This window comes from Corynebacterium sp. PCR 32 (assembly GCF_037464985.1).
Taxonomy (GTDB): Bacteria; Actinomycetota; Actinomycetes; order Mycobacteriales; family Mycobacteriaceae; genus Corynebacterium; species Corynebacterium kroppenstedtii_D.
In genome coordinates this window covers 1-115,343 of the sequence record NZ_JBAHVL010000001.1, presented here as the reverse complement: position 1 = coordinate 115,343, position 115,343 = coordinate 1, and the positions used below count along the sequence as shown (strand labels likewise).

The 115,343-nt window shown below is 59.2% G+C and carries 86 protein-coding genes and 3 riboswitches (1 of these 89 running past the window's edge); of the genes, 23 read left to right on the top strand and 63 right to left on the bottom strand.

Annotated elements, in window-relative coordinates; genetic code table 11:
* Both V5S80_RS00430 and pta read right to left on the bottom strand, forming a co-directional pair.
* Nucleotides 1-731 carry the 5' portion of an acetate kinase gene (locus V5S80_RS00430; protein ID WP_395168799.1) on the bottom strand. It extends 565 nt beyond the left edge of the window, so only the first 731 of its 1,296 coding nucleotides appear in the window; it begins with the start codon at nt 729-731; its stop codon lies off the left edge, out of view.
* Between the two features lie 24 nt (nt 732-755).
* On the bottom strand, nt 756-2,267 hold the full coding sequence (gene pta / locus V5S80_RS00425; protein ID WP_395168798.1) for a phosphate acetyltransferase: 1,512 nt from the start codon (nt 2,265-2,267) through the stop codon (nt 756-758).
* A 420-nt stretch (nt 2,268-2,687) separates the two neighbouring features.
* On the opposite strand from pta, the gene V5S80_RS00420 reads away from it, so the two are divergent.
* Nucleotides 2,688-4,058: an FAD-dependent oxidoreductase gene (locus V5S80_RS00420; protein ID WP_395168797.1), complete on the top strand. Its 1,371-nt coding sequence runs from the start codon at nt 2,688-2,690 to the stop codon at nt 4,056-4,058.
* Nucleotides 4,059-4,217: 159 nt separating this feature from the next.
* On the opposite strand, the gene V5S80_RS00415 is transcribed toward V5S80_RS00420, so the two are convergent.
* The 6 genes from V5S80_RS00415 to V5S80_RS00390 form a co-directional block, all read right to left on the bottom strand.
* Nucleotides 4,218-5,030, bottom strand: a complete 813-nt coding sequence (locus tag V5S80_RS00415; protein WP_395168796.1) for a sirohydrochlorin chelatase — start codon at nt 5,028-5,030, stop codon at nt 4,218-4,220.
* Complete coding sequence (locus V5S80_RS00410) at nt 5,027-6,361, bottom strand: sulfate adenylyltransferase subunit 1 (RefSeq protein ID WP_395168795.1); 1,335 nt, start codon at nt 6,359-6,361, stop codon at nt 5,027-5,029. The genes V5S80_RS00415 and V5S80_RS00410 overlap by 4 nt, the downstream gene beginning before the upstream one ends.
* A complete protein-coding gene (gene cysD / locus V5S80_RS00405) occupies nt 6,361-7,287 on the bottom strand; it encodes a sulfate adenylyltransferase subunit CysD (RefSeq protein ID WP_395168794.1) in 927 nt (308 codons plus the stop codon). Before cysD ends, V5S80_RS00410 begins: the two co-directional genes overlap by 1 nt.
* Nucleotides 7,288-7,432: 145 nt before the next feature.
* Nucleotides 7,433-8,206 carry a phosphoadenylyl-sulfate reductase gene (locus V5S80_RS00400; RefSeq protein WP_395168793.1) on the bottom strand — a complete coding sequence of 258 codons (774 nt, stop codon included), beginning with the start codon at nt 8,204-8,206 and terminating at the stop codon, nt 7,433-7,435.
* A 276-nt stretch (nt 8,207-8,482) separates the two neighbouring features.
* Nucleotides 8,483-10,207, bottom strand: a complete 1,725-nt coding sequence (locus tag V5S80_RS00395; protein ID WP_395168792.1) for a nitrite/sulfite reductase — start codon at nt 10,205-10,207, stop codon at nt 8,483-8,485.
* Nucleotides 10,208-10,324: 117 nt separating this feature from the next.
* On the bottom strand, nt 10,325-11,227 hold the full coding sequence (locus tag V5S80_RS00390) for a sulfite exporter TauE/SafE family protein (RefSeq protein ID WP_395168791.1): 903 nt from the start codon (nt 11,225-11,227) through the stop codon (nt 10,325-10,327).
* Nucleotides 11,228-11,484: 257 nt separating this feature from the next.
* Here V5S80_RS00390 and V5S80_RS00385 point away from each other — a divergent pair, with 257 nt between their 5' ends.
* Together V5S80_RS00385 and V5S80_RS00380 are read left to right on the top strand one after the other, a co-directional pair.
* The gene (locus tag V5S80_RS00385; protein ID WP_395168790.1) at nt 11,485-12,459 is read left to right on the top strand and encodes an L-lactate dehydrogenase; all 975 of its coding nucleotides are present in this window, start codon (nt 11,485-11,487) and stop codon (nt 12,457-12,459) included.
* Entirely contained in the window at nt 12,456-12,932 is a 477-nt protein-coding gene (locus V5S80_RS00380) for a GNAT family N-acetyltransferase (protein WP_395168789.1), read from the top strand. The genes V5S80_RS00385 and V5S80_RS00380 overlap by 4 nt, the downstream gene beginning before the upstream one ends.
* An 89-nt stretch (nt 12,933-13,021) precedes the next feature.
* On the opposite strand, the gene V5S80_RS00375 is transcribed toward V5S80_RS00380, so the two are convergent.
* Complete coding sequence (locus tag V5S80_RS00375) at nt 13,022-14,173, bottom strand: hydroxymethylpyrimidine/phosphomethylpyrimidine kinase (protein WP_395168788.1); 1,152 nt, start codon at nt 14,171-14,173, stop codon at nt 13,022-13,024.
* Nucleotides 14,174-14,263: 90 nt separating this feature from the next.
* Here V5S80_RS00375 and V5S80_RS00370 point away from each other — a divergent pair, with 90 nt between their 5' ends.
* From V5S80_RS00370 to V5S80_RS00345, 6 genes are all read left to right on the top strand, one after another.
* Nucleotides 14,264-15,160, top strand: coding sequence for an ABC transporter ATP-binding protein (locus V5S80_RS00370; RefSeq protein WP_395168787.1), 897 nt, complete (start codon nt 14,264-14,266; stop codon nt 15,158-15,160).
* 59 nt (nt 15,161-15,219) lie between these two features.
* A complete protein-coding gene (locus tag V5S80_RS00365; RefSeq protein ID WP_395168786.1) occupies nt 15,220-16,029 on the top strand; it encodes a hypothetical protein in 810 nt (269 codons plus the stop codon).
* 82 nt (nt 16,030-16,111) lie between these two features.
* Nucleotides 16,112-17,251, top strand: coding sequence for a sensor histidine kinase (locus tag V5S80_RS00360; RefSeq protein WP_395168785.1), 1,140 nt, complete (start codon nt 16,112-16,114; stop codon nt 17,249-17,251).
* Nucleotides 17,248-17,904, top strand: coding sequence for a DNA-binding response regulator (locus tag V5S80_RS00355; RefSeq protein WP_395168784.1), 657 nt, complete (start codon nt 17,248-17,250; stop codon nt 17,902-17,904). The genes V5S80_RS00360 and V5S80_RS00355 overlap by 4 nt, the downstream gene beginning before the upstream one ends.
* 73 nt (nt 17,905-17,977) lie before the next feature.
* Nucleotides 17,978-18,087, top strand: a riboswitch (TPP riboswitch).
* Complete coding sequence (gene thiC / locus V5S80_RS00350; protein ID WP_395168783.1) at nt 18,085-20,025, top strand: phosphomethylpyrimidine synthase ThiC; 1,941 nt, start codon at nt 18,085-18,087, stop codon at nt 20,023-20,025. Its footprint overlaps the riboswitch before it by 3 nt.
* Before the next feature lie 45 nt (nt 20,026-20,070).
* Nucleotides 20,071-20,733: a thiamine phosphate synthase gene (locus V5S80_RS00345; protein ID WP_395168782.1), complete on the top strand. Its 663-nt coding sequence runs from the start codon at nt 20,071-20,073 to the stop codon at nt 20,731-20,733.
* Between the two features lie 46 nt (nt 20,734-20,779).
* Here V5S80_RS00345 and V5S80_RS00340 read toward each other — a convergent pair whose 3' ends face one another.
* From V5S80_RS00340 to V5S80_RS00290, 11 genes are all read right to left on the bottom strand, one after another.
* A complete protein-coding gene (locus tag V5S80_RS00340; protein ID WP_395168781.1) occupies nt 20,780-22,237 on the bottom strand; it encodes an ABC transporter ATP-binding protein in 1,458 nt (485 codons plus the stop codon).
* Nucleotides 22,234-22,950, bottom strand: coding sequence for an energy-coupling factor transporter transmembrane component T family protein (locus V5S80_RS00335; protein WP_395168780.1), 717 nt, complete (start codon nt 22,948-22,950; stop codon nt 22,234-22,236). Before V5S80_RS00335 ends, V5S80_RS00340 begins: the two co-directional genes overlap by 4 nt.
* Entirely contained in the window at nt 22,947-23,561 is a 615-nt protein-coding gene (locus tag V5S80_RS00330; RefSeq protein ID WP_395168779.1) for an MptD family putative ECF transporter S component, read from the bottom strand. Before V5S80_RS00330 ends, V5S80_RS00335 begins: the two co-directional genes overlap by 4 nt.
* 238 nt (nt 23,562-23,799) lie before the next feature.
* A complete protein-coding gene (locus V5S80_RS00325) occupies nt 23,800-25,146 on the bottom strand; it encodes a ThiF family adenylyltransferase (RefSeq protein ID WP_395168778.1) in 1,347 nt (448 codons plus the stop codon).
* Entirely contained in the window at nt 25,133-25,957 is an 825-nt protein-coding gene (locus V5S80_RS00320) for a thiazole synthase (protein ID WP_395168777.1), read from the bottom strand. The genes V5S80_RS00325 and V5S80_RS00320 overlap by 14 nt, the downstream gene beginning before the upstream one ends.
* A gap of 3 nt (nt 25,958-25,960) precedes the next feature.
* Nucleotides 25,961-26,317 (bottom strand): sulfur carrier protein ThiS, encoded by a 357-nt coding sequence (thiS, locus tag V5S80_RS00315; RefSeq protein WP_395168776.1) that lies wholly within the window; start codon nt 26,315-26,317, stop codon nt 25,961-25,963.
* 49 nt (nt 26,318-26,366) lie between these two features.
* The gene (thiO, locus tag V5S80_RS00310; RefSeq protein WP_395168775.1) at nt 26,367-27,572 is read right to left on the bottom strand and encodes a glycine oxidase ThiO; all 1,206 of its coding nucleotides are present in this window, start codon (nt 27,570-27,572) and stop codon (nt 26,367-26,369) included.
* A riboswitch (TPP riboswitch) is annotated at nt 27,563-27,673 on the bottom strand. (Overlaps the previous gene by 10 nt.)
* 74 nt (nt 27,674-27,747) lie before the next feature.
* On the bottom strand, nt 27,748-29,001 hold the full coding sequence (gene purT / locus V5S80_RS00305) for a formate-dependent phosphoribosylglycinamide formyltransferase (protein WP_395168774.1): 1,254 nt from the start codon (nt 28,999-29,001) through the stop codon (nt 27,748-27,750).
* Between the two features lie 5 nt (nt 29,002-29,006).
* Nucleotides 29,007-30,203, bottom strand: a complete 1,197-nt coding sequence (locus V5S80_RS00300; RefSeq protein WP_395168773.1) for an ATP-binding cassette domain-containing protein — start codon at nt 30,201-30,203, stop codon at nt 29,007-29,009.
* A 4-nt stretch (nt 30,204-30,207) separates the two neighbouring features.
* On the bottom strand, nt 30,208-30,804 hold the full coding sequence (locus V5S80_RS00295; RefSeq protein ID WP_395169388.1) for an energy-coupling factor transporter transmembrane protein EcfT: 597 nt from the start codon (nt 30,802-30,804) through the stop codon (nt 30,208-30,210).
* A 92-nt stretch (nt 30,805-30,896) separates the two neighbouring features.
* The gene (locus tag V5S80_RS00290) at nt 30,897-31,628 is read right to left on the bottom strand and encodes an ECF transporter S component (RefSeq protein ID WP_395169387.1); all 732 of its coding nucleotides are present in this window, start codon (nt 31,626-31,628) and stop codon (nt 30,897-30,899) included.
* 511 nt (nt 31,629-32,139) lie between these two features.
* Nucleotides 32,140-32,288, top strand: a riboswitch (cobalamin riboswitch).
* Between the two features lie 160 nt (nt 32,289-32,448).
* Between V5S80_RS00290 and metE the strand changes: the two genes are divergently transcribed.
* On the top strand, nt 32,449-34,806 hold the full coding sequence (gene metE / locus V5S80_RS00285; protein WP_395168772.1) for a 5-methyltetrahydropteroyltriglutamate--homocysteine S-methyltransferase: 2,358 nt from the start codon (nt 32,449-32,451) through the stop codon (nt 34,804-34,806).
* Nucleotides 34,807-34,819: 13 nt separating this feature from the next.
* Here metE and V5S80_RS00280 read toward each other — a convergent pair whose 3' ends face one another.
* Complete coding sequence (locus V5S80_RS00280) at nt 34,820-35,821, bottom strand: nucleoside hydrolase (RefSeq protein WP_395168771.1); 1,002 nt, start codon at nt 35,819-35,821, stop codon at nt 34,820-34,822.
* A 57-nt stretch (nt 35,822-35,878) separates the two neighbouring features.
* Nucleotides 35,879-37,180, bottom strand: a complete 1,302-nt coding sequence (locus V5S80_RS00275) for an adenylosuccinate synthase (RefSeq protein WP_395168770.1) — start codon at nt 37,178-37,180, stop codon at nt 35,879-35,881.
* Between the two features lie 305 nt (nt 37,181-37,485).
* Here V5S80_RS00275 and V5S80_RS00270 point away from each other — a divergent pair, with 305 nt between their 5' ends.
* Nucleotides 37,486-38,376, top strand: a complete 891-nt coding sequence (locus V5S80_RS00270; RefSeq protein ID WP_395168769.1) for a hypothetical protein — start codon at nt 37,486-37,488, stop codon at nt 38,374-38,376.
* 60 nt (nt 38,377-38,436) lie between these two features.
* Here the strand turns inward: V5S80_RS00270 and groL are convergent, their stop codons facing one another.
* From groL to V5S80_RS00225, 9 genes are all read right to left on the bottom strand, one after another.
* The gene (gene groL, locus V5S80_RS00265; RefSeq protein WP_395168768.1) at nt 38,437-40,047 is read right to left on the bottom strand and encodes a chaperonin GroEL; all 1,611 of its coding nucleotides are present in this window, start codon (nt 40,045-40,047) and stop codon (nt 38,437-38,439) included.
* A gap of 27 nt (nt 40,048-40,074) precedes the next feature.
* Nucleotides 40,075-40,374, bottom strand: a complete 300-nt coding sequence (gene groES / locus V5S80_RS00260; RefSeq protein WP_395168767.1) for a co-chaperone GroES — start codon at nt 40,372-40,374, stop codon at nt 40,075-40,077.
* A 712-nt stretch (nt 40,375-41,086) separates the two neighbouring features.
* Complete coding sequence (tsaD, locus tag V5S80_RS00255; RefSeq protein WP_395168766.1) at nt 41,087-42,169, bottom strand: tRNA (adenosine(37)-N6)-threonylcarbamoyltransferase complex transferase subunit TsaD; 1,083 nt, start codon at nt 42,167-42,169, stop codon at nt 41,087-41,089.
* Nucleotides 42,170-42,218: 49 nt separating this feature from the next.
* Nucleotides 42,219-42,749 carry a GNAT family N-acetyltransferase gene (locus V5S80_RS00250; protein WP_395169386.1) on the bottom strand — a complete coding sequence of 177 codons (531 nt, stop codon included), beginning with the start codon at nt 42,747-42,749 and terminating at the stop codon, nt 42,219-42,221.
* Nucleotides 42,750-42,781: 32 nt separating this feature from the next.
* The gene (tsaB, locus tag V5S80_RS00245; RefSeq protein ID WP_395168765.1) at nt 42,782-43,717 is read right to left on the bottom strand and encodes a tRNA (adenosine(37)-N6)-threonylcarbamoyltransferase complex dimerization subunit type 1 TsaB; all 936 of its coding nucleotides are present in this window, start codon (nt 43,715-43,717) and stop codon (nt 42,782-42,784) included.
* A 10-nt stretch (nt 43,718-43,727) separates the two neighbouring features.
* Complete coding sequence (gene alr, locus V5S80_RS00240) at nt 43,728-45,548, bottom strand: alanine racemase (protein ID WP_395168764.1); 1,821 nt, start codon at nt 45,546-45,548, stop codon at nt 43,728-43,730.
* An 80-nt stretch (nt 45,549-45,628) separates the two neighbouring features.
* Nucleotides 45,629-47,491: a bifunctional ADP-dependent NAD(P)H-hydrate dehydratase/NAD(P)H-hydrate epimerase gene (locus tag V5S80_RS00235; RefSeq protein WP_395168763.1), complete on the bottom strand. Its 1,863-nt coding sequence runs from the start codon at nt 47,489-47,491 to the stop codon at nt 45,629-45,631.
* Nucleotides 47,492-47,566: 75 nt separating this feature from the next.
* Nucleotides 47,567-49,432, bottom strand: a complete 1,866-nt coding sequence (glmS, locus tag V5S80_RS00230; protein ID WP_395168762.1) for a glutamine--fructose-6-phosphate transaminase (isomerizing) — start codon at nt 49,430-49,432, stop codon at nt 47,567-47,569.
* Nucleotides 49,433-49,718: 286 nt separating this feature from the next.
* Complete coding sequence (locus V5S80_RS00225; RefSeq protein WP_395168761.1) at nt 49,719-50,549, bottom strand: MFS transporter; 831 nt, start codon at nt 50,547-50,549, stop codon at nt 49,719-49,721.
* Between the two features lie 278 nt (nt 50,550-50,827).
* Between V5S80_RS00225 and V5S80_RS00220 the strand changes: the two genes are divergently transcribed.
* A complete protein-coding gene (locus tag V5S80_RS00220) occupies nt 50,828-51,691 on the top strand; it encodes an alpha/beta hydrolase (protein ID WP_395168760.1) in 864 nt (287 codons plus the stop codon).
* A 55-nt stretch (nt 51,692-51,746) separates the two neighbouring features.
* Here the strand turns inward: V5S80_RS00220 and V5S80_RS00215 are convergent, their stop codons facing one another.
* The 4 genes from V5S80_RS00215 to glmM all read right to left on the bottom strand — a co-directional run bounded on the left by V5S80_RS00215 (nt 51,747) and on the right by glmM (nt 55,078).
* Complete coding sequence (locus tag V5S80_RS00215; RefSeq protein WP_395168759.1) at nt 51,747-52,073, bottom strand: hypothetical protein; 327 nt, start codon at nt 52,071-52,073, stop codon at nt 51,747-51,749.
* Nucleotides 52,067-53,275, bottom strand: coding sequence for a hypothetical protein (locus V5S80_RS00210; protein WP_395168758.1), 1,209 nt, complete (start codon nt 53,273-53,275; stop codon nt 52,067-52,069). The genes V5S80_RS00215 and V5S80_RS00210 overlap by 7 nt, the downstream gene beginning before the upstream one ends.
* Nucleotides 53,272-53,595 (bottom strand): hypothetical protein, encoded by a 324-nt coding sequence (locus tag V5S80_RS00205; RefSeq protein WP_395168757.1) that lies wholly within the window; start codon nt 53,593-53,595, stop codon nt 53,272-53,274. Before V5S80_RS00205 ends, V5S80_RS00210 begins: the two co-directional genes overlap by 4 nt.
* A 139-nt stretch (nt 53,596-53,734) precedes the next feature.
* Nucleotides 53,735-55,078 carry a phosphoglucosamine mutase gene (gene glmM / locus V5S80_RS00200; RefSeq protein WP_395168756.1) on the bottom strand — a complete coding sequence of 448 codons (1,344 nt, stop codon included), beginning with the start codon at nt 55,076-55,078 and terminating at the stop codon, nt 53,735-53,737.
* Nucleotides 55,079-55,428: 350 nt separating this feature from the next.
* On the opposite strand from glmM, the gene V5S80_RS00195 reads away from it, so the two are divergent.
* Complete coding sequence (locus V5S80_RS00195) at nt 55,429-57,504, top strand: acyltransferase family protein (protein WP_395168755.1); 2,076 nt, start codon at nt 55,429-55,431, stop codon at nt 57,502-57,504.
* Nucleotides 57,505-57,673: 169 nt separating this feature from the next.
* Here the strand turns inward: V5S80_RS00195 and rpsI are convergent, their stop codons facing one another.
* The 8 genes from rpsI to eccCa all read right to left on the bottom strand — a co-directional run bounded on the left by rpsI (nt 57,674) and on the right by eccCa (nt 66,568).
* Nucleotides 57,674-58,213 carry a 30S ribosomal protein S9 gene (rpsI, locus tag V5S80_RS00190; protein WP_395168754.1) on the bottom strand — a complete coding sequence of 180 codons (540 nt, stop codon included), beginning with the start codon at nt 58,211-58,213 and terminating at the stop codon, nt 57,674-57,676.
* A complete protein-coding gene (rplM, locus tag V5S80_RS00185; protein ID WP_395169385.1) occupies nt 58,213-58,656 on the bottom strand; it encodes a 50S ribosomal protein L13 in 444 nt (147 codons plus the stop codon). Before rplM ends, rpsI begins: the two co-directional genes overlap by 1 nt.
* Nucleotides 58,657-58,791: 135 nt before the next feature.
* Nucleotides 58,792-58,923, bottom strand: a complete 132-nt coding sequence (locus V5S80_RS00180; protein WP_395168753.1) for a hypothetical protein — start codon at nt 58,921-58,923, stop codon at nt 58,792-58,794.
* Nucleotides 58,916-59,932, bottom strand: a complete 1,017-nt coding sequence (locus tag V5S80_RS00175; RefSeq protein ID WP_395168752.1) for an ABC transporter substrate-binding protein — start codon at nt 59,930-59,932, stop codon at nt 58,916-58,918. Before V5S80_RS00175 ends, V5S80_RS00180 begins: the two co-directional genes overlap by 8 nt.
* A 131-nt stretch (nt 59,933-60,063) precedes the next feature.
* Complete coding sequence (locus tag V5S80_RS00170) at nt 60,064-60,357, bottom strand: WXG100 family type VII secretion target (protein ID WP_395168751.1); 294 nt, start codon at nt 60,355-60,357, stop codon at nt 60,064-60,066.
* A 60-nt stretch (nt 60,358-60,417) separates the two neighbouring features.
* Nucleotides 60,418-60,729 carry a WXG100 family type VII secretion target gene (locus tag V5S80_RS00165; RefSeq protein ID WP_395168750.1) on the bottom strand — a complete coding sequence of 104 codons (312 nt, stop codon included), beginning with the start codon at nt 60,727-60,729 and terminating at the stop codon, nt 60,418-60,420.
* 213 nt (nt 60,730-60,942) lie between these two features.
* Nucleotides 60,943-62,502, bottom strand: coding sequence for a type VII secretion-associated protein (locus V5S80_RS00160; RefSeq protein WP_395168749.1), 1,560 nt, complete (start codon nt 62,500-62,502; stop codon nt 60,943-60,945).
* Nucleotides 62,489-66,568, bottom strand: coding sequence for a type VII secretion protein EccCa (eccCa, locus tag V5S80_RS00155; RefSeq protein WP_395168748.1), 4,080 nt, complete (start codon nt 66,566-66,568; stop codon nt 62,489-62,491). Before eccCa ends, V5S80_RS00160 begins: the two co-directional genes overlap by 14 nt.
* Before the next feature lie 165 nt (nt 66,569-66,733).
* Here eccCa and V5S80_RS00150 point away from each other — a divergent pair, with 165 nt between their 5' ends.
* Both V5S80_RS00150 and V5S80_RS00145 read left to right on the top strand, forming a co-directional pair.
* Complete coding sequence (locus tag V5S80_RS00150; protein WP_395168747.1) at nt 66,734-68,686, top strand: hypothetical protein; 1,953 nt, start codon at nt 66,734-66,736, stop codon at nt 68,684-68,686.
* Complete coding sequence (locus V5S80_RS00145; RefSeq protein ID WP_395168746.1) at nt 68,683-69,969, top strand: S8 family serine peptidase; 1,287 nt, start codon at nt 68,683-68,685, stop codon at nt 69,967-69,969. Before V5S80_RS00150 ends, V5S80_RS00145 begins: the two co-directional genes overlap by 4 nt.
* Here V5S80_RS00145 and eccB read toward each other — a convergent pair.
* A complete protein-coding gene (gene eccB, locus V5S80_RS00140; RefSeq protein WP_395168745.1) occupies nt 69,944-71,704 on the bottom strand; it encodes a type VII secretion protein EccB in 1,761 nt (586 codons plus the stop codon). The genes V5S80_RS00145 and eccB overlap by 26 nt on opposite strands.
* Nucleotides 71,705-71,920: 216 nt before the next feature.
* On the opposite strand from eccB, the gene V5S80_RS00135 reads away from it, so the two are divergent.
* From V5S80_RS00135 to V5S80_RS00125, 3 genes are all read left to right on the top strand, one after another.
* Nucleotides 71,921-72,700 (top strand): ABC transporter ATP-binding protein, encoded by a 780-nt coding sequence (locus V5S80_RS00135; RefSeq protein WP_395169384.1) that lies wholly within the window; start codon nt 71,921-71,923, stop codon nt 72,698-72,700.
* Nucleotides 72,685-74,403, top strand: coding sequence for a hypothetical protein (locus tag V5S80_RS00130; RefSeq protein WP_395168744.1), 1,719 nt, complete (start codon nt 72,685-72,687; stop codon nt 74,401-74,403). Before V5S80_RS00135 ends, V5S80_RS00130 begins: the two co-directional genes overlap by 16 nt.
* Nucleotides 74,404-74,488: 85 nt before the next feature.
* Nucleotides 74,489-75,451 carry a hypothetical protein gene (locus V5S80_RS00125; protein ID WP_395168743.1) on the top strand — a complete coding sequence of 321 codons (963 nt, stop codon included), beginning with the start codon at nt 74,489-74,491 and terminating at the stop codon, nt 75,449-75,451.
* Here V5S80_RS00125 and truA read toward each other — a convergent pair.
* Nucleotides 75,404-76,300, bottom strand: a complete 897-nt coding sequence (truA, locus tag V5S80_RS00120) for a tRNA pseudouridine(38-40) synthase TruA (RefSeq protein WP_395169383.1) — start codon at nt 76,298-76,300, stop codon at nt 75,404-75,406. The genes V5S80_RS00125 and truA overlap by 48 nt on opposite strands.
* A gap of 228 nt (nt 76,301-76,528) precedes the next feature.
* Here truA and V5S80_RS00115 point away from each other — a divergent pair, with 228 nt between their 5' ends.
* On the top strand, nt 76,529-77,209 hold the full coding sequence (locus V5S80_RS00115; RefSeq protein ID WP_395168742.1) for a hypothetical protein: 681 nt from the start codon (nt 76,529-76,531) through the stop codon (nt 77,207-77,209).
* A gap of 255 nt (nt 77,210-77,464) precedes the next feature.
* Here V5S80_RS00115 and rplQ read toward each other — a convergent pair whose 3' ends face one another.
* The 9 genes from rplQ to V5S80_RS00070 all read right to left on the bottom strand — a co-directional run bounded on the left by rplQ (nt 77,465) and on the right by V5S80_RS00070 (nt 86,904).
* A complete protein-coding gene (gene rplQ / locus V5S80_RS00110; RefSeq protein ID WP_395168741.1) occupies nt 77,465-77,902 on the bottom strand; it encodes a 50S ribosomal protein L17 in 438 nt (145 codons plus the stop codon).
* A 140-nt stretch (nt 77,903-78,042) separates the two neighbouring features.
* Entirely contained in the window at nt 78,043-79,056 is a 1,014-nt protein-coding gene (locus V5S80_RS00105) for a DNA-directed RNA polymerase subunit alpha (protein ID WP_395168740.1), read from the bottom strand.
* Nucleotides 79,057-79,182: 126 nt separating this feature from the next.
* Nucleotides 79,183-79,788 (bottom strand): 30S ribosomal protein S4, encoded by a 606-nt coding sequence (gene rpsD / locus V5S80_RS00100; RefSeq protein ID WP_395168739.1) that lies wholly within the window; start codon nt 79,786-79,788, stop codon nt 79,183-79,185.
* A gap of 20 nt (nt 79,789-79,808) precedes the next feature.
* Nucleotides 79,809-80,213, bottom strand: a complete 405-nt coding sequence (gene rpsK, locus V5S80_RS00095) for a 30S ribosomal protein S11 (protein ID WP_395168738.1) — start codon at nt 80,211-80,213, stop codon at nt 79,809-79,811.
* Nucleotides 80,214-80,216: 3 nt separating this feature from the next.
* A complete protein-coding gene (gene rpsM / locus V5S80_RS00090) occupies nt 80,217-80,585 on the bottom strand; it encodes a 30S ribosomal protein S13 (RefSeq protein ID WP_395168737.1) in 369 nt (122 codons plus the stop codon).
* A 261-nt stretch (nt 80,586-80,846) separates the two neighbouring features.
* Nucleotides 80,847-81,068 (bottom strand): translation initiation factor IF-1, encoded by a 222-nt coding sequence (infA, locus tag V5S80_RS00085; protein ID WP_395169382.1) that lies wholly within the window; start codon nt 81,066-81,068, stop codon nt 80,847-80,849.
* A 258-nt stretch (nt 81,069-81,326) separates the two neighbouring features.
* The gene (locus V5S80_RS00080) at nt 81,327-83,036 is read right to left on the bottom strand and encodes an ATP-binding cassette domain-containing protein (RefSeq protein WP_395168736.1); all 1,710 of its coding nucleotides are present in this window, start codon (nt 83,034-83,036) and stop codon (nt 81,327-81,329) included.
* Nucleotides 83,036-85,744, bottom strand: coding sequence for an ABC transporter ATP-binding protein/permease (locus V5S80_RS00075; RefSeq protein WP_395168735.1), 2,709 nt, complete (start codon nt 85,742-85,744; stop codon nt 83,036-83,038). Before V5S80_RS00075 ends, V5S80_RS00080 begins: the two co-directional genes overlap by 1 nt.
* Nucleotides 85,745-85,995: 251 nt before the next feature.
* Nucleotides 85,996-86,904 carry an esterase/lipase family protein gene (locus tag V5S80_RS00070; RefSeq protein ID WP_395168734.1) on the bottom strand — a complete coding sequence of 303 codons (909 nt, stop codon included), beginning with the start codon at nt 86,902-86,904 and terminating at the stop codon, nt 85,996-85,998.
* 180 nt (nt 86,905-87,084) lie between these two features.
* On the opposite strand from V5S80_RS00070, the gene V5S80_RS00065 reads away from it, so the two are divergent.
* Complete coding sequence (locus V5S80_RS00065) at nt 87,085-87,795, top strand: hemolysin III family protein (RefSeq protein WP_395168733.1); 711 nt, start codon at nt 87,085-87,087, stop codon at nt 87,793-87,795.
* 19 nt (nt 87,796-87,814) lie between these two features.
* Here the strand turns inward: V5S80_RS00065 and V5S80_RS00060 are convergent, their stop codons facing one another.
* From V5S80_RS00060 to V5S80_RS00025, 8 genes are all read right to left on the bottom strand, one after another.
* Entirely contained in the window at nt 87,815-89,449 is a 1,635-nt protein-coding gene (locus V5S80_RS00060) for a (2,3-dihydroxybenzoyl)adenylate synthase (RefSeq protein ID WP_395168732.1), read from the bottom strand.
* Nucleotides 89,446-92,526: an SDR family NAD(P)-dependent oxidoreductase gene (locus tag V5S80_RS00055; protein WP_395169381.1), complete on the bottom strand. Its 3,081-nt coding sequence runs from the start codon at nt 92,524-92,526 to the stop codon at nt 89,446-89,448. Before V5S80_RS00055 ends, V5S80_RS00060 begins: the two co-directional genes overlap by 4 nt.
* An 8-nt stretch (nt 92,527-92,534) precedes the next feature.
* Complete coding sequence (locus V5S80_RS00050) at nt 92,535-93,953, bottom strand: polyketide synthase (RefSeq protein WP_395168731.1); 1,419 nt, start codon at nt 93,951-93,953, stop codon at nt 92,535-92,537.
* Complete coding sequence (locus tag V5S80_RS00045; RefSeq protein WP_395168730.1) at nt 93,950-94,774, bottom strand: thioesterase II family protein; 825 nt, start codon at nt 94,772-94,774, stop codon at nt 93,950-93,952. The genes V5S80_RS00050 and V5S80_RS00045 overlap by 4 nt, the downstream gene beginning before the upstream one ends.
* Nucleotides 94,775-94,835: 61 nt before the next feature.
* The gene (locus tag V5S80_RS00040; RefSeq protein ID WP_395168729.1) at nt 94,836-100,946 is read right to left on the bottom strand and encodes an amino acid adenylation domain-containing protein; all 6,111 of its coding nucleotides are present in this window, start codon (nt 100,944-100,946) and stop codon (nt 94,836-94,838) included.
* Nucleotides 100,943-104,485 (bottom strand): amino acid adenylation domain-containing protein, encoded by a 3,543-nt coding sequence (locus tag V5S80_RS00035; RefSeq protein WP_395168728.1) that lies wholly within the window; start codon nt 104,483-104,485, stop codon nt 100,943-100,945. Before V5S80_RS00035 ends, V5S80_RS00040 begins: the two co-directional genes overlap by 4 nt.
* Nucleotides 104,485-108,939: an amino acid adenylation domain-containing protein gene (locus tag V5S80_RS00030; RefSeq protein WP_395168727.1), complete on the bottom strand. Its 4,455-nt coding sequence runs from the start codon at nt 108,937-108,939 to the stop codon at nt 104,485-104,487. Before V5S80_RS00030 ends, V5S80_RS00035 begins: the two co-directional genes overlap by 1 nt.
* Nucleotides 108,936-110,261, bottom strand: coding sequence for a phosphopantetheine-binding protein (locus V5S80_RS00025; RefSeq protein ID WP_395168726.1), 1,326 nt, complete (start codon nt 110,259-110,261; stop codon nt 108,936-108,938). The genes V5S80_RS00030 and V5S80_RS00025 overlap by 4 nt, the downstream gene beginning before the upstream one ends.
* A 413-nt stretch (nt 110,262-110,674) precedes the next feature.
* Here V5S80_RS00025 and V5S80_RS00020 point away from each other — a divergent pair, with 413 nt between their 5' ends.
* Nucleotides 110,675-111,727 carry an ABC transporter substrate-binding protein gene (locus tag V5S80_RS00020; RefSeq protein WP_395168725.1) on the top strand — a complete coding sequence of 351 codons (1,053 nt, stop codon included), beginning with the start codon at nt 110,675-110,677 and terminating at the stop codon, nt 111,725-111,727.
* A gap of 161 nt (nt 111,728-111,888) precedes the next feature.
* Nucleotides 111,889-112,998, top strand: a complete 1,110-nt coding sequence (locus tag V5S80_RS00015) for an esterase-like activity of phytase family protein (protein WP_395168724.1) — start codon at nt 111,889-111,891, stop codon at nt 112,996-112,998.
* 105 nt (nt 112,999-113,103) lie between these two features.
* Here the strand turns inward: V5S80_RS00015 and V5S80_RS00010 are convergent, their stop codons facing one another.
* On the bottom strand, nt 113,104-113,421 hold the full coding sequence (locus tag V5S80_RS00010; RefSeq protein ID WP_395168723.1) for a YdeI/OmpD-associated family protein: 318 nt from the start codon (nt 113,419-113,421) through the stop codon (nt 113,104-113,106).
* 331 nt (nt 113,422-113,752) lie between these two features.
* Here V5S80_RS00010 and V5S80_RS00005 point away from each other — a divergent pair, with 331 nt between their 5' ends.
* Nucleotides 113,753-115,162 carry a hypothetical protein gene (locus V5S80_RS00005; RefSeq protein ID WP_395168722.1) on the top strand — a complete coding sequence of 470 codons (1,410 nt, stop codon included), beginning with the start codon at nt 113,753-113,755 and terminating at the stop codon, nt 115,160-115,162.
* Nucleotides 115,163-115,343: the final 181 nt, after the last annotated feature.

Sequence of the window (115,343 nt, the reverse complement as noted above, 5' to 3'; positions counted from 1 at the left end):
CCTAAGTGAAGGGTGATTTGGTTGACGTTGGTTGCTGGTGTGCCCAACAATTCCGGTACTTTGTGGGAGACATACTCGTGGCTCGTACCATGAAATCCGTAGCGGCGAATCGCGTGCGTCATGGCGGTCTCGGCGTCGATGGGGTACAACGCAGCTGCGGGTGGGAGTGAGTGGAAGAACGCTGTATCGAAGACGGCCACGTGGGGAATGTCTGGGAGGAGCGTGCGGGCGACAACCATGCCATCCACGTGCGCCTGGTTGTGCAGTGGCGCCAGGGGGATGAGGTCCCTAATTAAATCCACAACCTCGTCGTCGATGAGTGCTGGCCCGTTGAATAAGCGTCCGCCGTGGACGACGCGATGTCCGCAGGCGACGACATTCAAGGTGGTAACGGAGACGCCGAGGGTGTCCAAGAATTTCAGGGCCTCGTCGAGGCCTGCTGTGTGGTTCGGGATGGGCAGTTCGCGGCTGTGTTCTTCTCCGTTGTGTTTGATGGTGATCTGTCCATTATCCTCACCAATTTGTTCCACTAAGCCTGAGACGAAAGGCTCGTCGGTTGCGCCTTGTGCTGGGCTGACCAGTTGAAACTTAATTGACGATGACCCGGAATTGAGCACCAGGACAAGTTCATCCGTGGAATGGTTGGTGGTGTCGTGGATGGGTGGCGCATCGGTGTCGGACGAGTGCCCTTCCGGGGTGTCTATCGGGGTGGATACATCACGGGCGTTCATCGTGTTACTTCTCTCTGTGTCTGGTCAGGACTGTGCTGGGGCGTGGGGACGGTGGCATGCAGCCACTTGTACTGCTGTCACGGCTACCGTGTTAATGATGTCTGGTACGGTCGCGCCTCGGGAGAGATCATTGACCGGTTTGTTGAGCCCTTGGAGCACCGGGCCGACAGCTAACGCGCCCGCGGTTCGCTGGACGGCTTTGTACGCAATGTTTCCCGCGTCGAGGGTGGGGAAAATAAATACAGTGGCCTGGCCAGCCACGTCGGACTGGGGCATCTTCTTTGAGCCGACGCCCGGGTCGACGGCGGCATCGAATTGGATGGGTCCGTCAATGGCGATGGGCTCGGTGCCGCGGTTCTTCTGGGCTAGTGTAACTGCGCGGATGACCTTGTCGACGTCGTCGCCTGCCCCGGAGGCACCGGTTGAGTAGGACAAGAGCGCAACACGCGGCGTGATTCCAAATCCGGCGGCGGTGGCCGCGGACGTGATGGCGATGTCTGCGAGCTGCTCCGCGGTGGGGTTGGGGTTGACGGCACAGTCGCCGAATGCCCAGAGTGCACCCGGCATGACCATGAGGAAGATTGAGGAGACGACGGATGACCCCGGCGCAGTTTTGATGATTTGTAGTGCGGGGCGGATCGTGTGTGCGGTGGTGTGTGCGGCACCGGATACCATGCCGTCAGCGTGCCCCTCGTGGATCATCATGGTGGCGTAGTAGGAGATGTCTTTCATGGTCTCCCGCGCCTCGTCGAGTGTGATGCCTTTCTTTTTTCGCAGTTCAGCGAAGGTGGTGGCGAACTTTTCGGCTTGTGTGACGGAGGTGTCGTCGACGCCGTGGGGGTTGACGATGGTGGCATCGGCGAGGTTGAGGCCGAGGTCGTCGCACCGTGAGTAGATGGTGTCAGGGTTGCCGAGGATCGTGAGCTTGCATACCTGGTGGCGGAGGAGCCAGTCGGCCGCCTGGAGGATGCGGTCGTCGTCACCTTCGGGTAGGACGATGTGTGCGTCGGCGGCTCGTGCTTGTTCGATGAGGTTGTGTTGAAAGACCTCGGGTCCCATGGTGGGGTCGAGGTTGCCATCATGACCGGCTGCGGATACGGCAGATTCGAGTGCTGTGACAAGGGCGTTGTCGGAGACGGCGATGGTGGGGATACTGTCGTCGATGCCGTCGATAGGCTGGCCGTCATGTGTGACGATGGCGGCGATGTGCGCGCCCTGGGATGTTGCTGTGGTGAGGGCGAGGGAGACCCGGAGTGGGTCAGGTGCGGTGTCGGTGGGGCATAGGAGAACAATGGGGACCCCGATGCTGGCTGCGATGCGTGAGTCTACGGTGATGTCGCCTGTTGCCACGAGGTTGTCTCCCAGTGTGGTGGTGGGTGACAGAGCTGTGTCGACTGCCTCGGTAACGAGGTCAGAGGGGTTGGGGCGTGAGTCGGTGATGATTCGGCTCAGGTTGTCTCGGAGGCGGCGGGGAAGCTGGCTTCCTGCCGAGGCTACCGATGCTGCTCCGAGGTCAATGTATAAGGCAGACGGCATGTCGTTGAACCTCCACGATCACTAGTTGTCAGGGGTTGGCGGCGCAGGGGTGTTCGCTGCACTCACTCCTCCCCATCATATATGTTGTACGTCACAATAGGGTGCCTCTGTGGGCCTGAGCACTATGTGGTTATGTCTTTCATTATCCCTATTGCCTATTTCTTGTGCGACCATTCGTCACTTTTTACAACGACTGGGGACCCCCTCCCCCACGCAAGGATGCCAATCCCCGGGATCACCCTGGGCCACCGTGCCACCATGTGCATACTGCCGAACATCCATCATGATAGTCGGCAACGCGACCGTAGAGTAGGCTACCCACAACTCAAAAATAAAAATAGACAGAGTAGTATAGTTTCGGGTTTATCAAGCTTACAGCGATCCAGAAACCACAACGAACATAAAAGGAGACACCCAACCATGAACCGACCACTCCGTGTCGCCGTCATCGGCTCCGGGCCAGCAGGCATATACGCCTCAGACGCCCTCATGAAAAAACACGACGGCGACCTCGCAATCGACCTCTTTGAGAAAATGCCCGCCCCCTTCGGACTCATCCGCTACGGCGTGGCCCCCGACCACCCGCGCATTAAAGGGATTATCAAGTCACTACACAAAGTGATGAACAAGCCAGAACTGCGACTCATCGGCAATGTCGAATACGGTAAAGACATCACACTCGCCGAACTACAATCCCACTACGACGCCGTCATCATCGCCACCGGCGCCACCGGCGACCGCGCACTCAACGTACCCGGGGAAGGCGCCAACGGATCCTGGGGAGCCGGCGAATTCGTCGGATTTTACGACGGCAACCCCCTCTTCGAACGCGACTGGGACCTCCACGCCCAGAACGTTGGGGTTATCGGAGTCGGCAACGTTGCCGTTGACGTCGCCCGCATACTCGCAAAAACAGCCGATGAATTACACGTTACTGAAATCCCAGACAACGTCTACACCTCACTGAAGAACAACAAAGCAACCGAGGTCCACATGTTCGGCCGACGTGGCCCCGCCCAGGCAAAGTTCACCCCCATGGAACTCAAAGAACTAGACGCATCCCCCACGATCCAAGTCATTGTTGACCCAGAGGACATTCACTACGACGAAGCTTCTGAAGCCGCCCGCCGCAACTCCAAAATTCAAGACATGGTGTGCAGCATCCTCGAACAGTACGCCATCCGCGAGATCGAGGACCGACCCCACAAACTCTTCATCCATTTCTTCGAATCCCCCGTCGAAATCCTGACCGAAAACGGGACAGTGACCGGCTTACGCACTGAACGCACCGAACTCGACGGCCACGGCGGAATCCGCGGCACCGGCGAATACCACGATTGGGACCTCGGCGCCGTGTACCACGCCGTCGGTTACCAATCCGACCCTGCCGCCGACATCCCCTTCGACAACAACAACCACGTCATCCCCAACATCGCCGGCCGCATCGTCCGCGAACCCGGATCAGACGACACCCTCGATGGCCTCTATACCACTGGGTGGGTTAAACGCGGCCCCGTCGGCTTAATCGGTAACACCAAAGGCGACGCGAACGAGACCGTCGACTGCCTCCTCGAAGATCTCGCCAACGGCGTGCTCACCGCACCGAAAACCACCGACGCCGACGCCATCCTCACACTCCTCAAAGACAAAGGCGTCGAAGTGACCACGTGGGAGGGCTACCACGCACTCGAAGCCTACGAGCAGCACCTCGGCCACAAAGAAGACCGCGAACGCAAGAAAGTTGTGGAATGGGACGACATGGTGATCCACTCCCGAGTGAGCCCCGAGTAGGCAGCACATGCTCCCCGTGTAGATCCCGACGACGCGATAACGCCTCAGCGCTGGGGGCACACAACCGCCACCAGCACGCGGGGCACAATGTAGCCACCGTGCACACTATTATGGTGACGGCTGCGACGCACTGATTACCCGAGCATTGCACTGATACTGTTAGGCAGCCGCCGGTCGACTGCGCGAGACGCGCCCCGACCACACAGCGCACGCCCGATCCACAATAATGGTGGCAAGATCCACACCCAACGGGGTACCGCACCTCACCTCCACCGACTGTGTACTCCCAGGATCATGCGTTGACCTTGCCCGAGAGAGTTCCTGTACCGCCCAGGACCACAAGATCCCTGGAGCAACAAAAAGCGGCTGCACCAGCACCACCACACGGCTAGAAACACCACTGGCAACTTCATTGGCAACAATCTTCTCCACCTCGGCACCACCATGCGGACGACACCCCGTCGCCACCACTGAGAGTGCGCCGACACTCGCCGCCAACCGATCCACCGCGTCACTGGCCACCGCATCAGAACTTCCCACTGAATAAAGGACACGCACCTCCCGCACACCCGCGACATCTTCCACCGGCAACACACTCCGCGCGAGCTCACCACACCGCTGCTCCACCAAGGCCGCAATATCACCACCCGTACCCAAACCCGGCGCGATGCTCACCACCAACCCCGACGCCTCGTAGGCAGCGCGGACCTGAGCGGGAACATCAACGCGGGCGTGGAACGCATCAGTGAACAAGAGAGGAACACCAACGGCATGTGTACACCCCTGCGCTGCCAGACGGGAACAGACCTGCGTAAGGGTGGGGGCCACATGATCCAAAAATGCCACGTCAACAGCGTAGCGTCCGGCAACCCGGGGGTCGTGGGCAACTGTCGTCGCAATAGCGCGAAGAGCATCCACCACATGATGATGCCGGCTGCCATGAGCCACGAGAATCAACGCCTCACGAGTCACGATGTCACCACCCCCTCCACGGTGGCAGCCTCGCATGGCCGTACCAGGCCAGCGGCAACGGTATCGCCCGTCTGATCATCAATCAGGAGGAAAGACCCAACCTTCCCACCAGGCTGATACGGCTCGAACGGGATCGGCTCCCGTGTCGTCACCGTGACACGTCCAACCTCGTTGGATTCCACAGTGGTCACCGGCTCATCATTAACATCGGTGGGGCGGGTGTCAAGAAGCTCGCCCGAATCAACATCGACAATCCCCTCGATCCTGGTGATAAACGCCTGCGTCGTATGCGCACCATACCGCAGCACCAGGCGACGACGAACCACCAGTGGCCGGTCGCCAACGTGAACGAGTGTGGCGTGAACCGTGGTCGTCTCCTCCGGACGATCCGGCCCAGCAATGAGCGCGCCACGGGAGAGATCAACGCTCGTATCCAATTCCACACTGACCGACGCGCCCACCCGTGCACGAGCCGACACCGGTGCAGGATCACCCGCAATACTCAGCGACGTCACCCGAGCCGCATGCCCGCCCGTCGTCGTCACCTCATCCCCCACGGCAACAGTGCCCGCAGCGATCCGCCCCGCAAACCCACGATATTCTGAATCATGATCGCGAATGACATAGTCCACCGGCAAACGGAGGTCATGGTCAGCGGCATGATCCACTCCGTCGATGACCTCAATGTTCTCCAGCACCTCCACAATGCTCGGCCCGGAATACCACGGAGTATTCGCCGACCGTTCGACCACATTGTCGCCCTTCAACGACGAAATCGGAATCACACGGACATCACCAAGATGCGCGCGACGAGCCAACCCGGCAACGTGATCCTCAATGCGCCGGAACGGTGCTTCCTCATAATCCACCACATCAATCTTGTTCACCGCGACCACAACATGCGGCACACCCAACAGACCGGCAACCGTCGCATGCCGGTTCGTCTGACGCACCACACCATTGCGCACATCGATCAGCACGATCACCACATCCGCCGTTGACATTCCAGTCACCGTATTCCGCGTGTACTGCTCATGGCCGGGGCAATCAGCCAGAATGAACTTCCGACGGTCGGTCGCAAAATAACGGTAAGCAACATCAATCGTGATGCCCTGTTCACGCTCTGCACGAAGCCCATCAACCAGCAAAGATAAGTCCACCTCCGCAAGTCCCCGCGCCTCCGACGACCGCTGAACCGCCTCATACTGGTCACTGACAATCGACTTCGTGTCGTGAAGCAACCGGCCCACAAACGTCGACTTCCCATCATCAACGGACCCCGCCGTGCACAACCGAACCGTGGGGCGCTCATTATTCACCGTGTTGGACATCAGAAGTACCCATCTTTCTTCCGGTCCTCCATCGAGGATTCCGACAGTTTGTCATCAGCACGTGTCGCGCCGCGTTCCGTCGTCGTCGACAGGCGGATCTCGTCGATAATCTCCGCATTCGTGCGCGCCACCGACTCCACCGCCCCCGTACATGACATATCCCCTACCGTGCGATACCGCACCGTCTTCGTCACGACCTCCTCACCTTCGCGAGGACCACCCCACTGCCCCGGCGAGAGCCACATCCCATTGCGCATAAACACCTCCCGCTCATGGGCGTAATAGATCGGAGCGAGCTCAAGGTTGCGAGCCTCGATATAATCCCACACATCCGCCTCAGTCCAGTTCGAAATCGGGAACACCCGCACATTCTCACCAGGCTGAACCTTCGCGTTATAGATCCCCCACAGTTCCGGGCGCTGCCGACGCGGATCCCACCCCCCAAACGAATCCCTCACAGAAAACACACGTTCCTTCGCCCGCGCCTTCTCCTCGTCGCGCCGCGCCCCACCGAGCAGCACGTTGTACCCCTGGGCCTCAATTGTCTCGACAAGCGGTACTGTCTGCAACGGGTTACGCGTCCCATCGGGGCGCTCCTGGAGATCACCACGATCAATCCATTCCTGCACTGTGGCCACACGAAGCGTCACACCCGGACGCGCCGCCACGGTATCCCGAAAGGCGAGCACCTCCGGAAAATTGTGGCCAGTATCAATATGAAGGAGCTCAAACGGAATCGCCGCCGGTGCGCACGCACGCCGCGCCAATTCAAGAACAACAACGGAATCCTTACCGCCCGAAAACAAAATCGCGCCACGATCAGCCTGGCCGGCGGCCTGACGAATAATATCGATTCCCTCAGCCTCAAGGGATGCTAAATGAGCAGGGAGAGTGTGCGTGGTGCGTTCTGGTACAGCAGTGGTCATATGTGGGTATCCTCTCTATGGATGAGCACGGGCGCGTGTGATGAACACTGGTCCTCGTGGTAAGTAACGGGGCGACCGGGAACGCAGGACACGCAGCTCACGCCCCTGGAGGTTCGACCACTGATGGGTGGCGCTGCGCCCCGCGCTACATATGCAGACCGCATTCGGTTTTCCCCTTTCCTTTCCACCGTCCCGACCGTGGATCCTCCCCAGCTTTTACCCTGGCAGTGCAGGTCTCACACCCGATGGACGGGTAGCCTCGCGTTGTTAACGGGTGCCGGACCAAATGATGCTCGGTGATATAGGTATCGACGTCACCATCGGTCCACGCAATGATCGGATTAATCTTCAACCGGCCGGCCTTATCGATCTCCAGCACCGGTGTATGCGCGCGAGTGGGAGCGTCGACACGCTTAAGTCCCGTCACCCACGCGGGATAATTCGCCAGCGTTTCGTGGAGGGGCACCACTTTCCGCATATGGCAACATAGCGTGGGATCCGTCTTATACAAGTCCGTGCCGTAGCGCTCATCTTGCTCCTCCCGTGTAAGCCGCGGAACGACACGAATAAGACGGTTCGAATAGCGCTTATCTACCTCATCTGCGACGTCGAGTGTTTCACTGAAATGGTATCCGGTATCCACAAACACGAGGTCAGCGCTGGGAGCGTGCGTGTGAGCAAGATCTGCCAGCACCGTATCTTGCATGGAGAGCGTGACTGCGAGAGACGGAATATGGTTACTCGCCCACTCCATGATGTCTTCCGCGCTCGCATGTTCAAGCTCCGCCGAATAGTCGAGCGCCAGGTTCATCATCTCTGCGCGAACATCGTCGTCACAGTTATTGTCTGCGCTTGTGGTGGGGTGGTTGTGGTGTGGTTTGTCAATGCCGCGTGTCTGTCGTATCACCGGGCGTGCCATGGAGAGTCACTCCTGCTGCTTGTATTTAGTGTTTAACGTTCCTGGGGAGGTAACCGTGAAATTTCACGCTGAACACGTGACAACATTCGCGGCATTCCCAGGCGTATTCGGTGTGCCCATCAGGGAACAGTAATTCCGAACCGCAATAGGGGCAGTGATGGACGACGGCTCGGTTTGGGTTGGAGTGTCCCCGTTGTCCGGGCACGGCTGTGTGCAGGGTGGGAGCTTGGTCCTCTGCTGGAATATCTGTCATTGCTGAATTCATGGTTGTGGTCCTCATTGAAGGTCCTCATCAGGGGCGCGGAGTACCCATTCTCGGAATTGCTCACCGCTATGGCGGTTCGCTTTATATCGTGTGACCAGGCGTTCGATGTAGTCTGTCAGGCCTGCGCTGGTCACTTTGTGGCCACGCAGTTTTCGGCCGAAGTCAGGGTCGAATCCCAGAGCGCCTCCGAGGTGCACTTGAAATCCTTCGACGCGATTGCCGTCGTCATCGGTGACGATCTGCCCTTTGAGGCCAATGTCGGCCAGTTGGGTTCGGGCGCACGAGTTGGGACATCCGTTGAGACTGATTTTCAATGGGACGTCGAGGTCACCTAACCGTTCCTCGAGCTCGTCTGCTAACTGAATCGCGCGCTTTTTCGTCACGACGAGTGCCAGTTTGCAAAACTCCAAACCAGTGCAGGAAATAATGTCCCGGCGGAAACTCGACGGCGACGCCGACATCCCTTCCTCGTCGAGGGCGTGAAGCAAGTGCACAACGTTGTCCGCTGTGACATCGAGGAAAAGAAGCTCTTTGTTGGGCGTTGTGCGGATGCGTCCGGATCCAAACCTATCCGCCAGCGCCGCGAGACGGATAAGCTGAGTGCCCTCTGCGTGCCCCACAGTGGGTTTGACACCGACGTACTTCAATCCGTCATTCTGATCATGCACACCGATATGGTCGCGATACCCCGGTGCCACTGGTGGCTCCACGCCATCTTGCAGTTGGCGGTGCAAGTAGTCGTTTTCCAGAACAGACCGGAACTTTTCCACGCCCCAATCAGCTACGAGGAACTTCAGCCGGGCACGGTTGCGCAGACGCCGATAGCCATAGTCGCGGAAAATGGAGACGATTCCCTCCCACACGTCAGGGACATCGTCGAGCGAAACGAAAACACCCAGGCGTTTGGCCAGCATGGGATTCGTCGATAAGCCACCACCGACCCAAACGTCGAATCCTGGGCCATGCTCGGGGTGCTCCACACCAATGAAGGACAAATCCTGGATTTCGTGGGTCACATCTTGGCGGGAATTCCCTGAAATCGCGGTTTTAAACTTCCTGGGAAGGTTGGAATAATCCGGTTTGGTCAAGCGGTGGTGTGTAATTTCTTCAATCGCTGGAGTGGCATCGATAATTTCATCTGCCGCGACGCCTGCCACGGGGGATCCGAGGATCACACGAGGCACATCACCGCACCCAAAAAATGTGGATAGACCAACGGCGGTGAGGCGATCCCAAATCTCTGGCACATCTTCGATGCGAATCCAGTGCAATTGCACGTTTTGTCGATCCGTGAAGTCTGCTGTTCCCCGGGCATAATCGCGGGAGATCTCGCCAATGGCGGTGAGCTGTTCGGAGTTAACAACGCCACCGTCCAGACGAACGCGCAGCATAAAGTAGTGGTCTTGGAGCTCGGCGTTGCTTTTCAGGCTTGTCTGCTCGCCATCCATATCTTGTCGGCGCTGAGTGTAGAGCCCAATCCATTTAAACCGTGGGGCGAGATCATCGGCGGGGATAGAGTCGAAGCCCTCAATGGCGTAAATATCCCGGACACGTTGTGCGACGGCGAGCCCGGCGTCGTCCGCTTTGATTTTTTCGTCATCGTTAAGGTCGAGGTGCCCATCAATAGCCCATTGTCCTTGAGGTTTCTGTTTTCGTTGGGGTCGTGGGCGTGTGCCTGTAGGGGGCGTGCCACCTCGGGGGGTGCCGGATGTGTTGTCGCGGGTCGGTGTGGTCATTGCTCGTCAACCTTTGTCAGATCGTGCGTGGGCACAATGGTCATGGATGTCACGTGTTGTCTAGACAGGAACGGTTATATTGTGGCACATGTTCTAGACTGAACGGTCTAGTTTGTCTCATTGCGTTCCCACACACGAGGCTTGCCCCTCGCCACCAGGGATTGCTTCCCGAGAACCAACGTACCGACGGGCCCAACTCCCAACGATCACGCACAAACCTGTCACCATGACAAGCGTCACCCAGCTCCCCGCATGCCTCAGCCCCAAGGCAGTAACCACAACGTGGACATTCAAACCAACAACCAGAACGCCCACCGCCCCACCAAGCATGGAAGCCTTCATTTTCCCAGCCAACCATGCGGCACACGGGGCAGTAATAACCCCTCCAATGAACAGGCCTAATGCCGGGGCCGCATGATGATGCACCTCCCGGCCAAGTACCGGAACGAAACCAATCGTCGCCGCCGTCGCAACAAAAAATTGTGCAGCCAGGACCGTACCGACAACACGACGAGGCTCACGTTTACCCGCCGCCATCAGCGTTGATGTCGTCATCGTACCCCAGCCGCCACCGCCGGTAGCATCCGCACCACCCACGATAAGACCGAGCATTCCCAGGCGTCGCGGCCCCCACTCAGTGGACACCTGGGTGACAATAAGCCCGACACAGCGCAGAACAATGAGCGTCCCCAACACAATGAGAACCACCGCAGTCACCGGGCGTGCCGCCGAAGAACTGGCATGCCCCAAAACGCTCGCACCCAGGTAGGCACCAATAGCCCCCGGAGCACCGAGGGAGAGTGCATGCTTCCAGTCGACATTACCCATTTTCCAATGGCTAAGGCCCAGCGCAAGGGTGGTTCCCACCTCAACAAGGTGAACAATTGCCGATGCAGTGGCGGAGTGAACACCGGTGCACACCAAGAGAGTCGTCGAGGTCACCCCATAGGCCATCCCCATGCTCCCTTTCACCAGCTGCGCACCAATACCGATCAGGAGAAAAATAATTGTCGCTTCCACGGGTTCACCTTTGCACTAGGTAGTCTAACCACGCCCAGAATTTTATAGACCGATTGGTCTATGTATTGGGAGCGAACTTACCCCTCACGAGATACCCCGTCAACAGCGCCACACGACCACAACCCCCACCAACCCCCACACCTCACCACCTGTCACATCCACACCCCACCACCACACACACCTGCCCAACACCCAGCCACCACCATAAAAACCCTCTTTCCGTGACCCCCACCACGCAACGTTCTACTGTGATAACCATGCACTCAACGAAACTAGTAGTAGTAGGCCTCGGCCACGTGGGAAGATCAGTCGTCACCGTCGCCATGACATCAGGCCTCTACTCTGAGATCGCCGTCATCGATGCACGCGACGGACGAGCTCGCGGCGAAAGCCTCGATCACGCTCAATCCACAGGCGTCCCCGGAACAACACATACCCACATCCACGAGGGCACCTACGACGACGTCCTCGACGCAGACATCATCATCTGCGCAGCAGGAACATCAATCACCCCCAACCCCGACCGCCCCGACTACGTACCACCCCGTTCCCTCCTCGCCCAAGAGGGCGCCCGCGCTGCCCGTGACCTCATGGCAAACATAACTGAGCGGACACACGAACCAGTCATCATCTTCATCACCAACCCACTCGATGCCGTCGTCCACGTCGCATCAACCGAGTTTGACTACCCTGCCTCGAAAATACTCGGAACCGGCACCATGCTCGATTCCGCACGACTACGGTGGATCATCGCCCAAGAACTAGACATCGACCCCACATCCATCACCGGCTACATGATGGGCGAACATGGCAGCACCGCCGTCCCGATTCTCTCCACCCTCAACGTCCAAGGCATGCGGTGGGCCGACCTGGAACGCTGGAGTGGAAAACCCCTCCCCTCCCGCGACGACATCGCACAACGCGTCGTCGATTCCGCCTACGACGTATTCTTCGCCAAAGGCTGGACCGACGCCGGCGTCGCCAGATCCGCACACCTCCTCGCTAAAACCATTCTTCTCAACGAACGCTCCGTACACCCCGTATGCTCACGCCTTGACAACGAATATGGCCTCGGCGATATTTCGATGTCAATACCCGCCGTCCTCGGAGCCGAAGGCATAATCCGACGCCTTCCCCCCGTTATCGACGCATGGGAACAGGAAAAGATGGAAGAATCCGCAGCCTCCATCCGCTCCGTCTACGCAGCAACCATCACCACGGAGGAATCATGAGCGTCTACATCACCGGCAAGCGACTCATGGACATGACTGCCGCACACGTTCACGAACTATACAAAATGCGCGTCACCATCTTCGTCCATGAACAACAAAGCCCCTACCAGGAAATCGACGACACCGACATTCACCCGGGCACACAACACATCCTGGCCTATGAGACCGACGGAGGCGCCCGCCTCATCGGCACCGCCCGCGTCTTCGGCAACCCCACTCAGGCACAGCACATCGGACGTGTATGCGTCGCCGCACACGCCCGAGGACAGGGGATCGCAAGCCAAATCCTCGACAAAGCGCTAGAGGTATGCAAAGAGCGCGCCGCTGGTGTCGACCCCACCACAGGCGCACGGATCGAACTCGCCGCACAGTCATACCTCGTCAGTTGGTACGAACAATTCGGATTCGTCGTCGACGGAGACGAATTCGACGACACCGGAATCCCCCACACACCCATGGTCATGCGGATCTAACCCCTCGATGAGACCACCCCACCCCGGTGCCAGGCACCCCGCGCGCCTAGGGCATAGACCCCCGACGAGATAACCACCATCTCACCACATCACGGGCACCGGGCAGCCCAAAAATGATCCACAGGGGCGTTCCCCGCCCCATGCACCGGATCCACCACACCACCACCCTGCCGACGACGAAGCCCAAGAGCACAGTCAAGCGCATCCGCAGCACCCAACGCTCGGCACGTCCACGCTGCCGCATCCTCAACAACAGAGCGCCAGTCACACACGAACGCCACATCCCCGTGCGGAGCACTCACCATACTGTGCCCTGGCCCCGCCACCTCAGCGTCAACCCCATCCTTCTCAGGCCCACAGACACTGCGCGCAGCACACACAGCAATAGCTGAACTCAACGTACACCCCGTCCCATGCGTATTCGCGGTATCCACCCGATCATGACTCACCACCACCACGTCACCACGTTGTGCCACCACGTCCATGATCATGACACCATCGTCAACGAACCCATTGTCCGGGCCACCAGTGGCCACAACGACGGTCCCCAACTCTGTCGACAAGGCAGCAGCAGCCTCAGCACGCGCAGACAATAACAACTCTGAACCGGGCCCCATCCCTGGACTCTGCGTCACTACACCATCAGCGGGGGCACCGCGACCCGGCGGCACGACCGCGGCGCCACCATCACCCCGCAACACTGCCGGCACAGCGACGCCCACCATGTCACACAGATCAACAAGCTCACGACCATTGGGTGTCACCACATCGGCACGACGAGCGAGATCCACAAAACCGCTCGTCACCTCGGAATCCGCGTCAACCAACGAACTACCACTGGAGGCAACCATCACCGGATCCCACACCACCGGCACACCCGGTGGAAACAACCCAAGCGTGCGGGTAATGGTCTTTGCACATGAGGAACTCCCCACCATGCCGATCTTGACCGCGTCAATCGGGTAATCCTCCGCAACCGACCTGATCTGCTGGGCAACGACACCCGGACTCATGTACTCCACGGCATCGACCCCCCGGGTGTTCTGCGCCGTCACCGCAGTAAGAGCAACACACCCATATCCGCCCAGCGCACAAATCGTTTTCATGTCCGCTTGAATACCAGCCCCGCCCGACGAATCCGACCCGGCAATCGTGAGAACAACGGGGATCGGCGCCACATGAACAGACGCACACGACGATGAAAGGGACCGCCCTGAGTGAGATGACAATGAAGAGACCATGCCTACACCGTAAAACGACGACCCGACACAGCACGGACAACATGACAAATGACACTAGCGACGGCCCACCCCCTCCGATGTACTGAAACCATGACCACCACAACCCCCGCCATTGACGTACGCGGTGTCAGCCAACGCTTCGGACGAACCACAGCTATCAATGACCTCTCATTAACCATCGACACCGGCGACATCGTCGCACTTCTCGGCCCGAACGGTGCTGGAAAATCCACACTCGTTGATCTCATTGTCGGACTCAACCAACCAACCCGCGGAACCATTTCCATCCACGGAATCAACCCCACCGACGCCATCAAAAGGGGAATCATCGGCGCCGCACTCCAAGATGGCGGCATGCTCGGCAGCCTCACCGTCGGAGACCTCGTGGACACCCTCGCATCCATCCACCCCGTACGAATCGACACCACAGCCGTCCTCCAGCAGGCTGGCCTGAACACCATGAAAAAAAAGAAAGTGGCACAACTCTCCGGTGGCCAACGACAACGAATCCGCCTAGCACTAGCCACAATGGGCGAGCCACGCATCCTCCTTCTCGATGAACCCACTACCGGCCTCGACATCACCGCCCGCGCCGAGTTCTGGCACACCGTACACACCATGGCTAACAACGGAATAACTATCCTGTTCGCCACGCACGACCTCACCGAAGCTGAACGCTACGCCGGCCGCGTCATCATCATGAACGCCGGACAGATCGTCGCCGATGGAACCCCCGAACAACTCACCTCACAATACCCGACCATCATCCGGGCGTCCCTCGCACACACCCCGTCCTCCAACATCGACAGCCACATCACCGCGCTCCTCGCACCCGACGACACCTACGAAAGGCACGGCAACGACGTCCTCATTCACACCGTTCACCCCGATCACGTCCTACTCCACACACTCAGCGATGGTCTCCTCACCCGCCCCACAGTGAACCATGCCGAACTAGAGGAAGTATGTGGCAACCTCACCCGGTAGCCACGCCCACACCAGCACCCGCACCTATCCCTACACCTAGCATATTTACGGAGAAACCCATGACATCAACCACCACTACCGGATCAACCACCACCACATCCACCGTCGCCACACTCACCTACACGTGGCACTATTTCTTCAGTCTGCTCCGACGCCCCGACACTGTCATGTTCTGCCTGGGCCTGCCCACCGCGCTGTTCCTCATGTTCGGAACAGCAACACAAAACTCACATTCTGTTCTCGAAGCAGGGACCGTATCCGCCTTCGTCATGACCGGAATGGGCCTCTACGGTGGCGCCATCGCCATGACATCCATCGCCGGTGCCGCAGCGCATCACCGGCAACAAGGGTGGAACCGACAACTCCACCTCGCCGGCTTAACAACAACACAATCTGTCATCGGCACGATTATCGCCATGTTCGCGTTCGCAGCACTCCCCATCATCGTGCTATTCACCGTGGCAGGCACCACCGGCACACACTTTGATCACCCCTGGCAATGGGCCACCACCGGCATCCTGTCATGGTGTTCCACACTCCCCTTCACACTGTACGGACTGGCCGCCGCACTATGGCTCCGCTCAGAATCAGCCACCGGCATCGCCGCCGGCTCCCTCGTCATCCTCGCCTTCTTCGGCGGTGTCTTCATGCCCTTGAGCGGAACACTATTCGACCTCTCACGATTCACCCCGTTCTATGGGCCCGTCACCATCGCCCACTGGCCCCACATGACCGGGCATTACTATGCCGCCGATGGACACCTTGTCACCACCGAATCGTTCGCCTTCGCCCTCACCGCAACACTGGCATGGACAATAATGTTCGCCACCGTATGCGTCATCGGGGCACGACAATCCACCCAGCGATAGTCCCAGTGCGTACAACCCCCGCTACATTAGGACACCAAACCAGGATGAGAACCAACGACCACCAACCCCACCGACGGAGACCATGACATCACGACATCACCGCACATGGCGCAATGAGAGCTTGCTCTACCCCGCATTGTGGCTTCTCTACCTAGGATTTCCTCTCACCACCGCACTCACCTCCCCCGCCAGCACCCCAGCCCGCCTCGGCACCATCATTGTCATTCTCCTCTTCGCCACGACATACCTGGCCATCTACTGGTTCGCCACCTTCTTTCGAACCGGCCATCACAATCTGAGATTGTGGGCAGCAACGGCGGTTCTCACCGCCCTCACCGCCGCAGCATGCCCCGTCATCGGCATCGTCGCCGTGTGTTTTGCCCCGTACTTCTGCGCACTCTGGATATTCATCCGCTCCGGCCGACGCGGCACCATCACAGGAATTCTCACGTCGATCATGATCGGCGCCCTCATCATTGTCAGCTCCAAAGACCTACAAACATACCTTTTCCCAGCGATGACCAGCATAGGAATAACCGTCATGATCATCGTCGGGATTGGCATCGCCACAGAGAACAGAGAGCGCCGCCGTGACCTTGAGTACAGGCTCGACCACGCCCGCCAACGCGAAGCCATCGCCACCACCATGCACGATGTACTCAGCCACAGCCTCACCGTCATCGCAGTCAAAGCACAACTCGCATCCCGGTTGGCCGCCGCCGACCCCACCACCGCAAGCACACACATCGACGACATCTACAACCTCTCCCACTCCGCACTCAACGACATGCGAGCCGCCCTCGACGAACTCTCCCCACCCTCACTACACGACGCCATCAACGAATCACGAGCAGTCTGCACTTCCGCCGGTATCACCATGACAGCCACCACCGACACCACCATCCCACCCGCCACCGGCGCCCTCTACGCCGCAATCATCACAGAAGCAACCACCAACATCCTCCGCCACTCCCACGCGACAACCGCATCCATCACCGCAACACCCGACAGCCTCACCATCACCGACAACGGCGACGGTTTCGACAGCACACACCCCACCCACGGAGGCCACGGGATCAACGGCATGACACGCCGCGCACAGAACAACAACGCATCAGCCACTATCTACTCACGCCCACATGAAGGAACCACCGTCGTCATCACCATGACACCAGACACAACACCACCGACCACCCACATCACACCGGACAAACAACCATGACCACCACGAACACCACACACACCGCCACGACGGATCCAGATTCGGCCAATCCCATCCGCGTGTTTTTAGCCGATGACCAATCACTCATCCTCGGAGCCCTCGCGTCACTGCTGACCTTGGAGGCTGACCTCACCGTCGTTGGCACCGCCACCGACGCCACCCATCTCACGGAAAAAATCGCTAATAGCAAGGCCGATGTCGCCCTCATTGACATTGACATGCCCGGCATCGACGGCATCACCGCAACCGCCACCCTCACCCAGAACACCGGCTGCCGAGTCATCATCGTGACAACCTTCGGCCGGCCCGGATACCTGCAACGCGCACTCGACGCTGGCGCCCGTGGCTTCGTCGTCAAAGACTCCCCCGTTGACACACTAACCACCGCAATACGTGACGTCTATGCTGGAAAAACAGCCGTCCCCCTCGCACTCCACGACACTGTCCGCCGCACAGGAGATAACCCCCTCACCGAACGTGAACGCGACGTCCTCCGCGAAGCACTCACCGGTGCACCCATCGCGCACATCGCCACCACACTGTTCCTCTCCCCAGGCACTGTGCGCAACCACATCTCCCGCGCCATCGCCAAAACACACACCACCACACGAACCGAGGCAGCCACCATCGCCCGCAATGCCGGCTGGCTGTAAGACACACTCCACCCCCATCGCAACGATTTGCCACAATCATCATGACCATGCCAACCCGTCGCCTACACTTGTTCGCGAACCCCACGGGAGCCCACGGCACGGGCTGAGAGGGAGCTACTGCCGCTCCGACCGTCCGAACCTGTCCGGATCATACCGGCGAAGGAAGAGAGGACCTGAGGCATGTCTGCGCCCACCAACCACCCACCCCGCCCCCACACCATCCACGGCGAGAACCATCCCAAACACCGCGAACGCTTCATTGAGCACAACGGGATCCGCGTACCCTACACCGAAGTCACACTCGATGACTCCCCCACCGGCCCCAACGACCCTGCCCGCATCTACCGCACCATGGGCCCCGACACCGAGCCCACCCGCGGGCTCCCCGACATGCGCACCCCCTGGATTGCCAGCCGCAACGACACCACCACCTACCAGGCACGTGGCAAAAAGCTGGACGACGACGGCCGATCAGCCGTCAAACGTGGCGCCTCCTCCCAAGAATGGCAAGGCACCACACGCCAACCACTCCGCGCCCGCGACGGCCACTGCGTCACCCACATGCACTACGCACGTCGCGGCATAATTACGCCCGAGATGACATACATTGCCGTGCGGGAACAATGCGACCCTGAACTCGTCCGCGCCGAGGTTGCCGCCGGGCGTGCGATCATCCCGGCGAATGTGAACCACCCGGAGTCGGAGCCGATGATCATCGGCCGGCGCTTTCTTACCAAGGTGAACGCCAACATTGGTAACTCGGCGGTGACATCATCCATCAATGAGGAAGTGGAGAAACTGCGGTGGGCGACGAAGTGGGGTGCAGATACCGTCATGGATCTCTCCACCGGTGACGACATCCACACCACCCGCGAATGGATCATCCGCAACTCGCCAGTGCCAATTGGCACGGTGCCGATTTATCAAGCTTTAGAGAAAGTCAACGGTGAAGCAGCCGCCCTGACCTGGGAAATCTTCCGAGACACTGTGATTGAGCAGGCAGAGCAAGGTGTTGACTACATGACCATTCACGCCGGCGTGCGGCTGCCGTACGTCCCGCTCACCGCCGATCGCGTGACCGGGATTGTCTCACGCGGCGGATCCATCATGGCCGGGTGGTGTCTCGCCCACCACAAAGAAAACTTCCTCTACGAACACTACGACGAACTCTGCGACATCTTTGCCCGCTACGACATCGCCTTCTCCCTCGGCGATGGTCTCCGCCCCGGCTCCATTGCCGACGCTAACGACAAAGCACAATTCGCCGAGTTGCGCACCCTCGCCGAACTCACTCGCCGCGCCTGGGAACACGACGTGCAGGTGATGGTGGAAGGCCCCGGCCACATTCCACTCAACCTCGTCGAGGAGAATATTCGTCTCGAACAAGACTGGTGCAATGGTGCCCCTTTCTACACTCTCGGCCCACTGGTCACCGACATCGCCCCAGGCTACGACCACATCACCTCTGCCATCGGCGCAGCCACCATCGCCATGGGCGGCACGGCCATGCTGTGCTACGTCACCCCCAAAGAACACCTCGGTCTCCCCAACCGTGACGATGTCAAAACCGGCGTCATTACCTATAAGATTGCCGCACACGCCGCCGACGTCGCGAAAGGACACCCCGGCGCGCAAGCATGGGATGATGCCATGAGCAAAGCCCGATTTGAGTTCCGCTGGGAGGATCAATTTGCCTTGTCACTTGATCCGGAGACAGCACAGGCGTACCACGACGAAACACTGCCCGCGGAGCCCGCGAAAACCGCGCATTTTTGTTCCATGTGCGGTCCTAAGTTCTGCTCCATGCGGATTAGCCAGGATATTCGCGACACCTACGGTGAGACGATGCTCGGTATGCCGGAGGTGGGTGCCCCTACAGAAACCGTAGCAATCGTCACTCCATCCTCGGGTGTGGGCTCCGCGCCTGGCGCCTCCGGATCAGGTGCGGGTGGCCGTGCCGCCCAGGTGGATGCCGAGGCTGGCATGGCAACAATGGCCGAAGAATTCCGCGCTCACGGCTCCCAGCTCTACATGCACCACTCCACAGCAGCAGACGCTACCCAGGACATCGACCATGGCCTCACCACAGTGCCCCCACAGACGCAACACCACACCAACTGACAGCCCCACCAGTGAGAAATCCACCAGGAATGAGGCGGAGGAGTCATGCGATACCCCGAGACAGATTTCCGTATCTACCTGGTCACATCCGGGACAGACGACCACACTATCGACACGGCCGCATCCGTCGCAGCGGCGGGTGCTGGCGTCGTGCAAGTTCGTGCAAAGGAGCTCCCGACGCGTGACCTCCTCGGCCTGGTCACCGCCTGCGCTACCGCTGTTCAGCGCGCGAACCCCACCACAAAGGTCGTCGTCGATGACCGCGCAGACGTTGCCTACGCCGCCCGGCTCGCTGGCGCACCAGTCCACGGTGTACACCTGGGCCAGGACGACCTTCCCGCAGAGGCTGCCCGCGCCATGCTGGGTTCCGACGCACTCATCGGCCTCACGACAGGCACGCTGCCTCTGGTCCACAAGGCGGAGGAGGTTCACCGCGCACAGCCCGGTGTCCTTGACTACATTGGCGCAGGCCCCTTCCGCCCCACCCCAACAAAAACATCCGGGCGTGAACCCCTCGGTGTCGACGGCTACCGCACGCTGGTGGCGGCAACATCACTGCCCATTATCGCCATTGGCGATATCACCCCCGATGACGTTGAAGCCCTGAGCGCCACGGGCATTGCTGGCTGTGCCATGGTGCGAGCACTCATGCACGCTGAGAACCCTGGCGAAACCACCCGGCGGGCGCTCGCACACTTCCACTGTTGACCAACCAGGGTTGGTTGACCCCTCACCTCGGCCCCGCTGCGGCTGGTCAGTCACATGCTGGTGAGAGGGGGATCTCGAAGTCTCCCACCGTGTCAACCAATTCGCGGTCATGCGTGACCACGAGTACGACAGCACCCCGATCTGCACATCGGCGAATGACGCCCGCCATCGCTTCCATCGAGTGGAAATCCAAGCCAGATGTCGGTTCATCAAAAATGATGATGTCAGCCATGTGCCCGTCACCATCATCAACAACGGCAGTAGCCACGGCGAGACGCTGCCGCTGTCCACCAGACAAGCTCAGTGGATGACGACCTTCCATCCCGTCGAGCCCCAATTCCGCTAATACACCATGAGCCTCCGCATCACAGGGGTGTGAACGCCCCACGTACAGTTCTTCCCAGACGGTGGTCCCAAATAGTTGCCGGTTGACATCCTGCATGACGACAGCACACTGGCGCCGCCGCTGCCGAGTCGACATGGTGGTCCCATCCAAAACGACATCCCCGTGACAGCGGAAGAGGCCAGATAGCGCCTGCACCAAGGTTGTTTTTCCCACGCCATTCGGTCCGGTGACGCAGGTGACTGCTCCGCGTGGCGCCGAAGCAGCGTCGATGGTCCACAATGGTCGGCCGTCGCGGGTGGCAGACACGCCACGCAGGTGCAAGCCACCGCGTGTTCCTACGTCTTGGCATGGTGGGCGTGGCGAATGTTCTGGCGCATGGAGGCTGCGTAGTCCGGCATCGCGGCGTTGCTTGTCGCTCATTGCCCAGAACTGTTCGGCCGAACGGTCCGCCACCACCGTACCGTGGCGAAGCTCCACGATACGGTCAGCTAACCCCTCCAGGTAGTACAGTTTGTGCTCGGCGATCACGATGGTCGCGCCCGCTGCTTTCAGGCGTGCAATGGCTTCTGCGACGGCCTGTGTTGAGGCATCATCGAGGTTGGCTGTCGGCTCGTCGAGGAGAATCACTGAGGGGTTCGCGACGAGCGCTGATGCTATCGCGACACGTTGTCTCTCACCACCGGACAATTCCGCCATACGGCGATGACGCAGATCCGCCAGGCCAAGCAGGCTGGTGGCATCATCGATACGCCGGAGAATCTCATCACGCGGGATCCCCTGGTTTGCCGCGCCAAACGCGATTTCGGACATGACGTCGGTCGCGAAGAACTGTGTCCTCGGATTCTGGAACACTGTCGCTGTCGTGCAGCCTACATCAGTGATGTCCACATCCGACGGAATGATGCCGTTCACTGAGACGTCGCCGTCGATCACGGCCGGGCGAATATGAGGAATTAATCCGTTAATCGTGCTGATCAGTGATGTTTTCCCCGATCCGGAACCACCCGTGATGACAACAGTCTCACCCGCGGTGATTGTTAATGTGACATCGTCGAGGAGTGTGACATCGTCGGTGTCAATGGCGCCAGGATCTGCCGAATCAACGTCGTCCACCATCATGGTCTCGACGGTCACAGTAAGGCCGTTAATAGTGATCATCCCAGTTGCTCCATGACCCCAAGCGCCACCACCAAAACGACGATCGTGATGGCAACGACATCAATAGCTTTCAGGTGAAGCTGAACCACCGACGTCGGTTGACGCTGCGCACCTAAACCACGCAGTAGCGCAGATGCAGCGAGTTCATCCCCCGTCCGCAATGATGACGCAATCAACGGCAACACACCATGACGGAGTGCCATCACTGGGTGGATGAACACCGCTACACTGGAGGACACGACGCCGCGGAGAATGAGGTTGTCGCGAATCGTGCGGACATCGTCGACGACGACTGGAAAGAACCGAACGGCGACCATCGCTGGAACTGCCACAATTCGAGGTACTCTCGCCCACGCCAACGTTGCTTGCAGAGCACCGGTCGTGATGCCACGCGTCACTGCCCACGCGATGACGCCGACAAGAGCCAACCGGTAGGTGAATCCCACTGCGAACATCAACAATGAGACGGTTTCTGCGGCAGGGCCATCGAGAGTGGGAAGGAGTATGTGCCCGACTGCGACCATCGCTGCCTGAATCAGGAGAACAATGACAGCTTTCACCGGCCGCAACGACGCTAATAAACAGAGCAGCGCGATGCCGGTGGCCGTGTACTCCATGAGTTCGCTGCCAACGCTTAAGAGCACGACATCCGTCATAGCAACGCCGATGAGCCCCACACGGGGATCCAGCGTATCGATCGGTGCTGTCCTCACAGCCCTGCCCGGGAGAAGTATGTCCGAACCAACCGCTGGCCCAACCATCCACCGATCAATCCAGCAATGAAGCACCCGGCACCGATGCCGAACACCATCGGTGCCGAGAAGAAATCACTAAATGACTGTGCCCAGTGGGCATCAGCCTGTTTGGTGTACATCTCAATGAGTTGATGGCGCATGAACAGGAGTGGGAAAATTCCACTCATCGGGTACAGGGCAAAGAATGCGTAGCCCAGGATGTTGCGGTTTCGATGAGCAAATGTGCCACTGGTCACGATGATGTCCGCAATAAGACCACACGCAAGTGCTAAAGGAATGCCGATCGGGTGGTGCCCCATGAGGACGAGAACCACGGAGATGAGAAGGGTCATCGACGTGATGAGGCCGAAGTGGTGGATACGACGGAGAAACAGCATGAACGGAATGCCGTTAATGATGACGGCGACAACCCCGCCGAACGGTTGAACCTCTGGCCCCAACACGCCGATGATGTTGCACAACGTGTGAATGACCAGGATGATCACTGTGAAGATACCGACAGCGACAAGTTCGCTTCCGGTCGACGCCTTCTTGTTCGGCGTCGTGGCAGCCGATTTCTTTGTCGACATTCCGCACCTACCTAATTTCTTGTCTTATATAGATATGTAGAGATGATGAGTGTGAGAAATAGGCGGCGTCACTCACCATGGGGAAGAAAGGTGTACCTCCCCCCATACGGAGTATCTCGGTTGGTCAGCGGCCGGTTCCCGCTATTTCTCCCGCTCTGAGAACCTCAAAGTGAGCTGAGAATACGCTTAGATCATAAAGTTAACTGGTGTCGTTTTTCAACAGGATTGATAACGATATCTATTTAGCGGCCGCAATCCCACCCTCGAGGGAATACACCGGAACGATCAACGTCTCCCGCAACGCAGCCGCAGCCTGCTGACTGCGTACTCCACGAGCGCAGTACACCACCACCGCCGTCGCCGAATCAGGAATCTGCACTGCCGCTGCATCCGCCATCACCTGCCCCACGGGCACATGAATGTCGCGCGGACCAGACGCCTCAGGTGTCGCTCCGCCCGCTGTGACACGGCCATCGAGGGTGATCCGCTCAATGAGGCGTTCGTAATCGTCGCGGACATCAACGAGAACATGGGTCTCGTTGGCGAGAAACGCAGGAAGGTCCGAGGGGGCCATCGACCACGCCAGAGCCGCCTGGCCCGCCGGGCGAGAGGAGGGAGTGGCCGATGCGGCGTGGCTGGGGTCTCCCGGCACCCTCGCGGTGTCTACAGCATCCCCCGACCCAGGGCTGCACAAATGCGGCAGATTGTGGGATGTTTCACGTGAAGCGTCACCCACGGATGAAGCACTCGAACCACAAATCGCCGACGCAGGGTCACGCGACGGATCACGGCGCAGACGCAGCGTCCGCGTCGTCGATGTCAACGCGTGATATGTAAGTACACGACCGACGAGCGGCTCACCCAGCCCCCCCAGCACTTTCAACGCCTCCGTGGCCATCAGATTGCCAACAACCGCCGTCGTTGCCCCCAACACACCAGCCTCTGCACACGTCACAACGGGTTTTAATGGAGGCCCGTTAAAAAGATCACGAAGACCAGGCCCGCGCGGCGACCAAAACACTGACACATGCCCCTCATAGCGCAACACAGCGCCCCACACCAACGGAGTGCCTGTTATCTCAGCAGCATCGGCAGCGACAAAACGCGTCGCAAAGTTGTCGCTCCCATCAATGAGAATGTCATGATCACGACACAGCTGCTCGGCATTACCAGCATCAAAACGTCCTGCCGCAGCCACCGTGATCGACGGGTTCATCGCCTCCATGCGCTCACGAGCAACCACCACTTTCGCACGGCCGACATCCTGGACGCCAAAAAGAGTCTGACGCTGGAGATTAGTGAGCTCAACGGTGTCATCGTCACACACAGTGATGCGACCATTGGTCCCGACGCCCGCCGCGGCCAGCGCAGACAACAGGGGCGACCCCAACCCGCCCGCACCAATCACGCACACACGCGCCGCGGCAAAACGCTGTTGGACACACTGGTCAAACAACGCCAGATGCCGGGCGGTACGCACTTGCTCCTCATACGGAAGTGGTTCCAAACGATCGTCCGGGATCAGGTGCGGATACGCGGTGGTCACGCGCCCATCACTGGAGGGTCCGCCACTAGATGACAGCATCGGCCCACGCCCTCCCTTCCAGTGGTGAGGACGCCACCGCATGCTGACGCGTCGGAATCCGCCCCGCCCGGCGCGCCCAGTACCCCGCGCGAACACCATTGGCCATCGCCACCGCCATCGCCTCCGGGTCGCGGCTGCGCGTCACTGAGCTCGCCACGAGCACTGCGGAGCAGCCAAGCTCCAGTGCTAACGCCGCCTCCGAAGCCGTCCCCACTCCGGCATCCAACACCACCGGGACATCACCAGCCTCCGTCACAATCATCTCGATATTGTGAGGGTTGAGAATCCCCAGTCCTGTACCAATCGGCGCCCCGCCTGGCATCACAGCGGCCACGCCCGTGTTCACCAGCCTTCGCGCCACGATGGGATCATCATTCGTGTAGGACAACACATGGAATCCCTCATTGACCAGCTGCTCCGCGGCGTCGACAAGTTCAACGCTATCGGGGAGCAGGGTGTCATCATCGGCAACAACCTCCAGTTTCACCCAGTCAGTGCCGAGGGCCTCCCGCGCCATCTTCGCTGTCAACACTGCCTCACGGGCCGTTTGACACCCGGCAGTGTTGGGAAGAATGTGAACATTGTGGCGCCGCAGCATGCCAAACACGTCCACTGCTCCCGCGCGGTATCGACGCATCGCCACCGTCGCCACATTACTTCCCGACGCCACCAGCGCCTTTTCCATAATGTCCAACGACGTCATCCCTCCCGTGCCGAGGAACAGACGTGAGGTGAGATCACGGCCAGCCAGCGTCCAGTGATCTGAGTCCGTACTCGTGCAGGGGTGATTCGGCGCTCCAGTATTGTCCATTGTTTACCCTCCTTGAACTGCGGTGAGAATCTCAATGCGGTCACCGTCTCTCACTGTGCTGGTACGCCAGGTTGATGCGGGGACAATCTCGTCATTAACAGCGACGGCATAGCCGTCGACACCATCTCCTGCGGCATGGGTGTCAGCGGTAGGCTGTGCCCCGATACCGGCGGTGGAATCAACCGTAGAATCGACCACCGTGAGGTCAGCGTTCTCACCATCGACTGATATGGCCGCCACCAATCGTGCGACAGTCAATCCGGCGACTGCCTGACACTGGTCACCGTTCACTTCAATCGTGATTGATGGATGATCTGGACCACCTGATATGTGACCTAGAGAACATGGGGTATCTGTCATCATTTCCTCAGCTTTCTCACTGCGACCTGCAAAAGAGAGTCATCACTTGTCACGCGTCCCGATAAATATCCGTCACGGAGACAATGTCGCGCACGGTCAGCTCCGGGGGATCGTCATCATCTGCGCGAGCCAACAACTCATCGGAACAGTCCAACCGCCGCACCATATCCGCGCCTGTCACATCATCTAATCCACCCCCAGCAGAGGCCACAGCGAGTGCCGCACCGACCCGCGCTCCCATTGCGGTAAGCACAATCCCATGACGGGAATAGCCCGTGGACACCACAGCACCGGTGGCGTGGTCGAGACCAATGTAGGGGCAATCATCCGGTGTGCCCGGCCGAGCACCCGCCGTCACCCCTTCCACAGAACACTCGCGAATACCGGGGCACATCGTGGCCGCATCGCGGAGAAGATCAAGCACCCCACCAGCGAGCGGCGCATCCCGGTCATCCTCGCGACTCGTCGCCCCCAGAACGAGGCCACCATCAACACGGGGAACCAGGTACACCGGCCGGCCGCGGACATAGCCGCGGATCACCGATGTCACCAACGGATCAAGCTCCGATGGAACACGCAGCCGGAGGATGTCACCCCACACCGAACGAAGCTGCAGATACGGGAAAAAATCAGCAGCGCCGACACCATTGGCCACCACGGTGGTGGCTCTCCCCCGACACCCGGCCCCCATGTCGGCCGGAACAGCTGCGCGGTTCACCCACTCCACCTCACGATTCCGTAGCGCTTCCATGAGGAGCCGGCCGAACACGCGGGGGTCGACCTGGTGATCGCCCGGGATATACACCGCGCCCGACAGCTGTGGACTCAATGCCGGCTCCGCTGTCCGCAGTTCGCGGACACTCACCCGGTTCGCAGCCATGCCGAACGACGCTTGGTAATCCCGCGTCTGCTCAAGGTGGAGTCGATCTGCCGAATCAACAGCAACAACATAGGTGCCGTCGCGCCGGAAACCAGTCACCCGCGGGTCGTCTGCGTCACCACCAGCAGCCCGGGCAACACGACGAACCAGGCTGGGGTACCACACCGCAGATTGACGCATCAGCGGCAGCAACGCATCCTGTTGATATTGCATCTCCGCAGCTGGGGCGAGCATACCGGCCGCATGATAACTTGCCCCCGATAAGGGTGAGGGATCCATCACCACCACCGAGCACCCCTCATCAAGCTCGGTCAATTCAAACGCAGTCGCCAGCCCCACAAGGCCAGCACCAATCACAGTGAAACGACGGGACAACGGTCCTTCCCTCCGGCGGCATCACCCGCATCAGGTTCACGGTCGGCGGCAACGCTCCGCCCTCTCAGCCCACGCATCACGGGGCTCCCGTAGGTCAATGTCGAATTGTGTCTCTACTCCACCAACAATAAGCCGGCCCACACCCCACCGGCGACACGTCTCCCCTCAATGCAGGTTATTCAGGGGACTGTCCCACCACCGGCTGGCCACGCCGCCACTCACCACCGGGCACAACAGGATGAATCAACGACGCTGCCGTCGTCGCCCGCGACCGTGCTGTCTCAATATCCTCCGCAGTGGCAAACACCACCCCCATCCGTCGATGAGGAAAAGCCTCCGGCTTACCGAAAACACGCACATCAGTCTCCGGCACAGCCAGCGCCTCACGAACCCCCGAGAACGCGACACCTGCGGCCTCCACGCCCCCGTACACCACAGCAGACGCCCCCGGTGACACTAACGTCACATCAACCGGCAACCCCAGAATTGCCCGTGCATGCAGATCAAACTCCGACAACCGCTGCGTACCCATCGTCACCATACCCGTGTCATGCGGACGCGGACTGACCTCAGAGAAGTACACGTCATCGCCCTTCACAAACAATTCGACACCAAACACACCACGACCACCCAACGCATTCGTCACACGCGCCGCAATCGACTGCGCGTTCTCCGCCGCCGCAGCACTCATCGGCGCAGGCTGCCATGACTCCACATAATCCCCAGAATGCTGACGATGCCCCACCGGCTCACAGAACCACGTCGCCACTTTCCCCGTCGATGGATCCAATGACCGCACGGTCAACAACGTGATCTCATAATCAAAATCCACAAACTGCTCAACAATGACCCGCGCCTGATTCACCCGGGCACCACTCATCGCATGATCCCACGCCTCATCACAATCCCCCGGGCCCCGGAGAACACTCTGCCCCTTGCCCGACGAACTCATCACCGGCTTCACCACACACGGAAAACCCATCGCACGCACAGCGTCGTCAAACTCATCACGCGTCGACGCAAAAGCATACCCACTCGTCGGCAAGCCAAGCTCCTCGCCCGCCACACGACGAATCTCCTCACGATTCATCGTCACACGCGTCGCCGTTGCCGTCGGAATAACCGTGTATTCCGACTCCAAATCCAACAGGGCATCCGTCGCGATCGCCTCAATCTCCGGAACAATGTAATGCGGGCGCACCTCATCAACAAGGTTCTTCACCGCATCCGGATCCGTCATATCAAGAACGTAATGATACTGCGCAACATGATGCGCAGGAGCACCGTCATACCGATCAACTGCATGAACTTCCACCCCCAAACGCTGCAACGCTATGGCGACCTCTTTGCCCAGTTCACCAGAACCGAGCAACATCACCTTGGTTGCGCTAGGGGACAGGGGCGTTCCAATTGCATCTGGCGTGTACACGCTGGTCACAGTACCAGCCGAAAGTCCGACAGGTCAGAATACGGTCCATTATGGCACGTCCACACCACCGACGTCGGCTCCCCCAACACCGTCCCGCCACGTGCACACAACAGGTCATGAACCTCCCCCGCAACGAAGCCACGCATAATCCGTTCCACTGCTCGATACCCATAAACATCCAGGCCAACCGTCGGCTCATCCAAGAACAAAAACTCCGGCCCACGCACCAATGCACACGCCAGCGACACTATCCGCCTCTCCGACGACGCCACATCCAACGGATGCACCTCCGCCACATCCTGCAGACCGCAATATTCCAACACCGCATCCGCATTCCGTAACGACGACCCCACAGCCACCTCATCACGCACCGTCCGCGCCAACAACGATGAATCCATCGCCGTGGGCACCCACCCATAAGGAAGAGACAACACATCCCTCGAGGTCGAACGCGACGCCGGCGTCGATGCTGTGGAACGGGACAACCACCCACCGGCACGCGGAATCAGATCTGCGAGAGCAAGGAGAAGCGTTGTCTTCCCCGCACCGTTCGGCCCCGCAAGATGCGTAATCCCCTGCGGAATCACTACCGATACTGGCCCCACCGTAACCGCGTCACGTTCCACTGTAAGACCATGAATTGTCAGCGCCGGGGCCGTTGCGGACGCCGCCGACGCTACGGACACCGGGTGCTCAGGAGCAGCGCGCACACCAGGGTTGATGTCCACACCCTCGGGATAGCGCGACTCCACCTCACACAGGTCAGCCAGCTCATTCCACGTCCGATCGAAAATCGTGACATCACCAGGGAAAGCGTCCACAACCTGCACCAGCGTCCGCACCGCCTCCTGATCACACCCATCCAGCGGGCAATCAAGCACCAGGCTCTCCGGATTCCGCAACAACGCAGACGCAATCGCCACCCGGCGTGTTTGACCCGTCGATAAGTGGGAAGGATCCCGCTGAAGAATCCCAGTCAACCCCCACTGCTGGGCAATCGCACCAATCCGCGCGCGCATCTGAGCAGGTGGAACACCCACCTGCTCCATCCCGAACGCAAGCTCCTGCTCCACCGTGGACCTCAACAGGGTGATATGCGCCGCCGCATCATTACCCACCCACGCCGCACCCGACTCATCAGCAAGGGCCCAAGCCTCCTCACTCAAACCCGAACCACTCGGACCGCACACAAATCGCTTCATGGCACTACCTCATAACACCCCACATACAAACAGCACACGTCACAATAACCATCCCCCACCGAACCACACGCTCCCACACACGATCCCGAACCGGATACAACACCGACCGCCGCCCGGGCACACCAATACCCGTGCGCGACAACGGCCGCGACCGCGCTGAAGCATCCACCACCAACCCCACAACCAACGGGACCACCAGCCTCCACCGGCGCGGAGTCACCCCCCGTGACCTCTGAACTTGCTGAATAATCCTCAACCGTGACGCCGCCAACGGCACCAACCGCGCCACCGACCCCACCACATACACCATCGGCGCCGGCAACCACGTCTGCAACGCACGCATCAACGCGTCCACATCAACCAATGAACCCACCATCACGCCACACCCCACCACCGCAGCGAAACGCAGACTCAACGCCCCAGCCGTACCCCAGGAACCAAAAAGGCCATACATCAGGGAAAACGACACACACGCCGGCGCAATCATCGCCACCGCGGTCACTAGCGCTGCTTTATTCCTCACGACAGCGGCCACCCCAACCGCCACTGCCAGACCAGCAGCAGACGCCCACGGCACATTCACTACCGTCACGCTCACCATCAAGCATGCGGCCATCACAAGTGGCGTATAAGGGTGGATGCTGAACTCCTCACAATCAGGGGGACTCAATTCACATAAGTGCTAGCAAAGGATCACAGAGTCGACGACGAAAACGACCGCACTGTCCGCAACGGCAACGCTGCGATAATCGTCGATACCAGGGTAAATACAATAACCTTATCGATCGGATCTGAGGTTAACGACTGTAGATATACCGCCATCATCGGACTCGCCCCGAGCCCCCGGTAGGCCGTCACCACCAGCCCCGTCCCAGTCCCAGCCGTGCCACCAAAAATGAACGACGCCACCGGCGCCGCCATCAACGCAGACAGCACACCAATAACACCACCCGCTATCGGCGGAACCCATCGCTTCGCCCACGGTACCAGCCCCGCAAGCAAGCCAATCAGTGCGTAGTCAGCGGCGAACGGCACCACCGTCGGATTAAACGTTCCCCACATGAGAGCGGAGAGGACACCCGTCACCATTCCCGCCTGCGGCCCCGCAAGGGCGGCAATTAACACCGTGCCGATGGAATCACAATACAGTGGCACCGGCAACGGCATCGTCCCCATGACCTGACCAACGACAATATTGACCACCAACGCTGCAGGCAGCAGCGCCAGAGTTCGCGGCGGAAGCGTGGGAGTGATCCCGAGGAGCGCGATGAGGGCGCTGACCCCAAACCCCACTAGCGCAATCACCGACCCCTTACCATCGGCAAGCGATTCCCACGAATCCGCTGGCTGGACCAGAACCAATGTCAACCACGTGCCGGCCATCATGAGAACTGCAAGGACTGTGCACACATTCGCGGTGGACATCACCCGGTGTCTCAGGGAGCGCGGCGGCGTCCATGCGAGGTGATTCGTCGACTCCGACCGGGAGGCGACATCAACAGGATCAGGGAGGTCGTTGGTGCTCATAGGTTCTCCGTATACCCGGGTACGTTCTCGGATTCTTGACAACAGGGCCACGATGTACCGCCACTGAACCACCCCCGTCCACTGCCGCGTACTAGTCGCAGAAACCACACGAGAACAACCCACACCCGCCACAAAAAAAGGGGGGAGTTTCACGCAGGCTCAACGCGCCGGGATATACACGTGGGGCTCGTCGCACGTCTCAGTACGACCCTGCTGTTACACCGCTCTATGTCACCTCGAGCTGTCAATACTCTAGCTCATGACACCGCAGATTCCACCCCCATAATTGTCGATGTCTCCCTATTTGCCCGAGTGAGCCGCATCACCGCTTACGATACATAGTGCGATAAGTTCTTGTGCTTCACGGAACACCCAATGCGTGGTGACACCCCTGTGTCCACCGCGGCACGATCACATGGATCATGTCGGTGCCCACACCACGCATAGCAGAAGGATGAGGGAATCCGGTGAGAATCCGGGACTGTCCCGCATCGGTAATGTGAGAAACCCATTCAGACAGCGATCGTCGGTATACCTCCTCACCCTGGAGGGCCTGGCGGCGTCGGCACGGTTCCACCTCTGGCAGCCACACCCTACGGCTGCGTGAGGGTTAGCATGACACCGTGTGACGCTGGTGGGATGCTCACGAGTCCGAGTCCCTAACTTATCGCCGCGGAGCCCGCCGGGCCCGTGTGTCCACCACTGACGAGGATCAGGAATGACATTCACCACCATCGGCGTACCACGTATCGGCCCCCGCCGCGAACTCAAACGCGCTTGCGAAACATACTGGAAATCAGGGCCTGCCGCGTCCGACGACGCCACAAACCTAGCGCAAACCGCGTGGGACCTCACAACGACGTACACACAACAACTGGCCAACGCCGGCATGGAATCCGTTCCGACGATGGGGCGTAGTTACTACGACGCAGTTCTCGACATGAGCGCCTACCTGGGTGTTCTCCCCGCACGATTCGCATCGATTCCCGACCACGCCCCCGCGGCGACCATCGACAAACGCCTCCCCCGGGACATCGACCGCCGCTTTGCTACCGCCCGCGGAACAGCGGATCTGGCGCCATCGGCCATGACCAAATGGTTCGACACGAACTACCACTACATTGTCCCTGAACTGGCCGCGGATACCCACTTTTCTCTCACTGTCGACGACTACATCGACGACATAACGGAGCTACGACATATCGCGAACGTGCGCCCGGTGTTGGTGGGGCCATTCACGTATCTCTGGCTGGCCGACCAGGCGTCACGTGACGATCTGTCCGGCCTGTGGCAGCCCCTTATCGACGCGTATGTGGAGCTTCTCGGGCGCCTCGGCACAACGGGTGTGGAATGGGTGCAGTTCGACGAGCCACAGCTCACGTGTGACGTCGACCCTGCCACCATTGACCGTGTTCATGCGGCCTATGAGCAGCTGGCCGCAGCTGCTGAGAAAGCCCATGTCAAACTCCTCACTGCGGCGTACTTTGGGCCCGGCGAGCACGCCCTCGCAGCGTTGAGTGGAACTGGTGTCAGCGGCATCGCCGTTGATCTCCTGCCTAGCCAGCAGATCACCTCCGAGGTTGATGCGCAGTCCGAAGCGGGTATCCCGTCGTGGGTCGATGCGTGGACAGGAGAGGAAACACTCGTCGCTGGGGTTGTCAACGGGCGCAATGTGTGGCGCACCAACCTGGACCAGGCACTGCGCATACTTCAGGACCTTAGCGACCGCGGCCCGGTTGTCGCGTCGTCATCATGCTCACTCCTTCACGTCCCGTATCGCCTGGGCCGCAACGCGGATGGCACCGATGCCGGCGATAGCAGCACCGAACCTGGCCTGCTCTCACACGTGCGTGACCGCCTCGCATTTGGTGAGGAAAAGGTGCAGGAACTTGCTGTCCTCCATCGCACATGTGAGGGCATCAGCACCGCCGAGGACAAGGATTACATTGCAGCCTCACAGAAGGCTCTGACAGGTGGCCTTCCCACCAACGACGCGGTTCAGCAACGATTGCGCACCATTACCGATGCCGACCGTCACCGCGTCCCCTTCGCGGAGCGCACGGGCCCCGCGCTGCCCGTCCTCCCGATGACGACGATCGGTTCGTTCCCGCAGACAGCGGCTATCCGGCGTGCGCGTAAGGATAAGCGCGAGGGCACCATCACCGCCGATGAGTACGTCGCACGGATGGAAGAGGAAGTGCGGGCGACCATCAGGGCACAGGAAGATCTTGGCCTGGATGTGCTTGTTCATGGCGAGCCTGAGCGCAACGATATGGTGCAGTACTTCTCTGAACAGTTGGAGGGCTACTGTTCGACCGCGAATGGTTGGGTGCAGTCGTACGGCTCACGCTGTGTGCGACCACCGATCGTGGTCGGTGATGTTTCCCGGCCTACCCCGTTGACGACAAAGTGGTACTCCGTCGCCCAGGCTGCGACTGATAAGCCGGTGAAGGGAATGTTGACGGGGCCGGTCACGATGCTTGCGTGGTCGTTTGTCCGTGAGGACCAGCCGATGTCTGTCACCGCAGACCAGGTTGCACTGGCGCTGCGTGACGAGATCGATGACCTCATTGACGCTGGCGCGCGCTTCATCCAGGTCGATGAGCCCGCCATCCGTGAACTCCTTCCCCTTCGGGGGAACGATCAGCGTGCGTATACGACGTGGGCAACACAGGCTTTCCGCCTGGCAACGAGTAGTGCTGGCCCAAATGTCCACATTCATACGCATATGTGCTATTCACAGTTCAATGAGCTGATCGACACGATTAGTGATTTGGATGCCGATGCCACGACCATTGAATCCGCCCGCAACGGTATGAAGGTGTTGAAGGCTCTCCGTGACGCCGGTTTTTCCCTGGGTATTGGGCCTGGTGTGTGGGATATTCACTCGCCGCGTGTGCCGTCGGTGGAGGAGATCACGGCCCTTATTCGCGACGCTATTGATGCTGTGGGAACGAAGGGATTGTGGGTTAACCCGGATTGTGGTCTGAAAACTCGGGCGTGGGAGGAGACGACTGCGTCGTTGACGAACATGGTGGAGGCCACCCGGCGTGTCCGTGCCGAGCTGGGGGCGTAACGCGGTAACGCTCTTATAGGAGTGCTACCGCACGGCGCATTTCCGCTCTCACCTGGTTAGGATCGACGGAATTCAGTACGTGGATGGTTGCGCGAGTGCTGTCGGGGGGTAGCACTGTATCCGCGGGGAGGGGAGACACGGGCACTACCGCCCCGCGGTCACCGGGGACCGTCGCCACAGTGGTGTCCAGCGTGGTGTACGGAACTGCGTCAAGCGCAACCATGATGGCAAGAAGGTCGTGGACCTGGGCAAGATACCCGATCCCTTCCTTGTCGTGGAATTCAAAGTAGAAGCGCAGGGCGTCTCTGACCACTGCTTTGAGCTGTCCACCCATGCCCCACTGCCCAATGTCCGCTGGGGTTACGGTGATTGTTTCCGTCACACCCAAGTGGCACAGTGTGGTGTCCCACGCGTGGCGCTGGATATTCTCCAGGACCATCGCGACTGCGTCCGGGTCAACCCAGAAGTTCCATTCTGCCGTCGGTGTCGTATTACCTGGGTAGTTGATGGCACCGCCCATGACCGTGAGCGACTCGTACCGGGACACGAGCCCCGGGTTCATCGCCGCGGAGGTCAATGGGCCTGTCACCACCAGGTCGGCCGGGCCATCCTCCAATGCAGCCTCCCACACCTCAGTGGTAGTGGACACACGCCGCGCAGTCACCGGCGATGGTGCTTGCTCGGCCGTCCTGCCCTGCTGCGGCGCCATGACCTCGTCCCGTATGGCGTCTGGCGGGCAGGCATACCCGAGTCCGCAGGGGCCATGTGTCTCCGGGGTCGTCGTCAGGGGGAGGCGAACCGGTGCCGCGGGGCCCACGCCGACGGGGATGTCTGGGCATCCACACAGGTCAAGTACCCAGCGGGTGTTCACTGCAGCGTTCTCGGCCGTGGTGTTGCCCGCGGTGGTCGTGATGCCCGCTACGTCGATGTCGCCGGCACGGTGTCGCGCGGCGAGGTATATCACCGCGAGCATGTCGTCGATACCAGTATCAACATCCGCCACTAGCCGTCGCATAGACAATCCTCACGTTCCATAGGGGCATCGCACAGCCGCCGGACAACCGCGGCTCTATTAGTTCTCAGGTTTCAGTACATCGTTAATGACAATGGTTTCGTCACGTCCAGGGCCCACACCGATATAGGAAATACGGCACCCGGAGAGTTCTTCAAGCCGCTCCAGGTAGTCTTGCGCCTTGCGCGGCAGATCAGAGACCGACCGTGCCTGACTGATGTCCTCATCCCAGGCGGGCATTGTCTCGTAAATCGGCGTGGCATGGTGGAAGTCCGACTGCGTCAGCGGCATCTCATCATGGCGCACGCCGTCCACGTCGTAGCCCACGCAGATCGGGATCTCCCCAATACCGCCAAGGACATCCAACTTCGTGATGAATAGGTCGGTGAACCCGTTCACCCGTGCCGCATACCTGGCCACCACGGAGTCGTACCAGCCGCACCGCCTCGGCCGCCCCGTGTTGACGCCGAACTCGTGCCCAGTATCGCGCAGGTAGGTGCCCCACGTGTCAAAGAGTTCCGTGGGGAACGGCCCTGCTCCTACACGTGTTGTATACGCCTTAGAAATGCCGAGAACAGAGGTCACCCTTGTCGGCCCAATACCTGAGCCCGTTGACGCGCCACCGGCCGTTGGGTTCGAACTGGTCACAAACGGATAGGTGCCATGATCGACGTCAAGCATTGTCGCCTGCCCCCCTTCCATGAGGACAGATTTCCCCTCATCAAGGCCCTGGTTCAGCACGGTTGCCGCGTCGATGAGCATCGGTTTCACCCGGTCTGCATATGACATGAAGTAGTCAAAAACCTCGTCCGGGTCAATCGCCTTCCGGTTGTAGATCTTGACCAGCACCTGGTTCTTGAACGCCAGCGCAGCCTCAATTTTCTGACGAAGGATCGACGGGTCAAGAACATCTTGAGCGCGAATCCCGACACGAGCAACTTTGTCCGAATATGTCGGCCCAATCCCACGACCCGTCGTGCCAATCGCTCGCTTACCCAGGAAGCGTTCACCCACACGGTCGAGAGTCTGGTGGTATGGCGCAACCAGGTGCGCATTCGAGGAAATACGTAACCGCGATGCATCCGCACCACGCGCGTGAAGGCCATCGATCTCGGCGAACAGAGCTTCCAAGTTAATGACGACGCCATTGCCCAACACCGGTGTCGCGTTCGGCGACAACACCCCCGCGGGAAGCAGCTTCAGCTCGTACTTCTCACCACCCACAACCACTGTGTGACCAGCATTGTTACCGCCGTTGGGTTTGACGACGTAGTCGACCTCGCCGCCCAAAATGTCGGTTGCTTTACCTTTGCCTTCATCGCCCCACTGAGCACCCACGACAACGATCGCAGCAGCAGTCACGAAAAACTCCCACGGTCCCCTGGAGAACCGGCGGGCCGGGACCACAAGCCTCACGCCGGAGTGCCAATCGGGGCACAAACCACGTCAAGTCTAACGGTTCACTACGGATTCGCGTACAGAAGGCGGTACATCGGGTACTGCATTGTGCGCCAGTAGCCGGGTGGGCACGGGACGACGCTACGATGAGGCGTGACTTCATTCCCGCTGGCCGGCAGGTATCCTAGTGGTGCTATCTGCGCTCATGGGCGTATCTATGCCGCCGCGCTAACCCCCACAGGTGTCCATCGTCGAAGGATCAGCCGCCCATGTTCATTCACATTATCCGTTGTGGTGATGCTTCACTCCCCCGTGATCTTCCGCTTCCGGTGCATGATACTCCCTCGCGCCCTGGCCGCCGGGAGCTTCGTGTCATTGATGACCTCGCGGCGCACTATCTTCCCTATGATCCGACGCCACGTCTTGACGAGATCGCCGCGCAGCCCGACGTTGCGCATCTTGGCGCTCCTGCTGCTGATCCGCGGAGGCCGGTGGAGACGGTGCGCCTCGTGGTTGTCGGCACGGATGCGGATCTCGATGCGGTGGCTACCCGCCTCATGCGTATCGATGCAACGTGGATTGAGCTGGCATATATCCCGACTCAGCGTGAGCACTCACCTATTGCGACGAGTTGGGGAATCGAGGACAAACCCTGGTCGATTGCATTATCTGGTGCAGTGAATCCTGTTCCTCTTATTCGTGATGATTCCGGCCTTGCCACCCTCGGTGTGGCGGAGATCTGCATGATTGACGGTTCCCCATTTGTCGGTGAGATCATTATCGACGACGCCACCATCGCCGCCCCCCGTGGTGCGGTTTTCTTTGGCGCCCGGATAGCGGCGGCGGTGACTGCGCCGGGGGTCGCGGCGGTCGCGATGACCGGGCCGTCTGTGTTGTTGGAGGGTGATGCCTCCGCGGTGTCACTTTCTCACGCGGGAAAGAAAGGTGAGGACACGAAAAACCGCCCCGGGTTCGTGGGGCGGTTGTTTCACCGCGGTCCGGTGGCGGGTGCCTGTGATGGCACTGTTCACTCGGGGCGGGCGGTTCAAGCGGGTGGGGATTCATTCATCGTGTATCGCGATGGTGTTCCCCATCCACGTCAGCTCACACGGGTCACGTTTTATCGACATCTCCGTGACCTGCAAGCTGTGCGGCCGTGACCTGCATGATGTAACGGATGAGGCCACGGCGCTACTGTGTGTGGCGGACATCATCACTGTTTAGTGATGGTGGCCTTCAGCCTCGGGTTTCTCTTCCTTCGGCTTCTCCACAACGGCAGTCTCGGTGGTGAGAACCATCCGGGCCACAGAGGTTGCATTGTCCACAGCAGAGTGGGTGACCTTCACCGGGTCGATGATGCCTTGCTCGATCAGGTTGCCGTACTCCAAGGTGTCGGCATTGAAGCCCTCACCGTTCGGGAGATCCTTCACACGGCTCACCACAACGGCACCGTCGAGGCCAGCGTTCTGGGCAATCCAGAAAGCAGGCTTGGTCAGGGCGTCAGCCATGGCTTTCACGCCGACCTTTTCATCGCCGTCGAACTGCTCGGCGAATTCTTCTAGGTCGCGGGAAATCTGGACCAGGACAGAGCCGCCACCAGCGATGACACCTTCTTGTGCGGCAGCGCGGGCAGAGTTGATAGCGTCTTCGATGCGGAGCTTACGCTCGGACACCTCAGCCTCAGTTGCTCCACCGGCTTTGACGACGGCAACGCCACCGGAAATTTTGGCCAGGCGTTCTTCCAGCTTCTCACGATCCCACGTTGAATCCGTGGTGTCGATCTGGCGGCGGAGAAGGTCGCGGCGGGCCTGAAGGTCGTCCTTTGATCCGGCACCGTCGACGATGATGGTTTCATCCTTCGTCACGGTGACACGGCGAGCGGAACCGAAGTGTGACTCGTCAGCCTCGTTCAGGCTGAGGCCCACTTCTTTATCAATAACGGTCGCGCCGGTGACAACAGCGAGGTCATCCATGAAAGCTTTGCGACGGTCGCCGAAGTACGGGGACTTCACAGCGCACACGTTCAGGCTCTTGCGGATCGAGTTGACAACCAGCATGGACAGCGGTTCGCCTTCAACATCTTCGGCAACGATGAGCACCTGCTTGCCGGAATTCGCAATCTTCTCCAGGACCGGAAGGAAGTCCGGCAGGGATGAGATCTTGTCGCGAACGAGCAGGATCAGGGCGTCGTTGAGGATTGCGTCCCCGGTCTCCGTGTCGGTCACGAAGTACGGCGACAAGTAGCCTTTGTCGAAGGACACGCCCTCCGTGACGGCAAGTTCATCGTTGAGCGACTGTGACTCTTCGACAGAGACGATGCCATCGTTGCCAACCTTCTCCATGGCCGAGGCGACCATTGCGCCGATGTCACTGTCGCGAGACGAGACGGTGCCTACGTTGGCGATCTCATCAGTGCTGGATACATCAGTGGCGCGGGCGCGAAGAAGCTCGATGACTTTCTCCGACGCTGCTTTAATACCGACGTTCAGTGCCAGCGGGTTAGCACCGGCCGCAACATTGCGGAGCCCAGCGTGGACGAGAGCCTGCGCCAGGAGTGTTGCGGTGGTGGTGCCATCGCCAGCGATATCGTTAGTTTTGACGGCAACGGACTTCACCAGCTGGGCGCCAAGGTTCTCGAATGGATCCTCAACGTCAATATCGCGGGCGATGGTCACACCGTCGTTGGTGACGAGGGGGCTACCAAAAGCCTTGTCAAGCACCACATTGCGGCCACGGGGGCCGAGGGTGACTTTGACGGCGTTAGCCAGCGTGTCAACGCCAGCTTGCAGGCCACGGCGGGCGTCCTCGTCGAATGCAATAAGCTTCGACATACTGTGCCTCTACCTCTCCTGAATGACTTACTTTTCGACGACAGCGAGAATGTCACGCTGTGAGAGGATCAAGTAGTCCTCACCGGCGTACTTGATTTCAGTTCCGCCGTATTTGGAGAAGATGACAACATCGCCTTCAGCAACGTCCATCGGCACGCGCTTGCCAGTGTCATCAGTGCGGCCAGGGCCGACAGCGACGACGGTAGCTTCCTGCGGCTTCTCTTTAGCGGTATCCGGGATAACCAGGCCGGATGCGGTGGTGGTCTCAGCTTCGACGATCTGGACGAGGAGTTTATCCTCAAGAGGCTTGATGTTGACCTTAGCCACGATTACGTCCTCCAGTGCATGGAAAGTGATGGAAAAATAGTGCTCTTGACAGGTTTTCCCACAGCCGTCGTCGCGGGTGAACAACTGTGATTCACAACCTAACTGGCACTCTACCCTTGTGAGTGCCAGCTCTCAACCATGGGGAGTGCTAAAAACGTGGAGGGCAGTCGTTTCCTCCTAGGTAGCTCGCATTTCATGGAGGCTACATTCCACTGCACCCATCTCGGATAAGACTCGACGCAACACACTCCCGGGTGCACGGTAGAAACGCACCCCTCGTAGGCAATCATTGATGCAGCACGCTACACCACAACTATCATTGTGACTTCTGCGAACGGGAGATAAAAAAGATGTACCCAAAAAGGTAAACAGAGAAAGCAGCAGCAGCGGCGGACGCAAGAATCCACACCATATCTCCACCGGTGACCCACCCTGTCAGGCCAGCAAATATGGATACAGCAAGTTGAGAGACCAGAGCGGTAACATACAGAACCTTACGATGTAGGTCACTCGTCGCCTGACCAATTCCACTTGTGATAAATTTCCAAAAACTCACTGCGTCACACCCTTCTCCTCAGACCTATAACAACTAATCGCACAGCTTATTAAAGTCTACGAACTGACCGCCACTGGTTTTAAGAATGGCGCATACTGCACACCCCACTCCGGATTCCACGACCCCAGCGCATGGCATACGAGCGCAGCAGCCCACTCACACCACCGGGATCGCAACATCCAGACCAGGATTCGTCGCCGCACCTAACCCAGACGGTTCGACACCACGCGCAATGGAGTACGCAGCAGCCGTTGCAATCATCAGACCATTATCCGTGCACAACCTCGGTGAGGGCACACACAGGTGCACACCGGCGCTCTGACAGCGCGCCGCTGCCAGTGACCGTAAACCTGAATTCGCAGCAACACCCCCACCAAGGAGCAACGTCCTCGCCCCTGTATCAGAACACGCCAGCAACGCTTTCTTCGTCAACACATCCACAACAGCAGCCTGGAAGGACGCACACACATCCGGCAGTGAGACCGTTGTGTTCCCTCGCTCCGCGGCCTCAATATACCGGGCAACAGAGGTCTTCAACCCAGAAAACGAGAAGTCGTAGCGGTGCGCACCACGCAAATCCTGCGGGCGCATGACACCACGCGGGAAACGAATCGCTGTCGGATCACCCCCCGCCGCAAGCCGATCAATCACCGGCCCACCCGGGTACCCGAGCCCAAGAAGCCTGGAAACCTTGTCATAGGCTTCGCCCGCAGCGTCATCGAGAGTAGAGCCCAACTCTTCCATCGGGCGCCCGAGACCATTGACTGCCAGAATCTGGGTATGCCCACCCGACACCAACAGTGCGATCGCGTGGTCTAAGTCCACATCAGAATCAACCAACGCGCCCACCGCAACATGCCCAGCCAAATGATTCATCCCGTAGAACGGCACACCCCACGCTGCCGCATACGCCTTCGCCGCCGACGACCCCACCAACAGAGCACCCGCCAAACCAGGCCCCACCGTAGCTGCCACATAATCCGGAGTGTCAACACCAGGGCGAACAGCTTTCATATCAGCCAGCGCGGCACGCATCACGGGGCCCATCGCCTCCAAGTGCGCACGAGAAGCCACCTCCGGAACAACACCACCAAAGCGAGCATGCTGTTCCATGGAACTAGCAACACGATTCGCCACCACCGTCACCGTGGGCTCAGCCCCATCACGCGTGACAACTTCCACGATGCCAACCGCGGTTTCATCACACGAACTCTCTACACCCATCACGATTTCGCGCATGATGACAAGAGTAGACACCCACCGGGAATCCCTAAAACCGGCGTTGCGTCTACCGAGCCTGGGCGTCGCGCTTCATCACGTACGCATCCGCCCCCGACGGTTGATAGTAGTTTGTCCGCGTCCCCAACACAGTAAACCCAGTGGATTCATATAAACCGATAGCGGGCGCATTGTCCGTACGAACTTCAAGGAAAACGGGCCCATGCTCGCGGTCCGCGGCATACAGGATGGTCTCGAGGAGCACCCTCCCCAAGCCATGCCCACGCCAGGTAGCGTCAAGGCCGATAGTGCGCACCTCAAATTCGGGATCCTCAGCAGGCCCCAACACCCCCAACCCCGCATAGCCCACAAGAATATGAGTATCGCGGATCGCCTCATCCGGGGAATCTACCGACCCCACCGCCATACACCGGGCTTCATGAACACCACCGGAGACCACCAGACCGACATAAACCGACCGCGGGTCATTCAGCTCAGCAACGAAACCCTCATACGGCCAGGGAGAATCCTCCGGAAACAACCGAGCCTCCAATTCCGCACAGGCCGCAGCAGCTGAGACATCCAACTGCACAAGCGCCATACCATCAGGGAGAACTGGCCGCGGCTCCTCACTCATGGTGACATCTTCTCCTCAACGATAGGCATCCCGCGCGTGACCTGCCGAGCCTGGGTGACCGCCTCCTCCCCAATCGCAGGGCTAATTGGTCGTGGCGCCGGCGGCACCGCATCCGGGCGTCGTAAATAAAGAGGTGTAAGCGGAAGAAGGTCGGACATCGGTGGGAACAGGTCCCTGCCGTGTGTGTCGGGAAGCGGAGCGCCCATTGCTTGGTGTGATGCCACATTCGTTGGCCGGTCGCACGCAGCCCGCACAAGGTTCACAATGTCAGGCTCGGCCTCAACCATCTGTTCCGCACTCATCGTCTCCTCCCCACGCGACAAACTAGATACGAGCGAATCTGCCACGGACTCACAGACAACCCCACAGCATGGCACCTGCCCTGGGACAATGACATCAGCAGGCCGCGTCACCTCAGGGTCAGTGATACGGACAGGCCGGCCACCAACAACGCGATAGGTCGCCCAGTACACCTCTCGACGCCGAGCATCCGTCGCGACAATAATGGAATCCCCCTCACACGCCACATGGTGATGCCCCACCGCGAGCCCACCATGCTTCCCCATGCACGACTCACACTCATCCCCCAAGCCAGAAGCCCCAGCGACAACGTTCCACGCAAGCCCATCCAGGGAACACACCCCGATGACCGGAATACCCAGTGCGTCACCAAACGCTGCAGCCGTCGCCATACCTACCCGCAATCCCGTGAACGGGCCAGGCCCTACACCACCAACAACGGCGTCAATATCGCTCGGGCGAACCCCCGCATCCTCACAGCACTCCATGATGAACGGCGTCAACACCTCGTTGTGCGCACGCGCATCACGCACACGACGACACGACCGCGCGCTCACCTCATTGCGCGACCTCACGTCGACAAGCCCCGCCGTGACATACGGGGTAGCAGTATCAATAACCAGCACAAGCATGATGGACAGACTACCGCCGCACCCACATCCACGAAATGTCTCGGGGCTCATCGGTATCACTATCGTCCCCCACCACGCTGCCGCTCACACCGTCGACACTATCGGTATGCAGGTCACCATCACCGGTGGCACGGTCAAGGCGGATCAGCAGATAATCCTGCTCCAGTGCGTCAGCCATATCCGCAGCCCACTCCGCAACAACAATGCTATCGGGAATATGACTATCTAAATCCAGTGAATCTAATGCACCAATCGGATCAGTATTCTCATCCCCCAAGAGACGGTACGCATCCACATGGATCAGCGGTACCCGCCCCGGATGCTCACGAGCGATAGTAAACGTCGGCGACGTCACCCGCCCCGACACCCCCAAACCACGGGCAATACCCTGCGTAAACGTCGTCTTCCCCGCACCCAGCGGGCCATCCAACACGACAACATCACCCGGACGCAGCGCATGTGCAATCGACTCCGCCAACGTCTGCGTCGCCTCCGCAGTCCGCACACGGACACACCCGTCGACAAGGCCACGCCCCACATACCGGCGAGCCACACGCATGTGCGGGCTCGTCAACACCTCGTAATGAATCGTCCCCAGAGCCGCCGCCAACTCCGTTGCCGTCGGCATGGACGCAGGCTCACCATCAACCCCCAGGCAATCACCAGGAGGGCCAAAAATTACGGCCTCATCACCCTGGTTCACCGCCGCAGCCTGCGCCGACCCCGCCGGCCCCAACGCCACCACAATCTGGTCCATACACACGCGTCCAACCTGCCGATAACGACGCCCATTGATCGCGACCTCCATACGACCCGACAACGCCCGCGGCAACCCATCCGCATATCCGACCGGAATCACACCCGTCACCGTGTCAACCTCAGCCGTCCACGTCCCACCGTAACTCACCGATTCACCAGCCTTGACCAGCCGTTTAGCGACAATAGGTGCCGACAGAGTCATCGCCGGGCGCAGCTGGGACGACAACGACGCACCAGCCACAGGACCATCCAACGGATCCATGCCATACAACGCCACACCTGGGCGCACCATCTGATAAAACATGTCCGGCCTACTCAACGACGCCGGTGAATTACACATGTGGTTCACACGCGCCGGAACCCCCGCCGCGCGAAGCTCACGCAGCGCCCTGTCAAACTCGTCCTTCTGCCGATCATTCGACGGATGATCAATCACATCCGCACTGGCCAAATGAGTAAACGCCCCAGTAACATCAATCAACCCACTGTGGCAGGCAGCACTCAACTCCCCACGCATCTCATCCCATTGATCAGGGGAAATACCCGAACGGCTCAACCCCGAATCCACCATCACCGTCACCCGCGGCGGAACATACTCCCACTCCTCGAGACACTGCTTCCTCTCCGTCGCAACATCAACAACAGACCGCAGATGAGCACGCGTCGGAACCCCCAGATCAACACCATAATCCACGGCCGTGGCCGTGGATACACGATCATCCGCATTCCATATCCACGCCAAAATCGGCGCCGAAATCCCACCCCGACGAAGCTCGACCGCTTCAGCGATCGTCGCAACACCCACCTGCGCGACCCCATTGGCCACAAATACCCGAGCAGCTTCCACCGCCCCATGGTTATACCCATCCGCCTTCACCACAGCCATCACATCCGCCGGATGATCAGGACTCGCCGCCCGCACAGCCCGAACCACCACCTGAACATTATGCGCCAACGCGTCACGATCCACAGTCATAGTCAGCAAACCAGGAAGAACCGCAGCACCACCACCCGAGGAATCACGATCAGCAACGACTGCGGGAACAGAGGGAAAAGAAGTGTCGACGGGCATAGGAAACATTGTGCCACCCACCGAGAAAATCCCCACTCCCGAACCTCACACCACCACACACACGTGAGACCACATACGAGCTACCACTGGAGGCGCGCGCGTGCCTGAGGGATTGCCTCAGCAATCCGAGCCGCCGACGTCGGCGCGTACCCATACATTGTTTCAGCAGCACTATCAGCCGCGGCCGCATGAATAACCACAGACCGAACCACAGTATCCATCACATCTAACAAGGAGAGATCAGCCCCACCACGACCAGCACACTCCGCAACCAACGCCCCCACCAGGCCAGAGAAAACATCCCCCGAACCTGGCGTCGCCGCCCACGAACACCCAGCATCAACAACCCTCACCGCCACCGGACTCGACTCCCCCGGCGCCGCCACCACCGACGAACGCCCCTTCACCATCACCACGCAGTGCAACGCTCGCGCCACAGCAGACACCGCCGGGCACCGTGAATACCCCACGCCACCTCCATCACCACCGTCAAAGACCGCCGAAAGCGCATCCCGATCCTCCGCAGACAACCCCACCGACGGCTCCGCCAGAACCGCCCGCACCAAACGTCGAAACTCACCCGCATGAGGTGTCAACACCACCGACCCTGCATACTCCCTCACCGCACGAATCAACGGATAACCCCCAGCACCACCATCGACCCCACCACGCTGACACAACGCGGTCACACCATCAGCATCAATGACCACGGGACAACACTCCGTCCCCGCCAACACAGCGCGAACATCATCACCACTCCTATCAACACCCCCACCCGGCCCAACAACCCACGCCTGAACACGACCCGATGACGCAATATCATCCGCTGCCACAATCTCAGGATTCGCCGCCACCACCGCGCCACGGCACTCACCAGCGAACCGCACCATGGCACTCGTCGCACGAACAGCAGCCGTCGTGCACAACACCGCCGCACCGGGATACTCCGCCGACCCAGCGCGAACACCAACAACCCCACCGGTGTACTTATCATCATGTGCGCCCGGCTCCAACGGCACCGCCGGCCACGTGGGGCGCACCATCCCAGAAGCCACAGTAGACCGTCCACACGATGACACGTGCACGCCCGGCACCTGTGACAACGCCACCATCCCCTCGGGCACCGCAACCCCACGAACACTCGGCGGAGCCACCGCCCTCACACCATAATCAACAGGAAGCCCCCTCGCTTCCCGCGCCGCCACCTGACGACTACACGCATCACGCAACCCACAATCGGCCTGGAGAACCACACCACAATCAGAATTCAGCGCGTGAGCACGCCGAAACGCCCCAAACGTCACCGTCGCCGCCGCCACCACATGCGGAGTATGCGCAACCCCCGTATCCGCATCAATCCCCGACGGAACATCCACCGCAACCACAGGGACCCCCGCGCGCAATGCCCCCTCCATCCACGCAGCTGGTTCATCACGAAGCGGCCCGCTCCCACCAATACCTGTCGCCCCATCGATGACAACAAGTGACGAAAACTGAGCACGATAGGAGGCAAGATTGTCGGGAGTCGGACCGGACTCCCCCGCATCCCCGCCCCGGAGAACAACCCCACCAGACGCGTCAAACACACGGAAAGCACGCTCATGCACGGACGACCCCACGCACACGGCCACCGCGTGCCATCCACGCTGAACCAGCACTGCACCAGCGTAGAGAGCATCTCCCCCATTACCGCCGCTACCAGCAACAATGATTACCGCCGGGTGCGTCACCGCCAATGATCCACCGTTCCCCACGGGCGAACCATCGGCACCGGGCGCCTCCTGTGTACGCGCCCCCGTTCCCGGCACCTCCACCACCCATTGGGCGGTCTCCGCGACCGCCATGGCAGCTTTTTGCATCGTTTCGTCGGGAAACGAATCCGACGCCATCACCCCCTCCTCCACAGTGCGAATCACGTCAATGGGGAGAAGGGGGTGAAACATCAGATGCTCCTCACACGGTGGGTGAACACGGGCTCAACGCCGTCCACCGTACTCTGCACCGCATGCTGACGAGCACTATTCGACAGTCACCGACTTGGCCAAGTTACGTGGCTTATCGATATCTTCATTCCCACACTCGCGAGCGATCTGCGCCGCCAAGAACTGCAGGGGAATTGTCGACAACAGTGGCTGCAACAATGTGGATGTCTGAGGAATCTCAATCAAATAATTCGCGAACGGCTTGACAGCATCATCGCCTTCCTCGGCAATAACGATGGTCTTCGCGCCCCGCGCCCGAATTTCCTGAATATTAGAGACGATTTTGGAATGCAATACTGCACGGCTACGTGGACTCGGAACAACCACGGTAACAGGAAGATCATCCTCAATCAGCGCAATCGGGCCATGCTTGAGCTCACCGGCAGGGAAACCCTCCGCGTGAATGTAGGCCAGCTCCTTAAGCTTCAAGGCACCTTCCATGGACACGGGGAAACCGACATGCCGCCCCAAGAACAGCATCGTACGAATTGCGCCCATCTGACGGGCAATACCCGTTATGTGTTCCTCCTGCGCCAGCACACGCTCAATTTTCTCGGGGATCTGTTCCAGCTCCTGATAGATCGCCGTCACTTCATCCGGATACTTCGTTCCTCGTGCCTGAGCCAACGCCAAACCAACAATGTAGTTCGCCGCAATCTGCGCGAGGAACGCCTTTGTCGAGGCCACACCAATCTCAGGCCCAGCATGGGTATAGAGCACTGCATCCGCCTCACGCGGAATCTGCGCACCATTCGTGTTGCACACGGCGAGAACACGCGCGTTCTGCATCTTCGCGTGACGAACAGCTTCCAATGTATCTGCGGTTTCACCCGACTGGGACACCGCAACGACTAACGTTCGCGAATCCAACACCGGATCTCGGTAACGGAATTCGCTGGCAACCTCGATCTCTACCGGGATGCGAACCCAATGCTCAATGGCATATTTCGCCAACAAACCCGAGTGATACGCTGAGCCACACGCGACGACGAAGACCTTTTGAACCTCACGCAACTCATCCTCAGATAAGCGCTGTTCATCTAGAACTATCCGCCCATTGTGAAAATGTCCGGCAAGGGTATCACGTATAGCCGCAGGCTGTTCGTTAATCTCTTTCTCCATGAAAGAGTCATAACCGCCCTTTTCAGCTGCGGCAAGATCCCAATCAATGGTAAATGGCTTACCCTCTTGGGGGTTTCCATAAAAATCGGTGATCAAATACCCATCTTTAGTGATGGCTACCGCCGTATCCTGACCAATTTCCACAGCCTCATTGGTGTGCTCAATAAACGCGGCAACGTCGGAGCCCAGAAATGTTTCATCCTGACCAATACCAACAATTAACGGCGACGACCGACGCGCAGCAATAATGCGATCTGGACAATCAGCATGCATAAACAGCAAACTGAAGGCACCTTCTAGCCGACGTAGCACCGCTAATACAGAGGCGTCGAAATTCCCCTTATGCTGCCCCTGGTTATAATCCACAGCGACCAGGTGAGCAACGACTTCCGAATCAGTTTCGGACGTCAATTCAATCCCGGCATTCTCGACGTCCTCCCGCAGAGCGGCGAAGTTCTCGATAATGCCATTGTGAACAATCACAACCTTGCCGTCATACGACACGTGCGGATGAGCATTCACGTCATTCGGCCGACCATGCGTGGCCCACCGGGTATGTCCGATGCCCGTGGTGCCCGTGAGATGATCCGCACCACTATGGTCGATAGTATCCCGCAGATTATCGAGCTTCCCCGCTTTTTTCTCAATATTTATTGCACCCTGGCCATCAAGAACGGCGATTCCAGCGGAGTCATACCCCCGATATTCCATCCGCCCCAACGCTGATAAGGCGACACCGAGGGCCTGTTTATGGCCAACATACCCGACAATTCCACACATGGGCACGATAATACTAATTTTTACCAACACCAGACGAACCAGGACCTGGCGACGACCAATCCTGGCACGTCACCCAAGGCTATGCGCCCGACCTCAATCATGTGAGTATCACGAGGACCGTCGCACAATCACTCACGATGCTGCGGTGCCGCCGATCCCCGCCCACCCCGTGAGGACACACGTTCCTGCTGCCAACGTGCATATCAGCTGGGTTTGACGATGGCCCACAACACGGCCCGGCGTGCAGTGACGTGCCCGCCAGCGCACGGCGGGTTATCCAGCCTGGTTATACACCCCTGATTCTTGAGAACATCACGGCGGATAAGAAGCAGGCACCAGCGGCAATTGACCAGACAGCAATCCACCCTACGTGTGGCAGCAATAGTGGTATCACCAGCGGGGTCATGAACCCCATGGCAAAAACAGCAGTATTTTCAAGCCCCAGTGCAGTCGCTGCTTTATCAGGAACCACTGAGGCGATTTCTGTGTACGCAACCCCATGCCATGCATTAGCTGCCGTACCAGCTATGACGACTAGCGCAATCACCAACCAAGACAGATGGGTGAATGAGCAGAGCGCGAGAGCCGCTAAGGATACCGAGCTAAAAAAGCTCAGCGCCCGCAAGGTCGGTACGCGGGCACACATACGGTCGGTCAGGTGCCCCATTACTATTCGGACGGTTCCCCCTACAACTTGCACTACGACCAGTGCAGACGACGCGATCATCAACGGTGTGTGAAAAACGTCGATGAGAAACACCGCTGCGAACGACAAAATTGCAAATTGGGGAACCGTGAGAAACATGCTTGCTATCGCCACTGTCCACACCATTTTGTTGTGAAGTGGCCCTTGGTGTGAGCGTTGATTATCGGAACGTCCTGTGCCCCGGGGCATGATACTGGTGTCAGGTTCTTCAACCCAGAGAAAACAGGCTAGCGACACCATCATTGTGAGAAGGCCGAGCAATAGGAACGAGGTCTTCATGGATGTCTCTGCACCAATTGAGGGTGCAACATATAAGGATTGAGGGGTGTGAATGGGGTAATGGAGAGGTATTGTCCTGCGAGGTACGGTTGGCACGGTGGTCAGAGAAGGTTGAATGCGCGTCCTCACCATCGTGACGTCATCGAAACCACCAGGTCAGATGTACCCACCCACATGAGTATGCCTGGCTCATAATGGCGTGTGGTACTGGCAGCAAGTGCTTTCCCCCCATTCGTCAACCACGTTTCTGTGCCTATTTTCCTGCGTTGGTTCTCTCATCAGCATTGGCACGGTGGGTTGGGGTTGTCGCTCATGGAGGAACGGTCGTTGTGTTCTGTCTGTCGCGTTTTTTGGTCATTGATGTGGTGTCATCTCGACGCTGAGCCCAATTGTCGGTTAGTGTTTTTCTTGTGGCTGACAAACTTTCATCGCTCATCGCTCATCTTGATAAACGTGGCCCTCACCGGGTTTTAGTGGGAGACCTTGATTATGTTGGTATTCCCGGCAAGGTGTACCTTCCCGCTGATGGGGACAATGTGCCCGGGGTTGTCTTCGGTCACGATTGGATGACGAATATTTCTGCTTATCATGGCACTCTTCGTCACTTGGCGAGTTGGGGGATCGCCGTTGCGGCACCAGATTCGGAGACTGGTTTGCGGCCGAATGCCGGTGCTTTTGCTCACGATCTACGGGCTTGTTTGTCCATTATTTCTGGTGTTCAGATGGGGCAAGGTTCTATCACTGTTCATCCTGAGAAGCTCGTTCTTGCCGGTCATGGTTTTGGCGCGAGTGCTGCTGTTCTTGCGGCAGCTGATGCGGGTGGTTCCCAAGGGGTGACGGGTGTTGCTGCTGTTTTTCCGCGTGGGACGTCTCCCCGTGCCTCTGGTGCGGCGACGAGTATCGATGTTCCGGGGTTAGTTTTGGCTCCTGGGAAAGATTCGCTTCTTGTTGGCGATGAAGCTCTTCGTATCGCTGCGCAGTGGCGAGGCAGTTCCTATTATCGGGAGTTCGTAGACGCGGCGCAGTCGGTGTTGTCGGAGAACGTGGTGAAAAATTTGATGTTGGGGCTAGGTTCGGCCGGGTTTTCTCAGCGTGCTGTTCTTCGGGGACTGTTGGTTGCGTTTGTCCGTGCTACGGCTGAGAGCGATAAGAAGTATCGGGGCGTTTTATCTGATGAGGAGCTCACGGGCACTGAGTTCCGGGATCGGGACGATATCGTCAATGATCTGCCCGAGAATGCAGATGTGATGGACCGCCTTCGTGAGGCGTTGTAGTGCGCGAGGGTGCTGCGGTGTTGTCACACCGCAGCGTGGAAGTGCTCGTGTGCTGTTAGCTGCGTATTGAGCGGATGCCGCCGCCGCGCGGTGGCCGTGCAGTAGGTTTTGTGCGCTCGTAGGTGCTGTAGTTTGTTGGTTGCTCAGTGGTATCGCCGCCGGACTGTTTGTCGTCTGCTCGGTGATGTCCGCTGTGGTCAGGGTTGGTTCGTTGTTTTGTGCCTGCTTCTTTCGATGATGCCTGCTGGATGATTTCTTCTAGTTGCTTGACGCGTTCGCCATATTGGCGGTGAAATTCGGCCAGGTTTCGGTCCATTTCTGCCCGGTGGGCATCAACGATGGATTGATAGATAGCCTGGTAGTTCTCTGTTTTGCTCACCATGTCCCCGCTTTCTCCAAGGTAATCCCTGATGACGATGTGGTGTCGTCGGTAGGTGTATCCGGTGTGACACCACCTGGTTGTTTGGTCTCGTCGGAGGGCGCCAGAGGCGCCTCCAATGGTTGTTGCACTGCAGTGAACACCCTGTTCACCGCGGTGTTCTCTGGGTTCACCGGTACTGCCGCCTCACGTGGTGATGCGCCATTCCATTCTGGTGCTCCGTGCGTGCTTTCCACGGTGAGGCCACTCGCCATCTGAGTACATGTCGCGCCTGATGACGGTGCACCTGGGGATGTTCCCGCGGGTGTCTCGGCAGCGGGGGGGATTGCTTCTGTGGTAGTTGTACACGTCATTGGTGCGGACGTGGCTGGTGAACATGTGGTCGGAGGCGCAGCGGGCGCTGTCGGTACCACAGGCGAACATGCCGCAGGTGGCGTGGAAGGCGCAGGCGACTCACACGTGGCCGGAGGTTCCGGCGGTGTGCACGGCGTCACTAACGGCTCCTGCCGTGGTGGCACAGTCCCCTGCTGCGATGGCAATGTATCGCCACACCGTGACGGTGGCTGAACCACATACTCCCGGCAGGCATCGACGTGGCTATGACAGTGGCCCGATAATGTGGAAAATACGTCACCAAGAGCACGATCACGGTCTTTTAACTGTTGCAACAGCAGCATGCCTGTTGCATTCGCCACCGTGATCAAAGTTTGCATCGCAATCTTTTTCGCGGGTCCTGGCAGTGGAATGATCAGCGGCATACTAGTCGTGACAAGTGTCGTGAAAACATCCACGACATCCTCCATTGCGGAGTCCGTCAGCTCCATCACCTTTTGTAATGCATCGGCACACGCCTCACTCGACTCCGCCGTCTTTGAGTGACCATCGACAAGTGAACCCAGCCATTCCCCGAGTTTCTCTGCCCCTACGCTGATAAGCCCCTCACCGACCGCGGTAAAAATATCATGAACGATTCCACTACGGTGTCGCACCTCGGTGAAATGTGGAACCCGTTGTCGCAAAGTCGCCGCACTCTCCCGAAGCGGCTCCCATTCCATTCCAGAGGCACGCATAACGTCCATCTTGACCTGGTTTCCAGACACCTCTGGGTGGTATATCACGCCCGACAAGGCAGCGCCCAACATCAAGGCGTGACTTGCAGCAGAATATTTCGCCGCACTGTTGATCTGCTGAGTTAGCGTACTCATCGCACCACCGTTTCTACCGACGAGCCCACACCAGAGAGCGCCGCAGTACTGACGTTATCGGTCTCCACAATGGCGGCCACAACCTCACCAGCAGCTGTCCCCTGGGAAGCAGCAACGTAACAGGCCCGGCGAGACAACTCCTGAAGACCATCGAGTGCCTTAGAAATCGCCAACCCCTCCTGCACCCATGAATAACCAGTGTGTACGGGTGTAAACGCTACTGACGAATCCGCAATCGCCGCCTCGGCTTCTGCTCCTTGTTTGGCATACATCGACGAACACTCATCTGCCTCAGAGACAGAGACGACAAGTTCCCCCATGAGACCCCCTTGAAATTATTCAGCCACAATAGTGTGAACGATAATGACTATGGCCTAGGCCATGCCGCACCTGAGAATTATGCCAGAGTCATCTGGCGCAGCCTACCCCCTTCATGACCCCGGTAGTTAGTTCTCTACCTCACACACTAGCCACAACAGCAGCCAATCTGCCAGCGATCTTCCGAGCAGTGGGGCCGTCGCCCGCCTCAACCATGACACGGAAGAGTTCCTCCGTCCCCGAAGGACGCAACAGGACGCGCCCCGACTCGCCAAGTTCATCTTCTGCCTCGGCGATAGCCCTTCTGACAGAGTCGTCACTCGTAATTGCGGCTTTATCCGTGACCGGCACGTTGATCAATGTCTGAGGAAGGACCCGCATCACTGATGCTAACTCTGACAAGGACTTCCCAGTCTGCGCCATCCGAGCCATCAGGCTCAGCCCCGTGAGTGTCCCATCACCAGTGGTCCCATGCTCTGGAATCACAATGTGCCCAGATTGCTCGCCACCGAGGCTGTAATCACCAGCATTCAGGTCTGCCAACACATAACGGTCCCCCACTTTCGTGGTCCGGACATCAATCCCATGATCTTTCATAGCTAACTTCAGTCCGAGATTGGACATCACCGTGGCTACAAGAGTCGACTTTTTCAACTCCCCGCCCTCTTTCATCGCGATCGCCAGAACCGCCATAATCTGGTCACCGTCGACAACATTACCTTCCGAATCAACAGCTAAACAGCGGTCTGCATCGCCATCATGGGCCAGCCCCACATCCGCGTGGTGCTCCAGCACCGCACGCTGCACAACCTCGATATGCGTCGAACCACAGTTCTCATTGATATTAAACGCGTTGGGCTCGTTAAAAATCGGAATCACCTCAGCACCAGCGGCCTCATACGCCATCGGCGCCGCCGTCGACGCAGCACCATGAGCACAATCCACCACCACGCGAATCCCGTCTAGTGGAGTTGGAACAGCACCCGCAAGGTGGAACAAGTAGCGCTCCAAAGCGTCGGGCGCCTCCTCAACGATGCGGCCAATTCCAGCACCCGTCGGACCAGCCTCCGGCAACTCCAACATGGTTGCCTCAATCTCCGCTTCGACGGCGTCGTCGAGCTTGAGGCCACCAGCAGCGAAGAACTTAATGCCGTTATCCGGCATCGGATTATGACTTGCCGAAATCATAACGCCCATGTCCGCACCATAGTCATCTGTTAAAAACGCCACAGCCGGGGTCGGAAGAACACCGACGCGAAGGACATCGACACCCTGACTCGCCATTCCCGCTGAGAGCGCCGCAGACAGCATTTCACCCGACACACGCGGATCACGTCCCACCACAGCAACAGGGCGGCGCCCCCCGTCCCGATTTGCCGTCAAGACTTTTGCCGCAGCGGACCCCAGCTTCATCGCCAGCGGCGCAGTCAACGTCTTATTCGCGAGACCACGAACACCATCGGTGCCGAAGTAACGTCGTCCCATCTGGTCTACCCTTCCCACTGTCCAGCACTAGCATCCCGGCGCCTGAGGCTCACCACCCCAACCAGCCACGTCCGAGCGTCTCACAGCCCGGTTCACCTCACAACTGCCCAGACAGTCTAATAGGACACCCCTCATAACACCGCACCGCAAGCATCTATCCAGCACTCCACCACGACTGGACCCCACCTCTCACCCGATTATCCCCCCATTGTTCACACGGCAGCAGGCGGTTCGATGCTCGTTCTTCCCTGAAGAAAACCACGTTATACACTGTTTCACCGGCACTGTCGTACGGTTTCGACCTCGCCGTTTTTCACTGTCATTCACTTGTCGACGCACCAGGAAGTTGTATGCCTCGCCCTGTCGGAAAATCCACGTATCTCCCTGGATTAGACGGTCTTCGCGCTATCGCCGTCATCGCTGTTGTGCTCTATCACCTGTCCGTTCCCCACACAGATGGTGGGTTACTCGGCGTCGGTGTGTTTTTTACGCTCTCGGGATATTTGATTACATCAATCCTGGTACGACAATGGGATCGCGACGGTCAGCTGGCATTCGGCGACTTCTGGCTCCGTCGATTCCGCAGGTTGCTGCCCGCGGTCATGACGGTTCTCGCGACAGTGATGCTACTCACAGCATTTCTTGACCATGGAAAACTGGCACAACGTGGCTGGCAGGCGCTTTCTGCACTGTTCTATTACAACAACTGGTATGAAATTGCTGCTGGCAATTCATACTTCGACATGTTCGCAGGCCCCCAACCTCTCAGCCACATGTGGTCTCTCGCCGTCGAAGAACAGTTCTACCTCGTGTGGCCGTTCGTGTTTGCTGGAATGATGGTCCTGTGGCGCCGGGGCACGCACTCGCCTATCTGGGCGGCGGCCACGTGTCTTGTACTCGCCATCATATCGGGCGTGTGGATGGCCTACCTGGTCGAGCCAGGCGTCGATCATACCCGCGTCTATGAAGGAACCGATACCCGCGCGTTAGGGCTTCTCATTGGTGCAGCATTGGCCTTCATATGGAAACCTGGTGGTGGGACAGCACCATCGGGATCAACGCCCGGCCAGGATGCCCTGCGATCATGGCGCTCCACCCCGGTAGGCCGACACCTCATCGATCTCATCGGCATCGCTGGTCTCGTGATTGTCCTCACTATGATGGTCACGACTCACAACAACGCCATGTGGCTCTACCAGGGTGGCTTCGCGGTTTTAGCTCTGGCTACCGCCGCCATCCTCCTTCCTCTTGCCGACGAACACTCCTGGATGACGACACTCCTCGGCCTCCCGCCGCTCCGCTGGTTGGGTGAGCGTTCCTACGGCATATACCTGTGGCACATGCCCGTCATTGCCTTCGCCCCGGAAGGATTCATCAAGAATCACCTGGCGTTCGCAGCACCAGTCCTCGCAGTCATCTCCATCTCTCTCGCCGCCCTGTCGTGGACGTTGATCGAGAATCCAATCCGCCATCACGGTGTCATTGCCCTCGCACGCCAATGGTGGAATGGCCGCGGAGAAACTCACCGCCGTGAAGCTCCACCGGTCCTCACCGGCCTAGCCACTGTCATTCTTCTCGCAGTTCTCACGGCCGGACTGCCCAAAGCTCTCTTCGACGGCGCTACGTCATCCAAGAACGATCCCGATCCCATGGCGGCCCTTGGCGGCAATGGGACCAATGGTGCCATCAAAGTCGACGGGAACGGCCCTGGGCACAATGCCGGCGGTGGGCCCGCAGGATCCTCGGCGACGGCTCGGGGTGGTGGGGCACACGGGGTGAATGCGAGTGCCAGTATCGACTGTTCAACAGTGATTCATGTTGGCGACTCCACTTCGATTGCCTTGAACTCGCCTAGTTACCTCCCGAACCCTAGTGACCGCGTTGGTGCACAATACAAACGCGTGGGGGCCACCGATGTTTACCTCGACATCAAAGGGGCGCGAGCCGTGATCGAACACTACAAGGACGACCCTAACGCGCGCGAGGCTGTCACCGCGATGAAAAACCACCATTACAAGGACGCCTGCTGGGTGATCGCCCTGGGAACAAACGATGCTGCGAACATCGCGGTGAGCAACCAAACCCCAGCCGAAGACCGCATCCGCATGATCCTGGATATCGTGAAAAACGAAAAGCACGTGCTCTGGCCAACCGTGAAAACTGTCAACCCTGGCCAGTCCGCGTATGCCAATTCTGGCATGCGCGCATATGACACTGCTCTCAAGAAGATGTGCACACAATACTCGAACCTGCGGCTTTATGATTGGGCCAATGAAGTTCAGGACAACTGGTACATTGAGGACGGTATCCATCCCAATAGCGTGGGCGCCAAAGAACGATCGCGGCGATTTGCCGATGCCCTTGTTCACGCATTTCCAAAAGGTAAGAAGCCGGCGAGCCACTGCACCGTCAGCAGCGGCGACTAGCCCCCCGATCGTAGGCTCAGGGTATTGACGTGGACGGGGCACCATGAGAACCACCGAGATTCGGGAAGGGTAAACTCTCGGGGGAAACACAATAATCCCCTGCTCCCCCACAGTGGTGGGACGGAGCAGGGGATTATGCGCGTCATGCGCAAGCAGTACGGTAGCGGGATTAACGCTTGGAGTACTGCGGTGCGCGACGGGCCTTGTGCAGACCAGCCTTCTTACGCTCAACCTCACGAGCATCACGAGTGAGGAAGCCAGCTTTCTTAAGGGCACCGCGATCTGCCGGATTGTAGGCGTTCAGTGCACGGGCAATAGCCAAACGGAAAGCACCAGCCTGGCCAGACGGGCCGCCTCCCTTAAGGTTTGCCTTGATATCAAACTGACCCTCACGCTCAATGAGAGCGAGGGGAGCTTTGATCAGCTGCTGGTGCAGCTTGTTCGGGAAGTATTCTTCCAGAGCACGACCATTGCAGGTGAACTCGCCGGAACCGGCAGTCATCACGACACGCACCACGGCGCGCTTACGGCGACCAACAGTCTGGATCGGGAAGTCACGCTGCTCAGGCTGAGCAACAGCATCCTCTTCGACCTCAGTGGCGACGAAATCGCCGATGGCGGAAACGAACTCTTCGCTCGCTGCCTGAGCAGCGATGAAGTCAGCCTCAAGGGCTTCGTCCTGAATCTGGTTTTCGGTGTTCTCGCTCACTACTGTGCCACCTGCTTGATCTCGTAGTTCTCGGGCTTCTGGGCAGCATGAGGGTGCTCGCTGCCAGCGTAGACGTGAAGCTTCTTGATGGATGCGCGCGACAGTTTGTTATGCGGCATCATCCCAGCGATAGCTTCTTCAATGACACGCTCCGGATGTAGTTCAAGCGAACGACCCAGGGTCATGGTGGTCAAACCACCCGGGTATCCGGAGTGACGGTAACGGAATTCACGCTCACGCTTGTTCGAGGAAATGCGAACCTTGTCAGCATTGATGATGATGACATTGTCACCACAGTCAACATTCGGTGCGAAAATTGGCTTACGCTTGCCGCGCAGCAGGTCAGCAGCCTCAACGGCGAGACGGCCAAGCACCACTTCAGCAGCGTCGATGACGTACCACTTGCGGGTAATGTCACCGCTCTTCGGGTGGAAAGTAGACAACATGACTCCTTGAAAGTCTGTCTGGAACTGCCAGCCACAAAACATGAACAGTCTGACTCCTGCCAGTCTGCTGCCGCGGCGGCCGGTGGAGACCCGCGGCACGGTGTCGACATGTCGACACACAAATAGAAAACACTACAGGAACGGCCACCACCAGTTCAAACGCCAACGGCCTGCACCACCACCGTTATCCAACCCAATACCAACGGCAACAGCTACCAGGCCCCACACCGAGACGCCAGACGAAGACTGCAGTAGTTTACGCACCGTCCCCAGTCCGCGGGTTCAGCATCGACTCCGAAATCAAGGACTCCTGAGTACCCCACTTTGTCAAAATTCTCTTCATCGTACCGTCATCGATGAGTTTCTGAATAGCAGCATGAATAGCTGCCGCGAGCTGAGTGTCACGCTTGGCCACAATGGCCGCCTTCGCAGTGGAATCCACAACCTTTCCAATCGATTGCACACGCCCCTCCGACTGTCGTTGAGCGTAATCCACCACAGGCGAGTCCGAGAACCAGAAATCCGCTTTCCCACCCGCAACAGCAGTGGCAGCATCCGCGGAGTTTTTATAGGACTGAATAACCAACCCTTTCCTCCCATCACGCTTGCACCCGTTGTTTTTCTCATTGGCCATCCCCTCGTACACGGAACCAGTAAGAACCGCCACAGAACGACCACAAACGTTATTCGGTGTAATGCCCCGTGGATTATCTTTGAGGACAGAGTATTTCGTCCCCGATGTATAAAGGGTCACCATGTTGGTGTGGTCAAGCCGTTCAGGCTTGACATCGAACGATGAAAACCCAGCATCATATTTCGTGCCCACCGACGCGACGAGGCTATCAAAGCTGGCATTCATAAATTGGGTCGTAAGCCCAAAGAGCTGACCAACTGCACGAGCGATGTCAATTTCCGCGCCTTGGATGGTTTTCCCGTCGCTTCCGACAAATTCCAGGGGGGCAAAATCAGCGGATGTTCCCACGGTGAAGACACCTTTTCGCTTCAGCGATTCCGGGATGGACTGGGCAAGGACATCATCTTTGTGGACAGTAATAACCTCCGTGGGTTCATGTGAAGAACCCATCTTTTCAGAGTTATATGTGCATCCGGCGAGCATAACGCTAGACATGGCTGCGCATACCCCTGCAGATACGACAGTGCGGCCTAATACACGGCACCTATGAGCACACATCGATGCGTACGCCCGTGACGCTGACACGTGGTGGACCGTTGTGCGTGACACAAGGGAACGCACTGAACGCAGAATATTCATTACTTGAATTTTATTTACCGTTTTCGTGCAGTTCAACTGTGCGCATGAATAATTACCGCGCCGATTTCCACCATTCCATACCCACCCCTGCCCCTCCCCGCATAACACGGGGCGGGAAACACGGGGTTATATCAGCCCCATGATGCCGCCGCCGAACGGTTAACAGTACTCATGGAATCATTACTCTCTGCCACCACCCGCGCAATCGTCGCAAGAACCTGATTCAAGTCTGCTGCAGCAGTATCCCACCGCTGTTGCGCTGCTTGGTACGCGGTAGCAGATTCACCGGTCCAGGTAGACACCATCGGCGCTAGCTGGCTCTTGAGGTCATCCAGGAGCCCATTAATGCGGCCTGAAGTTTGAGTGATATCGCCGCTTGCCGCAGCGATATCGCCGAAGCTGTAATGAATCATATCAGTGCTCATCGTTCCTTCTTCTTTCTTAATGTTGGTTGCTGATATTCGTACGAGTACGACACCACGCTCTTATAGTGACAAGCCACCGAGCTTGGTGAACGCAGCCGCATTCTCTTCTTCAGTGGTGGAGAACGCAGTGGCGTTCGCACGAATGTTGTCTGAAATCGAGGTCAGCGCTTCACGCAACCTCAAGGCTGCATCATTCCACTGCGCCATAAGCTCACCGAAGGCAACATTGGCGTTGCCTTTCCACGCGCCTGCAACACCATCAACGGTGCCCTGAAGGCGCTGGAGCTCCCCTTGAACTTGATCATTGACGGCATCCACTTTTCCTGCCGTTGTGGACATGAGTTCATGTTCGGTAGCAAAAAGACCGCTCATTATTCCCCCTTAGGTTGAAATCTAGTGAAATATCGTTCCACCCCACAACAACACCCCGTGATGCCGCACCACCGAAGGGTACGACCGGTGTTTGTGTGACGGTGCACTAGGACAGACTCATCAGTCGCCGATTGGTTCCCAATAATCTAAAAAAATTTTTTCCGACCGCCCGTGACAGTCGTGACATGGCAGTATGTGATGAACCTCGGCTCCTCACGATGGCATGACCTCCGCACTACGAGCAGCAGCGGAACATGCTGCCGTCCGTTTCGCGTTCAGTTCTCCCTTCCATTGACAACCGACACTCACCTGCTTGCCTTCCTGGAGGAACGTTGTCCACTGCACCACGGAACCACCCTCGGGGCGCTCCTCATAGCTCACAGCCCCCTGTCGCCATGCAGATTGAGGGGCATAATTAGAAAATTCTGACCGTGTCGACACCATCGATTCCACGTGCCCACGCAAGTGTTCGTCATTAACGTCGGGTTCGACGAGATGCCCGGACACCAAAATTCTCACATCTCGATCAGCGGGATTTTCCAAAATCAGGCGCTCCGGCGTTGACGAAGCAGAGCGTACCCACCCTGCCGTCAAGGCTGCCCGAACAACTCCGTTATCCACAATGCCGCCGGATTGGCCAGGACGCCCACGACGGTTCTTGGCCGACAATGTTGCGTGACTCCCAGTAACATCCTTACCACCAGCGACCGGGGTCTCTGCGGAGCGCGCGCTCCCCCCTGCATGATTACTGCTATCGTGACTCCCCCCACTGCGCACAGCGACGATCAGGCCCGTAGTAACGAGAACAAGGGTGCACATGGTGACAGCCAGCGCATTGCGATGGCGAAGAAGAAAACCTCCAGGTCGATAGTCCCGACGCGTCACACGAGTCATCATTGCGCCTCTGCGCAAAGCCCCCTTCGCAACGCCGTGCCGCAATCGAGAATGCGGCTGCACTCGCCGACTATGAGAGACAGACGCAGCCTGGCGGGCACCCTCCGGTGGTGCCGAGTTGCGTTTTTTCTTCTGGTCCACACGGCCCTGTGCACTGCGGCTAAGCATGCCCGCCATGCGAGCCGAAATTTCTATTTCTTCGACACCAATACGCAACGCAGGAATCGATGCTTCATTCAGTTTTTTTAATGCGTAGTTCACAAGTTCAGGACCACGAGAGGCCGCTGTCGCAGAGGTGTTAGTTGTGACAACTAACACCTCGACCCCCTCCGAACCGATCATATCTCGCTCGCGGGAACTGGGTACTCGCCCGGTGTCCACTGCAGCGTCGATTTCGTCCCTCACGACGGTGATCAATGGATCCATAAAAGACTGGCCATCCCCCAGGGGAACAAGATCAGTCATGGCCTTATCAGCACCGACAGTCAATGGAGTGAGCCCAGCAAAGTCCCCAGCAATGTGAAGAAGGAACGAAATAGGACGCAGAGCAGGCTCGATACGACACAGAGCATCTGACATCGGAATAACAGTGGGTGCATCCTCGGTTAACGAGGAACGCGCAAACGAGGGATCAGTATCCGGATGCTTATGCTGCTGAGCATCATCATCAACGTAGTCCTCTGCCCATCGATCACGCCGACGAGGACCCCACCATGACGGGCATAGGATGATCCGTTGCTCAGTCCGGCTGTTACGGCCGATCGGTGCAATGTCTGGGACAGCCGAACTCGACTTCACCCGACCACGACGCCGAGCACTATAACGACTGGTGAGCACCCTTGTACTTGCTACTCGTGCGCGTCTATTACTCCCCGTCATTGAGGTCTCCCCCTTGTCTACCGTCCCCGTTTACGTCGTTCGCACCATGGTCATCGTTATCCACCCGCTCGGGCCCACCATGGCTGCTATTCGATGCAACCATATCGCCGTCGCCTGGTTGTGAACTATCGTCACCAGTTTCCTCAATGGGGGGTGTTGCGCGGGCAACCTGAATTTCATGGATCTCCCCATCAACAACAACATGTGCTCGTCCCGGAGTTTTCGGTTGTAGCGCAACCCCATACAACGGACCATCGTCTTTGTCAGCAGACAACAGCGTCACCACAGCGTTAATAATGCGCATTCCTGCAATCAGAGGATCATGGCTAGCCCGCATCATTCCCGATGCTCGTCGCGCAAGGACAATATGTAATCCGATATCACGAGCATGCGGCACCACTGCCGCTAACCCGCTTACAACGGCTGGGGATAATGTGAGGAGATCATAGTCGTCAATAAGAAGAAAAATCTCTGGGCCTGTCCACCATGACCTATCCTTCAGCTCCTGCGGCGTGATGGAATCATGAGGCAAACGCTCTTTACAGGTATTCGTCAGCTGGGTAAGCAGATTGTCCGCCGCAGACGGTGTCGACGCGTATCCTGCCGAGTACGCCCTGGGAAGCTCCCCGAGTAATGACCTCCGAGGATCAATGAGCACAATCGCTGCAGCCGGTGTGTCATCGGGGAAATTATTGTGATTCGCAGCCGAACCGTAACGCGCTCGTGGCCGGTATGTATGTGCGATTCCATCAATGAGCGACCGCAGCGTCGTCGTCCGCCCGCTTTCTGATTTACCAATAACGAGCATCGCTGGATTATTCTCAGCTGACCACGACCAGGTCGACAGCCGAACGCTCTCACGCCCCAGAGCTATCCTCGGCGCCGTAACCCCATCAAGTTCATCACGAGTGAAGTCGTCCGGAAGGATCCGCAACTCGGGGACATGGTCGTCCCCTCGGCGCAACGCCAACTTCGTCACTTCCGCGATATCTTGGCTGGTCGAATGGACAACCTGAGCATACAGTGCCGCACCCTTGTATTTCACCACAGCCCGGCCAGGGCGCCCCGAAATACGCTTAGACATATCCTTATCAACATAGGATTCGATGCAATCACCCAACGCCAGCTCAATTTTCGTTCCCAACAAATCCCGTACCTGGGGCCGTATCGCAGCCCACCTATTCGCCGTAATGACGACATGGATTCCAACCGAGAGACCATCGGCAACAAGAAGACCAATCGTATCGGCAAGATCAGGAAAGTCCGACGCAATAATGTGCCACCCGTCGATAATCACAAAGATGTCACTAATACCGTGTTCCCGAGCAGTATTGACACTGGTCCACCCCTGACGAAGCCATTGTGCGCGACGATCATCGGCGCACACAGACACTTCATTGATCAGACGAACAATACGATCACGCTCATGACGATGCACCACCGCAACCGTATGAGGTAGCCGTTGCAGATAGGCTAATCCCGATCCCCCCATGTCCAACACATAGAACTGTGCCTGAGCAGCAGTCCGAGACAGCGCCAGGGTCGTCACAATGGACTTCGCTGTTGTTGTCGTGCCAGACTGCGGACTACCAACAATGCCAATATGCCCAGCAGAGCTACGAAGATCAATCGTCCACGGAATCTGCCGTTGATCCCGAGGAGCATCAACCAGACCGATCGCGATCTGGAGCCCTTCGTTGGAATATGTACTGTTATCAGCCAATCTGCCTGTACGGTCATTCAATTCAGACATGGTCAACACATCGGGCAGCGGTGATAGCCAAATTTTGCGCGCGGGAATGAAGCTGTCCACCTCGGCTGTACATGGTCCACCAGTGCTCAAGCGGTCAACAGCAATGCGCAATACTGTCGACCGGCCCGAACCGCCCACCGTGGCATCAGAAGCGTCGAGTGTATCCCACCACCGAGACACATAGGTCGCACGAAATGATGTGATCCCATCACCATCAACACGAGCAAGTCCATAACCAGGTTCTTTGGGTAACGTATAGGCATCGTTGACGCCAAGAACCGTCCGTGACTCCGTCGCCGAAAACGTACGAAGCCCAATCCGGTAACTCAAATGAGAATCAAGTCCTCGAAGTTTCCCATCCTCCAGTCGCTGAGTAGCTAAGAGAAGATGAACCCCGAGCGACCTCCCTAAACGTCCAATAGCAACAAACGTATCGATAAATCGGGGCTGAGCACTTAACAACTCCGAAAACTCGTCAATAATGATGACCAGAGCGGGCATCGGTGGAACATCATCGTCTCGCCCCGCTCCGCGATCACCGAAGGTAGTCACACTCTGACGACGCATCTCCTCATACTCCGCCGCCGATGACGCTCCATGAGCACGAAGGAACTCCTGACGCCGAGTGAGCTCCCCTTGGAGAGCATCCTCCATACGATCGACAAGGTCAGCCTCATCATCTAAGTTTGTGATCACAGCTGCCACATGTGGAAGTCGCTCCATCCCCAGGAACGTTGCACCACCTTTAAAGTCAACGAGCACGAGATTCAGTTGCTCAGGAGAATGCGACGCCACCAGAGACAACACCAACGTTCGCAACAATTCACTCTTGCCCGAACCGGTCGCACCAATGCAGAGACCATGTGGCCCCGAACCACCCTCCGCAGACTCCTTCAAGTCCAAATAGAACGGGTCACCCTCACTGGTCATGCCCAATGGGATACGAAGGCGCTCTGCCCCACGCTTATCAGTCCATGCAGTCGACGGAGAAACATGGTGGGGAGACGCAGCCCCCACCACCAGCTCCACGTCATTCACCACAGCCAATGCGCCCTGCGACGACGACTCCACCTGAGGTCTTGCATAGCGTGCCATTGACCTTGTAAGAACATCTATTTCCTGCTCAGAGAGCACATCAGCCCGCGCAAATGTATCCAGACCTGACGTTGTTAACGCGGAAATCATTCCATGGTTAACAAGAAAAGCAATCCCGTCCTCGGCAGCGTAAGCCTCCCACTGATCCATAGAGTGTCGTCGACGCTGACTCTGAACCTCCGACACACCGTCAACAGGTTCGCCCACAACAACCACCGTGATCACCGCAGGATGCTGCACCACTGAGAGGGGAGCAGGACCATCGATGACAAGGAGAACACCCGGATGAGGCTCATCTGTCGACCCTGCCAACGACCAATACTCATCCAGAGCCTTCACCATATCGTCAGCATCAGGGATAGCCTCCTCCCCACCAGAATGAGGAATCCACGACAGCCACGTCCACGCTTGAGGATCACCACACACCATGATCCGAACACTCTCCGGCCCATGTAACGTGACCAATTGCGCAAAAAGACAACGGACAACATCGCGCCCATCAGAACCACCGATATACACAGTCGGAAAATCAGCAAGAGCTACACACACCGGCACATCTGACAGCACCAACGATTCGCGAAGCGCACGCCGTAATGCCATCGCACAGATCGGATCAATGTCTTCAACCGCGTTAATTTCGTCAATCTCCACGTGAGTACGTGCCCGCTGCGACGCAAGCCCAATGCGCACGTGAGCGAAATCATCATCACTGCGACTCCGCTCCCACATGCGATCACCGCCCACAAATGCCACCAACGCATGAGGATCAGGATCCACAAACTCCATCACACTTCGCTGATGCTCCGCACCTTCCCGAGCTTCCTGCCGGCAGCGATCAATATGCCGCAAATACACACGGCGACGCTCCTCAATGGACTGTCCCTGGCTTCCCGTGACCATCCCCACCATTGAGGCAACCATAATCAGAGGAAAAAGATATGTCATAGGGTTCGCGGCATTACCAGAGACCACCATGATGACCACCATCCCCAACACCGCCACCACCATGACCAACGGCAGAAGACGACGGAAAAGCGGCTGCTGTGGGGGACGGGATGCCTCAGGCGGTTGATCTACAGGGATGCCCCGACACTCCGGCAGCGGCGGAACCCATCGATCAGCGTAGGGAACCATGACCTGCAACGAGGAGGATGCACCCCCAGCATCGCCATGTTCGGACGAATGACCCACGACCGGACGTGAGGATGAATCATCCACGTAAATCCCCCTACTAGCCCCTCATCAAGTAACCCGCCTATCCAATCAGCTATCACCAGCTGAAAACGATATGCACACAGCTCGGATCCCCTTCTTACTGCGCAGTGTGGGTATTATATTCGACAATCATTATCTGGCATAGCATTTGGGGGAAATGGGGGATTTATGCCTTACCCACACACACGCGATGGGCACACGACCAACACTGACACCACGACAGAAAACACACCGTCGACACCACAAACGTCGTCTCCGACGGCTAACAGTGCCTCTGACACAGACATCGATCATTCCCACTCAAGTTCCTCAGTACTGACCACACGACCGGGCCACACATTAGACCTCAGCCGTGTACGAATACGGATCCTTCTCGAACTCCCCGATGACTCGACGTCCACGGGGGAATTCAGTCACCACAATGACCGCGACACCTGGGATCCAACGGACTCGGGAGACAACGACTACCCCGAGTCAGCCCTCCACCCGAATGAATACTCCCCCTACCGAAATATCACGGAACACATCCATACCCACCACCTCGATATCACAGTTCTCTCCCAACAACCCGCAACAGAACTTATTAGATATCTCATTGACGTTCTCCGAGACCAGCACATCCTCGACGATGCTGCCCCCTCAACACCATGGCAACTCATCACCAGCTCCGGGCACATCGTCCGGTATGACGCCTCGCTGTCGGATTATGGCATCCAACCCGGCGATACGCTGATAATGACAACACGCCCCTGGCCCGGCCATGACATACACGTGACAACGTCAGAAGCATTATCCCACTCACGTGACCATCGTTTTTTCGGCCATATACTCAACCGTTTTCTCCTTCCGGCAACGATTGTCTCCCTCTCATTCTTCTCCCTCTTACCGAGTGTCATTAATGCACTTTCCGTACGTTGGGGTGTCTGGGATACCATCACACCCGACGGTGGCTCCTCGTCCACCTCACACACCGTGGACGAGCCCGACTATTTCCTTTCCCTTTTTTCATACCCATCACTCATTCCATGGTGGTGCTTGGTCATGGCCGCACTCATCGCGTCATCCATCGCCGTCTTTCTTGCGTACAACAACTCTCACCACAAGCAATCCACCTTCGCGCCTCTGGCTCCACACGACAACGCTCACCACCCCCACCCTGGAGCAGCCCGGCAATCACCATCATTCCCGGCACGCCCTGGCCCTCTCCACAGCTCGTATCTCATCGAATCAACAGCGCTGTGGTGGGCAGCTGCCTGGGCGTTAGGAACTCTCGGCTGGTCATCACCGTGGATCTCAGTATCGCTCGCCTCCCTATGCACAGGACTCGTCTGCGGAACAGTCCTGTACCTTCACCGCCGAGCCCTCGGTAGCACGTCCCCATCTGCGCAGAACCGTCCCGGCCACGTCACACACGTGCGCGGCACCGTCACCCCCACCGCACTCCTCACCGTCGCCGGGATCACGATCGCCCCGCTCGGCCTGGCATTTTTTCCCTTCACAACATCGACAGGTATTTTCTGCGCCTGGCTAATCCTTGCACTATTCATCCATTCGTGGACTGGTATTGTCGCGCTGCGAGTAGCAGGGGTCCATCCAGATCCCGTCCCCTCCACAGGCAGTGAACTCGAAGATGCCGACACACCACTGCCCGATCGCCCCGAACGCCTACGCCTCGCTCATGACATTCATACCGGCATGTCCGCAGGATGCGCCGCGGTCATGGTCCTCGCCGCCGTATGTCTCGCATGGTCTGCACCATCAGCAGGGGCAGCATCACTCATCCTGACAATCGCAGCGGCTGAAGGTCTCCGTGGTCGCCTTCAAGCCCGCTATTCGGTCCAAGCACTAGCCCGAGCCACCTCATTATCATGCCTGACCATCGCCTCATTAGCCCTGTTCCTCGGGGATTATCCGGTCGGCGGAATGCACACTGCTGTCGCCGTCGCGGGGACCGCCACCTTCACATTAGCCCTGGTTATACCCATGATTCCGCGCTGGACTGTCACAGATCCCACCATCCAAAAAGCAATTGAGATCACAGAAGCTGTCCTCACCGCCGCAGCAATACCCCTAGCGCTCTGGGTCGCCGGCATTTTCGCAATCATTCGAGGCCTCGGATGAGCACGATCATGGGGCTTCGTCGAACACTGGTGGGCGTCGTCACCACTACAGGTTTAGTATCATCCACCCTCCTCGGTTCTCCCTCCGCCTGCGCCGACGAACCACCACCCACCCAGTGTGCTCGTGGCTTAAACGAAGCCGACCTCGACCGGCTCGATGCCGCCACAGATATGCTCACGCCCCGCGACTCCCTACCCTCATTACGCGACGCACAACGTCTAGCCACCGGCCGCGGAGTCACCGTAGCCGTCATTGATACTGGAGTGAACCGAAACGGTGATTTACCCACACTGGCTCCTGGGGGAGATCTTCTCGGTGACACCGACGGCACCGAGGATTGCGACCTCCACGGAACAATCGTCGCCACCATTATTGCTGGTCATGGCCAAGCCCGCGGCGTCGCACCAGATGCACGGTTAGTGTCTATCCGCCAAACGAGTGCACATGCCCGGCCTGACCGCCGTAACCCACAATCCTCATCCACGACTGGAACACTCACGGGCGTCGCCGAAGCCATTGACAAAATGGTCGACGCCCACGCCCGCGTCATCAACATTTCCGTTGCTGCCTGCACAGATCCACAGATGGAACCCGAAGGCATAGGACAGCTTCGTGGATCACTTGACCATGCTGAACGCGCTGGCGTTAGCATCGTCGCAGCAGCGGGAAACACGACCGGCCCATGCCGGGATGGCATGAACGCCTACCCTGCCCACGAACCCACAGTGATTTCTGTCGGGGCCGTTGGTGGCGATCACCACCAACGGGCTGAGTATGCCCTCACCGGCGGTGATATCACCGCCCCCGGAGGCCCCGCAATGGGACCACAGGCAGGATCATCCCCTATTATGGCTGCCACAGACCCTGAAGAAATACGACGAAACCCAGCCGCACACGACCATCCCACCCCGCACCCCTTTGTCGGAACAAGTTTCTCCTCACCACTCGTTGCCGGAACAGTGGCCTTGATGCTGGAAGTCGATCCACATCTAAGCCCATCGCATGTGCGTCAAATCCTCGCCGCGACAGCAACACCGGGCGCTGGATCCCACGCTGGAATGGTTCACCCAGCCCGAGCAGTCGAAATGGCCCGCCGCCATGCAGAATCAGGTGGCGTGATGCCCGCCGAGCCACCAGCAGAAACAGCATCAGACATCACTGTGCCCACTACCCACACCGCCAACCGCCCAGCTCACCGCACTGTCCTGATCCTCGTGGCGCTCCCCGTCACGATTATCAGCGCCGTCGGAATCACCGTCATGATCGCTCGCCGCCGACGATGATCTTTGACGCACGATCACGGGAAAGTTCCTCCCCCTCGGCAAGATGGCGGACCACCGACCACGGCGCCGCCGTCGGACTGCGGAACCCTAAAATCTCCAGCGTCTTCTGCGAATCAACAGCGAAACGACGACCATCCGAACTGACAATGGCGTATCCAGAACCGGTATCCACCGCCACCGCATGACCTGGGCCTGCATAAAAATCAGCTGTCCGCGGCCCAAGCTTCTCTTTATCCTTCTTACCGACAGCGACCGCCTGTCCCGTTGCCACCACAGGGACTGGATGCCTGGAAATCGTCCGCGCCTCCGACCATGTGAGGACATCGGCATCACCACCGGCCTCACGTGATGCGGCATCAGGTTCGGCCGGACGGTGCTGATGCGGACGCATGCCTAACGTCCCCGCGCACAGTTGCCCATCTGCCGGTGCCCACTGCGGACGCTCCGCGGGGATCGTTCCCCAATTCAGCTCATCCGCCGTCGGTATGTCTGACATATCCGCTGGACTCACACGTTCAACAACAACACCCGGCCTCGACAACAACAGGTGAGCGTGCACCGGAGCGAGTGGGGCAATTCCATGCTCACGAACAACATATACATCACCCGCATCAGCGGCATCATCGTCATGCTTCGCCGCCCCCGCCGTCTCCGACGCTCGCCGATCAGAGGGCCCCCGACGATCCGGCACCGTCGCGTGTCGTTGATACGAGGACCCATCCTGCCGCGCAATGATAACAGTCCCAACCGTATTGAACGGCTTTCGAAGACCAGAATCACCAGAAGCCGGCATGGATGCCCGAATTGTGCGAACATCATCAACGCGCGGGATGGCCTCCACAAAAGAATCCGGCACATCACGAATCACCGATGAGGACATACCCAAAGCACGAGCCACCGCCGGTTCCGGGGTAGACCCCCGCTTCGCTAACAACGAACGCCGAAATGGATGACCTTCCGACGAGTCCGGACTCACCAACCACAACCCACTCTCAGCACGAAGAACCGCAGACCGAGCCTCCCGCGGCATGGCACGTGCTACAGCAACGGAGAGAGTGCCACGGCTGTTGTGCCCTGCCCCTGCACTACTCTCACGCTCACCCGAACCACCATGAGCTGCACCATCAGCCACCGTCGCCATAGTCGGGACACCGCGTGACCGTGCCGATGCCTTCCGCTGTCTGGGGCTATCCGGGGAATGGCACACTCCCCACGAATCCTCCGTCGACGTAGCATCACCCTTCGGAGGTAAATCCGATGGGCCTCGCAGACCGATAAATTCACCCCGCGACAATGCCTCCACATTCTTACTAGACACTCGGTGCGCCTCCTCCGGCTTACCGGCGACCAACCGTGCCGACGCCAAATCCGTCACCGGATGAAGCGTGTCATTGACCCGCACAAACATTTGGCCAGTGTCCGACGAAATAAGAATCGTGTGGTCTCCCACCCCAGGATCAGGACGAATCATGGCCATCACCCCAGCTCCCGCGATACCGAGAACACTCAGGACAACACCAACAGCCAACGCTCGGCGACGACCACCAGGAACATCATGAACCATCCTGGCATCCGCGAAAACCAACGCCTGTTCCAGTTGCTTCCGAACAAAGCGGTACCCCGCTAATTGTGCACTAGACGTCGGCTGCTGGTGATCCTTCCCACCACCACGGCCCCAGGTGCTCCGCTCTTGATGCTGGTCATAAGTAGGATCATCGCGATCCGGTCTAGGCATAATCCCCCCATATTCTTAAGCACCCTGTGCCCACATAAGCTACACCATGGAGGCAACATCCCCTTACCGTCAGTTAACCTGTCTATTGTGGACCCACTACCCAACACTCCCCGACACACGGATAGCACCACCCCGTACTCACCGAGGCACGCCGCCCCCGACACCACACCCCCCACACAACATCCACCAGCTACCACTGCCCCCACGTCTCCCCACATCGCACCACTGGCTGAGGACCCCACCACCCAAGCACTCGCGATCCGGCACCTCTACAAAAACTTCCACGGAAAACCAGCCGTCGAACACTTAAACATCGATATCCCCCGCGGCAGTTTTTACGGGCTTGTGGGCCCGAACGGCGCTGGCAAAACGACCGCCATCTCCATCGCCACCGGCCTCCTTCGCCCCGATGCCGGATCCGTATGGATCAACGGCGTCAACGTATGGAACAACCCCACCGCCGCCAAAGCAACATTCGGTCTCCTCGCCGACGGGCTCCCCACATTTGAACGCCTCTCCGGAAAAGAACTCCTCCACTTTTCCGGCGCACTCCGCGGAATGGATGACCGCACCGTCAACAAGCGAGCCGATGAGCTCCTCGACGTTTTAGACCTCAAGGACGCCGGCAACACAATCATCGCCGATTATTCCGCGGGAATGACAAAAAAGATTCTGCTAGCACAAGCACTTATTCATCGACCCCACCTTCTTATCCTCGACGAACCATTAGAAGCAGTCGACCCGGTATCAGCTCAAATTATTCGCACCATCCTCACAACCTATGTCAAGGCAGGCGGAACCATCATCATGAGTTCCCACGTCATGGAGGTCGTCGAGGGGCTGTGTGACCACGTTGCCATCATGCACAACGGCCGAGTGTTAACCAGCGGAACCACCGATGAGGTACGACGCGGGGCGAGTTTGACCGACACCTTCTTGACCATGGTCGGTGGTGGTCACCTCGCTGAAGGAAGTCTTGGGTGGTTAGCATCATGATCCAGTCCGATCATTCAGGACATACGAGAGCACGGCACGCTGCACGACCACGGGACAAACACGTACGCTCCACCATATTCCGCCTGCACCTGCACGCGTGGAAAAAATCATGGTATGACGGTGCAACGCAATGGCTGCTCGCCATCATCACGGGACTATACGCAGCGGGTGGGGTCGCATTTACCGCCTCAAGGTGCGTCGATATCGCCACCACAACAGGCCGTTTTTCCACCTCCGCCCCTGGCGCACACATTGTCGATGGGTTCCAGGGGCCCATTCCCGCAGCTCCGTGGACTGCCTTCGCAGCGTTAGGGGGCATGGTTTTCCTCTTTACTGCCATCGTGTGGCCTTCCGGAGAAAACACCGTCCAACCAGCGAAACTTGCTCAATTTCCCATCAAGCCGTCCATGCTCGTCCGTGCTCTCATTCCGACAATAGTTCTTCAAAGCCGCGCGCTTATCGCCATTGCCGTCACGCTGGCAACAATGGCTGCAGTGATTCTATCAGGTCATACCACTGGACAATGGGGCATTGCTATCGTTGGAATTATCGGACTCATTCTGGGTATTACCTGCTTGCTTATTGTCAATCAAGCATTGGTTGTCTTTTTTGGTTCCACTGGGAAACCCCGATCGTGGAGAAACCAGATATCACTCTTAATAACGATCATTGTTGTCATTATTGTTGTCCTCATTCAGTCCTTTTCGTACGAATCATCCTCATCCACGATGGGGCCTCTTCTTGACTGGACAATTCGCATTGCTGGATGGACCCCATTAGCATCAGGCCCCGCTCTCATTGACGACGCAGCCAGCAACGCATGGATCCTGCTTGTCCTACGAACAATCGTCACACTGGTCTACATTGCCGCTGGTCTTCGTCTCTGGTCCCTGGCCATCGCTGACGATTTCGCCTCCGCCGCACACCCCTCCGGAGATTCCACGGCAGTGTCAGCCAAGGAAGCATTTTATCTTCCAGGAGTCCCCCATACGATCGTCGGCGCATTAATATCGCGCCAACTGAAATACTGGAATAGAGATATGCGGGTCAAGTATTCCGTGCTCACCCTACCAATATTTTCAGCTGTATTCTTAATCGTCGGAATTGTTTCAAAAAACCACGGCATGGTCTTTGCATCCATTTACACATCCGCCGTCGGTAGTAGCAATTTTATAGCGAATGATTTTGGATTTGACGGCCCAGCAAACTGGGCACACATCGTCGCCGGTGTTCGCGGACGCCATCTCGCTATATCCAAAATTACGGTCGGATTTGTTTTCAACATCATCGTGGCTATTCCATGCATTATCGGAATGGCGATCTTCTCCGATTTCCACACCGATCACAAAATCATGATCATGGGTGCATTTATCGCGTGTATTTTTACCGGACCAGCACTCGGCTTAGTTCTATCAACATTCAACCCGTACCCAGCCATCACACCGGGAAGCAACCCCATGAAAACCACTGGAAACCAATCCGGTGCTGCCTTCATAGCGATGATAGTCACCATGGTCGGATACGCCATCATTGCGACACCAGGCGTCATTATTCCGCTATGTGGACTCGCCGGAGCATGGTTTACACCTGTCTATTCACTTGTGGCTGGTCTTGCAGTGGTCACTGCGGCATTCCTCGTATGTTCGAAACGGATTGACTCGCATTACCCCGAAATCTTCACCAAGGTTCGGCACTTCCTCTAGGAGTTCCCTCCCCCACGCGTCTCGTATACGATTGCTGTGGCTGCCTCATGGGGCAGCCACTTTCGGGATACATGGGGGAGTAAACATGGGGGATTTTTTCATCGTGGTCGCCTGCGTCGGCCCGATCATCATTGGCCTACTGTGGCGCTGGCCATGGAACTCCCTCACCACAACCCGCCCCGACCCCGCGACTCCCACCACAACCTTCGAGGTCTATCCCAGGGATCACGCCTACCCTGCCCCCGTGTTCCTCGCCGTTCTTCAACGAACCGTGGGAACACCGATCACCCTCACATCAACATCTCTCACAGGAACCCGCCTCCTCGCGGCACACACCACACATGGGCAGAACCACATCGACACCACCTGGAGGCTCTTTGTTGATCTCCCCTCCACCGACGCTGCCAGCACGATGGCATTCGCCCGCAGCTGTGGCTGGCAAGCCTGGCCATCTCGAACCGTAGGAGAACAACCCGGGTGGAAAGGATATCTCCGCGAGGTACGCCTACCGCAGCCCACTGGCACACAACGCACGACCATTGCCACAGGTTCCCCTGCCCTCCCCGATTCCTTCGGCCGGATCGCCATCACATCTAACGACGCACCCTCAGGCTCCGGACACCCGCCACAATGCCGAGCTGCACAACAAATAGCAGATCACGTGCGGAAATCTGGACGCCGCGTTGCCGTCATCACCGACACACCAGGCTCATGGGTATCAAGCCCTTTCGATATCATCGTATGCCCGCACCGCCAGGATGATGCCCACTCGACCCCCGACGCCGCCATCAACGACGCCATACCAGAACAGACATCGACACCCGACACCAACCATCTGCGGCGCACAACTGACCTAGAAATTTGGGATTGCGCGGACACATCCATCACCTGGGCCACAACGCAGACGACCGCCGGGACTATCCTCGACGTCATCCGTGAATCCACGTCACAACGATGGCGCGAAGCTCGGACCGTCATCGACGCCGACGACATCATGCCCCTAGTTGAGGCTCCGCACTCCCCGGGTCTGCTCCGCACGAGCAGCTAACTCACTGTCAGCAGGATAATCCACCCCGGTCAACGTCAGACCATTCGCCGGTGCCACAGGAACCATGGGGTGACGCCCATTCTGGTGCAGCATCTCCTCCATGAAACCATCCGGGCGCTTTCCCTCCCCCACGGCCAAACAGGCTCCGACCAGGGACCGCACCATATTCCAGCAAAACGCATCCGCCGACACTCGCGCCTCATACACCTCGGGCTCACACGCCGTCGACACATCACGCCAGACGAACCCCTGCACGTCACGGATCGTGGTCGCATGAGGTCGCGCGCGGCAGAATGCTGCGAAGTTATGAAGCCCAATGACCACCTCCGCTGCTGAATTCATGGCGTCGAGATCCACCGGCCGACGCCACACTGCAGTATCGCGAGCACGCGTTGGCATAGCACCAGAAGGACTCGTCGTCACGCGGTACACGTAATGCCGTCGAAGTGCTGAAAATCTGGCATCAAATCCGTCGGGTGCAAACGAACACGCACGAATGCGGACATCCGGTCGCAACAACCGAGCACAGCGAGACACCAACGTCGATGGATCGTTGTGAATACTCCGCGTCGTCAACATTTCTCTCGGAACGTCGACATGCGCCACCTGCCCCGACGCATGCACCCCCGCATCCGTCCGACCAGCAACAACCAACTGGACCGGCTGGCGAACCACTGTCTGTAATGCCTGCTCAATATCCTCCTGGACAGAGCGGACATCATTCTGACGCGCCCACCCATGGAAATCAGTGCCATCATAGGCAATATCCAGCCGGAGACGGACATAGTCCGGACTGTTCTGCTGTTCGTGTAGGCCCGTCCCCGTTGTTGGGGTATGCCCTGGAACCAGGGCACCATGATCGAGCTGGGTGTTGCACAGCTCCGTGGGATCAGTGGGCTTATCATTCGAATTCACGCTGACACTCTAACCACCCCACACGATGAACACCAGATGGTCCTATCAGAACACGGTGCGCAGTGCAGTTAAGTATCACTGTCGAGCGCGAACATGTTTTTCCTACGGGCGTCATTCGGCTTTTTCTGCCGAACTGCTGTTCTCGATGAGTACTCTAAAACTATGGAACACAAAGCATTGCTTCCTGTCCCTCACACTGTTGCTGCACTCTGCATAGCCGCAGCACTCAGCTCGACACTCGCCGCCTGTGATTCCAACGACGACAACGCAGGCCCCCATACCACCACCGTCGTCACCTCCACGATCACATCACGAACAGCAGCATCGTCTCACACAGCAACGCCCTCGTCGCCCTCCCCATCACACCCGTCACCACACGCAACCACAACCAACCCCACTCACAACGCCGCAGATCCACAACGACAAGGAAACACCACCGGTGCACCGGCCGGAGCCGACACGTCAACACGGGGGATTATCCCCGCATGGGCCATCGGTGATTGGATCGGCCACACCCGAGGATTGTCTATTTCCCGGGATGGGACTGGTACCTTCCACTCCAGCAATGGGGCCAGTGAGGTAGAGTACGACGTCAACCTCAAGATAAATTCAGTAACTGGCAGCGCTGCAGCCGGAAAAATTAACACAACTGTCGAATCGATCAACCAGCCAGGAGACGGTGCTGGTGCAACATATCAGCCGGGAACCCGAATCACATTCACCATCCAGGACGGGGTAGCCAAGGAGGACAAAGACGGCCCCCATTTCTCTTGGTATTGCCGATACGACCTACCTGAGTACAAAACCGCATACGGTGATAACCAAAACACATGCGGCGGGTGAGACGAGAGCTATCAAAAGTCACGATCACGATCGCTCACAGCAGCCTCCTCGTCGCCGATGCCCATTCGGGGCCACGCACACCGCTCGTTTCCACACCTCACGCGTCCTCACCACCCCCACTTGACCCCGGGCACGATGGACGCTCCACCGCGTGAGACATGAAAAATGGCCTGCCCCGGATCCCATCCGTGCAGGCCACCTTACGATCGGCGAGCCACAAGGAATTCCCCATGGCCACTACCGTTGAAAAAGAATTTACTCCTCTTCAGAGGCTGCTTCATCAGCCTTCTTGGACGCCGCAGCGCGAGTTGCGCGGCTCGCCTCGCTGGAGACGAGTTCCTCAGTCACCAAAGAAATCTGGGACATCGGAGCATTGTCACCTTTACGGTTCTCCAGCTTAATGATGCGGGTATAGCCACCATTACGGTCAGCAACCTTCGGTGCGATGTCATCGAACAAGGTAGAGAGAATCTCCTTGTTCGGGATCACCTTCGCAACGTTACGACGGTCAGCCAACGTACCAGACTTCGCCTTCGTGATGAGCTTTTCAGCATAGGGACGAAGCAGCTTAGCTTTGGCATCCGTGGTGCGGATAGCACCGTGTTCGAAAAGTTGGGCTGCCAGGTTGGAGAGGATCTTCCGCTGGTGGGAAGGGGATCCTCCGAGCCGGGCACCCTTCTTTGGGGTAGGCATGGAATTTTCTCCTCGTGACGAATTATTATGAGCGACTTTTCTACTCGTCCACTTAGGCCGACACCATCACACACAACAATGAACTGCAGTGATAGATTCTCGTCGACGGTGCGGACATGAGAGTAGGCGAAAACCGCTGACTACTCGGCGATGTCTTCGCCTTCAGTATCAATCCACTCGCCAGTTTCAGCGTCGTAGCCTTCAATTTCTGAAACATCGTAGCCTTCGGGAGCGTCCTTCAACGCGAGACCAAGACCAGCAAGCTTAACCTTGACTTCATTGATGGACTTCTGACCGAAGTTGCGAATATCCAGAAGATCGGACTCGGTACGTGCTGCCAACTCGCCCACCGTGTGAATTTCCTCGCGCTTCAAGCAGTTGTAACTACGCACGGAGAAATTCAAGTCCTCGATGGGCATGCTGTAGGCCTGGATGTGCTCACTCTCCTGCGGGGAGGGGCCAATCTCAATGCCTTCAGATGCAGTATTGAGCTCACGAGCAAGTCCGAAGAGTTCAACCAGGGTTCCACCGGCGGATGCCATCGCATCACGGGCGGTGATGGAATTCTTGGTCTCGACATCAATAACCAGACGGTCGAAGTCCGTGCGCTGTTCGACACGGGTTGCCTCAACCTTGTAGCTCACCTTGAGAACAGGAGAGTAAATCTGGTCAACGGGAATACGCCCAATCTCGCCGGTGGTTTGAGCCGCAGGAACATATCCGCGACCCCGCTCAACGACAAGTTCAATGTCGAGTTTCCCCTGCTCATTCAGGGTAGCGATGTGCATCTCTGGATTGTGAACTTCCACACCAGCCGGAGGCATGATGTCACCAGCGGTGACCTCCCCCGGACCCTCTTTACGGATGTACATGGTGACCGGGTCATCAGAATCCGACGACAGCACCAAGCCCTTGATGTTCAGGATGATGTCGGAGACATCTTCAGTCACACCGGGGACCGTGGTGAATTCATGAAGGACACCTTCGATGCGGATACTCGTAACAGCTGCACCCGGAATGGACGACAGCAGAGTACGACGCAGCGAGTTGCCGAGGGTGTAGCCGAAACCAGGTTCGAGTGGTTCGATAACAAACCGTGACCGTGAGGAATCAATGTAATCCTCGGTCAACTGGGGGCGCTGTGAAATGAGCATGTAGTAATTCCTCCTGGTGGCGACCGCTATATGACGCCTGGAAGGGACAAGTGGATGACACCGTGACGGCGATGAACGCTGTGCCCAGAAGGAACACAAGGGCCATAGCCGGCAGCGGCAATGCTGTTACTTCGAGTAGAACTCGACGATCAGCTGTTCCTGAATCGGAACCTCGATCTGAGCGCGCTCGGGCAGCTGGTGCACGAGGATGCGCAGGGTTGACGGAACAACCTGGAGCCAAGCGGGAACAACTGCGTCCGCGAGGGTCTCCTGTGCTTCGTCGAACCAGACCATCTTCTGAGATTTCTCACGAACATCGATGATGTCGTACTGAGAAACCCGGAAAGATGGGATGTTGACCTTCTTGCCGTTCACGGTGAAGTGACCGTGAGAAACCAGCTGACGAGCCTGACGACGCGTGCGGGCAAGGCCTGCACGGTACACGACGTTGTCCAGGCGTGATTCCAGCAGGACCATCAGGTTGTCACCGGTTTTACCGGGGCGACGGTTCGCCTCAGCGTAGTAACGGCGGAACTGTTTCTCCATAACACCATAGGTGAAGCGTGCTTTCTGCTTCTCCTGCAGCTGGAGCAAGTACTCGGATTCTTTGATGCGGGCGCGGCCAGCCTGTCCCGGGGGGTAGGGGCGGCGCTCGAAGCTGGCGTCTCCACCGACGAGGTCAACGCGGAGGCGACGGGACTTACGTGTTGCGGGACCGGTATAACGGGCCATTGTTTATCTCTCCTCTTCCCTTAAACGCGGCGACGTTTCGGCGGACGGCAGCCGTTGTGCGGCTGGGGCGTGACGTCGGAGATGGAATTAACTTCCAGGCCGGCTGCTTGCAGGGAACGGATAGCGGTCTCACGACCAGAACCCGGGCCCTTAACAAAAACCTCAACCTTCTTCAGGCCATGCTCCTGAGCCTTGCGAGCTGCAGACTCCGCGGCCATCTGTGCGGCGAAGGGAGTGGACTTACGGGAACCTTTGAACCCGACATGTCCGGAGGACGCCCACGAGATCACAGCACCGTTGGGATCCGTGATAGACACGATAGTGTTGTTGAAAGTGGACTTGATGTAGGCGTGACCATTGGTCACATTCTTCTTGACGACGCGACGGCCGGAACGGCGTGCGCCGGAACGAGTCTTCGGAGGCATGTATTACTTCTTCTTTCCTGCGATCGTTTTCTTCGGGCCTTTGCGGGTACGAGCGTTCGTCTTAGTGCGCTGACCACGGACAGGAAGGCCACGACGGTGGCGAAGTCCCTGGTAGCTACCGATTTCGATCTTACGGCGAATATCGGCCTGCACCTGGCGGCGCAGGTCACCTTCGACGGTGTACTCGGCCTCGATGGCGTCACGAAGCTGCGCGACCTGATCATCAGTCAGAGCGTCGGTACGCAGGTCAGGAGAGATGTGCGTCTTCTCAAGAAGCTGCTTAGCACTGGTCGGACCAATGCCGTAGATGTAAGTGAGAGCGACTTCCATGCGCTTGTTGCGCGGGAGGTCAACTCCAGCAAGGCGTGCCATATGGCAAAATCCTTCCGGTTGTCACGGTGGTTTTCTCCCCACTCATCCTTGACAATTGGTCAATGGTGCTCGGTCGGCGCCGAGTAGCGCATTGCGCTTGTGACAAGGCTCCGGCCACCGTGGCCAGAGGCTGATTCGTCGGATGGAGACGACCTGTTTGTCACAGGCCATTGCCGTTCAAGCTGTCCGGAATCACAGATATGTGAACCGCGGGAGCTCTACCACCCTACGGAGATGAGGAGGCTGATAAGTCTGTTCTGCTTACTTGTAGCGGTAGACGATACGTCCACGGGAGAGATCGTACGGGGAGAGTTCCACGACGACGCGATCCTCGGGAAGAATACGGATGTAGTGTTGCCGCATTTTACCGGAGATGTGTGCAAGCACCTTGTGCCCATTATCCAGCTCTACACGGAACATCGCGTTAGGCAAAGGCTCAATGATGCGGCCTTCAACCTCGATAGCGCCTTCCTTCTTGGCCATATCCTCCACGTTTCCCGATGCCTCGTTGAGCATCTGGTTGACTACGTTTATGCAGGTGAACCGGCCATTCGACATCCCTTAACAAGATCCCTCAATGGCTAGCCCCGGCACCCCCCACGTTGATGAGAGACACCGGTCAAAAATAATACACATCACCTGCGAAAACTTCTAATTCGCCGGGGTGAGAACCCCAACGATGCTAATACCCCCACCAACCGCGCGTGACAACGTGGCCACACCGCACCAGCCTTCCCCTCATTAAACATGCCAGGCGGCAGAACGACGCCACTCCTCAAGAATCCGACTGAACTCACCGCCAGCGGCGCCCACAACATCCGGCGCACCGTACTCAACAATCCGGCCACCATCCATAACGACCACCTTATCGGCAATCTCGAGGATCGCCGGACTATGCGTCACCATCACAGTCGTATAATCCGCACGAATCGCGGAAATTGCCTCGACCACAGCACGCTCATTCCGTGCATCAAGCGCAGACGTCGCCTCATCAACAAGCAGGAATCGAGATGGCTTCGCAAGCGCACGAGCAATACCCACCCGTTGCCGTTCACCACCAGAGAGGTGGGAACCACGCTCACCAACGGACGTATCCCACCCCTCAGACAAACGATCCAGCGCCGGTGTGAGCTGAGCTGCACGAGCAATCTCGGCAAGCCTGTCCTCAGTGAGCTCCGGATCCACAGCAAGCACATTCTCGCGCACAGTCCCGGCACTGAGCGAAGTGTCCTGGAAAATGACGGACGCATGGCCCCGCAAGTCCCCCACCGACGCCGGTGCACCACCCGGCCCAGCCAGCGAAATACTCCCCGCTGACGGCGCTTCAAGACCAGCGAGCGCACTGAGCAGAGTCGACTTGCCCGACCCCGAACGCCCCACCACGACAGTGACCGTTCCCGGCTCCAGATCAAGTGATGCTCCCGACAGGGCCGTTGTACCATCACCATAAGTGACCTCAAGGCCATCAGTCACCACGTGAGGCGCAACCAGGGACGGCACAGTTGGGGTCACTGGTGTCACACGTGAAATGTCACGAATGTCGGCGAGTGTGCGGGTCACCGCCATCACCCCCGACACCGACCCGGACACAGTGGTGACCTGTTCAACCACGCGAAGCAACACAATGACAAGCGTCGCCGCACCAATCGCTGACACCGCGCCCGAATCATAGGCATTCCACGCAGTAATACCGAAAGCAAGAAGAACCACCTGAAGGACAACACTGAAAATCAATTCCCCAGGGATCTGCCACAACAGCAAGCGAAGGGAACGACGGCGGGCAGAATCAATAGCATCATGAACACGAGCTTCCCCCACCGATACCCGACGGGCAGTACGCAACGACGGCTGCGCCCACGCGAACTCGAAAAGACGAGAATCCAGCTCCTCCGTCGCCCGGGACAACGCTGCGTCCGAACGAGCCTGCAAGCGAATACTTAACCACAGTGCACCCAGGACAGCACACCCACCACCAACAGTGACCACGGCGACAGGCACTGACACAGCAAGAAGACCCACACCTAAGGCTGGGGTAAACACAACGGCAGTGATCACCGGGGACATCATGAGGACCACAGCACTTGTCGCCTCCGTGGCCCGATGAGAGACAAGCTGGCGCAACGACGCCGCCCTCTCCGGCGTCAGCTCAGCCGATGACCACGAAAGAACAGCCTCAGGCATTCGAGAATGAATGACACGCATGACGTGGATCCCCACGGAAAGCCCCACCCGGGACGCAATGACGTCGATACACCATGTCGCCGTAATAAGCGCAACCACAACGAACACCCATGGCCACGCCGAGAGGGGATCATCACCAAACAGCCTGCTAAACGTCGGAAACAACGCCAGCACGGCACCAGCCTGGAGCACCGCGGACCCCGCGGTCAATGTGAGAAATGCCCAGAAACGACGTCCGCCACCAGTCAGGGCATGAAGGTGAGTCAACATCAGTGGTTCCCCCCTGTGGAGTGAGCAGCTGCCGTGGCCGCCGTGGCGTTCCACAACTCGGTGTACACGTTCCCCGCCTCAAGAAGTTGCTGGTGAGTACCATCCTCGACAATGCGACCGCCGTCGAGAACAATAATCCGATCCGCATCACGCACAGTGTGCAACCGGTGCGCAATCATGAGCACTGTCCGCCCCGCGAGCAGGCGGCTGAGCCCTTGGCGGATGGCCCACTCCGAGTCAGGGTCAGCCGCCGCTGTAGCCTCATCAAGAACAACAATGGGTGTATCAGCAAGCAGCGCCCGGGCAATACCAATACGCTGACGCTCACCGCCAGAGAGGCGATCAGAATCAACCACAGTGTCATAGCCCTGCGGTAGCGCCATCACAGTGTCATGAATATTCGCAGCCTGGGCGGCAGCCATGATCTCATGATCTGTCGCATCAGGACGGGTCAGAGCAATGTTCTCCCGGACTGTCGCACGAATAAGCTGAACATCCTGCATGAGGATAGTCACCATCGCATACAGTTCATCATGTGACATGTCACGCACATCACGCCCATTGATGCTGATCTGACCCGCCTGCGGATCCCACAACCGCGCCACAAGACCAGCCACCGTTGACTTCCCCGCCCCCGACGGGCCAACAAGAGCAGTGACAGTGCCAGCATCAAGCTGAAGATCAAACTCCGACAACACGGCAGGACCCGACCCATACCCGAAGCGCACCTGAGAAAAGCGAATATACCCCTCACCGGCTGGGCGGTCAGCGGGCCCCGCAAGGCCAGGCGTACCCAGCATCAGCTCAAGCCCATCCCGCGACTCGAGACCAGTCACCAAAGCCCCCGTATTCGACGACGCCGCAAGAAGCTTCCCACCGAACGACGTCCCAAGAATAAGGAATGGCAGGAGATCCACAGCAGTGAGCCACCCCGGCACCATCAACAACCACGCAGCAACAACAAGAATGCCCAGAATAGTTGTCGGGCGATTAATCATCACAGCAAGGATCTTGACCGGCCCAGTAGAACGCTGCCACTCGTCAACAAAATCACCCGTCCGACGCAACGTACCAGGAAGATCAACCACTGACGAAGAACCAAAAACCCGGGCCTGATCACGCGTAGCAATGAACGTCTGAGCCTCCCCCGAGGCACGCGCCATGAGACGCTGAGAAGTCACCACCTTATCTGCATCACGACGCGAAATAGCCCCCATCACCCACACGAAAGCAATGATCGGCACAAGCAACACCAACGCAAGACGCCACTGAACAGTGAAAAGATAAATAAGTGTCACAACCGGCGCCACAATGGCACCCACCAGATCAAGCACCGCATGCGTCACGAGATAATGAAGCGCCTGAACATCATCAGCCACAAGTTTCTTCACATCACCAGACCGACGATCCTCAAACCAGCCGAGCGGCAACGTCGTCAACTTCCGCATCAAACGACCCCGCACAGCAGCAGAGAACCCCGCATCGTAGAGATGCATGGCAAAAACAAGAACAGCCGTACCCACCGCTGATACCCCCATCACGACAACCGCCGCAACAGCCGTATCCACAAAACGATCCCGGCTCGCACCATCGAGAAAAAGACGCGCAAGCTCCGCAAACAGGATGAACGGCACGACCTCGATCAGCGACAATAACCCCTGCGCCACACCACCAGCAATGAGTGCTCGACGCGCGGGGCGAAGGATCCCATTATCCTGCTCACTCCCCACAGACGCCGGTGGCGTACCCGACCCCGCCGGCACAGCGGCCAACTCTGACATCATCGCCCTACCAGGTTCCGATGCAGAGGCCGACACAGAGGATGCTACCGCCACGTCAGGCTTTTCGGATCGGGCCCGGTCCGGCTGATTGACACAATCCACAGCAGCGACATTGGAACGCGGAACCGTCACCATTGCATCTGCATCAACGCTGGTCATCGGAGTATCCTCGTCGGTGACGGTCCGGCTCGTACCCATCGCCCGCCCCCGAGCCCAATACGCGTGAGCATGAAGCATGACCTTAGCGACACCATATTCACGCTGAAGCAGAGTTTTCGCGCGCCGCGTCGCCAATGATTCAGCAGTCACCCAGGCATACCAGCCCGACCACTCACCACCACTGATCGCCTGAACCAACCCTTGGCCATCGGGCAGTTCCTCAACCCACTGCACCATCATGTTCGGCCCCTCAATGGGCGGCACCTCGGCATCCAGGGGACTATGGCTCTCCAAATACACCACAACCGGAACATCCCCAGCAATAGTCTCCGCAATCGACGAAATCGCCGGGTAGGATGCCAAATCCCCCACAAGGAGATACCCCTTCGGAGGCGGATCGAGCACCTCGAAGGGATGCGCCCCATACCGCATTCCCACGAGAGTGTCACCCACTTCAGCATCCTTCGCCCATGCTGCGGCAGGCCCCAACGGGTGATGAATCACGAACTCCACAGAGAACGTCCCCGCCTCTGGGTCAGCGTCGAGAATCGTATAGCCACGTTGAAACAATTTCGAGCCACCGTCTGGGTCAGGAAACCACAAACGCGCCCACGCCCCTGGAGGCTCCCCCTCAGGATTCAACATTGTGTCAGTGTGGAAGGTAACACGACGGAAATGGTCAGTGACACGGGATGTTCCCGTCACCGTGATCAGGTGTTCCTTCGCACCGAGAGCCCGCAATACGGCACCCTCGATTCCCTTGCCCATACAGATCCTTTCTATGGGGACGGTGCCCGTCCACAGCGACAAACGCTGCAACAGAACGAACATACATCGCAACATAAACTAAGGCTCACCTTAATGGTTATGGGCGGCCCATCGATAGTCGACACCACAACCCCGGGGGCAACCACACCCCAGAGACCACACAGCGCCGACAGGGACGTCACCCTGCCGGCGCAATCACGTTTGCCCTATGCCGCAAGCGCCCCACACACAAGGGACACCCGCCGCCACCGTTACACAGGTGCACCCTTGAGAGGCGGCACCACACTATCGAGAGTCGGCAGACCCTGGGGAACAGGAACCGCACACTCCATACGAACCGGACCACCCTCCAACGCAGATGCCACAAGCCCCTGCACAGACGGCAACAAATTGAACCCCAAGTGGAACACCGGATCATTCGGGCACAAATCCTGAGTCACAATATTCTCATAGTCGCCCGGACCATCCATGAAATTAATCTGATACGGCGCAGCATCAAACTCCTGCCGAGTGGTGACGTTGTAATACTTGATCCCCGGAAGCGCCTCAGTAGGCGTGTTCAAACGCGTCACTTCCTCCCCACCCTGGGCCATCTCCAAGCACGCATCCGTGGGGTTCTTACGGAATCCATCCGGAACCAAACCCTCAAAAGCAGCAGGCGGACACTGCCCCTTACGCAGCGCATCCGCCTGATACGGGGACCCCTTAATGATGCCAGACAAGCTCACCACAGTCCGCACATCCTTAGCACCATCAAAATCCTTCAACCAGTAACGGGTAACCAAGCCCCCCTGCGAGTAGGTCACTACATCAACCTTGTCAGCACCCGTTTCCCGCTTCACCTTGTCCACAAACTCAGGGATACGTGCAGAGTTCCCCTTGACAGTGACATAGGGACTCGTCTCCGGCCGAGCCGGATCCCACACCAGGAAGTTATGGACATCAAAACCACGATGACGCAAGGCATTAGCGAACATATCAGCCGTAAAAGCCGGCTCATTAGACCCAGAAATATAGACAACTGGCAACTTCTCGTGAGGTGCAGGCTCCTGGGCCACGGGAGCATCACCGGCATGAGCAACAACGGTTGGACTAAAGACGGCAGCACACGCTGCAATAGAGGCCGCAATAACGCGAGCAACTTTGTGGGACATTCTCATGGACATCAAATTATCTACAATAATTAGGTTTGTCTAACCTCGTTACCCCCGTTGCTCCCCCAAACCACACCACCCACACCCCATCACCAACCAACCCCCACACACCAGCCCACCCACCCCACCACAAGACGCCATATTCCACACGACAACCCCACACCAAAAATGATTACACTCGCATGCATGATTCACCCCACGACGGAACCCCCTCGCCCCCATACAGGCTCCACCACCCCGTATGACCGCGGCCCACGACCAATCTTCCGGGGCCGTCTCCACGAAATCGCCGCCATCTACTTTGCCGGCACCTGCACCGCCCTCATCGCCACCGTAGCCGCCCTCCACCACAGCGCACTACTCATCGCCGCAATCATCCTCTACAGCGCTTGTTTATTAGGCATGCTCGCCGTATCAGCCCTTTACCACCGCGTACCATGGCGCACCAAACACGCCGTCGACACCTGGCGACGAGCAGACCACTCCATGATCGCCATCTTCATCGCCGGAACATACGCCCCCGTTGCAGTCTCCGCATTCACATCCATGACAGACGGCCTGTGGATCCTCCCCACGGCATGGATCGCCGCAATCGGCACCGTCGTCATTACCCTCCTATGGCCCAACCATCCCCGCTGGGTTGACGTCATCATCTACCTCGTCTTGGGATGGCTCGTCATTCTCAAAGCTCCAGCACTAGCATCCGTCGTCCCCCTCGCCGCCCTCATACTCATCGTCGCCGGAGGAGTGACATATTCACTAGGAGCCATCATCTACGGTATCCAACGCCCCAACCCATCCGAACGCTGGTTCGGATTCCATGAAGTATTTCACGCGACCACCATCATCGCCGCCGCCATGCACCACATCGCCATCTGGATACTCGTCGTGAACTAAAACCACACTCACCGCCGCCTCACCGCTGACGATTTTTACTCACCTTCCCCACCCCCGTCAGCGGAAACTCATCCACAATCCGAACCTCATCAGGCACCGCAAAAGCAGCAATACCACTACGCCGAACCCTCATCACGAACTGCCGAGGAGTAGGCCGACAATCCGCCCCACAATCATCACGAAGAATCACATACGCCACAATCTTCTCACCCAGCACATCATCCGGAACACCCACCACCGAAGCATCATGCACCTCCGGCATCGCCAACAACGTGTTCTCCACCGACTCCGGCGCCACCTTCTCCCCTGCCCGATTGATGATGTCCTTCGCCCGACCAGTGACCGTAAGATAACCACGCGCATCACGCACCACTAGATCACCACTGATATAAAACCCATCCTCGGTGAAACTACGGCAATTATGCTCAGGAGCGCGATAATACCCAGTGATCGTATACGGGCCACGAGTCTGAAGATGCCCCTCAACACCATCCGGAACAGGATCCCCAGCGTCATCCACCACCCGAACCTCATCCTCCGGTGACAACGGCCGCCCCTGCGTACCAACAACAACCTCCACATCATCACCCAACCTCGTGTAATTACACAACCCTTCAGCCATACCGAAGACTTGCTGGAGTGAACACCCCAGCTCCCCCTCCACACGAACAGCAACAGCCCGACTAAGCTTCGCACCACCCACCCACACCGTACGCAACGCAGCATGCTCCGATTCCCCAGCCTGCACCGAATTCATCCACGACAACAACAGCGCCGGCACCAAGGCCACATGCGTCACACCGTGCGAATCCAACAAACCAAAACCAGTAGACGGCGACGGATCCGGTGCCAACACCACCGTCGCCCCCACCGCCATCGCACCCAACAACCCCGGAGATGTCTGCACAAAATTGTGTGATACCGGCAACACGATCAACATCACATCGCCATGCCCCAGCCCACACACCTCCGCGGCCACACGGGACGAATACTCGTAATCAGCATGCAAACGAGGAATAAGCTTCGGGTTACCTGTCGTCCCCCCCGATAATTGCAGCACAGCCACATCACCAGACGCAGCACGCGGAAGGCCACCATCATAACGACACTCATCCCACGGCCGCAGACCATCGACAGCAACCTCAATCACCCCCACAGCCATCAACCTGTCATCAACCGACCTATCCTCGCCCAGAGACCCCTCTACCGCTCGAACTGTCGCACCATAATCGGTCAACCCCACCCGACCCGTCGTCACAATCGCACAGGCCCCCGCCTTCCGCGCCACATGCGCAAGCTCAACACGCCCATGCGAACTCAACGCCATCACCGGCCGAGCACCAGCTCGCATAATGCCGAAATACACTTCCACCCACGCCACAGAATTAGGCAAATAAACCAGCACATTATCGCCCGGACAAACACCCTGCGCCCTCAACCACACACCACACCGACGGCTCGATTCCGCCACCTCCCGGAAACTCAGACTCCGAGAACGGTCAACCACAAAGGTGTCAGATCCATACCGCTCCGCCGCCTCATCCAACGCTCCAGGAAGGGTGACATCACGCCACAGACCTAACTCTCGATAACGCTCCTCCCTCTCCGCCGGAAAAGGGATAACACCAGGATCATTCACGGTAACGTGTGTCATACCGTCTCCCTCCGAACCATGTCACACAAGTCATCCACCGTCGCACCCCCGAGAATGCTCGCCGCCGTCACAACACCACCAGCAACATCCGCCAACTCCGTCTGAACATCCAGAGCCTGAAGCGAATCAATACCCAACGACACCAAAGGCATGGCAGTATCCAACGGCTCGCCCGCCGCATAACCCAACTTCGTCCGAACCACACGGTCAACAACCCCTGCGGGGTCATCAACACCAGGTACCACCCTGCTCGTCTCCACCACCACCTCTTCACAATGCTCATCCTGGTGAGAGGGCTCAGCACACACCGGCGCAGAATCCTCTCCCACCGGCGATGACAACACACCGACACCTCCGTCCCCTGCCACCACCTGATCAAACAAAGGACTCATCCCCACCGCCTCAAACACCGCAGCAGTTCGAGCCCAGTCCACCGCAGCAATGCTGACAACATTGGGCCCGGACACAGGATCCACAGCAAGTGCCGCATCCACCGCAGAAGCAGGATCCATCGGCTGAAAACCGGCAGCAGTAATATCACTCACACTGCCTCCCCCAACGCCCGCACTAGCCCCAACACCTGGCCACAGACCCCAGCGCACCGCCGTCACCTGAGCCCCTGCACAACCCCCCAACCTGGCCACAGCCTCCGTCTCCACAGCCCGATTAGCCGCCGCATACGCACAATGACCACGAGCACCAATACTGGCCGACATCGACGAAAACACAATAAGACGATCCCCCTCCCGCAACAGCTCAGAGGTGAGAGGCGACAACGTGCCCGACTTTGCCGCCAATGACGCCTCCCAATCAAGATCCGCCGCAGCCGCGTAGTCCACCGCACACTGCACCACGAGGACTCGCCCATCCCCCACCCCGGCACGAACGGTACGCCCCAGGTCACGGACAGCATCATGGTCAGTGACATCACATCGCAGATCATCAACCTGCGCACCCGTCGCATTACGCACCGCATCCAGGTCTGCGGCAACGAGACTGCCCGCCCCCTGAGCCCCACGGCGCGATACACACACAATCCACGGAATTCCACGCTCTGCTAACCGCCGACATACCTCCCTCCCGACGGCCCCCGTGCCGCCCACAACCACGGCAGCACCATAATCCGCCACCCCACCAGCAGCCTCCCCCTCCCGCCCAGCAGGTAGCTCACGAACCAGCCGTCGAACACGAAGCTCTCCACTGACAACCGCCATATCAGGCTCACCCGGTGTATGAACAGCCTCCACCACCCAACGAGCAGCATTATGGGCCTCCGCAGGATCCACATCCAGGTGCCGCACACGAACAGGCGCCAGCTCCGACGCCATACACCGCGCCATCGCCGCCACCGCCGCGGGTGCAGTCGCCGCTGGCAGCCCCGGACGATCCTCCGCACCAGTGGTCACCAGCACAAGGTCGTCCAAACCCGTCAGATCAGCGGTGGAGAGAAACTCATGCATCGTCGCCACGAGCTCAGCAACAGAAGACAATGGTGATGAGACAACCTCAATAATCCCCACAGCACCATCACCAGGCTCGGCAACAACCGCCGAACCATACCTCTCCGCTTCGGCGGCAACAGACCCCTGAGACAACGCCGGACCCTCAGTCATCAGAAGAAGTCGACGAGGCTCAGGCAGATCCCACACCCCCACCGGCTCCCACCGATCCACCACAATGTGTGGCTGCGCCCCCCGCACACCACTCGTCGAAGACACAGTACCCGTCGGCGACCAGAACGAAGCCCTCCGCCATACCGTCGACGGGAAATCCAGGGGAACACACACCGACCCGGCAGGACGAGGCAAGACAGCACCACGATGCGTCGTCACCACCCCAGCCAGATTCTCCGCAAAATGCTCCAACCCCTCAGACTCCCGACGCGCCGTGCCACACAGACGAATATCCTCAGCACCAACCGCGGCGATATTTTCCTTCACCGCAACCAACAATGTCGGGTGAGAAGACATCTCGATAAATGACGTTGCACCCTCGTCCAGCGCGGCCCGAACAGCCAAGTCAAAACGCACACGCTGCCGTAAATTAGCAATCCAATACGGCGGCTGCTCACGCCCCGCCGAAATCCGACCCCCCACCACACTACTAATAAAAGGCACCCGCCCATCCGCCATGGGCTCCAAACGCGCATCCCGCAAACGCTCCACCATCGCCGACCGTGCACGATCCACCACATGGGTGTGCGCAGCAAAGTCCACTGCGATACGGCGGACAAAAATCCCCCGTTCCTTCAACACAACTTCCAAATTATCCAAAGCACGGACATCACCGGAGACAGCATGCAATGTCGGCGAATTCACCACAGTGACATCCGCCCAACCATCCAAATCAGGAAGCAACCGCTCCACAGTATCCCGATCCGTCCCCACCACAGCCATCGCGTGACACCCAGCGAGATTATCCCGGGCAGCAACACGCTCAATCTCACACGACCGAACAATCACTGCTCGCAGCCCATCCTCAAGGCTCACCGCCCCCGCAACAACAGACGCCGCGATCTCCCCTTGACTATGACCAACAGTCATATCAGGTCGTATACCCGCATGCTCCCACATACGCTGCACACCCATCATATGGACGAACATCGCAGGTTGAATCAAATCATGCTTCTCCGGGGCCGACGGATCCAACAAATATGTTGACGGCAAAGTATCGTACTCCCGGCGCGCGAGAGCATCACACTCCTCCACAATGTCCCGGTACGCGTCACTCATCCGGTAGAACAGCGAACCCATCCCCGGATACTGGCCACCTTGCCCCGGGAAAACCATCGCAATTCGACGCGGGGTGGCATGCCCCATCGTCACTGAGTCGGGCACACCTCCAGCCTCGAGCACGCGCAAGGCGTCGACCAGCTCGTCTCGTCCTTCACGAGGTACTCGTATCAGTGCCCGGTGAGGCCGCGGAGTCCGTGTAGCAGCAAGGATGTCACCGACCTGCTGGACGGTGACCTCCGGGTGGTTACCCATATACGTGCGCAGCGCCGCAGCCTCCGCACGGACACCATCCGGATCACTAGAACTCAGTAGGACGGGCACAGTGCCGTCGGGCATTCTCATGGTCACAGCTAGTCTCCTTCGTTCTCGGGAATCTCTACGATGAGGTGCGCGTTGGTGCCAGCAACCCCGAACGAGGACACAGCACCAATCCGACGTCCCCCCACCCCACGCCACCGGACAGGACGGGTGGGCACCTGGATGCCAACCGCATCCCAATCCACCTCAAGCGACGGCGGATCAGCATGCAACGTCGGTGGCACCATGCCATGGACACCTGCCAGAATGATTTTCACCAACCCCAGCGCGCCAGCAGCAGCTTGCGCATGCCCGAGGTTGGATTTCACAGAACCCAACGACAGAGGCTCAGTCCGCGATACTGACCCCTCTCTGTTGCCATAGACCGCTGCGACAGCACGAGCCTCCCTCGGATCACCCACTGCTGTCCCTGTCCCGTGCCCTTCGACCACGGTAACCTGGTGCGGCACAAGACCTGCCCTGTCTAAGACCATCCGATACAACCGCTCCTGAGCAGCCTGTGATGGCATGGTCATCGGCGCTCCCGCCCCATTGTGATTCACCCCCGACGCCACGATTTCTGCCAGCACCCGATGCCCCAGCTGCTCCGCACGACTACGCCGCTCAAGAACCACGATGGCAGCACCTTCACCCCACACTGTTCCCGCCGCCGAAGCAGAGTACGGACGGCAGTAGCCACTCGGGTCGAGCGCACGATCCCGAGAGAACTCAACATACGGACCTGCCGACCCCATCACACAGACACCACCGGCTATCGCCCACTCACACTGGCCTAGACGCAAAGAATTGATCGCCTCATTCACCGCCGTGATCGACGACGCACACGCAGCATCCACTGCCATGCTGGGGCCATCTAATCCCAACAGGTGGGAAATCCTGCCTGCCACCGATGCCATCACGACACCTGTGATCCAATGCCCGGAAAGCTCCGGATCCGGACGATCCACAGGAGCCCCATAGCCCGTGGGAGACGCCCCCATAAACACACCGCCGCGCGTAGAAAAACCGCTAGTACCAGGGGCAGATCCATCAGCCACCCCAGGGCTAGCGCTCATGTTCGCTTCGCGAAGAGCAGCAGGATCAACGCCAGCCTGCTCGAGGGCAGCCCACGCCACGCGCAGTGCCACACGCTGCTGTGCATCCAGCGCCGGAGTTTCTTTCGGAGAAATTCCAAAAAAACCCGGATCAAACTCCGCGGCACCATGAAGGAAACCCCCTGAGTCCGGTACCGGCCCCCACCCGTGAGTACGCGGCAACGCAAACAGGCCATCCACATCCCAACCACGATCACGTGGCAGCGGCTCCATCAACGAACGACCGTCAAACAGGGCCTTCCAATACGCACCAGCGCCACTGATCCCACCTGGGGCTTCGACGCCCATGCCCACCACAACGACAGGATCCTCCTGCGCCATGACGGCCTCAGCGTCATCCGTTGGTCTCCCAGTCACACGCATGCAGCCACCTCACCAGCAATAGTCCGCGCCACTGCGTCCGTGGCGTGCGTGATAAAGAAATGATCTCCCTGGAACACCGACACACGAGAAGTACTGGACGTCCGCTCCGCCCATCCTCGCAACGAAACCGGTGATACGCCCCCATCAGAGGCCCCACCCAACGCCAAAATCGGCGCAGACAGAAGCGTGGTGTCTTCATCCCGGTAACGGTCGAACGCCGCATAGTCTGCCTTCATGACAGGCAATGCCATGCGGAGGATCTGCTGATTACCCAAGATCCGCGGATCCGTCCCATTGATGCGGGCCATATGCTCCAGCAGTGCCTCATCCTCAGTGGGATGGTCGGGAACCTCCGCGGTGAACTGCGGAGAATTTGTTCCTGACACGACCAGGAGCCGCACCGGAAGACGACGAGCCTCCAATAGACGCGCAATTTCGTAGACGATGAGACCACCCATGCTGTGCCCCATCAACGTCACCGGCCGAGGAGCAGCACCACCCTCGCCACGCACCATGGCCTCCACTTCTGGGAGCATGCCCTTCGCATAACCAAGGACAGTCTCTGGCGCAGACTCGGAAGCACGATCCTGCCGACCAGGATACTGAGCAACAACCACATCGGCAGGAGCGGGATCTGCCGGGGACGACACCTCTAGTTCCCTGACGAGGGCCTCCGCAAGAGGCCGATACGCAGCTGCCCCCGCACCCGCGTGCGGGCAGACGATGACAGGAGCAGCAAGGGGATCCGGAGTGGGGGTGAACCGCCTCAGCCAGGACGTCGTAGCAGCAGGTCGAACACCGGTTGATCCGGTCATAACAATTTCTCCTTCAGAGTCAATGACATGGTTGGGTTAGGTAAACAAACACGGGGCAGGGTCAGATCACGGTGCGCAACGGTTCCAGAAGCATCTCATCGAACTCGTCGATCACCCGCGCATCACCCACCACCCCATCTGGATTCGACGCCATCGCGCGGAGCGTAGCCGTGAGAGCATCAAGCACAATTCGTGCTTCCTCACTGTCCATAACGTCCGGCGCCGCATACAACACCAAGCGAAGGCCGTCCCCATCCATCACAGAACCAGACGGGAACACCATCAACATCACAGCACTATCGGTCGCTCCACCAGGTCGAACGCCGGTAAGCTCCAGGCCAGCATCACCAAGGGCCTGCCGTAAATCAGTGTCGCGGGCAGGATACGACTGGAACACATACAGCGTGTCGAAAAGCCTCCGAACCCCCGCCAGACGATGCGCCTCAGGCAGGGGGAGATGCTCCCGACCAGAAACGGTTCGACGGTGGTGAGCCAGGGCCGTCACCGTCGCCCGCCAAGTACGCTCGGCAGGCACCGAGACAGTGGACGGAACCGTATTCGTATAGCAGCCAATGGACTCTTCCACACCCGGAACATCCACCGTCCGCCCAGAGACCACCTCACCGAAAACAGCGCGGTCACCACCAGTCACCTGATTGAGGGCATGCGCCCAAGCCACCTGGCACACAACGGTCAGCGTTGCCTCTGCCGAACCCGCGAGATTCGTCAACGCGTTGGTCGTCTCCTCGCTAATCTCCGCAGTGAGAATCTGTGCAGGCGGATGCCCACCGTGATGGCCAGGAGCAAGCAAGCGAGGCTCCACACCCTCCAAAACAGGCTTCCACGCTTCCCGAGTAGCAGAGGCCTGCCGAGCAATCAGCTGAGCCGCATGACCAAATGTTGCAGGATCACCCGTCACATGACGGGCAACACCAGAGGCATCACCGCGAACAAGATCCGCAAGGACCCGAGCAAGCTCCACCATGAGCAGCTGACCTGTCCAGCCGTCGGTGAGCAGATGATGACACGTCAGAACAATCGTACGAGAGGTCGCCCCTGTACGGAGCAACGCTATCCGCATCAACGGAGGCCGGTGCAAGTCGAAAGGAACCTCAATATCCTCCGAGAGCCACCTATCCACAGCCGCCGCACCATTGTCCCCAGTGAGATCCACCTCAACAGCCGGCACACACGACCCGGCCGTCACCACCCCAACAGGCACTCCCCCGCGTGTCGCCAACGGAGCAAGCCGCAAGCTGGGATGATGTCGTGTCACAATCGTCGCTGCATCTCCGACCATGGTGGCATTCACAACCCCATGCGGATCCTCCACCTCCAGCACAGACTGAACAATGTAGCCGTCAGTGCCACCAGTGGATAACGACGACAACATCAACCCAGACTGAAGCGGCGTGAGCGGCAGAACATCCTCAACATGCTGGCCCAACTGGTCCGCCCAGGCCACCACATCCGCACTGGTAACACCATCGGCAGTAAGATCCACCGGCGCAGGCCCCGGGGCCTGCGCGGCAGCATCCGCCACCGCCCTGAGCTCCCTAGTCCAGCACTCCATGAAGGCCTCAGCAGCGGAATAGTCCACATGGCGGCCAGCCACACGAAGCATCGCGTGCAGCTGATACGTCGGGGCCTCACCCGTACTCTCACCATCGATCGTGAGATCCGTCGTGAGATCGAACACCGAACCCACCGGCGCCTCCGGCCCCGCTAATCCACTCACCGCAGGCAGCCCAGGCACAGGCCGCCACGATTGCTCATCGACCCCACGTGCAGGGTCACCGACAGCGAAACGACCCAAGTAATTCACTGTGAGTTCTGGCAGCGCCGCCGTGATCCGCCCTGCAGCCCGAAGCATTCCCGGACGCGCCGTGTCCGCCGGCAAGGATTGGCGGGCCGCCCGGACCGCGTGCACAGTAGCCAACGGACTCTCCGCATCCGGCGCGCCCGATTCGACAGCAAGAGGATACGCCGCGGTGAACCACCCCACCGCGTCCTCAGCATGAGCGGCGATGGCATCAGGATTATCACGACCATGCCCCTCCAAGGTCACCCCAGTCACAGCACTGGTAGCGTCACCGCGCTCAGCACGCAACGCCCTCACCGCAGCAGCGATCTGCACGTCCAGGACGCCACAACCACTTCGCTCCGCCGCAGCAACAACCAGACCAGACACGTCCGCATCCACGGTCGTGTGAAGCTCATGGACGGTCGACTCCACATCCCGGGCAGGATCAAGCACACACTGCCCCGCGGCTGCGCGCGCAATCTCCTCCCACGCTGTATCACCATCCACACCCTTCGATAGTGCTACTGACCACCGTGGAAACGCATACTCAGGGTTCCTATCATCATTGCTGTCGTCGGCAAGTTCACCAGTGATGAGGCGCCAACTCACACCGTCGACCACCACATGACTCACCACCACAATCAGGGCACGCCCACTACCCTGACCCACGAGTCCAGCAGCCACCATCTGACCACGTAACGGATCAATACGCCCAGCAAGACGGCGTGCCCTCTCACGGACAATGACACCATCACCCGAGAGCGAGGCCTCAGGTTCATCATCAACAACAGGTGGTGCTAACTGCCTCACCTGATCCGGGGACGGGATCACGAGCTCTGCCGACGCAGGATCTAATTGTGCCGCCAACACAGGATGCCGGCGAACGAGGCGCTGCAGACGGCTAGCAACCTCATCCGTCGTCGTCTCACCGGGAACAGCCAACACCGTGTATTGGACCAAGCCACCACCATCAGACTGCCCCGACAGCAGCGCACGAGCAATGGGCGGCAACGGTGCCGAGGTGACCGGAGGCTCCTCCACCAGCCCAGACTCCTCGCCCCCCTCAATCACCGACGCAATCCCGGCGATCGTCCGGGCATCCAACACATCCCTGCTCGACGCCTGATACCCACGGTTTCGCAACTCAGCGACCACACGAATCGCGGTAATAGAGTCCCCACCCAAGGAGAACAAGTCATCCTCCTGGCCCGGCACCCTATCGAGCGACAACACGTCCGCGATAACCTCTGCAACCACGGCTTCACCACCCGTCGCGGGGGCCTCCGATGCTCCACCGTTACTCGCCTCCACCGTGGGCTCCGGCAGCCGAGAACGATCCAACTTCCCGTTCACATTCAACGGGAGTTCCCCCAGGCTAATCACCGTATCGGGAACCATGTAATCCGGCACTCGGCGACGCATCACCCCAGCTGCCGTCATCTGATCGATCACCGTGTGCCCATCAGAAACAACGTAGCCAACTAAACGAGTACTGTGACCGCTTACCCACGCACGCGCCGCAGCATGACGAACACCAGGAACATCACACAGTGCAGCCTCCACTTCACTGAGCTCCACACGATTTCCACGAATCTTCACCTGATCATGGGACCGACCCAGGTAGCGCAACACACCATCACGCCGCCACTGAACAACATCCCCCGTCCTGTACATCCGCTCGCCCCGATCAGCTGGGAAGGGGCTCGTCCCAAACACCTCCGCCGTCTGCTCTGGCAGATTACGGTAACCGTCGGCAACCTGGACCCCGACCACACACAACTCTCCTGGCACACCAACGGGAACCTCACGACCATCGGCATCAATAACCCGAACAGTCGTGTTGTCCTCCGGGACACCAATCAGGGTCTCACCATCACCAACGACCAGGTCTGGTGTGAACTCGACACAGGTGACGTCCATCGCCGCCTCCGTCGGACCGTACAAACTAAACACACGACAATCGAAGATGTCCCGAGCCTGCGCGGCAAGACCACCAGGAACAGCTTCCCCACCCAGCAATACCCGCTCCAGGCAGGCCATCCGAGACGGGCGATCAACGGTATCTAGGATGACACGCAGATAACTAGGCACCAGGGACAGAACCTCGATACGCTGGTCCTCCACCATCTCCGCCAGGGCCTGAGCATCCCCCTCCCACCACTGGGCAGGTGGCACCACAGCGGTACCACCCGTGGCCAACGGGTTAAGAATCTCGGCAACACCAACATCAAATGTCACCGGCGCTTTGTGCAACACCCTGGCTGGACGGCCACCCAAGAACGTCGACCCGTACCACTGCAGATGGTTAGCCACACCACGATGATGGTTGAGAACCCCCTTGGGCCGCCCCGTCGAACCAGACGTGTAAATCATGTAACAACCATCACTACCGGTGAGTGGCCGTGTGAGCTCCGCAGTATCGACGCAACCACCATCCCGCTGCCCAATCGCAGCCGCAGTATCAGCATCGTCAAGATCCACGATGGGAACACCCGCGTAAAGATCCTCCGCGTGACGGTGCTCCGTGGTCCCCAGTCGTGGAGCATCACCCGCGCACACCACCAGCGATGGAGCAGCATCATCCGCGATCTCCCGAATACGTCGCTCCGGATAGGTGGGATCAACGGGCACATACACGGCACCCGCGCGCAACACCGCAGCCATCACGACAGGCAACACAGGGTCGCGGCCCGTCACAACCAGCACACGGTCCCCCGTGGCAACTCCACGAGCCAACAACTCCCTGGTCACACGGTTGACACGAGCATCATATTCCGCATATGACAGGGTTTCTCCCCCAGGCCCACAGATCGTCACCGCGGGATGATCCGGATCAACGGCCACCGCGGCACGTATCATCGCATCGACAGTCTCCGGAACACCTGAGCGGCGCGGCCCCACACCATACTGGTCCAGGAATGCCCGATCCATCCGACCAGGACCAAGAAGATCATCAATCAGCGTCGACGGACGTGCCGTGGCGAGTACGGTGTCCAGCATGTCCGCCATACTGGACACGGCCTCTGCTGACAAGCTATCCCGGCGGTAGGTGAGTTGAATCTCTGTGCGGTCGGAGTGATGGAAGGCCTCCACCGCCAATGGGTACAACGCCCCGCCATTATCAATGAGCTCCCATGACGTCTGGACCCCAGGAAGCTGCGGTCCAGCGATATCACGGGTGAGGAACAGCACCATCGTGCCGCACAGTTCCTCCCCAGACGCACGGTCAACGCCCGCCGCCACACTAATCTCGGTGGCCGGCATAAGCTTGTGCCGAAACGCCTGAGAAATCACACGGGCCACACCACCGGAGGTGCCGCCGGCAACGAACTCTCCAAATGTCATTCCCCCACTATCAGACGCTGCCCCAGAATCGACGAGAAGTGGAACCTGGTTGCTGAAGTTCCCAAACAACAACTCCTGCCCCGGTTGTTCCCGGTTCGCCACCGTCGTTCCGATCACAGTCCGGTGGTGCCCTGTTGTCAGCCGCAACACCACGTGGTAAGCAGCCACAAACACAGTGAACGGACTGACACGTAGCTCCTCGGCGAGACGCCGCAGATTCCGATCTGATTCCGCAGAGAGAACACGGTCCACCCGGCCACCGGCTCCCGGTGCCGCATGAGGATCACCATCGACGGTCAACGCCAACTGCGGCACCCCATCCCGGAATACCTCCGCCCACTGGTCATGATCCTCACAGTCAGCGGCCGGGCTCTGCGTGGACCGAGCTGATTCCTGGACCGCGAAATCCGCGACCTGCATATCCAAGTGGGGCAATTCACCAGTACAACCGCGGTAGGCGGCACCAACCTCTCGAGCCAGCACGGCCATCGTCATTCCATCCCAAATGATGTGCTGCACAGTCACCACAACGTGAACGGTTCGGCCATCTGGCTGCACAACATCGAGCCGCAACGGACTCTCTGTTGCGAGATCAAAGGGACGAGCGGCCGCCGAGAGTGCCACAGTTTGCGCATCACCATGATCGTGGAACCGCACCTCCGGCTCCAGATCATCATGAACACACTGCCACGGTTCACCATCCGATCCCACGGGATAGGTCGTACGAAGAGCCTCATGTCGCCGCACCATCGTCCGAAATGCTTCCACCACGGCAGATGAGTCGAGAGCATCGGCACCATCGTCGGCCGTAAAGGTCATCAGCAAACAAAGGTTATAGGCCGTGCTCGACGGATCCAGTTGCTGATGCGCCCACACACTGCGCTGAGCCGCACTCAGCGGCGGCCGTTCTGGCCGGGCATGCCCCGACCTGGCGACGCCCGCACCGGAAACACCGTTACTTTCGGTCTCCCCCGCTTGGCGACGAGCAGCCATCAATGCACGAACTTCATCCAAAGATTTCACGAACCGACCTCCACACCGGCGAGCTCCAACAACAACTCCGCAGCACTATGCAGTGCCCCCGGCGCTGGTTCGAGTGCAGTCAGCCGCGCCGCAAGCTGTCGCACCGAAGAATGCTCTAAGACGTCAGCAACGGTCATGCGCTCCACACCAAGGAATTCGCGGATCCGCGCTGTGTACCCGGTGGCTTGGATGGAATCTCCCCCGAGCTCGAAGAAATCCGCAGTAGCTGACCTCACAGGCCCGGTTGTCAGGCCCAGCACGTCGGAAAGGAGGTAGAGCAAGGCCTCTTCGACAGCTCCATCCGGGGCATCATCATCGACGCCAGGACCAACCACGGGGGACGATTCCGCCTCTGCAGCCGCCACCGCCGCTGCCACCGCGGTACGGTCCTTCTTTCCGTTCGCGGTGACAGGGAGAGCATCGACCACCACGACAGTCGCAGGAACCATGTGGGCGGGCAGCACGGTTGCCACATCCCGCCGCAGATTCTCACTCGTCAGCGCTGGGTCACCGACGGTGCCAGTGGCCATATGCACAGCGGCGGCCAAGCGACCATCCTCCGTCACAAGAGCCGTCGCGGCCTCCACACCATCCAGCGTCTCCAAAGCGGCTTCAACCTCACCCAGTTCGACGCGGAACCCACGGAGCTTCACACGATTGTCCCGACGGCCCACGAATTCCACCGTGCCATCCGAGTGGTATCGGGCCATATCTCCGGTGCGATACCAACGCTGACCATCGACGGTGACAAACCGGTCGGCAGTCCGCTCCGGATCCCCCCGGTAGCCCTCCGCCAGGCTGGCACCGCCGATCCATAATTCACCCGTGACCAGGTCAGGCGTGTCCTGGCCAGCAGCGTTAACCACTCGCATACGGACGTTGTCCAGCGGCGTGCCATAGGGCACCGCAGCCAGATCACCCGGGAGGGAGTCATCCACGATCTGGACCGTCGAGTGAATAGCAGTTTCCGTGGCCCCTCCGAGACCAACAAAAACCAGACCAGGAACAGTGCGACGGACCGCGTGGGCAAGTGCCACAGGAACGCGATCACCACCGGTTAACATCAGGCGCAGAGAAGCAAGCTGTGCCGGCGTAGCTACCTCATGCAGCATTCCGATGAGCCCAGGCGCGCAGTTGATCAGGTCGACACCATGAACATCGACAAGACGAGCCCAGGCTACGGCATCACGGGCCTGATCCTCACGCAGGAGGACGACGCGTCCGCCCAGACCGAGTGGCAGGAAGAGATCCAGCACCGAGAGGTCGAAGTCATAGGCGGACAGTGCGAGCGCTGTCGGTGCGGGGTTGTCCAATGCGAAGCGTCGGGCGATAGAGTCCAGCGTGTTCGCTGCCGCGGCGTGGCTGACGTCTACTCCCTTGGGGCGGCCTGTGCTGCCGGAGGTGAAGAGGACATAGGCCACCGAGTGCGGGCTGGGGTTCGTCTGCTGGGCTGAGGCAATGGCGTCGTCGAGTGCGGGTGTGTCGGCGATGAACGTCGTGACATCGTCGTGGGTGAGGAGCTGGGATGCTCTTCCGTCCGCGATGATGGTGTCTCGGCGCGCGGCGGGTTGTGTGATGTTGATGGGGAGGTAGGCTGCTCCGGCCATGAGTGTGCCGAGGATTGCCGTGAGCTGGTGGGGGCCGCGCGGGATCTGCAGGGCGACGGTATCTCCCGGATGTACTCCGCGCTGCCGGAGCTCCCGTGCCACAGCGCCGGCGCGGCGGACAAGGTCACCGTATGTCAGTGAACCACCGTCCCACAGGAGAGCAGTCTGGTCCGGATGTTCCTGTGCGTGTGTGAGCACGGGTGCGTGGAGGGTGTGGGCGGGCAGGTCAACGTCGGTGGCGTTGACCTCACGGCGAACCTCTTCTTGGTGGTGCGGGAGAGGTATGTCGAGTGGCTGATCCCATGCGGCGTCATGGGCGGCTAGGGTGCGTACGCACGTGGTGAAAGCGTGGAACATGTCCTGCACCATGCGGTCGGGCAGGCAGTCACGCCGGACATCCCAGTTCACGAGGAGCCCGCCGTCCATGTCCACGACTTGCGCATCAAGATCCACTTGGGGGCCTTGGGAAATGATGTGAGAGGGGGTGCCGAATTGTTCCCGAACCAGCGGGGAGAAGAGGTCACCTAAGTCCAGGCCAGAGGTGTAGACGACGTTGGCGGTGACAGGGTGCCCGCGGTCGCGGCCCATGTCCCGTAGAACATCAAGTCCGGTGTGTGCAGAATGTGCAGCGGCGTGATGAACCTCTTTTGACAGCGCACGTACTGCCTCGGTGAAGGGGACTGTGGCGGGAGCGCTCGCTGCGACCATGACGGAGTTCGTGAAGTCTCCGACAACACTATTGATGTCCGGGTGAATCGGTTCTCGCGCGAACAGGGGCATGTTAACCAACATGTGGTCGTTGTTCGACCATGCGCCGAGGACCCGGGTGAACACGGTGGCCACGACCATCGCCGTGGTAAGGCCCCGGCGGTGTGCGTAGGTGTGGAGGGCGTTGTAGTCGTCTGGGGTGATGGTCTCTGCCAGGCGAATACTTGCTTGTGGGTCGCGTCGGCGATCTTCTGGGATGAAGGGCAACTCTGGTGGATCGGGGAGATGTGGGACGCGGGTTGACCACCATTCGCGGTCGCGTGCAGCGCGTCGGCTTTCTGCACTGTCCGGGTCTGCGAGTGCGCGGGCCCTGGTCAGGCGATAATCGCGGTAGGTGACGTCAAGAGGCGTGAGGTCCATGGAGCCGCCTAGTTCATGCTGGGTGAGCATGGCAAGGTCCTCCATGAGTGTCCTGTAGCTCATTGCGTCGGCTGCGACCATGTCAACATCCACGTGCAGTCGGTGGCGTCCATCTGGCAGGAGTGTCAAGGCCAGTTGCCACACCTGTCCGGCGGCAAGATCGAGCAATTGGTGGCTGCGTTCGGTGCGGAGCCGGTCAAGTTCGGTGTGAATCTTCTCAGGTGACCAGTCGCGCCCATCTGTCACGGTGAGGGGTGTGACATCCGGGGCGGGCATGACGCGTTGGAGTCCTGTATCCACAATTTGGGTGCGCAGCATCGGGTGGCGGTGGACAAGGCCTCGAGCAGCAGTGCCGAGTGCGTCGGCGAAGTGGTCCTGGTCGCCGCCGGGTGCTGTGCCGTCGAACTCCACGTAGAGGTGCGCGGCGACACCGCCGAGTCGTTGGTCCTTCCTTCTACCGAGCCAGTAGGCGTGTTGCATCGTCCCCAGGGGGAAATCGTCAGTAGGTTCGCCGTCGGGAGTCACGGTGTCCGTGGTGTGGTTTGCCGGTGTGGTTTCTGGTGCGGTGTAGTTGGTTGCGTCCGCGGCCAGGCGAACCCAGGCGCTGATCGTGGGGTCCATCACGAGTTCGGAAAAATGTACGCGCACACCCTCGCGGGCCATGCGGTCGCTCACGCTGATCATTCTCAGGGAGTCCAGGCCTAGTTCGACGAGATCTGTGTCGTCTGTGAGCAGGGCGGCTTCGGCGTCGTCCAGGTCTAGTGCCTCGGTGAGAACCGTGCGGAACCACTGGGTGTCAATCATCAGTTGTCCTCCTGAGAAGGGTCAGTGTTGGGTGTGGCATCGGGGTTAAAGGTGCCGGTGAGAACCACTGCTGTGAGTGTGCGGGTCCACAGGTCGGCGTAGCGTTCCACGGTGTTGAGGTCTGCTGCAGGGCCAGCCCCGCTGAACATGGCTTCAACGATGGGTCCGTGGGCAGTCGGCGCAACATGGGCGGTGATGGTCATGGAGTAGCGAGGTGGTAGGGAGCTCACACCGAGGTTGCCCATGTCTCGACGCACGTCCTCTGGGGGGAGAAACTCCCACGGGACGAGCCCCTGGGGGCCAGTACTGTCAGCTGTGAACCGTCCGAGGTAGTTCACGCAGGTCGCAGCAATGGCGTCTGGTTCGTCCCGGGCGTCCGAGAGGGCGTGTGTGATGAGGTGGGTTGTTGATTCACGATCCTCCGGCAGTGTCTGAGGAAGCATGGTGGAGACAGTTTTTTCATCGGTGAACCAGCCAAGTGCACGTGTCTCCTCCATGCCGTCTCGCCCGTGGGTCTCGATGGTGAACCACACGCGGTCGCTGTCACTACCGGCGATGCGGCGATCCGTGATGGCGGTGACGAGGCCCAGTAACTGATCCTCGGGGACTGGGCGCCGGGTGGGGTCCAGGAACGCGGCAGTGACCGTCGGTGGTGTCTGGCGCACCACATGGCATGGTTCCGGGGCCTGGTCATCGGTTGACAACGGGTTGACGTGGTGTCCGGCTAGTGCGGGGCCTGCCGGTGTGCGGGCAGGTGCTTCACGGTTACGGCGTGCGGTGCTCGTGGGTGGGAGTGGATGCTCCGGGCTGGGGGGATTTCCTGCCGCGAATGCTCGGATGTCGTCGGCGAGGATGCGCCAGGAGACGACATCGACCACGAGGTGGTTGAGGGTGAGTAGTAGTAATGGTGGGGTGTCGCCTCCGTCGCGGATCGTGGCGGCCATCATGGTGCCGCCGGCGGGGTCGAGCCGTTCGAGATGCATGTTTCTGATCTGGCTGAGTGAGGTTCCCGCGGGAACGGTGTTGGTCTCTGGGATGGTGCCGCCCGGGAGAAGGCAGGCTGTGGCCTCATCTAGGCGGGACGCCAGGATGGGGTGTGCTGTCACGAGGGCGGAGAGGAGGTCATCGACCGGGGCGTTCTCGTCCGGCAGCACCACACACTGGCTGTGGGCGGTCTGCGCCAGCTGTTGCATCGTGGTTCCGGCGACGGTCTCGAGGTAGGTTCGGGCTAGCCGCGGCAGTGGCCATGGTCCTGTGTCTGCTGCTTCATTGTCAGTGTCGACGGGGACCAGGTGGATGGCGGCCTCAGCAATGGACGGGCTGTCCATGAGGTTTTTGACCCTCACGGTCCATCCGGGGCCGTCGGGGCCTCGTCGTCGCAGTCTGGCGGCCAGATCCATGAGACCGATGCTGTCTACTCCTAGTTCTGCGAAGGAGAGGTCTGGATCTGGGGGTGTACCGGTGAGTGCGGTGAGGGCTGTGCACAACGCTTCTAGCGCCGGGGAGCGGTCCCCGGTGGGAGTGGCGCGGGCATGTGTGGCCGCCTCGGTCACGACACGACGGACCTCGGCGAGGTCAGTTTTCCCGTTGCGGTTGACTGGGATGTCCGAGACCGCGGCGATCGTCCGTGGTAGCAGGTAGCTTGGGAGTTGTGTGGAGGCCTGCGCACGTAGGTCTGAGGAGTCGCGTGTGGTGATTGCTACAGCACCGAGCCATGCGCGGCCCTGATCGCGGCCCATCACGACAACCACGGCGTCGTCTACTCCGTCGAGTGACCGTAACACGACGGCGCATTCTTCTGGTTCAACGCGGTAGCCGTTGATCTTTACTTGGTCATCGATGCGCCCTTGGTAGGCCACGGTGCCGTCGGTACATCGCCGGACAAGGTCACCGGTGAGATAGCGGGGTTCGTGTCCTTCGGTGAAGGGGTCGGGAATAAAGACCTCAGCGGTCTCGTCTGGGCGGCCCAGGTACCCTTCGGCCACCTGGGGGCCGGAGACCGCGAGTTGTCCCATCATGCCTGGAGGTAATGGTCGTAGGCGGTGGTCGAGGACCGCGGCAGTCATGCCGTCGAGTGGGCGGCCGATGGCGGGGTGTGGCAGGTCCCGAACCCGCGCCATGAAGCATTCCACGGTCGTTTCTGTGGGCCCGTAGCAGTTCCAGACGTCGGTGGCGGTGAGTTCACGTAGTCGCTGCCAGGTGTCGGGGGAGATCGCTTCCCCACCGAGCGCTAAAACACTGAGGTGGTGCCCGCTGATACCGTCGAGTAATCCGGCGTCATCTAAGCGGTGGAGCATGGACGGGGTGGTATCGATCATGTCGACGCGGTGCTCGATGAGCATGTCGACGAGGAGTGAGGGATCCGTGCGTGTGGTTTCGTCGGCAAGGATCAGGCATTGGCCGCTGAGCAAGGCGATTTGTGGTTGCCAGGCTGCGTCGAAGCCTGTGGACCAGGCGTGTGCTACGCGCATGGGGCGGCCCAGTGTGGCCGCGGTGGGTTCAATGATGTGTCGGTGGTGGTGGTGCCAGTAGTTCAGGAGTGCTTGGTGGGAGATGGCGACGCCTTTGGGGCGGCCTGTGGTGCCGGAGGTGAAGACGACGTAGAACGGTCGGCGGTGTCCCGCGATGGGTGGTAGTTGTCCGGTGGGTGTTGGGCCTCGGCCGATTCGGGTCCAGGTGATGTCAGTGTCGTGGGTGCCGGGTTCTGCTGGGGTGCCGCAGAGTATGCGTGGTGTGTCGTCGAGTGCAGAGAGGGCGGTGATGGTGGGTGTGTCAGCGAGGAGGTACCGTGCCCCGGCATCGGCGAGTATTCCCGCCATTCTTTCTGGGGGTTGCGTGGGGTCGATGTGGACGGTGATACCGCCAGCCTCGGCCACGGCGAATGGTGCGATGAGGACGCGGCGGTCACGGGGTAGGGCGACCCCGATGGGGGCGCCGTCCTCGATTCCTGCGGCGCGGAGTGTCTCGGCGAGGTGCCTGATGGTTGTTGTTAGTTCCCCAAATGAGCATGGTCCGGTGGTGTCGATGACTGCGGTGGCGTGTGGATCCCGGTGGGCTGCTGTGGAGAGGGCGTCGTGAACTGTTTCAGGGACACTGGTCGGTGGTGTGCGCCTGGTGGCTCCGCGAAGTACGGGGTCCTCGTGTGGGAGGAGGATGGGGGTGTCCGCGAACGTTGAGGCGGTGGTGAGTGCTACCAGGGTTCGGGCGAGTCGTTCGGCGGCGGTGTCAGCGTCGTCACCGCGACCGGTGTCCGTGGGGTGGCACTCGGCGCGGACAATGATTCCGTCGCCGTGGGTCACTGGTACCAGTGCGATCGGATAGTGGCTGGGTGAGTCGACGCGCCGCATGCGGGCTTCTGCCCCGCCTCCCAGGGGGATACCGGTATCCAGGTTCCCAATGGGGGTGTTTTCGACGACGAGGAGGGTGTCGAACAGTTCGCTGGTTCCGCTACCGACGGCGCGGGCTATTCCTGCTGAGCCCAGCCAGTCGTGCCGACGTAGCTGTGCGGTGCGTTCTTGGAGTTCACGGCCAGCATCGGCGGGTGTGCGATCATCGACTCTCACTCGGACGGGCACGGTGGTGACCATGCCGCCGATGAGTCGGTCGCTGCCGTCGATGTCTGGGTGTCGGCCGGAGCTGGTTTGCCCGAAGACGACGTCGTCGTGGCCGGTCATGGAGCTCAGTATCCGCGCCCATCCCAGTTGGAACATGGTGGAGATGGTGAGGCCGTGCTCCCTAGCGAAATTCTCCACACGGGTGGTCTCTGAGCGGCTGAGCTGGTACTCCCCTACGATCGGGGCGTGGGTGGGGACGGTGCCGTCGCCGATGCGTGGCATGTCAGTAGATCCGGGTATGGTGTCGGCGTCGTGCCGCCAGGCGTGTTCGGCGTCCTCGCGGTCACGGGATGCGATCCACGCGGCGTAATTGCGCAACGGTACCGGGGTGGTGAGGGTGTCGTGGTCTCCCCGCGCTATGGCGGCGAGGTCGTTGATCACCAGCGGTAGTGACCAGCCGTCGATCACAGCGTGGTGGATGGTGAGGATCAGGACCCATTGTGTCTCCCCGGTGCGGAGCATGGTGACACGGGTGAGTGGCCCGTGGTGCAGGTCCAGGGGGCGGTTGCCTTCGGTCGCGCGGATGCGGTCAGCTGCTGCGTCGGGGTCGGGTTGTCGTCGAAGGTCGTGTTGTTCCCACAGTGGCTGGGTGCCGTCCCTCATGAGGAGCACGGGGTGAGGTAAGCCCTCGCTGCGGACTTCGGCGGTGAGGTGCGGGTGTCGTGTGCACAGTGTCTGTGCCGCCGTGCGGAGCCGATCAGAGGGGTCGTCGGGCGAGGTGATGTCGAGGGCCAGGGTGACCATGTATGGGTCATAGTCGCAGTGGGCGGCCGACGCTGCGATCATGCCTCGCTGGGAGGGTGAGAGGGCGACGACGTCGAGGACTGTTCCCCCGCTCACCTGTGATCACCGTGGTTGGTCGTGGGGGTGGTGTCATGTTCGCTCGTCAGTGCGGCGAGTGTGGCGGGGTCGAGCCCGGAGGCGGACATGGGCTCTGTGGTCGTCGACGTGGTGTCTTTTTTATGTGTGCTGGTGTGGGACATTTTTCCCGCGAGAGTGCGCACGTCTGGGCAGAGGAAGACGTCTTGGACGTCGAGGGTCCAGCCGTCCTCGGCGAGGCCTGTGGTGAGGGTGAGTGCTGCCATGCTGTCGCCGCCGAGTCGGAAGAAGTTGTCGCCGCGGCCAATTGTGTTGTTTTCCAGTTCGAGCACAGTGATCATGTGTGCTGTGAGGGCCTTTTCTGCGTCGCCTTCGGGTGGGCCACCTATAGGTTCGTTGGTGGTGGCCTGCTGGGTAGCGGGCCCCATGGTGGGGCGGTCGACGGGTTGGTTGGGGGTGGTCGCCCATTCGTTGACTACTCGTGTGAGGGTGTCGAGGACGTCGTCGGGGTCGAATGCGGCGAGTGCTCGGATGGTCAGGCGGACGCCGCGGGGGCCGGGTTGGGCGAGAATGGTGCAGGCCTCGCCGCTGTATTCGGGGGCTCGCCATTCTAGTTCTCGGCGTCCTGCGCGAGGTGTGGGGGTCTGCCTTACTTGGACAGAGACTCGTGCTGGTGTGGAGTTGTGGGTGGACGAGGTTGCCTGTGCGACGACGTCTGTTGGTGATGCTGGCCAGGTTATGTCTGCGGCGGAGAGAGTTCCCGCCGGTGTGGCTACTGGTGCACTGGATACGGCGGAGAGCACGGTAGCGAGGACTTCTGCGATGGCGGCTGGTTGTGAGGCGAGCGTGTTCATTGCGGTCGCGGGAATGTTGCCACGTGCGGTGAGGCGGTCAGCTGGGGTATCGGTTCCCGCTATTCCGGTTGTGATCTCGGGGATGTCGTCTTGTCCGTCGAGAAGGACGCGGAGTACGTGGTCTATTGCTGCGATGTCGTCTCGGCCCAGGGCGGTGACTAGTGCGGAGGTTCCTCGGCGGTGAATTCGGATTCGTACTGCGGTTCCGTGGGGCGGTACGCCGCGGGCGTCATCCGAGGTGATCTCGGCAGCTGGTCGGTCGCCGTCGTCGAATATCTCGGTGGTGATCCCTGGGAGTGCAGACAGTTTTTCGTTGGCTCTGGTATCGAGGCTGTCTCCGTCGGCGACCGCGACGGCGGTAAAAGCGCCGTTGTCGATGGTGGGCTGTCCTGCTTCCGGTGTGTCCCCTGGTCGTGGTGCGTAACGGTTCTGCATGTCTGACACTGCTGTTCTCCATCCGTTAATGCTGCTGGTGACCGGCACAGTCATGGGTTCAACAGGGCGTTTTGGCTCTGGTTGACTCTGCCGGGCGATGTCGGCTACCGCCCCGGGCAGCCGAGACTTATAGCTACACCTAAGCTCTTTAGGTAAGGCTTCGCTGAGACCGTAGCACAGTCTGGATCCACACAGTGAGAGAGTGCACATTAGGCACACCACACCTGAAGTGAAGACTGCACCGCCTAGCATGCCCCCATATCACAACCAGCAAGGACAAGGAAAGCTAGCATATTCACCCGTCTAGGGTAAGGGGTAGGCAACCCGCCTGTTGAGTATTCAGCGTGAGCACAATAGGATCGCCAGAATAAACCTAGCCTTACCATGACACTCGGTACGGCTTTGTGCGTCACTGGCCCGTTGGCACCGCCCGCGCGCCACGTACCCCTCACTCACTAAGGAGCCCCATGAACCTCGGCACGTCCACAACCCCCACACGGTCCCGCGGCCGTAGTGGCCGCCGTCGCACCGCCGCCCTCGCCGCACTTACCGCCGCCTCACTCATTCTCACCGGCTGCACTCATGGCGATGGAAAAGACAAGGATAAGGGAAGCAATTCCAGCTCAGCCTCGGGTTCCTCCTCCGATAAGGCCGGAGAGATCACCCTCAAGACATCATGGGGGGAAGCCTCCTACCCGAAAAACCCCAAGCGAGTCATCGCAACAGGCACCGCCGTGGATAACCTCCTAGCACTGGGTATCAAGCCAAGCGCCATCATCACGTTGCCCTCAGAAAAGCCCAGCCCCTGGCTCAAAGACAAATTAAAAGGCGTCAAAGTCATCACCGCGAAGAGCGACACAGAGCTCCCCGCTGAGGCAATTGCCAGCGACAAACCTGACCTCATCGTCGGCGACTACTGGCGCATTACCGAACAAAACTACAACCTTCTGAAAAATATTGCGCCCACACTCGGAGCCACCGGCACACACGGCGCCGACATCGGCTGGGCCTCCCAGTTGACGCAGCTCGGTAAACTCTTCGGCAAAGAAGAGGACGCGAAGAAAGTCATTGCCGAGGACCACAAACGGTTCGAAGAGACTAAAAAAGACATCCCCGGCTTGGCAGGAAAAACCGGTGTCGTAGTCCAGTTCCTCGGTGACAGCAAGCAGTTTGGCGTCGTGGCAGACCCGAAGGAACCAGGCAACTCGTTCCTCTACGACCTAGGTATGACAGTTCCAGACTCTGTGCTCAACCTTCCCAATAACAAGAGTGGTCGGGCCCTGGTGAGCGGTGAGAACATCAAGGCTCTCAATGCTGACTTCATGGCAGTCTATTCCCAGTCCGGCACCGATGCAGAAATGCGTCAGACACCGGGATATTCGGATTTAACACAGGTGCGTAAGGATTCCACCAAAATCGGCGATGCAATGTTCGTCCAAGGGCTCAACGTGCCGAGCTCCCTGAGCCGCGAATGGCTGCTCAAGGAGTTGCGCCCGCAGTTGAAGAACGCCGCAAAATAGAGAAATACACGCACATCTGCTGCTACGCTGGTTGCATGAGGATGCCTCGCGTGACCAGCACTAATAGTGCCACCACCCGACCTAACACACACCACAGACCACCCCACCCGACAGTGGTCCGACGCCTCGCCACGGTGAGTGTATGGTGCACACTTGCACTATTGCCTACTACTATCGCTCCGCACCCACATGAACAGGTCAGCGCTCTCGGGGCGCGCTCTGCGCTTCCCCTCCACGACCGCGGTGGCACTCCTGATCGCTCACCCATCCCACATCGTGGGGCCACCACCAGTGAGCCGACAGCTGAACTCATCGATACCTGTGATCTCGCTGATTCCACCGTTGTTCACGGCACGGGGCCAGCCGCACGCGCACCCTTCGGTGGTATCTCCGGTATCGACCGAGTCGCTGGCGACAACTACATCGCCATCAGCGATGACCGCTCCGACAAAGGCCCAGCCCGCGCCTACCCGCTCACCCTTCCCCGCACCCCGCGCGGCGGCACAAGTACTACTACGATCCATCCCCCCATCACCCTCACCGACACCACGGGCACGCCGTACACGCCCGGACGCGTCGACCCCGAAAGCATCCGCGTCACCCCTCAGGGCAACCTGGTGTGGAGCTCAGAAGGACATGCTGACGCAGGCATCGCCCCATCCATCACGCTTGCCAGCCCAGACGGACACGCCCAGAGAAACTACACCATCCCGGACTACCATTATCCGAACGCTGGTCATGGCGTTCGCAACAACGAAGCATACGAGGCAATCACCCTGATCGACGGCGGGAAGGACGCAGCCGTTCTCACCGAGGGGCCCCTCCAGCAGGACACCCGCAATCGCCTCACCATCTACGACACAACGACCGGAACACCCTGGGCGGAGTACACCTACCAGCTTGACCCGGCAGACCCCGGCTCCGATAAGCGCGGAGCCTCAGAAATCCTCACCATCGACGACCATACATTCCTCACCCTCGAACGCGACTACGTTCCCGGCCAGGGCACACGCGGAAAACTCTACCGCGTACGCATAGGCGCAGCGTCCAACGTCCTTGGGCAGGCAACCCTCGACGACCAGGATGTCCCTGTCGACAAGGAGGAATTAATGAACTTCTCCCCCCACGGCGACAATCCAGACAACATTGAGGGCATGACATGGGGGCCGAACCAACCAGACGGGCGCCGTACACTGCTGGTCACCACCGACAATAATTTCAGCGGGAAACAGCGCACCCTCGTCCACACCATCGCACTTCGCACGCCATAAGCCACCTCAAGCCACCATGCCCCGACAAACACGCCCTCACCCACAACGCTGCCCCCTCCCCCAGGGGTCATACCGCCGTATCAGATCAGAGACAAGGAATATCGGTTACGGGCGGCCGTTGCGTGGTCGATGCGCGCAGCCTGGCCAGCAGCACGGCCGACGCATACCATCCTCAAGTTCTTCGTTCGTTCGGCGAATACGGCGTGCTCGGGTCTCTGGTTTCTTCGCGTCCTCCACCCAGCAGATGAACTCATTTCGAGCGAGCGTCGTAATGTCCACCCACGCCTCTCGGGCAACATCACTGGTCAACAGTGAGTCGCGGAGATCATCCGGGAGATCATGGACAGCCCCACCGGGAAGGTGAGGGGCTGCCGTAGCATCGTCACTCGCCGTGGGCGTGGTGTCATTGTCACAGTGGGCCATAACCGCGACCCTACTGCCGTCACCATGGGCTTCACAACCGGTACCCCACATGGCACCTGTGACATACAAACACCCCACACCTCACACCGCCAGGTCACGCCAGCCACGCCGCAGACCCGTACACAAACAGCTTTACGCACCACTCCGCAGCTACGTAGACTCAACCTGTACCGTCCCCTCTACCCCCCTTTTTGTCCGCGAGTGGTATGTCGGGTGTCCACACCGACGCACACATGACCCCTCTGACCATCGCCCCTCCGACCACCCGACATGCCACCGCTCCTCACCACACAAACCCCTGCTTCCCAATGGCGAGACCAGGAGGTCCACCGTGACACCACCACCCACAGCGAACCACTCATACGGACGGCTCACCTCCGATGACGCGTTATTCGTCGTCATGGAACGCGTCCTGGGAGTGCCGGTGACCAATCAGTTCATCTGGCGCCTCCCCGCCCCACAGAATCCTGATAAGCAGCCACCCGGCCAAGTCGTCGACGACGACAGCGTCGCCGAACTCGGTGCAGCTTTGCGCCGTGGCCGGCTGGGACGGCTCGTGCGGCGTTCCCACGGCCCCACGCGGGACAGGTGGGTTCGTGAACCCAGCGCCGGACTGATCCGCACGGGACTGCCCACCGTCGCCACGGGCGCGGAAAGTCAATGGATCCGCGACCAACTCCGCCTCCGGCTCGATAGCGTCACAGGGCCCGCCTGGGCGCTGACCACGGCACCCACTGCCGACGGTGGCCGCCTAGTCAGCCTTGCGTTTAGCCACGTCATTGCGGATGGTCAGGGAGCAATTACTGCTGTCCTCGAGGCATTACGAGGCCAGGAAACACACGCGGCACTCCCCGCCGGCACCGACACCACCGTGGGGCATTCCCTTCGAGATGCCGCATCGTTGCTCGGTGATGCGGCATCATCAGCGTGGGGTTTACTGCGCACGAATCTCCGCTCCGCCCGCTCACCTCACCGCTCCACAACAGGCACACCACCGAACAGCGGCACTCACGATGCAGCACACGTCAGTGACGGTACCGCGACCACCGGTGGGGCGCAGGGTCGTCTCCCCACCATCGCTGTGGAGGTCGATGGCCCACGCTTCGCTGCTCGCGCTGCCGCGGCGGGTGGGACGTCAAACACACTGTTTGCAGCGGTCACGCTGGGCGTACTCGTGGCGACGGGGCGCGTCGGCGAGGGGGATACCGTCCCCATTTCTCTGCCGATGTCGCTGCGTGGCGATGATGACCTCCGCGCGAATGCGACATCCGGGGCCACGGCACATGTGGTGGTCTCCTCCGACCGGTATACGGATCTGACCCCCATTCGAGCTGCCAGCAAGGCAGGCTTCCAGCGCGTGAGCGCCGGCGAGTTTAATAGCGTGGACGCGATGGCCCGCATCGCTCAGGCGTTGCCGGATCCTGTTGTGCGGCGATTAGCAGGCACCGCCTCAACACCGCTGTGTCTCGCATCCAACCTGGGGACGGTGGATACGCTCTTCGCCTCGCTTGGTGGATCAGTGCAGGGCCGGGTGGCGAGCCGTTCGGTGACAATCCCCGACGACGGAGGATCGCAGGTACGCGCCGGTGGGATTAGTGCCTGGGTAACACTCGCAGACACCAGACTGTCATTGTGCTTCACTGCCTTGGATGCGTCACTCATCCCCGACGAGGAACACCTCGCTAACCTTGTCACCACAGAACTACACCAATGGGACATACCCACCGAACGCTGGCTATGAGTATCGATTTCCTGCTGTTCAGACGCCCCGGGGTTAATGAGCCCTTGCCCCGGGAAGCGTGATCGGGCAAGAGCATGTGGAGAACCCCAGGGTGTGGTGGGTGTGTGTTAGTTGTTGTTGCGGAGTTGTTTGGTGATCACTGGTGGGGTGAGGGGGCCCATGTCGCCGCGTAGTTGGTGGA

What these genes read in the sequence shown, in the direction of transcription:
- pta (WP_395168798.1), bottom strand. Translation starts at nt 2,267, where the DNA reads ATGCCGTCTGCCTTATACATTGACCTCGGAGCAGCATCGGTAGCCTCG.
- V5S80_RS00420 (WP_395168797.1), top strand. Translation starts at nt 2,688, where the DNA reads ATGAACCGACCACTCCGTGTCGCCGTCATCGGCTCCGGGCCAGCAGGC.
- V5S80_RS00410 (WP_395168795.1), bottom strand. Translation starts at nt 6,361, where the DNA reads ATGTCCAACACGGTGAATAATGAGCGCCCCACGGTTCGGTTGTGCACG.
- cysD (WP_395168794.1), bottom strand. Translation starts at nt 7,287, where the DNA reads ATGACCACTGCTGTACCAGAACGCACCACGCACACTCTCCCTGCTCAT.
- V5S80_RS00400 (WP_395168793.1), bottom strand. Translation starts at nt 8,206, where the DNA reads ATGGCACGCCCGGTGATACGACAGACACGCGGCATTGACAAACCACAC.
- V5S80_RS00395 (WP_395168792.1), bottom strand. Translation starts at nt 10,207, where the DNA reads ATGACCACACCGACCCGCGACAACACATCCGGCACCCCCCGAGGTGGC.
- V5S80_RS00385 (WP_395168790.1), top strand. Translation starts at nt 11,485, where the DNA reads ATGCACTCAACGAAACTAGTAGTAGTAGGCCTCGGCCACGTGGGAAGA.
- V5S80_RS00380 (WP_395168789.1), top strand. Translation starts at nt 12,456, where the DNA reads ATGAGCGTCTACATCACCGGCAAGCGACTCATGGACATGACTGCCGCA.
- V5S80_RS00375 (WP_395168788.1), bottom strand. Translation starts at nt 14,173, where the DNA reads ATGGTCTCTTCATTGTCATCTCACTCAGGGCGGTCCCTTTCATCGTCG.
- V5S80_RS00370 (WP_395168787.1), top strand. Translation starts at nt 14,264, where the DNA reads ATGACCACCACAACCCCCGCCATTGACGTACGCGGTGTCAGCCAACGC.
- V5S80_RS00365 (WP_395168786.1), top strand. Translation starts at nt 15,220, where the DNA reads ATGACATCAACCACCACTACCGGATCAACCACCACCACATCCACCGTC.
- V5S80_RS00360 (WP_395168785.1), top strand. Translation starts at nt 16,112, where the DNA reads ATGACATCACGACATCACCGCACATGGCGCAATGAGAGCTTGCTCTAC.
- V5S80_RS00355 (WP_395168784.1), top strand. Translation starts at nt 17,248, where the DNA reads ATGACCACCACGAACACCACACACACCGCCACGACGGATCCAGATTCG.
- thiC (WP_395168783.1), top strand. Translation starts at nt 18,085, where the DNA reads ATGTCTGCGCCCACCAACCACCCACCCCGCCCCCACACCATCCACGGC.
- V5S80_RS00345 (WP_395168782.1), top strand. Translation starts at nt 20,071, where the DNA reads ATGCGATACCCCGAGACAGATTTCCGTATCTACCTGGTCACATCCGGG.
- V5S80_RS00340 (WP_395168781.1), bottom strand. Translation starts at nt 22,237, where the DNA reads ATGATCACTATTAACGGCCTTACTGTGACCGTCGAGACCATGATGGTG.
- V5S80_RS00330 (WP_395168779.1), bottom strand. Translation starts at nt 23,561, where the DNA reads ATGTCGACAAAGAAATCGGCTGCCACGACGCCGAACAAGAAGGCGTCG.
- V5S80_RS00325 (WP_395168778.1), bottom strand. Translation starts at nt 25,146, where the DNA reads ATGCTGTCATCTAGTGGCGGACCCTCCAGTGATGGGCGCGTGACCACC.
- V5S80_RS00320 (WP_395168777.1), bottom strand. Translation starts at nt 25,957, where the DNA reads ATGGACAATACTGGAGCGCCGAATCACCCCTGCACGAGTACGGACTCA.
- thiS (WP_395168776.1), bottom strand. Translation starts at nt 26,317, where the DNA reads ATGACAGATACCCCATGTTCTCTAGGTCACATATCAGGTGGTCCAGAT.
- V5S80_RS00300 (WP_395168773.1), bottom strand. Translation starts at nt 30,203, where the DNA reads ATGAAGCGATTTGTGTGCGGTCCGAGTGGTTCGGGTTTGAGTGAGGAG.
- V5S80_RS00295 (WP_395169388.1), bottom strand. Translation starts at nt 30,804, where the DNA reads ATGGTGAGCGTGACGGTAGTGAATGTGCCGTGGGCGTCTGCTGCTGGT.
- V5S80_RS00290 (WP_395169387.1), bottom strand. Translation starts at nt 31,628, where the DNA reads ATGTCCACCGCGAATGTGTGCACAGTCCTTGCAGTTCTCATGATGGCC.
- metE (WP_395168772.1), top strand. Translation starts at nt 32,449, where the DNA reads ATGACATTCACCACCATCGGCGTACCACGTATCGGCCCCCGCCGCGAA.
- V5S80_RS00280 (WP_395168771.1), bottom strand. Translation starts at nt 35,821, where the DNA reads ATGCGACGGCTAGTGGCGGATGTTGATACTGGTATCGACGACATGCTC.
- V5S80_RS00270 (WP_395168769.1), top strand. Translation starts at nt 37,486, where the DNA reads ATGTTCATTCACATTATCCGTTGTGGTGATGCTTCACTCCCCCGTGAT.
- groL (WP_395168768.1), bottom strand. Translation starts at nt 40,047, where the DNA reads ATGTCGAAGCTTATTGCATTCGACGAGGACGCCCGCCGTGGCCTGCAA.
- tsaD (WP_395168766.1), bottom strand. Translation starts at nt 42,169, where the DNA reads ATGCGCGAAATCGTGATGGGTGTAGAGAGTTCGTGTGATGAAACCGCG.
- V5S80_RS00250 (WP_395169386.1), bottom strand. Translation starts at nt 42,749, where the DNA reads ATGGCGCTTGTGCAGTTGGATGTCTCAGCTGCTGCGGCCTGTGCGGAA.
- tsaB (WP_395168765.1), bottom strand. Translation starts at nt 43,717, where the DNA reads ATGCTTGTGCTGGTTATTGATACTGCTACCCCGTATGTCACGGCGGGG.
- alr (WP_395168764.1), bottom strand. Translation starts at nt 45,548, where the DNA reads ATGCCCGTCGACACTTCTTTTCCCTCTGTTCCCGCAGTCGTTGCTGAT.
- V5S80_RS00235 (WP_395168763.1), bottom strand. Translation starts at nt 47,491, where the DNA reads ATGTTTCACCCCCTTCTCCCCATTGACGTGATTCGCACTGTGGAGGAG.
- glmS (WP_395168762.1), bottom strand. Translation starts at nt 49,432, where the DNA reads ATGTGTGGAATTGTCGGGTATGTTGGCCATAAACAGGCCCTCGGTGTC.
- V5S80_RS00225 (WP_395168761.1), bottom strand. Translation starts at nt 50,549, where the DNA reads ATGGTGAGGACGCGCATTCAACCTTCTCTGACCACCGTGCCAACCGTA.
- V5S80_RS00215 (WP_395168759.1), bottom strand. Translation starts at nt 52,073, where the DNA reads ATGGTGAGCAAAACAGAGAACTACCAGGCTATCTATCAATCCATCGTT.
- V5S80_RS00210 (WP_395168758.1), bottom strand. Translation starts at nt 53,275, where the DNA reads ATGAGTACGCTAACTCAGCAGATCAACAGTGCGGCGAAATATTCTGCT.
- V5S80_RS00205 (WP_395168757.1), bottom strand. Translation starts at nt 53,595, where the DNA reads ATGGGGGAACTTGTCGTCTCTGTCTCTGAGGCAGATGAGTGTTCGTCG.
- glmM (WP_395168756.1), bottom strand. Translation starts at nt 55,078, where the DNA reads ATGGGACGACGTTACTTCGGCACCGATGGTGTTCGTGGTCTCGCGAAT.
- V5S80_RS00195 (WP_395168755.1), top strand. Translation starts at nt 55,429, where the DNA reads ATGCCTCGCCCTGTCGGAAAATCCACGTATCTCCCTGGATTAGACGGT.
- V5S80_RS00175 (WP_395168752.1), bottom strand. Translation starts at nt 59,932, where the DNA reads ATGAATATTCTGCGTTCAGTGCGTTCCCTTGTGTCACGCACAACGGTC.
- V5S80_RS00170 (WP_395168751.1), bottom strand. Translation starts at nt 60,357, where the DNA reads ATGAGCACTGATATGATTCATTACAGCTTCGGCGATATCGCTGCGGCA.
- V5S80_RS00165 (WP_395168750.1), bottom strand. Translation starts at nt 60,729, where the DNA reads ATGAGCGGTCTTTTTGCTACCGAACATGAACTCATGTCCACAACGGCA.
- V5S80_RS00160 (WP_395168749.1), bottom strand. Translation starts at nt 62,502, where the DNA reads ATGACGGGGAGTAATAGACGCGCACGAGTAGCAAGTACAAGGGTGCTC.
- V5S80_RS00150 (WP_395168747.1), top strand. Translation starts at nt 66,734, where the DNA reads ATGCCTTACCCACACACACGCGATGGGCACACGACCAACACTGACACC.
- V5S80_RS00145 (WP_395168746.1), top strand. Translation starts at nt 68,683, where the DNA reads ATGAGCACGATCATGGGGCTTCGTCGAACACTGGTGGGCGTCGTCACC.
- eccB (WP_395168745.1), bottom strand. Translation starts at nt 71,704, where the DNA reads ATGCCTAGACCGGATCGCGATGATCCTACTTATGACCAGCATCAAGAG.
- V5S80_RS00125 (WP_395168743.1), top strand. Translation starts at nt 74,489, where the DNA reads ATGGGGGATTTTTTCATCGTGGTCGCCTGCGTCGGCCCGATCATCATT.
- V5S80_RS00115 (WP_395168742.1), top strand. Translation starts at nt 76,529, where the DNA reads ATGGAACACAAAGCATTGCTTCCTGTCCCTCACACTGTTGCTGCACTC.
- rplQ (WP_395168741.1), bottom strand. Translation starts at nt 77,902, where the DNA reads ATGCCTACCCCAAAGAAGGGTGCCCGGCTCGGAGGATCCCCTTCCCAC.
- V5S80_RS00105 (WP_395168740.1), bottom strand. Translation starts at nt 79,056, where the DNA reads ATGCTCATTTCACAGCGCCCCCAGTTGACCGAGGATTACATTGATTCC.
- rpsD (WP_395168739.1), bottom strand. Translation starts at nt 79,788, where the DNA reads ATGGCCCGTTATACCGGTCCCGCAACACGTAAGTCCCGTCGCCTCCGC.
- rpsK (WP_395168738.1), bottom strand. Translation starts at nt 80,213, where the DNA reads ATGCCTCCGAAGACTCGTTCCGGCGCACGCCGTTCCGGCCGTCGCGTC.
- rpsM (WP_395168737.1), bottom strand. Translation starts at nt 80,585, where the DNA reads ATGGCACGCCTTGCTGGAGTTGACCTCCCGCGCAACAAGCGCATGGAA.
- infA (WP_395169382.1), bottom strand. Translation starts at nt 81,068, where the DNA reads ATGGCCAAGAAGGAAGGCGCTATCGAGGTTGAAGGCCGCATCATTGAG.
- V5S80_RS00080 (WP_395168736.1), bottom strand. Translation starts at nt 83,036, where the DNA reads ATGTTGACTCACCTTCATGCCCTGACTGGTGGCGGACGTCGTTTCTGG.
- V5S80_RS00075 (WP_395168735.1), bottom strand. Translation starts at nt 85,744, where the DNA reads ATGGGCAAGGGAATCGAGGGTGCCGTATTGCGGGCTCTCGGTGCGAAG.
- V5S80_RS00070 (WP_395168734.1), bottom strand. Translation starts at nt 86,904, where the DNA reads ATGAGAATGTCCCACAAAGTTGCTCGCGTTATTGCGGCCTCTATTGCA.
- V5S80_RS00065 (WP_395168733.1), top strand. Translation starts at nt 87,085, where the DNA reads ATGATTCACCCCACGACGGAACCCCCTCGCCCCCATACAGGCTCCACC.
- V5S80_RS00060 (WP_395168732.1), bottom strand. Translation starts at nt 89,449, where the DNA reads ATGACACACGTTACCGTGAATGATCCTGGTGTTATCCCTTTTCCGGCG.
- V5S80_RS00055 (WP_395169381.1), bottom strand. Translation starts at nt 92,526, where the DNA reads ATGAGAATGCCCGACGGCACTGTGCCCGTCCTACTGAGTTCTAGTGAT.
- V5S80_RS00045 (WP_395168730.1), bottom strand. Translation starts at nt 94,774, where the DNA reads ATGACCGGATCAACCGGTGTTCGACCTGCTGCTACGACGTCCTGGCTG.
- V5S80_RS00035 (WP_395168728.1), bottom strand. Translation starts at nt 104,485, where the DNA reads ATGATTGACACCCAGTGGTTCCGCACGGTTCTCACCGAGGCACTAGAC.
- V5S80_RS00025 (WP_395168726.1), bottom strand. Translation starts at nt 110,261, where the DNA reads ATGACTGTGCCGGTCACCAGCAGCATTAACGGATGGAGAACAGCAGTG.
- V5S80_RS00020 (WP_395168725.1), top strand. Translation starts at nt 110,675, where the DNA reads ATGAACCTCGGCACGTCCACAACCCCCACACGGTCCCGCGGCCGTAGT.
- V5S80_RS00010 (WP_395168723.1), bottom strand. Translation starts at nt 113,421, where the DNA reads ATGGCCCACTGTGACAATGACACCACGCCCACGGCGAGTGACGATGCT.